This window comes from Halorussus aquaticus (assembly GCF_024218795.1).
Lineage (GTDB): Archaea > Halobacteriota > Halobacteria > Halobacteriales > Haladaptataceae > Halorussus > Halorussus aquaticus.
This window is the reverse complement of the sequence record NZ_CP100400.1, coordinates 275,005-384,548: the sequence shown is the minus strand read 5'-3', so window position 1 is coordinate 384,548 and position 109,544 is coordinate 275,005. Positions and strand designations below refer to the sequence as shown.

Genomic DNA, 109,544 nt, shown 5'->3' with positions numbered 1-109,544 from the left:
TCAAGGCCGCCATCGACGTGGAGGGCATGCGTGAGTTCGGCCACGAGTTCATGCAGGAGTCGGTGGTCGACCGGGCGCTGGACGACGCGGTCCTGACCGGCAGCCCCATCGACTTCTCGCAGTTCGACGCCGAGTACGCTGACGACCCCGAGTACCTCCACGTCGCGGGGTCCATCTGGGACAAGAAGCAGGTCGGGACGGTGATGGAGATAGCCGAGACGCTCCACGACAGGTTCGGCATTCGTACGCTGATGACGAGCATGAGCGCGATTCCCGACGAGTACGCCGACCTGCCGTGGGTCGAGGCCTACCCGAAGGCGTCCCGCGAAGAGTTCGAGGCCGCGCTCCGGCGCGGCGACCTCTGCGTCTCGGCGACCGAGTACGAGACGCTCGCTCGGACGTGGTTCGAGCAGGCCGGGAGCGGACAGGTCCTGATAGCGCGAAACCAGCCGTGGATTTACGACGCCATCCCGCGGGACTACGAGTTGGCCGGGACCATCGAGGAACTGCCCGCCATCGCGGTCCGGGCGGTCGAGAACTGGGACGAGGCGGTCGCCGAGAGCAGGCGGATGCTGGAGTACGTCGCGGAGATTCGGGACCCGGAGCGGTCGGGGCGGCGCACCCACGGCGACGCGGCCGAGCGCGTCGCCAGAAAGGTGGAAGCCTACGAACCGGACCGCAACGACGAAATCGTCGGGGACGCGCTGGCCGAGGCGGCGGACGACGGCGGCCGAGTCGCGCTCGACGACCTGAACCGGGCGACCGCCGCGTTCACGGAGAGCGGCGACCCGATTCTGGACGGGAAGTGCGCGCTCAGCGAGGTCCTGTTCGCCCTCCGGCGGCGGGGGTACGAAGACACCGGGAACCCCGGGACGCCCGTCTTCGAGAAACGCGAGTAGCCCGGGTCCGGACTACTCGTTCGCCCCGTCGTCCGAACCGCCGGCGGCGCGGCGCGGACTCGACCCGCCGTCGGGGGTGCGCTCGCGGCGGGCGAACGCCGCCACGGGAGGGCGGACGCGCAGTCGCGCCGACGCCTCGTCGGCCGCGCCGGACCGGTCGTCCCGGACCGCGAACTCGTCGCTCTCGACGAGTTCCGGCACGATGACCTGCACGAAGTGGACGAGCAGCACGAGGAGTAGCGGACCGAGGAAGAGACCGTACCAGCCGAACAGCACCGGACCGAGGACGTAGGCCAGCATGACGAGACCGGTGTGGAGGTCCCTGCCGGAGACGTACGGACGCAGGAGGAGTTCCGGAATCGTGTCCACGACGACGAACGCCGCGAGGAGGAACACCACCGGGAACCACAGGAGGGCCGGGTCGCTGAGCGCGGCCACCGCGGCCAACACGATTCCGAGCGGGACGTACACCAGTTTCATCCCGACGACCGGGATGAGACTGGCGAGTCCGGTGAGCAACCCCAGCAGCGTCGGCGAGGGCACGGATATCACGGCCGGGGCCACCACGTCGAGCAGGTTGTAGACGACCGCGGCCAGAATTGCGATGACGAACGCGGTCAGGATGTTGCCGAAGTAGACGGTTTCGAGGTCGTCGTCCACCGCCTGTGCGAACGCGACCGTCGGACTGTCTTCGCCCGCGACCTCCGTGCGGAACCACGACGCGAGTCGGTAGTCGTCCCGGAGCAGGTAGAACGCGACCACGAGCGTGATGACGATGCCGAGCGCGGTACTGGCGAGGACGCCGAGCACGGTGAACACCGAGCCGAGAATCTCGCGGACCGTCTCGGCCCCGCGCTGGGCGGCGAACTGCTGGAGGTCCGCCTGCAGTTGCCGGGGGGTCGTCTGCAGGAGCGCGAGCAGTTGCTGGGGGTCCAGCAGTTGCGACAGGTTCATCTGGGTCCCGAGGACGCCTTCGAGTTCCTCGAAGCCGACGCCCGCCAGCGAACTCAGTTCGCGGACGCTGACGACCACGGTGTATCCGAGCAGGACGAGACCGGGCAGCGCCAGTCCGAACAGCGCCGTGATAGCGGCCAGCGTCGGTTGGTGCATCCGGTCGAGCAGTCGCCGGTACATCGGCCGGGTCGCGTAGTAGACGAACAGGCCGAGCAGGAAGGTCCCGAGGAACGAGGCGACGACGTACCCCAACGCGAGCGCTAACCCGACGGCGACCAGCCACCACGCGAGTCGCTCGCGGTCGAACGAGAACTCTCGTACCCAGCTCATACCCGGACGTTAGGTGCCCAGACGTAAGTCGCTCGGGGGCCGGGCGGAGTCCCCGCTTCAGAACAGCGGTTCGCCCATCGTCTCGCGGCCGAACGCGAGGACGACCAGTCCGCCGAGGACGAACGCGACCGCGAGGGGCGCGAGCGCCGCGAGGTAGCCGACCTCGACCAGCGCGCCCGCCAGAATCGGGCCGACGACAGCGCCGATTTTGCCGACGCCGCCCGCGAACCCGTTTCCGGTGCCCCGGACTTCGGTCGGGAACAGTTCCGGCGTGTAGGCGTAGATTGCCCCCCACGCGCCGAGCGTGAAGAAACTCGCCGCGAGCAGGCCGCCGAAGAACGGCCAGAACCCCGAGAAACCGGCACCGAACAGCGACACGCCCGGCATCGACGCCGCGAAGACGAAGGTAAATATCCCGGACAGGACGAGATAGCCGCCGAGCGTCGGCTTCCGGCCAATCTTCTCCACGAGGTAGGCCGCGCTGAAGTAGCCGGGGAACTGGACCAGTCCGATGAGCAGGAAGTAGACGTAGAGACCCTCTATCGTCGCTCCGCCGACCGAGAAGCTCTCGACCACGCCCGCGGCCCCGACCGTGTCCGGCAGCCAGATGAACACGCCGTAGTAGCCGAAGTTGACCGCGAACCACGCCGCGGCTATCATCACCGTGCGCTTGCGGAGGTCGGTCTCGAAGAGGCGAGCGTAACCCGCCGAGTCGCCGGTCTCGACCGACTCGGCCGTGATGGGAGTGAACTCCTCGCCGTTCTCCTCGGCGATGGCCCGGATGCGGTCGTTCGCGCCCTCGACGTCGCCCGTCTGGGCGAGGTAGTAGGGCGTCTCCCGGAGTTGGCTCCGGATGACGAACACGAGCAGGGCCGGGAACGCCGCGCTGGCGAACAGGAGTCGCCACCCGGCGACAGCGCCGAGGACGGGGACCGCGACGGTCCCGCCGGTCGAGAGCGCCGAGAGGAACAGCCACGACAGCACGACCGCGAGGACGTTGCCGAGCGGCCAGAACGCGTCGAGGTAGACGAGATAGCGCCCGCGTCGCTCGGTCGGCAGGTGTTCCGAGAGGTAGGACGTGTCCACCGCGAGCGCGCCGCCGAGACCGACGCCGGTCAGGAACCGCAGCGCGAACCCGGAGTAGAACCCGGTTGCGAACGCGGTCAACCCGGCGAACAGCGAGTAGGTCAGGACCGTCCACTGGAAGGCGTCCTTCCGGCCGTGTTCGTCGGCGTACCAGCCCCACGCCCAGTTACCGGCTATCATCCCCATCAGGCTCGCGCTCCCCAGCAGTCCGGCGCTCAGCCCCGAGAGTCCCCACGCGGAGATGAGGACCGGGAGCGTGAAGCTGATGATGATGACCTCCATGCCGTCGAACGCCCACGCGCTCCCGCAAATCGCCAGCAAGCGACGGTGGAACCGACCGACGGGGATTCGGTCCATCACTTGCGAGACGGTCACGCGCTCTTCCGTGGTTACTCCGTCTGCCATCCTGTGACTCTCCGTTGTGGTAGTTCACAATCGAAAATACTTAAAGAGGAGGATTCAGACTACATTCGGGAGTATTGGAGAACTTTTCTCTTCAACAGTGGCGGCTGGCGGTGAGCGCCCTTCGGTGCGGGGTCGGGGCCAAAAGGTTGGATATAAGTACGCGCGTGGCGGATTTTTCGGGTATGAAAGACCAAGGAGGCTCCACGCGCAAGCGTACCGGCGGCCGACTCCGACACTCGCGAAAGAAGAAGAAGCACGAACTGGGCCGTGAACCCACCGAAACCACCGTCGGCGAGACCCGACTCCCCACCACGGACTCCCGCGGAAACACCCAGAAGATCCGCGCGCTCTCGACCAACGTCGCCAGCGTCGCCATCGACGGCGAGACCGTCGAAGCCGAGATAACGGACGTCGTGGAGAACGACGCCAACCCGAACTACGTCCGACGGAACATCGTCACCAAGGGCGCGCTCATCGAGACCAGCGAAGGGACCGCTCGCGTCACCTCCCGTCCCGGTCAGACCGGCAACGTGAACGCCGTCCTCGTGGACGACGAGTAACGCTCACTCGGCCCCGATTTCTCACTCGCATCCGACCGATTCGGCGACTGTACGAAGCCCCCTCGCCGAACTCGTCGGTGAACTGCTGACACGGACCCGATAGACGTAGCCGTGGCCGTCGAGAGCGACGCGTGTCGTCGAATCCTCTCAGAAGATGCTGCCGCGAAACCCCGGCGCTCAGACGCCGACAGTGTCCTCGACGCTCTCCAGCCCCGAGTCCGTGATGCGGAACTGGACCTTCTCGCCCGCGGGCTTGGCGCGGTGCTTTTCGAGAGTCGCGCGCCGGTTCCCGCCGCGGAACCGCTCGATGCGGACGACCGTCCCGGTCCAGTGTTCGAGGGTGTGCCCGCCCAGCGGCCGGGCCCGGTCGCCGTCGGGGTCCGTGTACACCTGATTCGTGAGGACGACCGCGAGGTCGTGCTTGCGCGCCAGCGAGAGCAAGTGGGTGACCTGACTGGCGACTTCGCGGAGCGCCTCGCCGCCCTCCTCGTCCTCGGCGCGTTCGAGTCGGTAGAACCCGGTCGCGCTGTCGAGAACCACGAGGTCCGCGCGTTCGGCGAGTTCGGCGGTGTCGCGGACCGCCTCCTCCTGCTCTTCGAAGTCGTAGGCCTCCTTGATGATGATTCTGGAGGTGAGGTCCTCGACGTCGTCCGCGCCGCCCGCGGCGTTCACGCGGGCCTCGGCGACCTGCTGGAACCGCGACAGCGACAGCCCTTCGGTGTCGATGTAGACCGCGGTACCGCCGTCGGCGGCGACTTCGACCGCCGCGCCCAGCGCGACGTTCGTCTTGCCCGCGGCGGGCGGGCCGTACACCTGCGTGACGGTGCCGGTCTCGAACCCACCGTCGAGCAGGTCGTCGAGCGGCCCGCACCCGGTCGGAATGGCCTCTTCGTTCACGGGCGAGCGTTGGGCCTACCCGGTCAAAAGGCTCCGGATTCGCATTCGCGTCCGAGACACGTGGCGCTCGGTGCGACGGCTATCGTAGGACGCGACGAGACTCCGAACGCCGGAACCGAGGCAGACGAACTTTTGACCCCCGAACGCGAACCACCGAACAGTGACAGTTGTCGTCGCCACAGCGGACTTCGAGGTGTATCACGGCGTGGTCAACGAGTTGCGCGACCGGGGCGTGACCTTCACCACGGTCGAACCCGGCGACCCGCTTCCGGACGGAGCCACGGTGCTGATTCACGCCGAGAGCGACGAGGACACGCCCGAGGCAGTGACCGACGACCCCGACGCGCGTGCCGACGTAGAGACGGTCGTCGCCGACCCGGAGAACCCCCGGCGTGCGGTAGACGAGGCCCTCGCCCGCCTCCGGAGCGGCGACGGCCGGACCATCGTCGGTATCGACCCCGGCACGCGGCCGGGTATCGCGGTCCTCTCGGGCGACGTGGTGGTCGCGGCGTTCCACGTCCCGCTGGCGGACGTGGCCGAGACGGTCCGCCGAGAGGTCGAGGACGCGGTGGACCCCGTCGTCCGCATCGGCGACGGCGCGCGATTGCAGGGTGCCCAACTCGTCCGGGAGTTGGAGGACGCGCCCGTCGAACTCGTGGACGAGACCGGGACGACGCCCTACCTCGGCACCGGTGCGCGCGGCATGGGCGACGTGCTCGCCGCCGTGAACATCGCCCGACTGGAGGGCAAGCGCGTCGAGGGACGCGACATCGAACCGACCGCCGGAGAGCTACAGGTCATCAAGAACAAGTCGCGCGAACGGGCCGACGACAACCGGGAAATCGACGAGGAACTGGCCCGGCGCGTGGCCGCAGGGGACCTGACGCTGGAGGAAGCGATGGACGAGCATCGAAACGGCGGGTAGGACGAGCATCGAAACGACGGCGGGAGTACCACTAACAGCGTTCGAGTTGCCTCCGTAACGGAATCCGCCTCTGATTGGTCTCTACGACTCCCGAATCGCGTTCTCCGCCCGCCGCATCACCTCGCGTACGGGCACTCCCGCCTCCGACGCCACCGCCGCGCAGTCGTCGTACTCGGCGCTCACGTCGTACACCGCGCCGGAGTCGTCGCTGGCGAGTTTCACGTTCACCTCGTAGCGCTCGCCGTCGAGGTCCACGACGACAGACTCGATTTCCCGATGGGCGATCCAGCGGTGAGTCGCGCCCGCCTGTCGAACGCCGAGCGTGCCGGTCTCCTCGGCGAGTCGCCGGGCGACAGCCTCGGCGTCGTCGGGTTTGCAGACGACCTTCACGAGGTGGCCCGGTCGGGACTTCTTCATCGTGAGCGGGACGACGGACACGTCGCGCGCCCCGACCTCGGCGAGCGAGTCCTGTAGGCCGCCTAAAATCTCGGGCGGGGCGTCGTCGAGGTTCGTTTCGAGGACCGCGACGTCGTCGCGGACGAGACTTCCGTGCGCCTCGCTCTCCCCGACCATCGCCCTGAGGACGTTCGGGTGGTCCGGGAAGTCGTACCCGCCCGCGCCGTAGCCCGACGCGTCGATTCGGAGCGAGGGCAGCGTCTCGACGCCCTCCGCGAAGTGCGCGAGGACGGCCGCGCCGGTCGGTGTCAGGAGTTCCGCCTCCACCGGACCGCCACGGAGCGACCAGTCGGCGCGCTCGGCGATTCCCACGACGGCGGGGGTCGGAACCGGGTAGACGCCGTGGCTCATCTCCACGTCGCCGCCGCCGGTCGCGAGCGGCGTCGTCACGACGCGCTCGGGATTCAGGTCGTCGAGGAGGAGGGCCGCGCCCACCACGTCGGCGATAGCGTCGTCAGCACCGACCTCGTGGAAGTGGGTCGATTCGAGGTCGGTGCCGTGGACGTTCGCTTCGGCCTCACCCAGCAACTCGAAGACGGCCAGCGCGTCGCGCTCGACGCTCTCGGGCAGTTCCATCGACTCGACGAGTTCGACTACCTCGGGGTAGGACCGGAGCGGACCGGACCCCTCGGCGTGCGTGTGGTCGTGGCCGGTTTCGTCGTGGTCGTGACTGTGCCCCCCATCGTCGCGGCCGTGACTGCGTGCGTCTTCGTCGTGCGAATGGTCGTGGCTGTGCCCTCCCTCACCGTGCGAATGGTCGTGATGGTCGTGGTCACCGTGCGAATGGCCCTCTGCGCGCGAGTCGTCGCGGTCCGTGGCTTCGTCATCGACCGCTGCTTCGCTTCCCTCGTCGTCCAGCAGGACCGAGACTGTGGTCGAAGAAATTCCGTTCTTGTCGGTCTCGCCGACCTCGTAGCGCACCGGTAGGGAGTCCTCGACGGGGGCGAGCGCGTCGCGGTCCGCGCCCGCCGCGAGCAGGGCGGCGAGTATCATGTCGCCGCTCGCGCCCATCCGACCGTCGAATGCGAGCGTCTTCATGGAGTATCGTGGGTCGCTCGCGGCGAAAAAGGCGGTGATTGTCGGCGGGGTTGTCGAAGTCGGTGACAGTCTGCGATACGGCACCCGCTTCGAGGAAGCTAGCGACTGCTTGAACCACGGAGTACGGCGACCTACAGCACCGCCACGTACAGCGACCGCACGGCACCGTCACGCACTACGACTGCCCGGCACCGCGTCCCCGACCCTCCCCCTATGCGCGCTCGGTCGCGAAACCGTGGACGCGACCGAGCGCCCGGTGGGCCGCCGAATCGGGTACGCCTCGTTGTCGCTACCACAAAGTTCACCTGTAGGCCAAACGGCTTTGTAGCGCGAGTCCGTATGCAAACCCATAGCATGCGCCCCGTCGTGACGACTCCGTCGGCCGGTTCACGAGGTACCCCCGGTAGCAAAGGACTTAACCTTCGCGGGCGCGGACCGACAAACAATCCCCGTATTATCGAATCATGAATGAAGTTCAACTAGAGGTGGCAAAGGCGTACCCGAACGACTCGGGTCGCGGTATCGCCCGACTCGACCCGGACACGCTGTTGCATCTGAAGCTGAGTCCGGGCGACATCATCGAGATTGAAGGCGGCGACACGACCGCCGCGAAAGTTTGGCGCGCGGACCGACAGGACTGGAACACCGACACGGTTCGCATCGACGGATTCACCCGGCAGAACGCCGACGTGGGTATCGGCGAGCGCGTCGAGATTCGGAAGGCAGAGGCCGAGAAGGCCGACAAGCTGGTCCTCGCACCGCCCGAGGAGGCCAGCGTCCAGTTCGGCTCCGACGCTGCCGGGATGGTCAAGCGCCAGATTCTCAAGCGCCCGGTGGTCGAGCGCGACATCGTCCCCGTGATGTCCTCGACCAACCACCCGTTCATGCGGTCGCCCGGACAGGCGATTCCGCTCATCGCGGTCGAGACCGACCCCGACGGCGTCTGTCTCATCACCGAGGACACCGAGGTCGAGTTGCGAGAAGAACCCATCTCTGGCTTCGAGAAGACCGGCGGCGGCATCACTTACGAGGATATCGGCGGTCTCGAGAACGAGATTCAGCGCGTCCGGGAGATGGTCGAACTCCCGATGAAGCACCCCCAGATATTCAAGAAGCTGGGCATCGAACCGCCGCAGGGCGTCCTGCTCCACGGCCCGCCGGGCACGGGCAAGACCCTGCTCGCCAAGGCGGTCGCTAACGAGACCTCCGCGAGCTTCTTCTCCATCGCGGGTCCCGAAATCATCTCCAAGTACTACGGCGAGTCCGAGCAACAGCTCCGGGAAATCTTCGAGGACGCGACCGAGGAGTCGCCCTCCATCATCTTCATCGACGAACTGGACTCCATCGCGCCCAAGCGCGAGGACGTGACCGGCGAGGTCGAACGCCGCGTGGTCGCCCAGTTGCTGACCATGATGGACGGTCTCGAATCTCGCGGACAGGTCATCGTCATCGCGGCGACCAACCGCGTGGACTCGGTGGACCCCGCGCTCCGTCGTCCGGGCCGGTTCGACCGCGAAATCGAAATCGGCGTCCCGGACGAGACGGGCCGCGAGGAGATTCTCCAGATTCACACTCGCGGGATGCCGCTCTCGGACGACGTGGCGCTGGACTCGCTGGCGAACGACACCCACGGCTTCGTCGGCGCGGACATCGAGAGCCTGACCAAGGAGGCCGCGATGAAGGCCCTGCGGCGCTACCTCCCCGAGATAGACCTCGACGAGGAGGACATCCCGCCGAGCCTCATCGACCGGATGATAGTCAAGCGTCAGGACTTCAACGGCGCGCTCAACGAGGTCGAACCCTCGGCGATGCGCGAGGTCCTCGTGGAACTGCCCAAGATATCGTGGGACGACGTGGGCGGTCTCGAAGAGGCCAAGGACCAAGTTCAGGAGAGCGTCGAGTGGCCCCTCTCCTCGCCCGAGAAGTTCCAGCGGTTGGGTATTTCGCCGCCGAGCGGCGTCCTGCTCTACGGCCCGCCCGGGACGGGCAAGACGCTGATGGCGAAGGCGGTGGCCAACGAGACCAACGCCAACTTCATCTCGGTCCGCGGGCCGCAGCTCCTCTCGAAGTGGGTCGGCGAGTCCGAGAAGGCCATCCGCCAGACGTTCCGGAAGGCCCGGCAGGTCTCCCCGACCGTCATCTTCTTCGACGAGTTGGACAGCCTCGCGCCCTCGCGGAGTCAGGAGATGGGGTCGAACGTCTCCGAACGCGTGGTCAACCAGCTCCTGACGGAACTCGACGGACTGGAGGAGAAGGGCGACGTGATGGTCATCGGCGCGACCAACCGCCCGGACATGATAGACCCGGCGCTCATCCGGTCGGGTCGGTTCGACCGACTCGTGATGATCGGTCAACCCGACGAGGAGGGCCGCGAGCAGATTCTGAAGATTCACACGGACGACACGCCGCTCTCGCCCGACGTGAGCCTGCGCGAACTCGCCGAAATCACCGACGGCTACGTGGGTAGCGACCTCGAATCCATCGCGCGAGAGGCCGCCATCGAGGCGCTCCGCGAGGACGACGAGGCCACCGAGGTCGGCATGACCCACTTCCGGCAGGCGATGGAGAACGTCCGTCCGACCATCACGGAGGACCTACTCGACTACTACGAGCAGATGGAAGACGAGTTCAAGGGCGGGTCGTCCAGTCCCCAGCAGGGTCGGCGCGGCGGCCGCATCGGCTTCCAATGAACCTTTTGCTGCGTCCTCGTGAGCGTAGCGAACGAGGGCTCGGGGCGGCTTCGCCGCCCCGGCGGTCGAGCGCGCCGTAGGCGCGCTCTCCCTGGCAAAACGCTCATCAAAAACACCGAGAGAGCGACGCTCTCCCGAGCCGTCGTTCGCTGCGCTCACGACGACACGGCGGTCGTTCGCTCGCGGTAGATTTCGGTGTGTCGACTGAAGGTGGAGAACGTAATCTGCTGGTCGGGAGTTACGGACACGCTCCGCGGGTCGAACGTCGAGACGCCCTTTCGCGGCAGCGGACTCGGATTCGTAACCGGTAATAAATATTTGGGACGGGCGCTGGCTCTGCGAACCTGTTCCCTTCTTTATCGTGGACGGAACAGTATTCCAGCGTGTGATGAACGTAGACACTCAGCGCCGTCGCGTACTCGGATTGGGCGCTACCGGCGCGCTCGCCGCGCTCTCGGGTTGTAGCGGCGCGACGCCGTTCGTCGGCAAACGACTCGAAGACGCACAGCAGTTCGACGCCGACTCGGTGGACTCGGTGACGGTGAACGGGCAGAACGGAGAGATCCGGGTCCGACCGACCGACGCCGACCGCGTTCGCGTCGAGACGGTCAAGAAATCCGGGTCGGTGTTCACCGACCTCGACGACGTGCGCGTCGAGACGGGCGTCGAAAACGGCGAACTCGCCGTCGAGACCCGCCGGACCGGCGACGGGTCGTGGCTGGGCGGCGTGCCCTCGGTCGAAATCAGCGTCGAACTCCCCTCAGAGGTCGGTCTCGGAGAACTCCGGACCGAGAACGGAAGCGTGGACGTCCGCAACGTCGCGACGGACGCGACGCTCGTCAGCGAGAACGGGGGCATCGACGCCCGCGGCATCGACGGGTTCGTCTCCGCCGAGACCGAGAACGGGAGCGTGACCGTCCGCAACGTCTCGGGCGTCGACGACGTGCGGACCGAAAACGGGAGCATCGACGTCGGGGTTCCGGCGATACGCGGCGAGACGACCGTCGAGAGCGAGAACGGGAGCGTGACCGCAGCGGTCGCGTCAGACCTGAACGCGGCTCTCGTCGCCACGACGGACTACGGTGACCTCGACGTCGAACTGCCGAACCTCGAGACCGAAATCAGAAGTGAGCAACTGGTCCAAGGGACGCTCGGCGACGGCGGCCCGAAACTCCAGTTCGTCACGGAGAACGGCAGTGTCGAACTCTCGGAACTGCGATAGCGCTTTTCGGTTCAGTTCTCGTCGGTCGCCCCGGCCGCTGTGGAACTGTCCAGTAGCTCCTCGGTAATCGTTCCGCAGAGACCTGCGAGCGCGTTCAACACGTGGAGCGACGCGAACGCGACGACCAGACCGAGGAAGGCGACGCCGACCGCCTCGCCGAAGGTGTCCACGGCGAGTCTGCCCGACTCGAACGGTCCGGCCGTGATGGTCCCGAGGCGGAGACCGACGTAGTAGTTCGACGAGTAGGTCAGCGGCGCGGCCATCAGTCCCACGGACAGCGAGGACAGGGTCGCGAGCGCGGCGAACGAGACGATGCCGAGTCCGAACTTGACCAAGAGGTAGCCGACCGCAATCCACGTCCGGGCGTCGGTCACGAGGCGCTTTGTCGCCGCGAGGACGCCCCCGGAGGTGTCGAGTGACGGCGCTCGAACGTCGGTTCCGAGCAGGCGATTGGCCAGTCCGGCCTCGAACCTCGCCAGCGCGCTCGCGCCCGCCAGCGTCGCCAGCAAAATCGGTATTCCGAACCACGTGACTGCGAGACCGACGCCGAGCGAGAACCCGAACGTCAGACCCACGAAGTACGCGAGACCGAGCGGGAAGGCGAGAACGAGGTATAACAGATTTCGATACGTCTGTGCGCGCACGGGGACGCCGACGAGCGTCGTCGCGGCGTCTCGAAACGTGGTCGTCATGCGTGTCACCGTACTGAAAGCGACGGCAGGTAACTCCGTAAACCGGGTCGGCCAGTCGCTGGCGCGGCGACTCGGGGAAGGATTTTTATACGAGCGCGTACCGGCCGAATCGGACTTCGCCCCCGGCAGAGATGTCATCGTTGGAGAAAGTATATGCTTCGTCGCGTTCCCGTTCGAGACGATGTCCTCCAGACGCAGGTTCCTCCGTGGAGTCGGCGGGGTCGCCGCAGTCGGAACGCTCCTCGGCGGTGCCGCCCACCTCGACGTCGGATTCGTCCGCACGAAACTCGGCGGTGGCTTCGGCGGGTCGCTCGACCTCGATTCGCCGAACGCCGAGGAGTTCGTTCCGCCCGCAGAGTTTGCCGATTACGCCGACCGAATGGGCGAGCAGTACGGCGACGCTTCGCTCCCGTGGCGGGAGCCGGAATCGCTCACCGGCGAGTTCGTCGGCACCTACGCGCGGCAGGCGGACGTGGTACCCAGCGAACGGTTCGGTGTACACGACGCCGCGGTCCTCGTCCACCGACTCGACGACGGTCCTGACGGCGGTGAGGGTCGCGACGACGCCCGCTACCGACTTCGACTCTGGAGCGCCGGGCGTCTCCTCGGGAGGGCGTACGAAGTGGACCCGTGGGGTGTCTACCGGGAACGCCCCGGGTTCACGTGGCTCGAACACGAGGTGGAGGTCGAGCGCGACGACCAACTGTCGGCGGACCGCGCGCTCTCTACGAACGGCGGTCGCCTCGTCGTCGCGGGCGCGAGAGTGACGGTCCCGCGAGGCTCCTACGAGACGGGATTGGAAGGCGGTACGGCCTATCGGTCGCGGTGGGAGGGGTTCCACCGCGGGGAGATTCCGCTCGTCGGAAGCTGTGAACTCTCGTTTCCGGACGGCGAACGCCGACGCCTCGACTGGTCGCTCTCGAACGGCATCGGGATTCGAACGCCGTTCTAGCGGCCGCCGCCCCGGAGTGACCAGAGAATCGCCACCAGACCGACGTTGTACGACGCGACGATTGCCAGAATCGCCATCGCGTCCGACCACGCCAGCGCGGGCGCGAGGAGCGCCTGCAGGGCGAACGGAATCGCAGTGAAACAGGCGATGCCGACCGCCAGCAGCCCCATGGTCGCGCTGCCGTGGCGGCGGTAGCCGCGGTACGCCTGATAGGAGACGAACAGGCCGAGCGCGGCGGAGAGCGACGCCGCCAGCGTGGTGATGTCAGGGGTCATAGATCGCGTACATGATGACTGCGAGACCGAGCAGTTCGGAGGCGGTCGTGGCGAGCGACCGCGTCGCGGGCGATACGGCGACGACGTTCGCGAACGCGAGGCGCAGGAAGATGGGACCGGTCACGAGGAGCGCGAGACCGACCGCCAGCGCCAGCATCGGGCGCGTTCCGTTCCGGCGGTACCCCTCGAACAGCTCGTAGACCACCACCAGCGACAGGCCCGCCGCGACCAGCAGTCCGGCGAGCGCGAGGACGACGACCGTCTCGGAGCCGCCGGTGACCGTCTGGAGGACGACGCCGGGCGTCATTTGAACCCCTCGTAGAGTCTGGTGAAGCGGTCGACCGCGTCCTCGTCGCGGTCCACGTCGATTTCGATGCCGTCCTCGGTCAGTTCGACGGTGACCCGCTGGAGGCACGCTGCGTACACCTCGTAGTGGTGGCCGTCCGGGTCGAGGCGCTGTTCGGCGTCCAGCAGGCGCTGGTCTTCGAGGCGCTCGACTCGCCGGTAGATGGTCGAGGGGGAGGCGTCGCAGACCTCCGCCAAGGCGTCGGCGGATTTCGGCTCCCGGTAGGTGGCCACGAGGATGTCGCGGGCGTACTCGTCGTCGAGCAACTCGAACATCGCCGTGGCGTCCGTCTCGCTCACGGCAGAGACCTCCCGGCGGGTCGTCGGTGTGACTGCCGAGCCGCGGTGACGAGTTGCCGCGACCGACCCGCGGTAGCGAGCCGCGGACGGCGCGGCCAGCATCCGAACCCGAGTCGCGGACGACCCGCTCGGCGGGCGGTTCGAGTCCGCGAGCGAACGCCGAGCGCGTCGAGGCAACGTTGCATTCCCGTCCGACCGTCGATTCGGAGTCGGACGTGTAAAATACTACGGACAGTCTCCGGGCGCGCAAATGTCCGAAAATTTATTGTGAACGGCCAAGAATTCCGTCGTATCTCGATGTCGACCGACAATCGCAGCGCGGCCCCGGCCAGACGGCTCCGGGCCGTCTTCGGCGTCCCGTTCAGGCTCCAGACCTACCGGAACCTGCTGTATCTGGTGCTTTCGTTCCCGCTCGGTCTGGTCTACTTCACGTTCCTGTCGGTCGGTCTCTCGCTGGGCGTCGGTCTCGCCATCACCGTCGTCGGGATTCCGATTCTGCTGGCGGTGTTGGCCGTTTCGACCGGTCTCGCCGGGGTCGAACGGAAGATAGCCACGCTCCTACTCGGCGTCGAAGTGGAGTCGCCGGGGTGGGTCGTGACCGACTCGGGGTCGATAACCGAGCGCTGCAAGCGCCTCGTGACCGACTTCGGGACGTGGAAGGCGCTGGTCTACCTCGGGTCGAAACTGGTCATCGGTCTCGCCGCGTTCGTCTCGGTCACGACTCTGCTCGTGACCTCGGTGAGCATGCTCGCGGTCCCCCTCGTCTACGACCAACCGGGCGTCTACGTCGGCGTCGTGACCGACGCGCCGATTCAGTTCCACCCCTCGCTGTACGTGGTCTGGCGGAACCTGCTCGTGGGCGTCGAGACGGTCGTCAGCGTCGGGTCGTGGCAGGTGCAGACGCTCCCCGCCGCGCTCGGGGTGGCGGGTCTCGGCGTCCTGCTCGGCGTCGCCTCGCTCCACCTGCTCAACGGTCTCGCGCGGTTCTCGGCGTGGTACACGAAACTGCTGCTCGGAGCGAACGCCGAGCGACCGTCGCTACCGCTCTGAAGCGTCGCCGCTTCGAGGGAGTCGGTGGTCGAGGGTCAGACGTCGGCGCTGCGCTCGGCGTGGAACAGTTCGACGAGGAGTCCCGTCGCGCGCTTCTCGGTGCCGTGGGGGACGAAGACGAACGGGATCGGACTGTCGAACGCCCGGTCGCCGTAGAGTCCCCACTCGCCGACCGAGCGGGTCGTCCCCCCGTACGCGATGGGGATGTCCCCCAGTTGGGCGGGTTCGTACTCCGGGACGTACGACTGTTCTATCCAGACCTCGTGGAGTGGCACGTCGAGGTCGTCGGCGAGCGCGCGCTCCAGTCGGTCGTCGTGGTCGAGCAACCACTCGCCGAACGCGTCGAGGTCCGCGTCCACTCGGTCGGCGTAGGCGATGCGGTGTTTCCAGCAGGACTCGGGGAACTGTCGCGACCTGAAGCGGTCGTAGAGCGTCGCCAGCGTGGAGTCCGGCCGGTCGCGCGCCTCGACTCGGAGTCGCTCCATCAGCGTGTTGTCGTCGATGCCCTCCTCCAGCACGTCGTCGGCGGTGACCGGCGGGTCGGCGGCGATGTCGGCGAGTTCGTCGAGGAGCGCGCGGAGCAGGACGTTCGCGTAGACCGACTTGTGGTGCTGGGTCACCCACATGTAGAGCGCGATGCGACCTTCGAGGTAGTTGCCGACGGTGCTGAGCGCCTTGTCCGAGAGCGCGAGTCCCTCGTCGGGGTGGGCGGTGTACGCGCCCACCATCCTGTCGGTGTCGAAACTCAGCACGTCCGCCCCGGTCATCTGGTTGTCCCGAGTGATGTAGTCGAGGCGGTCCACGTCGATGGGCGAGTGGAGAATCTGTGCGCCGACGCCGTACTGCCAGCGACCGCCCCGCTCGAAGCGGAGGCTGTACCCGAGAATGTAGGCACACACCTCGTAGGGGTCGACGCCGAGGTCCCGGAGCGCGTCGGCGTACTCCCGGAGGACGACGAGACAGCCGAGCAGTTCGTGCGCGCTGACCGACCCGAGCGGGTCCTCGATACCGGCGTCCTCGAAGACGGCGACGAGACCGCGGTCGGCGAGACGCGTTCGGAGGTCCTCGGTGTCGATGTACCGCTCGCCGAGGTGCGAGAACGGCGGGTGACCCACGTCGTGGAGCAGACAGGCGCACTCGAGCGTTCGCTGAATCTCGTCGAGCACCGACTCGGGGGTGTCGCGCGTGAAGTACGACTGCGTGCGCAGATTCTCGAAGACGGTGCGCCCGAGGTGGTAGACCCCGAGGCTGTGTTCGAACCGGGTGTGGTTGGCACCGGGATAGACGAGGTTCGTCGCCGAGAGTTGGCGCACGTACCGCAGACGCTGGAACGGGCGGGTATCCACGACGTAATCGAGCAGCGCCTGTTCGAGTTCGACGTACCCGTGAACCGGGTCCTTGATCTGTGTCACGGTCATGGAGCGAAAGCTATCGGAGAGGTCGATTGCATCGGTAACTGGTTGTCAACGGTCGGTACGGTACCGTAGTCGGTCTTTCGATTCCGCCCGAGGGACGAACTCCCGCAGTTCACCGCGAGTGAACGACGGCTCGGGAGAGCGTCGCCCTCGGTATTTTCGTGAAAGTTTTGCCAAGGAGAGCGCGCCGTCGGCGCGCTCGACCGCAGCAAAAGTTTCAGTAGATGAGTTCGTCGTCGTTCTCGACCATGTAGAGGGTCCGAGCGGCGATGTTGACGGCGTGGTCACCGATGCGTTCGATGTCTCGGACCGTCAGCAGCAGACGGGAGACGTCCTCCAGCAGTTGCTCGACCTCTTCCTCCGTGTTGTCCTCCAGTTCGGTCTCGATGAGGTCACGAACCACGATTTCGCTGGCGCGTTCGCACCGACTGTCGAGTTCGTCGTCACGGTCGGCGATAGCGTAACAGGTGTCGGCGTCCTCGTCGGCGTAGGCCACCATCGAGTCCTCTATCATGTCGAGAGTGAACGTGCCGAGTTCCTGAATATCGACCTCGGGGAACACGTCGTGGTTCGCTTCGAGGGTGTACTCGCCGAGGTTGGTCGCGAGGTCGCCGATGCGTTCGAGGTCGGTGATTATCTTGAACGACGCGGCGACGAACCGCAGGTCGCCCGCGACGGGTTGCTGGAGCGCGAGCAGGTCGATGCACTCCTGTTCGAGGTCGAGGTAGAGTTGGTTGACCTCCTCGTCGCCGTCGATGACCTCCCACGCGAGGTCGGTGTCCTTCTGTTCGAGGGCGTCGAGTCCCATGCGAAGTCGCTCCATCACGACCTCGCTCATGTAGAGGACGTTCTCGCGGAGGTCGGTGAGTTTCTGTTGGTAGTCCTCTCGGGGCATAGTTACGAATGGGCGTGTCCCCCTGTTGTACCTTTCGCCCGCGGTAGCTGACCGCCCGCTGACGTTACTCGATGAGCCTGTCGTCGCTCTCGACCATGTAGAAGGTCCGTGCGGCGATGTTGACCCCGTGGTCGCCCACGCGCTCCAGGTCTCGAATCGTCAGCAACACGCGCGACACGTCCTGCAAGAACAGTTCGACCGCTTCGCTGTCGGCCTCGGAGGGCAGTTCGGTCTCGATGAGGTCGCGGACGACGCGTTCGCTGGCGCGCTCACACCGGGCGTCGAGGTCGTCGTCCCGGTCGGCTAGCGCCTCGCAGGCCGCGGCGTCGGCCGTCTCGTAGGCCGTCACTGCGTCAGAGACGAGTTCCGCGGCCCGTTCGCCGAGACTCCGGAGGTCGACGTCCGAGACCACGTCGCGGTCGGCGTACAGCGCGTACTCGCCGAGGTTGGCGGCGAGGTCGGCGACGCGTTCGAGGTCGGTGATAATCTTGAACGACGCGGCGACGAGGCGGAGGTCGGAGGCGACGGGCTGTTGGAGCGCGAGCAGGTCGATGCAGTCCTGTTCGATGTCGAGGTAGAGTCGGTTGATTTCCTCGTCGCCGTCGATGACGTCCCACGCGAGTTCGTGGTCCTGTCGGTCGAGGGCGACGAGACCTGCGCGGAGTCGCGTGACGACGAGGTCCCCCATTTGGACCACGTTCTCCCGGAGGGCTTCGAGTTGGTTCCGATAGGCGGTTCGAGACATGGCAGTCGAAGTCTTTTCGCTTGCTGTCCTGATGAGTCTGTTGCGCGTGGCGGTACGACGGTCGGCGAGTCTGCCCCCGACCTCCTTCGGCATCTGCGGGACTCCACGGTCCGCCGTACCCACCGCGAGCGAGCGACTGCTCCGAAGACGCGGTCCGTCTTCCGGGCCTTTGCTCGCTACGCTCGCAAAGACAGCAAAAATCGCTATCCGAACTTCCCGGTGATGTAGTCCTCGACGCGCTGGCTGTTGGGGTTCTCGAATATCTGGTCGGTCTCGCCGTACTCGACCAGTTCGCCGCCGGTGAGGAAGACGGCGGTCTGGTCGGAGATGCGGGCGGCCTGTTGCATGTTGTGCGTGACGACGACCACGGTGTAATCCTCCGAGAGTTCCTCGATGAGGTCCTCGATTTTGGCGGTGGCGATGGGATCCAGCGCGGACGCCGGTTCGTCCATCAGGATGACCTCGGGGTCCACCGCCAGACACCGACCGATGCAGAGACGCTGCTGTTGGCCACCGGAGAGGCCGAGCGCGTTGTCGTCGAGTCGGTCGCTGACCTCGTCCCAGAGCGCGGCCTGTCGGAGCGACCGCTCGACCAGTTCGTCCTCCTTGTCGGGGTCGGCCCGGCCGAGGAGTCTGTCGAGCAGTCCGTCGTTGATGTCGCCGTGCTTGCGCGGGCCGTAGGCGATGTTGTCCCGAATCGACTTCGGGAAGGGATTGGGTGCCTGAAACACCATGCCGACGCGCTTGCGGAGTTCCACGAGGTTCACGCCGTCTTGGTAAATCTCTTCGCCGTCGATTTCGACCGACCCCTCGACCCGCGCCGAGTTGATGCGGTCGTTCATCCGATTCAGACACCGCAGGAACGTCGATTTCCCACAGCCTGACGGGCCGATGAGCGCCGTGACGCTGTTCTCGGGGATGTCCATCGACACCGACTGGATGGCGTGGTCGTCGCCGTAGAACACGTCGAGGTCTTCGACCGAAATCTTGGGCGCGCCGTCGAACTCGTACTCGATCCACTCGTCTTCGAGTTGCTCTTGGCTCTCCCCGCTGACGGTCGTCGTTTGGCTCTGGCTCTCTGTCTGTTCGTCCGCGCTCGGTTCGCTCTGCTGGAATTCTGCGTTGCTCATTGTTCGAGTTTCCTCCGGAAGTAGATTCGGGAGACGATGCCGACCGCGTAGAACGACAGCACGACGATGAGTAGCACCAGCGCCGTCGCCCACCCGAACGCGGGGTCGGAACTCACGACGCCCGCCGTGATGGTCGCGTAGAGTTTGTAGGGGAGGGCGGTGATGCTGTCCAACAGCGCCGGGTTCGCCACGAACGGCGGACTCGACGTGAACTGGAAGCCCCTCAGCACGCGGGGGCCGCTGGTGACTTGGGGCGACCCGGTCGCCACCAGCAGGATGGGTGCGGTCTCGCCCGCGATACGGCCGACGCCGAGGATGACGCCCGTGATGACGCCGGGCATCGCGGCCGGGATGACGACGCTCTTGATGGTCTCCCACTGGCTGACGCCCAGCGCCGCGCTGGCGTCGCGGTACTCGTCGGGGACCGTCATGATGGCCTCGCGACTGGTGATGAGTACCAGCGGGAGGAGCATGAACCCCAGCACCAACTGGCCCGCCAGCAGCGAGAAGCTGTTGCCCAGTCGCGGGACGAGGAACGCGAAGCCGAACAGGCCGTAGACGATGCTCGGCGTGCTCCACAGCCCGTTGGTCGCTATCTCGACCGCACGCGTGAACCCGCCCTGCTCGGCGTACTCGGTGAGGAACACCGCCGCGCCGACGCCCAGCGGGACCGCGAACAGCACTGCGCCGACGACCAGCCAGACCGTCCCGACGATGGAGGGCAGGACGCCGTTCATCACGTCCTGAGACAGCGAGTAGCCGTTCATCGTGAACGGCCAGTAGAACCAGACGCCGGGTACCTCGAAGATGAGGTACTGGTCGAACCCGGGCACGTGGAACCAGAAGGCCGGTTCGCTGAACAGGCCGATTTTGATGCCCTCGACCATCCGCGACCAGCCCTTCCCGGCGACGAACAGGACGAGCAGCAGCAGAACGCCGAGCATGCCGAAGGCGTTCAGACCCACGAGCAGGTACGCCCCGGCCTGTCGTCCCCGAGTGCCGAAGCCCTCGTGGGCCTTCGCGGCCGCCCACGCGCAGACGAGTCCCGCGAAGATGGTCAACACCGGGCCGACCACGGGACCGGTGAAGGTGGCCGAGAAGCCCTCGGGTGCCCACTCCCACCCGGTCGTCAACACGTCGGTCAGGAACAGCGCGCCCACGAGGACCGAGAGCGCACCCGCCGGGAGCGTGGACCCGACGTCCTCGCGCGGGAGGACCGTCACCGCGGCCACGCCGACGCCGACCAGTATCGCCGCGGGGAGCCAACCCACGAGACCCAGACCGAGCGTCTGGGAGGCGACGAGTCCGCCGGCGACCACGCCGACGAGACCGAACAGACCCCCGGTGAGCAGTCCGGCGCTCCGGTTGGGCGTCGTCTCCACGTACCCGAACCGGGACGCGAGTCCGAGCGCCACGACGCCGACGCCAGCGAGGACGAGACTCGCCCCGTAGAGGTTGAACAGCGTCACGCCGAAGAACTGACTCTCGACTTCGGTCCACTGGAAGATGGCCGCGAAGCCGAGGACGACCGACAGCACGTCGAGACCGACGACGCCGGACGCGACTCGCTCGGCGAGTGAGGACTCGTCGGCGACCAGATCGTTCGTCTCGTAGCTCATTGGCTTCCCCCGAGTTTACGCTCCATGTGCGCTTCCACGAATTGCGAGGCGATACTGAGTCCGAGGACCGTCACGAACAACACGACACCGGCCGCGAACAGCGCCGACATCTGGTTCCCGGAGGCGACGCCGTACTGCCCGGCGATGAGGCTGGTGAGCGTCTCGGTCCCCCGGAACACGTCGTAGATGGGGTCGGGCAGGACCTGCTGGTGGGGGAGCATCACGGTGACGGCCATCGTCTCGCCCACCGCCCGGCCGACGCCGAGCAGGACCGCGGCCGAGACGCCCGAGAACGACGCCGGGATGGTGACGCTCTTGATGGTCTGCCAGTCGGTCGCGCCGAGCGCGAGCGACCCGCTCTTCATCGACTCGGGCACGCTCCCGATGGCGTCCTCGGCGACCGAGACCACCGTCGGCAGGGCCATCACGCCGATGACCAGCGCGGCCCCGAACAGACTGCCGAAGTTCGCCAACTCCAACTCCTCCATCATGTACGTGTTGATGATGACGTAGCCGATGAACCCGTAGACGATGGAGGGGACCCCGGCCAGAATCTCGATGCCGGGCTTGATGACCTCCCGCGCCCACCGGGGCGCGATTTCGCTGATGAACAGCGCCCCGGCCACGCCGAGGGGTCCGGCGATGGCCATCGCGAGGACGGTCGTCACGAGCGTCCCCCACATCATCGGCACCAGCGAGTAGACGCCCTCGCTGGTACTCCACAGCGGTTTCTGGGTCCGGAACAGCAGGTCGAGTCCCATCGCCTGAAACACCGGAATCGCCCGCAAGACGAGGTAGACAGTGATGAGACCGAGGATGACGATAGTCGAAGCCGTCATCAGGAACATCAGTAGCTTCGCGGTGTTCGCCTGATGGGATTTCCATCCGTAGGCCGCGACGGCGAAGAACGCCAACAGCGGGAAGACCGTGTACGCGGGCGCGACGAGGAACGCCGCCATCGTGAGGAGTACCGAGACGATAGCCGCGCCGTCGACGAACTGCGCCCCGCGGTCCATGTCGGAGACTGTCGCGCGCGCGGACCGGACGCGGGTGTCGATGCTTCCTATCATTTAGTGTCCGGAAGCTTATCGAGTTGGTTCGTCCGTCGTTCGTCCGTCAGCATCGCGTACCCGGACGGTTCGACGAAGTTCTGTTGGCCGAAGTCGCTCACCAGCATCCGGAGGAACGCGGCCTCCTTCTCCGAGGTTCCGTCGTAGGTGTAGCAGTGGAGGTCGCGCGAGAGCGGATAGTTCTCGTCGGCGAGGTTCTTCCCGGGTTCGTACACCTTGCCGTCGAACTCCAGTTTGATGGCGGCGACCTCGCTGGTGACGAACGCCAGCGCCATGTACGCGATGGCGTTGTTCGAGCGCGCGACGATGGTCTTGACCTGCTGGTTCTGGCCCTTCCGCACGTCCACACCCTGCATCTTCGCGTTGGGGCCGCCGAGCATGTTCACCCGGAACGCGGTGTCGGTCCCCGACCCCTCGGCCCGACCGATCGCCTGAATCTCCTTGTCCTCTCCGTTGTACGCGTCTATCTCCGACCAGTTCTCTATCTCGCCCGTGTAGATTTTCCGGACCTGCTCGGCGGTCAGTTTGTCCACGCCCGCCTCCCGAATCTCCTTGCTGACCACGATCGGTTGGGCGTCCACGCCGACGACGTGGTCGGTGTACTTCTCCAGTTCCGACTGGCTCAGGTCCGGGAGTTCGGCCTTCACGGGTGCGCTCGCGTTGCCGATGTCCACGAGACCGTTCTTGAGCTTTTCCAGACCGGTCCCGGAGTGGCTCAGACCGACGTTCACTTTGAACGGTGGGGTGGACCCCGACGCCTCGAACCCGTACTTCCCGGCCCAGTAGGTCGCCAGTCGTTCGTCGGTCTCGATACCGTACTTGCCCGGTCCCCAGTACTCCTCGTCGTCGGCGGGTGGGTTGGAGTTCCACACCGACGCGGCTTTGCTCGTTATCGGGTACACCGTCGAGGAGCCACCCGATTTCAGTTGCTCCGAGGACGACCCGTCGGACTCTCCGGACGTCGTCGTCGCTCGCCCTCGGCTACCGGGCGGTGTCGAACTCGTGCTGATACATCCAGCCAGTGAGGCGATAGCGCCACCCCCTCCAAGCAGAACAGTTCGACGGTCGATAGAGGGTTTTTCCCGCATTACGATTGTCTTGCCCAAGGCCAAGTAAATACCCTTCTATTATATCTATATAGACGTATTTACCCATGCATACACAGGGTGTCGTTCCGTCGGGTTCTGTTACGAGACCCCACGACTAGCCACCTCAGGCCGAGAGCCGACGATGTATCACGACCGAACAACTAGCTCGTACTGAGACCGAATCGCGTCCGTCACGAAATATCGCCTAGCAACCGCTCCTGTATATAGATTTGAGTAGATTTATTGTGTATCGGTTCGGCTATCGACATATGGAAACCCGGAAGGTCCAGGTCACGGGCGGTTCCACGTTCACGGTCTCCATCCCGAAGGGATGGGCGACGGAGAACGGCATCGAAGCGGGCGACCGCATCGAGTTCCACCCGGAAGGTGACTCGCTGCTGCTCTCGCCGCGTTCGGCCCAGGACACCGTCGAGGGGACGGTCGATATCACCGACCTCGAAGGGACGGAACTCATGCGGACGGTGTTTACGCTGTACGTCAGCGGCTTCGACATCATCAACCTCGAAGCGACGCGCGTGACGCCCGACCAGCGCCGGACGGTTCGAGACGCCACGCAGGGTCTCGTCGGTCTCGAAGTCATCGAGGAGACGGCCGACCGAGTGGTCCTGCAGGACCTGCTCGACTCCTCGGAACTCTCGATTCACAACGCCATCACCCGGATGCGACTCGTCTCGGCCACGATGCTACAGGACGCGGTGACCGCACTGATCGAAAACGACGACAGTCTCGCCACGGACGTCATCGAGCGCGACGACGACGTGGACCGACTCTGGTTCATGATCTCGCGGGTGTTCCGGTCGGCGCTCCGCAACCCCAGCACCGCGGCCGACATCGGCATGCCGCGCGAGACGTGTTTCGACTACCACTCCAGCGCCCGCCAGTTGGAGCGCATCGCGGACCACGCGGCCAAGATCGGCCAGTTGAGCCTCAACCTCGACGAGGTTCCCGAGGACGTGGCCGAAGCGCTCGAAGACCTCCACGAGGAGGCCGCCAACATCGTGGAGATGGCGATGGACGCGCTGCTCGAAGAGGACGGCGAGGAGGCGACGCGCCTCGGGAACGAGGCCCGCGAGCGCGTTCGCGGCGTGGACGAACACACCCGCGCGGTGGACGACCTCATCCGAGAGATGGACGCCCAGCGCGCCCAGTACCTGAGTCTCGTCGTGGACTCGCTGTCCCGTAGCGCCGACTACGGCGGAAACATCGCCGAGACCGCGCTCCAGAAGGCCGCACCCCGACCCGAAAAGTAGCGTGGCCCGACGTTCGCGGTCGGCGTTCGCCGGGTCCTCACTGCGATAGACTCACCGAGTTTTCGAAGGCCTACAGTTCGCCGAGTTTCCGGAGGAGTTGGCCCTGATACTCGCGGTCGCTCTCGACGCCCTTCACTTCGAGGACGTTGCGTTCGAGTTTGTCGCGAGCGACGTTGAACGCCTGTTCGGCCCCGTACCCCTCGCCCGACCCCGCGACCTGTCCGCGGTTGGTCCGGAGGCGAATCTTACACTGGATGAGCGGCGTGCCGCGGAGTCGCTCCTTGTGTTCGTGGAACCGAACGTGGGCGTGGCGCACCTGCATCTTGCCGTACTTCTCGGTTATCTCCTCGATGGACGACCGAATCGACTCCCTGCTGAGCGTGTCGAGCAGGTTCACGTTGGTAATCTGGACGTCCAGCACCTCCTCCTCGGTGTACGACAGTGCCCGCAGCACGTCGGTCTTGGTGATGACGCCGCCCACGACTCGGTCGTCGTCCTCCGGCGTGACGACCAGTCCGGAGTAGTCGTTCTCGAACATGCGTTCGACGGCCGCGCGCACGGTCTCGTCCAGTTGCGTGGTCGTCGCGGGACTCGACATCACGTCGTACACCGGCAGGTCGAGGAGTCGGTCGCCCTCGCCGGACCGGTCGCCGCGCGTGGTCTTCTGGACGTTCCGGGTGGCGAACTCCACGACGTCGTGCGTGGTGACGACGCCGGTCAGGAAGCCGTCCTCGTCCACGACGGGGAGTCGAGAGATGCCGTGTTCGCGCAGGCGATTGATGGCCTGCCCGAGCGTCGCGTCCTCGTCGATGGTAATCACGTTCTCGGTGTAGATCTGCTCGACGGTCAGCGAGTCGAGATGTTCGAGCACCGCTTCGAGGATGAGGTCCTCGCTGACGACCCCCCAGAGCGACCCCGACTCGAAGACGGGCGCGACTTTGGTACCGCCCTCGACGAGCGAACGCGCGACGTCTCGAACGTCGTCGGTTCGGTCCACCTTGGGCGCGGACTTGGTGAGCGTCTCGATTTTGGTGTGGTCCTCGATGTGGGAGCGGAGCAGTTGCTTCTGCGTGATGACCCCCTCGTACTCGCCGGACTTGGTCACGATGATACCTTTCGGGTTCTCGTCTTCGAAGACGGACCGGGCCTTGCCGACGTTCGATGCGGCGTCTAACTCGGTGAAGTCCGTCGTTGCTATATCAGCGATGTCCATCGTCGCGTGAACCTACGTCTCCTGTGATAATGAAACTTAGCAGAGTTATCGAATTTCGGGAATCCGGGGGTACGACGGCCGATTCCCCCTCCGACGGGGGTTTTTTGCCGACGCCGACCGTACTCGGTCGAGTGATACCCGACATCGGTGCCGCGTTCGGCCAGTACACCTACCTCCTGACCGAAGTCGTCTGGGGAACCGTGGCGGTAGGACTCCTTTACCGGGCCGGTGCGTTGGTACAGGCCGCCCGAACTATCGGGGCGCTCTATCCAATCGCCTATTTGTGGGACTGGTACACCCTCCGTATCGGCGTGTTCGAGATTCCCCTTCGGACCGGGGTAGAACTCCTCGGCATCCCGATAGAGGAACACCTGTTCATGGTGGTCGTTCCGGCGCTGGTTCTCGGAATACACGAGACCCTCCGAAGTACCGACGAACGACACCCATCGTCCGGGACGGCCGAAAACCGGGTGTAAGCGGCGGTTACCGCGGGACGGCGAGTAGATGGAACGGACGTGCAACTGTTCGTAAGCAACGGTTTCTAACAGGTAAATGGTGAATAACAAAGACTAATCCGGGCGATGTGTCTTATCCATGCTGGGTTACGAGCAAGGGGTGGCATAGTAATGAGCACCATTGGTGACTCATCCGGAACAGAAAGCACCGAACCGGAGGAGACTCCGGACCAGCAGGATTCGGCTGTCGCGGAATCGCAAGTCTCCGACGTCGTCGACTCCGAGGACGACGAGCAGACCGAGGAGGAACTCTCGCGCGATCTCGTCTTCGACGTTCTCAAGAACCGACGACGACGGTACGCCCTCCACTATCTCCGTCGCGCGGACGACTCGGTCCAGTTGTCCGAGTTGGCCGAGCAGGTGGCGGCGTGGGAGAACGACATCACGGTAGACGCTATTTCCGCGGCAGAACGCAAACGGGTATACACTGCGCTATACCAGTCCCACCTCCCCAAGTTAGACGACGCGGGCATCGTGGCGTACAACCAGAATCGCGGTATCGTCGAACTCTCGGACGCGGCCGAACAACTCGACGTGTACCTCGACCTCGAATCCCGACCCGACATTCCGTGGTGTAACTGGTATCTGGGACTCGCCGTCGGGGGTCTCGGTCTCCTCACGGGCGCGTGGCTCGGTCTCCCGCCGATCGGAGGGGTCCCGGACGTCGTGCTGGCTACCGTCATCGTGGCCGCTTTCGGTTCGATAGCGGTCGCGCACACGTACTACGCGCGCCTCGCGAGCGGATCGGGCGAAACGCCGCCGGAGATTCAGGATTCGTAGACATGGAGGAGGCAGTGCGGTCCGACGAAGCCGCGGCCGACGACGAACTAACGGACGGCCCGTTCGCGGCCGGAACGCAGACGCTCGTCCGCGCGCCGACGGACGCCGACCCGGTCTCCGCCCTGCCCGAACGTGCGTTCGACAATCTCCTCGTGGTCTCGGCACGCGACCATCCGAACCGACTCCAGACGCGTCTCGAACGCGCCGGACACGATCCCGCCAACGTCGGCGTCGTTCCGGTGATTCCCACGGCGGACGAGTACGAGGGCGACCTCTGGACGACCGACCCCGTCAATCCCGACGACCTGACCGGACTGGCCATGCGGTTCTCCGACGCGATGCAGTACGTCGAACCCGGTCGCGGGTGGGTCCTGACGGACGCGCTCGGCGTCCTCCTCACATATACCGACGACGCGCGCGTGAGTCGCTTTTTCCAGACCGTGATCAGTCGAGTCCGAACGCAGGACGTTCACGGCGTCTACTGCGCGAACCCGGACGTGATAGCCGACGAGACCTACGGACGACTCCGGGCGATGTGCGACGCGGAGTACGAACTCGGGTAGCGCCCCCTTCTCGCCGGTTGGTCGCCCTTATCGTGACTTCAGGCACCGCCTACGCGGGTCACGGCGACCCCCTCTCCCGTAGAAGTTGAAAAGTAAACTTAAAATTTTGGATGGTTACAAGCTGTTTGGAACCATTCATTATATATACAACACTACCGGGCGGACCACCGAGTGGTTCCGATGGATTCAGACAAGTATCCGCCCGAGGACGGCCGACGGCGGTTCGTGAAAGGCGTCGTCGGCTCGGCGACGCTCGCCAGTGTCGGTACCGGTGCCACCGCCGTCCTGAACTCGGCCACCTCCGTGGCCGGTGGGACCGGCGGGCCGACGGACTACGTCGGCATCGAGAACACCGACGGTCCCGCCCCGCGCGGGATGCCCCTCGTTCCACTCACCATCGACGACGAGGGGTACCTGAAGGGCGTCTGGCCCGAAGTCAAAGAGCGGGAACTGAAAGACGGTAGCACCGTCACGATTACCGAACAGGATATCGGCGGCGTCACGTACACCGGACGATGGTTCCAGTACTGCGGCGTCCAGTCGGCGCAGGGGTTGCGGCCCGACGCCGACCAAGACAACTTCCTGCGGTCCAAGCCCGGTCTCTACGAGTGGCAGGCCGACCACGAACCCGGCCAGAAACTCCACGTGGACGACTTCGCCGACTACGAGGAGTGGAGTAACGACATCGGGTCGGCGGGTGCAGGCAAGCCCGCCCAGACGACGTGGCGCTCGCAGTCGGAGGGCGAGCAGGACGTGCAGGAACTCCCGGTGCAGGTGCTGCGCTCGCCGAAGGTGTCGGACCTCCCCTCGAAGGGTGACGCCGCCGACTTCCTGCGTGCGGCCACCGAGTCGGACTTCATCGCGTGGCTCGACAAGTGTACCCACTTCTGTTGCACGCCGGGGTTCAACTCCTCGCGGGACGCGGCGAAGTTCGACGCGGTCGACGCGGTGTACTGCCAGTGTCACCAGTCGGTGTACGACCCGTTCTCTCCGGTCGAGTTGTCGTTCAACGCCTTCCCGCGACCCGGCTAACGCAGAACGGGAGTGAGACTGGCAGAAATCTCTCGTCCCAACTAACTGAATGTGGTCGAAACTGGACACTCGATTCAGGACCGGCCGCTTGCGAATTTGGCGAAGTGAAAAGTGGAGTGGGTTTGGGCAGATTTGAACTGCCGGCCTCCTCCATGTCAAGGAGGTGTCATAACCAACTAGACCACAAACCCATGTTGGTGCGGCCTTCGTCGGACGCATTTCTTCGTTTGGCCGGGGGATAATTGAACCTTTCGGATTCGGCCGCGTTCTGGCGATTTTCCATGAGGGTCTGAGTCGCTGTGACGACTAGGGCCGTCACCGTCCACTACGCACACCGACGAGTCGGCGTCGGGCGGACGGCTTACCGGATCAGTCGAGTGAAAGGAGTCTGCGGGAAGCACCGACCAAGCCCGCCTAAATCTCCAGAAGCGTTCCGAAGGATACTCGTAAGAAATGAATTTCCGTCTCGAGTTCGACGACCGTCGTCCCGTCGAGCGCGTTCCGTGGTCCGAACCCGGAGCGTCGCCCACCTCTCCGCGCTCCCCGTTCCCCACCCCGACACATTTAAGACGATGTACGATTGTGTTCATTGTAAGACGAAGAAGTACATTGGTGATTCCAAATGCAGGACTACATCGAACGCGTCACCGACGGCGAGGACCTCACACTCGACGAAGCGCGAGAAGCGGCCACGGCCGTCTTCGACGGCGCGACCGAGGCCCAAATCGGCGCACTGCTCACCGCCCTCCGAGCGAAGGGCGAGACCGAGACCGAAATCGCCGGGTTCGCACAGGGGATGCGCGACGCCGCCCGCACCATCGACCCCGACCGCTCGCCGCTGGTGGACACCTGCGGGACCGGCGGCGACGACTACAACACCATCAACGTCTCGACCACGAGCGCCATCGTCACGTCAGCGGCGGGCGTTCCGGTCGCCAAACACGGTAACTACTCGGTCTCCTCGTCGTCGGGGAGCAGCGACGTGCTGGAGGAGGTCGGCGTCGACCTCGACGCGGACCCGCAGGCGGTCGAGGCCACCATCGAAGACAACGACATCGGCTACATGCACGCGCCGGCGTTCCACCCGGCGATGAAGGCCGTCATCGGCCCTCGCAGAGAACTCGGCATGCGAACCGTGTTCAACGTCCTCGGGCCGCTGACGAACCCCGCGGGTGCCGACGCACAGGTCGTCGGCGTCTTCGACGACGACCTCGTCCCGGTCATCGCCCGCTCGCTCGCCAAGATGGACGTCGAGCGCGCGCTGGTCGTCCACGGTTCCGGCATGGACGAAATCGCTATCCACGACGAGACGACCGTCGCGGAACTCGACGGCGGCGACATCGAGGAGTACACCATCACCCCCGACGACATCGGTCTCCAGCGCCACGACGTGGCCGACGTGGCGGGCGGTACTCCCGAGGAGAACGCCGCCGACCTCCGCGGCATCGTCGAGGGCGAGGTTACCGGCGCGAAGCGCGACATCATCCTCGCCAACGCCGGTGCGGCCATCTACGTGGCGGGCGCGGCCGACTCCCTCGAAGACGGTGCCGAACTCGCGGCGAAGGCCATCGACGACGGCGCGGCCGCCGAACAACTCGACGAACTCGGTCGCTCCGTGAGAGCATGACGCGCACGAAAATCTGTGGTCTCACCCGCCGCGAGGACCTCGAAGTGGCCGTCGAGGCGGGCGCGGACGCGGTCGGCCTGCTCGTTGACGTGCCGGTGGACTCCCCGCGAGAAATCGACGTACAGCGCGCGGTCGAACTCGCCGACGCGGCCCCGCCGTTCGTCACGACCGTACTCGTGACGATGCCCGACTCGCCCGAGCGCGCGGTCGAACTCGTCCGAGCGGTCGAACCCGACGCGCTCCAGATTCACGGCGAACTGGGCGCTGGCGACCTCGCGTACCTGACCGCGACCGTCGAAGCGAAGGTACTCAAAGTCGTGGACGCCGCCGACCCCGAACAGGCCCGGCGCTACGACGAGGTGGCCGACGGACTGCTGGTCGATTCGGTGGACGACGAGGGTGCGGGCGGTACCGGCCGAACCCACGACTGGGAGCGGACCGCCGAACTCGCCGCGACGCTCGACTCACCGGTGGTCCTCGCAGGCGGTCTGACGCCCGCGAACGTGGCCGACGCCGTCCGCGCCGTCGAACCGTTCGCCGTGGACGTGGCGAGCGGCGTGGAGGCCGACGACGTGGAATCCGTCCCCGGTCGAAAGGACCCGGACGCGGTCGCCGAGTTCGTGACGGCCGCGAAACGCGCCCGGACGACTCCGACGCCATGAACCTCGAACGCGAGCAGTTCACGGACCTCGCCGGGCACGACGACCCGGCCGTCGTTCGAGTCGAGGCGCAACTCGACGTAGCGACGACTCCGCTGTCGGCCTACGCGGCGCTGACCGGGCGCTCGACCGCGACCGACCCCTCGGAGTACGCCTTCCTGCTGGAGAGCGCCGAGAAGACCGCGTCCAGCGACCCCGACGGCGCGTTCTCGCCGGACGCGTCGGGCGACCGCCACGCCCGTTACTCCTACGTCGGCTACGACCCCGAGGCGGTCGTGACGGTGGACCCCGAAGACGTGCAGGTCGAATCGCTCGGCGGCCGGGCCGCGAGGTACGTCTCGGCCGACCACGAGGGCGACGCGCTCGACGCGCTCCGGTCGGCCATGCCGGACGCCGTACAGCGCGGGTTCCCCGACGGGGACCGCCAGCACTTCGAGGGCGGACTGGTCGGATTTCTGGCCTACGACGCGGTGTACGACCTCTGGCTCGACGAGGTCGGCGTCCTGCCGAGCGAAGCGAAGCAGGGCTCGACGGACGAGAAGCGCGAGTCCGTCGGCGTCGAGCGTCCCGACTCTCGATTCCCGGACGCCCAGTTCGTCCTGAACACCAAGACCGTCGCGTTCGACCACCGGGAGGGGACGGTCTCGCTCGTGTTCACGCCGCTGGTCGGGCCGGAGGACGACCCCGGTGCGGTCTACGACGAACTCCGCGCGGAGGCCGACCGCGTGGCCGACCTGCTCGAATCGGCCGACGCCCCCGAGACGGGCGGATTCGTCCGGGAGTCGGCGACTGCCGGGCCGCGAGACGAGTACGAACAGGCGGTCCGAACCGCGAAAGAACACGTCCTCGACGGTGATATCTACCAAGGCGTCATCTCTCGAAAGCGCGAGTTACACGGAGACGTGGACCCCCTCGGCTTCTACGAGGCGCTCCGAGACGTGAATCCCTCGCCGTACATGTACCTGCTCGGCTACGACGACCTGACCGTGGTCGGCGCGAGTCCCGAGACGCTGGTCTCGGTCCGGGGCCGCGAGGTGATGGCCAACCCCATCGCCGGGACCTGCTCGCGGGGGTCGAGTCCGGTCGAGGACCGCCGTCTGGCGGGCGAGATGCTCGCCGACGGGAAAGAGCGGGCCGAACACACGATGCTGGTGGACCTCGCACGCAACGACGTTCGCCGGGTCAGCGAACCCGGAAGCGTACAGGTCGAGGAGTTCATGAACGTCCTCAAGTACAGTCACGTCCAGCACATCGAGAGTACGGTGACGGGTCGCCTCGACGATAGTTCCGACTCCTTCGACGCGACCCGGGCGTCGTTCCCCGCCGGGACCCTCTCGGGCGCACCGAAGATTCGCGCGATGGAGATAATCGACGACCTCGAACTCTCGGCCCGCGGTCTCTACGGCGGGGGCGTCGGCTACTACTCGTGGTCCGGCGACGCGGACTTCGCTATCGTCATCCGGACCGCGACGGTCGAGTCCGACGCGACGGTCGGCGACGCGGGTAGCGACCGAATCACGGTGCAGGCGGGAGCGGGCATCGTCGCGGACAGCGACCCCGCCGCCGAGTACGAGGAGACCGAGCAGAAGATGGACGGGGTGCTGACCGCCCTCGAACGCATCGAGGAGACGGACGCGGCCGACGCCACCGACGCTCCGGAGGTGGGACGATGACGGCGAGCGCCGGAATCGGGGCATCGACCACCGACCTGCAGGTCCTCTTCGTGGACAACTTCGACTCGTTCACCTACAACCTCGTGGAGTACACGAGCGAGTTCGCCGAGACGGAGGTCGTCCGAAACACCGCCTCGCTCGCCGACGTGCGCGAGGCCGACCCGGACGCCGTCGTCGTCTCGCCGGGACCGGGTCACCCGAAGAACGACCGCGACGTGGGGGTCACGCTCGACGTGTTCCGCGAGGTGAGTCCCGAAGTGCCGACGCTCGGCGTGTGTCTCGGTCTGGAAGCCGCGGTCTACGCCTACGGCGGGTCGGTCGGCCGCGCGCCCGAACCGATTCACGGCAAGGCGTTCCCCGTTGACCACGACGAGCGGGGGGTCTACGCGGGACTGGAGCAGGGATTCCGCGCCGGTCGGTACCACTCCCTAGTGGCGACCGAGGTGCCGGACTGCTTCGAGGTGACCGCGACGACCGACCACGAGGGAGACGAACTCGTGATGGGCGTGCGCCACCGGGAGCATCCGATTCGTTGCGTCCAGTTCCACCCCGAGAGCGTCCTGACGGCCGTCGGCCACGACGTGATTCGGAACTTCCTCGACGGCGTCGCGTAGCGTCGCTGGTGGGTCGTCGCTTTGCACAGCCTTCTCAGGGTAGTCGGACTGGCGGTCGCGGGGTCATCGACGCTGGTGACTGAGTCGCCACCGCCCTGTCCGCAACCGCGCGAAGCGTCCGGGTGGGATTGGCCCCGGCTTCGTACCTAAACCTTCGGTCGCGCTACAGCAGGACACCGGTCGTGTAGAGCGCTCCGACGACCACGATAGCGACGAGGAGGAGTTTCCACGCGACGTTCAGGAGGATTCGGCCGACCAGTACGACGGCCGCGAGCGCGACGAGTCCGACCAGTAGTTTCCCCAGCGGCGTTGCAAGCAGCCCGGCCGCGAGTACGAGAGTCATGGTAGCATCGAGGCGACCGGACCACCGTAAACGTATCGGCAACGAAACATCGTCTCAGCCGCCGAAACCGAGAGGCTGAAGCGCGATACCATTGTCATTCCCGAAGGCCGTCTAGTTCGCTGACTACTTTCACCGAGGTCTACATACTCTTATTAGGGTCCGGACGCTATGGTTTAGTGACAACCGGACAGCCGTGAATCCACCCCGTCCGCTCGGGCGGGACGGTCGCGGTAGCGTACAATTTGGAACAGAGGCATCGCACTCCAAATAAACTTGCAGAAGTTAAAGAAATGTTTATCTGGGTGGCCTCAGAACGAAATCTCCGTCACGAATGAAACGCACAACCCCCTGCAGAGAAACGAGATTCGACGTACAGACGCCCGAGGTGACCGACGCATGAGCGGTGCGGGTGAACTCACGGCCGACGAACTCACGCTCCCCATCAAGCGAACCGAGGGAGAGACGCTCGACGACCGACTGACCAGCAACGCCTACCACAACATCCTCCCGGCGCGCTACCTCCGAAAGAACGCTGACGGGAACCTCATCGAGGAGCAAGAGGACCTCTTCCCGCGCGTCGCCGAGAACATCGCGCTCGCCGAGGCCGTCTACGAGGCCGAGAAGCGCGACGAGGAAGTCACGGTCACGCCGGACCAGCTCAAGCCCGACCACCCCCGGCGCGACGAACTCGCCGAGGAAGTGTTCGGCGCGGGCACGGCGGCCGACGACGACGTCGAAACGACGCTCTCGGTCTACAACGTCAACAAGTTCTCCTACGAGACGGTCGTCCCGGAACTCCCCGACGAGATTCGCGACCACGTCGAGGACGTGCGCGAGGAGTTCCAGACCCTGATGGAAGACCTCTCGTTCATGCCGAACTCGCCCACGCTGATGAACGCGGGCGACGAACTCCAGCAGCTCTCGGCCTGTTTCGTGGACTCCCCGGCCGACGACATCGACGACATCCACCAGACCGCGAAGGAGGCCGCGCAGGTCTTCCAGTCCGGCGGCGGTATGGGCTACGCCTTCTGGAAGCTCCGACCCTACGGCGACGCGGTGGGTAGCACGGGGGGCATCGCCTCCGGCCCCATCACGTTCATGCGGACCTACGACCAGATGTGCGAGACCATCGCGCAGGGCGGTGCCCGGCGCGGCGCACAGATGGGCGTCATGCGCGTCTCGCACCCCGACGTCATCCAGTTCATCCACGCCAAGAACAAGGACGTCAGCCTCGCGGAGACCCTCCGTCTGAACGACCCGGACGACTACACCCACAACTCGTTCGAGGAGGCCCTCGAAGAGGCCCGCGAACTCATCGACGAGGACGGGCGCGTGCCCAAGCACCTCCGGAACGCCGCCGAAGGTCACCTCTCGAACTTCAACATCTCCGTCGGCATCACCGACGACTTCATGGAGGCCGTCCAGAACGGCGAGGAGTTCACCTTCACGAATCCGCGGACCGGCGAACCCCACGTCGCCACCGAACACACGAAGGAGCTCTACGAGATGTTCGACCTCGGCGAACACGTCGAGGTCGGCGAGGAACTCTCGATTCCGGCCGGACTCGTCTGGGACCGCATCGTGGACGGTGCCCACGAGAACGGCGAACCCGGCGTCATCTACCTCGAACGGGTCAACAAGGAGCACTCGTTCGACGTGGAGGAGCATCCCGACCACCGGATTCTGGCGACCAACCCGTGCGGCGAGCAACCGCTCGAAGAGTACGAGGCCTGTAACCTCGGCCACATCAACCTCTCGACGCTCGCCGACACCGACGCGCCCGACTGGCGCGTCTGGTACGACGACCACGGCGACGAGTACGACAGCTTCGAGGACGCCGTAGACGCCTTCCTCACCGACGCGATGGCGTGGGACGACTTCGACCACCGCATCGAGTACGGCACCCGCTTCCTCGAGAACGTCGTCACGATGTCGGACTTCCCGGTCGACAAGATCGAGCAGAAGGTCCGGGAGATGCGCAAGATCGGTCTCGGCGTCATGGGACTGGCCCAGCTCTACATCCAGTTGGGCGTCGAGTACGGGAGCGACGCCGGGAACGAAATCGCTCGCCAGCTGATGCGCTACATCAACAACGAGTCGAAGTGGACCTCCCACGAACTCGCCGAGGAGCGCGGCTCCTTCGACGAGTGGGACAACTCGAAGTACGCGAACCCCACCGAGTACCGCGAGTGGTTCGAGAAGCAGACCGGCCTGAGCGCCGACGACTGGGAGGACGGCTTCGCGGTCCGCAACCACAACACGACCACCATCGCGCCGACCGGCACGACTTCGATGGTCGGGAACACCACGGGCGGCTGCGAACCCATCTACAACGTCGCCTACTACAAGAACGTCTCAGACGACGTGCAGGGTGACGAGATGCTCGTGGAGTTCGACGACTACTTCCTGCGGACGCTGAAGGACAACGACATCGACGTCGAGGAGGTCAAGCGCGAGGCACAGGAGCAGATGGCGAGCAACGAGTTCGACGGCGTCGAGGGACTCGAAACCGTCCCGGACGCCATCGGCGAACTGTTCGTCGTGACCTCCGACCTCTCGGGCAAGGACCACGCCGCGGTCCAGTGCGCCTGTCAGGAGGGCGTGGACTCGGCCATCTCGAAGACGTGCAACTTCCCCAACGACGCCAGCAAGGAGGACATGCAGGAGGTCTTCGAGTACATCTACGAGAACGGCGGCAAGGGCGTGACCGTCTACCGCGACGGCACTCGTTCCAAGCAGGTTCTCACCACTCGCGCGGACAACAAGGAGTTCGCGGACGAGTCGGAGGCCGCCGAGCAACTCGTCGAGCAGATTCGAGAGGTCTTCGGCGGCATCGAAGGCTTCGTCGAGAGCGACGAGGTTCAGGCGCACCTCGACCAGCAGGTCGAGTCCATCCTCGAAGTCGCCGACGGCGAGGACGCCGACGGGGTGTACGCCGAGAAGCGTCCGCGCCCGGACGTACTCCACGGCATCACCCAGCGCATCGACACCGGGTACGGCAAGCTCTACGTCAACATCAACGAAGACGACCAAGGCCGACCCTTCGAGCTGTTCGCCAACATCGGCAACTCCGGCGGCTTCACCGCCTCCTTCACCGAGGCGCTGGCCAAGACCATCTCGACGGCGCTCCGCTCGGGCGTGGACCCCGAGGAGATAGCCGACGAGCTACAGGGCATCCGTAGCCCGAAGGTCGCGTGGGACAAGGGCGAGCAGATAAACTCCATCCCCGACGCCATCGGCACGGCGCTGCGCCGATACCTCGACGGCGAAGTCGAGAAGGCCTACCCCCAGCAGCAGAACCTCACCGAAGTCGAGGACGACGTGGACGAAGCCCCCGAAACCGACGGTAGCGGCGGAGTCGCGTCGAGCAAGGAGGCCGACCAGCAGGACATCATCGACTCGGGCGAGAGTCCGGAGTGTCCCGACTGCGGGTCGCTGTCGCTGTACTACTCCGAAGGCTGCAAGACCTGCGAGTCCTGCGGCTGGTCGGAGTGCTGACCCCGGCGTGAACTGACCGGCGGTTCTTTTTTGACGTCCGGTTCGGCCGGAGACGTTACGTGAGATGATAGCATACTCTCGTCGGATATGTACTCGAACGGGGGACGGGAGAGCGTCCGCGACGCACAGGAGGGACGACCGTGTTCGGACTGAGCGACTCGTTCCGGCGCGGCGTGGCGTTTCTCGTCGTCGGGACGGTCGTGCTGGTCGCGGCGTTCGGCGCGAGTTGGGCGCTCGCGCCCGACACCGAGACCGTCCCCCGAGTCGCGGACGCCGACAACACGTCCGTACTGGTGGGCGTGCAGGGACCCGGCCCGAACGGGAACGTGACCGGACTCGACGGGCGCGGCGACGTGCGCTGGAGCATCGGTGACATCATCAGCTACCAGAACGTCCAGACACTCGACAACGGGTCCGTGTTGGCGACGTTCGCGGCGGGCGACTACCAGAACTGCGGTCCCTACGACTCGCCCTGCAAGCGCACCGGGGTCCGCATCATCGAACCCGAACCCGAACCGCGCGTCGTCTGGCAGTGGAGCTATCCGGTCCGAACGCGCGAGGACAGCGAGGTTCACGACGCCGAGATGCTCCCGTCGGGGAACGTCCTCGTCGCCGACATGGAGTTCGAGAGCATCTTCGTGCTGAATCCGAAGACCGGCGACCGCGTCTGGACGTGGAACGCCAGCCAGCACTACGGCGGCCCGGACGACCCGACGACGACCGACTGGCTCCACCTCAACGACGTGGACCGCATCGGAGACGGTCGCTACCTCGTCTCGATTCGGAACATGAACCAACTGCTCGTCGTGGAGCGCGGGTCGGGCGTGGTCGAGGTAGTGAACGAGAACCCCGACTCGGGCGTGCTGAACAAGCAGCACAACCCCCACTGGCTCGGCGAAGACGCGGTCCTCGTCGCCGACTCCGAGAACCACCGCGTGGTCGAACTCCACCGGAACGACACGACCGGCGAGTGGGAGGAGGCGTGGTCGGTGGCGAAGGTCGGCGGCATCCCGCTCGACTGGCCGCGCGACGCCGACCGCCTCCCGAACGGCAACACCCTGATAACGGACAGCCGAAACAACCGCGTGGTCGAGGTGCGCGAGAACGGGACCCTCGCGGCGAGTTACTCGGTCCCGTCGCTCCCCTACGAAGCCGACCGCCTCCCCCACGGGGAATCGGCCGCGGACTCGGTGTCACCCTACGGAAACAGTCACACGGCCGACGTGGGTCTCTTCGACCGGAAGGTTCCGGTCCTCTCGACGCTCCTCGCGGGCGCTCGTCACGTCGTCGCGCTCCCCTACTGGGTGTCGGAGCTTCACCTGTTGGCGGTCGGCGTCGCGGCCGTCTTCTGGATTCGCGGGGGCTACCTCTTGGCTCGCGCGGGGTTAGGGAAACAGTGATGGCGCTCGCGGCGTGACTGTCGGCTATGAGCGACACGGGCGGGAGTTCGGACGCCGAGGGCGACGGAACGGCCGAGCGAGGCGGCCGACCGTGTCCCATCTGCGAGGAGTCGATGTACCACCGCCACTGCAAGTACGTCTGCCCGAACCACGGCGTCATCATGGACTGCGCCGACACCTTCTACTGACCGCCGCCGTCACTTCGCTCGCTCGTCGCCGACCGGCCGGTCCCCGTCGCCGACCGCTTACTTCATCGTCACCCACGTCAGGAACGCGACGGCGACGAACTGGAGACCGCGAAGCACCAGCACGGCCTGCTGGACGGTCGGGTCCCCCGAGTAGAGCATCTTCATACTGAAGAAGAAGTAGATGGCGACCACGTTCTCGGCGAGCATGACGCTCCCGAACGCGACCAGTCCGAGCAGCAGCGACGTGCGGAACTTCCGGTAGTTGCGCACCCACACGGTCGTGAGCAGACCGAGCAGGAGGATGTTCACGACCGCGATTCCGCTGGCGAACTGTATCGTACTCATGTTATCGGCTCCGTGTCATTCGATGTGTTCCATGATCTCCTCGAACGCTTCGCGGTGCTGTTCGAACTGGTCGGTGAGGAAGTAGAGTTTCCCGTACTCGTTGTCGCCGGGGTCGACCACGTCGTGGTCCGCCAGCATGTCGAGGTGGTGGCGGACCGTCTTATAGCGCACGTCGAGAACCTCCGCGAGTTGGTTGGCGTTGCGTGGGCGCTCCGAGAGCGCGCGGATGATGCGCGCGCGGTTCTCCCCGCCGCGCGTCGCCGTGAGCAGGTACCAGAGCGCCTTGTCCATCGCGCTGTCCCTCGGTTATCAGTCACGGCCCTTATACTTACGGCTCGACGCGTCTGGAGACCCATCCGGTCGGGCCGCTGGGGAACGACTCGCTCTCCTCGCTCGGTTGGAGGGTCCCCTCGCCGTCGGTCGCGCGCACGACCACCTCGTGCGGGGCCGCGGCCTCGTAGGTGTACTCCCACTGTCGCCACGCGTCCTCGGCCGATTCCGCCCGCCCGCCCGACGGACCCCGCTCGCCGGTGCCCGCGGGGAGCGGGTCCGAGAGAGTCGCTTCGCTCCACGACGCGCCGCCGTCGGTGGAGACCTCGACCTTCCGAATCCCCCGCGTGCCCGCGTAGGCGTGCCCGCCGACCTGAATCTCGCCCCCGTCGAGGTGGTTGACGGCGTGGAGTTTGGCGACGGTGTTGACCGGGCCGGTGCCGTGCCACCCGCGCTTCTCCCAGTAGCCCTTCGCCTCCCGTTCCAGCACCTCGATTTCGGTGAGCCACTTGACGTTTATCTCGCCCCAGTGGCCCGGAATCAGCGCTCGCACGGGGTAGCCGTGACTGCGGGGGAGTCTCCGGCCGTTCATCTCGAAGGCCAAGAAACCGTTCCGGAGGGCCGACAGCGGGAACTCCTCGAAGTAATCGTCGGCGGCCCGGAGCATGACACAGCAGTTGCCCGAGGTGTCGATACCGGCCGCGTCGAGCAGGTCGGTCACCGGCACGCCGGTCCAGAGCGCGGTGTCCATCTTCTTGCCGTTCAGTCCCTCGCCGACGCACCGCAGGGTGACGAACCGGTGTTCGACCGACTCGGACATCCCCGCGATTTCGTCGTAGCCGAACTCCACGTCCTCCTCGACAGCACCGGTCACGCGCAGCGTCCAGTTCTCGCGGTCCACCGTAGGGTCCACGTTGTTGATGTCCACTTGATAGAACTGTTCGCTGACGAGCGGTTCGATGCCCTCCACGTCGAGCGACCGTCCCTCGGCCTCGCCGAGGAGCGACTCCACGTCGGCCGAGACCGACCCGTCGTCCGGGGCCGGAATCTCGTCGCCTCGGCCGGACCCGAGGACCGCACCCGTCCCGCCGACCGCGAACGCACCCGCGAGGGCCTGAAGGACGCGCCGCCGGGGTGCTCCGGGGACGGTCGAATCGGACCGGTTCGCGCCACCGCCGACCGACGCGAGACCCGCGACGAGACCCGCGCTCGCGCCCGCGGCCAGCGTGGAGGCGGCCGCCCCCGTGAGCGCCAGCGCCGCGGCGACACCGGCCACGGCGACGACCGGCGACGCCGGGACCTCGAACCGGGCGGCGAGCGCGATTCCGACCGCGCTCGTCAGGGCGAACAGTCCCACCGTGAGCGCGAGCGCCAACAGGAATCCGAGTTGGCTCCCGAGGTTGCCGAGGGTCTGGATAGACCACGTGATTACCGCGTCGGGCGTCGAAGCGACGACGAAGTCGCTCACCGGCGCGGCGACGAACGCGGGCGTGAAACCCACCGCGGCGTACGACCCGCCGACGGCCGCGACGCCCGCCGAGGCGGCGACCACGGCCGATTCGAGCAGGGGGCGGTCGCTATCCTCGGCAGGCGTGTCCGAGCGGTTCGCCGACTCGCCGGGTCCGTCAGTCACGGTCGCCCCCGCGCGACGTACAGCGCCGCCGCCAGTGCGGCGATTGCCGCCCCGATTCCGAACCCGGGCGCGAACGCGCTCGACCCGTTCGCGGGTTCGCCGGTCGTGTCGTTCATCGAGTCGTCCATCTCCGTGGTTTCGTCGGCCATGGAGTCGTCCATCTCCGTGGTGTCGTCCGCCATCGAATCGCCGCCCATCGACTCGTCCGAACAGGCGGTCGTCTCGCTCGTCGAGTCGTCCGTCATCCCAGTCGTGGTGCCGTTCGTCGAACCGGCCATGGACTCCGTGGTGGTCTCGTTCGACATCTCGTCCATCGACTCGTCGTCCATCGACTCGGTCGTTTCGCCCATGGAGTCGTTCGTCGAATCGCCGCCCATCGTCTCGGTCGTCTCCATCGTTTCGGTCGTCTCACCCATCGTCTCGGTCGTCTCCATCGTTTCGGTCGTCTCACCCATCGTCTCGTTGGCCATCATCCCGTCGTCGGTCGTCGGGCCGCACTCGGCCACCGTCTCTTGAGCCGTAATCGGTGCGACGAAGACTGTCAGCACGACCAGCGCCAGCGTAACCGGTGTTGCGAATCGCATGGTTCTACCCGCGAGAGCTATCCTAAAAGGAGTTTTTCGGACTCTCGCCCACTTCGTTCTGGGTCCGTTCCGACTCCGTTCCAATTTCGTTCCGAGTTCGGCGCGGTCTCACCTTCGGCGGTAACGACCCGACGGTCGCGGCCGACCTACCGCCGGGCGCTCACGGCGCGGTAGGCCGGACCGGCGAGGAGCGCGACCGCCACCGCGGCCGCCGCGGCGACGAGTTCCCAACTCACCGCTGTCAGGCCGGTGGTCGAGAGGCCGTCGAGCGAACTCCCCGCCAGCACGGCCGCGACGGTCCACGGAATCTCGCCGACGGCCGTCCCGACGACGAACGCACCGGTGGAGACCCCGGAGAGACCCGCCGCGGCCGAGACGGGGTCGGAGGGCGCGGGCGCGAGTCGGGAGGCCACCATCCCGCGAAGGTCGCCCGTCGCGGCGAAGAACCGCTCGCCGGAGTCGCCGAGGCGCGCGACCAGTCCCGACCCCGCGCCGAGGTAGCGCGCGACGAGAAACGGCACCAGCGCGCTCGCGGTCGTCCCGGCGAGCGCGACGGGAAAGCCGACGACGGGACCGTAGGCGTACCCCGCGAGGACGGCCACGAGCGTGGTCGGCCACGCGAACAGCGGTCGGACGAGATAGACGCCCACGAGCAGGACGCCGAAGCGGACCGGCCGGTCGGCGAGTCGTCGGGCGGTTGCCAGAAGGTAGTCCGGTCCGGCGAGGACGCTCGCGGCCGCGGCGACGGCGAGGAGGGCGAGTCCGGCCACTTGACGGCGCGGGACGGCGGTCATCGCTCCGTGGGTTTTCGTTCGGCGGGTATCCTCTTTTTGGGTCGGACCGCGGGTTTCGGCCGGAATCGGCGTTCGACGCCGTCGGGGTCGGTCCCCGTCTCGCGCAACCTTTAATCCGTCTCGCGGACGACTCCGAAGCGATGGCCGACGACGCCGCAGGCGAGGACGCCGCGCCCGGCGACTCCGACAGCGACGCGGACCGCGAGAACGGAGACGCCGACCCCGTGGAGGTCGGCGTCGAACTCCTCTCGAAGCTCGAACACCCCGAGCTATCGGTCGCCGAGGCCGTGGACCGAATCGAGACCGTCACCACGCACCCCGCGACCACGCGGAAGATTCTGGACGAGGCCGAGAAGCGGGGCTTCATCGAGCGCGAGGACGGTATCGTGAAGACCACCGGCGGCGGGTACGTCAGTTTCCAGAGCGAGGTCGTCACCAAGGAGGGCGAGTTCTCGTGTCGGCGCTGCGGTGCGGGCATCTCGACGGGGTACTTCATCAAACTCGATGCAGGAGAACACGGCGCGTTCGGCCCGGAGTGCATCCGGAAGGTCACCGGTCGGGACTGAGCGTCCGAGGCGAGAAGTCCGACCCGCGCTCACCGACCGCGACTGAGTTCCTCGATGAGCGTCTCGAGCGTCCGCTGCTGTTCGGCGAGCAGTTCGTTCTGGCGCTGGACCGCCTCGGTCAGCGCCGCCAGTTGCTCCTCGGTGGTGTCGCGCTCGGTCTCCGAACTCGCCGGTTCGAAGCCGGAGTCGGCGAAGCCCTCCGAGTCACTCACGTCGTCCGAGCCAACTGTCGCGTCGCGGTCAGCCTCCCCGTCCGACTCGCCGTTCTCGGTCGTGTCGCCGGTTGTCGTCGCGGTGGCGGTCCCGTTCGCGTCGGCGGGGTCGTCGGTCAGAGCCACGTCGTCGGTGTCCACCGAGTGCGTGGGGCCGTCGGCCGCAGACGCGCTATCGTCGGTCTGCGTGTCGGTCGAACCGGCGTCGGCACCCGCAGCGGGTTCCGACGCGTTCGCGCTCGCTGCGGCGGCCTTCGCCGCGGCGTCGCTCGCCTCGGCGGCGCTCACCGCGTCCTCGTCGTCACGCTCGGCCGTCGCCACGCTCTCCTCGTTCTCGATAATCGCACCGTCGTCGTCGAGTTCCGGCGGGTTGGCGTCGATGGGAGCGACGCCGCCACCGGCCAGCGGGTCGGCGTCACCGTCGCTCGCGGACTCGGTCTCGGCGGACTGCTCGCCCTCGCCCTCGGCCTCGGCGTGGTCGTCCGGGTCGGCGTGTTCCCGGGCGAACTCCTCGTACGAACCCTTGTCGTGGTGTTCGAGCAGTGCGCGCTCGATGCGCTCGCGGACCTCTCGGGTCTGGTCGCTCGGGGTCTTGATGCGCTGGGGCCGTCCGGCGCTCTCGATGATAATCTGGGAGGAGACGCTGCCTTTCTCCACGTCGAGGGCAGTCACGTCGTCGAAGTGGAACTCCTCGTAGTCCTGGTCCCAGACCGCCGCGCCGACGTGCTTGACGACGCGTTCGCTGGTGATGACTAGCGTGAGTTCGCTGAACTGGTACGTCTGCTTGACCGTCTCGTCCGGGCCGGTCACGTCCGCGGCGTTCAGCACGCCCGCCAGCACGGGGTGGAGCGCCTCGTAGAGTCGGTTGCTCGGCACCTTGAACTTCTCCTCGCCGTCGATACCGTAATCGAGTTCGACCGACGACTTCCGTCGTCCCTCCGAGATTTCGATTCGCTCGGCCTCGTGCGGGTACTCCTCGACGGACTCGTCGCTCAGGAGTCCGTCGGCGCGGTAGATGAGGGTCCGCGTGCGGGTCACGTAGAGACCGTCCTCACCGCCGAGGGACACCTTCGCCGCGACCTGTTCGCCGTCGAGTCGGGACTGTACGATTCCGGGAACGTTCATGCTCAGGTATGATTATCCCCCCGGCTTAAATCCGCCGGGTGAGTGTCGCGGTTTATTCACGCGGTGTGACACGCCTCAGTCCGCGAGCGCGACGGTCGGTCAACCGTTCGTCGTCGTGGGTTCGTCGCCCTGCCGCCGAAGTTCCCGCCGACCGCGGGAACCTCCGTGCTTCGGTGTGGCGAACCCGTTCGAGATGAGAACTTTAAAGAGTAGAACCGCCCTACTCGAAACCGAGCCCGGGTGGCTTAGCTGGACATAGCGCCGCACTCATAGGGTTACTGAGATTCGGTGCTCAGGCCTTGGAAGCCTCCCATGCCCAAGGGGCCCGCCGAGCCTCGTACCTGGGTCATGCGGAGATCGAGGGTTCGGAGCCCTCCCCGGGCATTTTCACGATTCTGTTTCGACCATTAGCTTCTGCTCTCGGCGATAACCCGTCGATTCCGTCACTAATTATCGGACACTAAAACCCGTATTGTAGGATACGTAACGGGTTTTTATTCCGGGGTCGAACCGTCTCGACGAGGGATGAGACGACGATACCACGCCCTGATACTGGCGACAGTCCTCCTCGTATCGGCCGCTACACCGGTACTCGGCGCACAGGCGAGTGCCGAGTTCGACCACAGTCACGTCACTACCGACGCTGGCGATACGGTCGAAATCCCGGTCACAGTCACGAACACCGACTCCGCAACCGTTCGAATCGGCTCCGAGGCGGTGAATTACGTCGCGACCGTCACCCTCCGAGACGGGAACGACGACCAGACCGTCACACTCCGGTACGACACTCGGAAAGCGGGGCACGGCGGTGTGTTCTCGGTCACCGACGACGCCGACGAGGTCACGGTGCGAAGCGAAACCGAATTCGACGACGGCCAACGCCTCGACCCGGGCAATTACGAACTCGCAGTCGCGCCCGGCAACGGGAGTCTCGACGAGACAAGCGACGTCGCGACGCTCGTAGTGACCGAACCGACACAGTCTACCTCGAACAGTGCACCGGCGACGACTACCACCAGCGAGTACGCCGGTCACGTGGTGGACGTTCGGGGAGGCGTCACGGTCGCCCCGGCGGTGAACCAGACGATCACCGGCGATATCGACCTCGAACCCGGGACGCCCGTTCAGGTCCGTCTGAAGTCGACCAACGGCACGCAGTTCCTGAAGTCCGGGGAGACGACAGTCACCGAGAACGGGCGGTTCCGCGTTTCGTTCGACTTCACCGGTCTCGAGGCCGAATCGGGGAACCGGACGGAGTTCAGAATCGAGGTTCGCGCCGACGGCGAGGTCGAGAAGGAAGCCAGCGGCGTGGTTCGGACGCCGCCGACGAACGAGACGACGACAACGACGACGAAGGCCGGGAGCGTCCCCGGGTTCGGTCTCACGACCGGCGTCGTCGCGCTGATAGCGGTCTCGGTCCTCGCACTTCGGGCGGAGTAGTCCGCCGAAAGACGCTCGCCGAACTGCCGCTACGGCCCGTTCTCCGGAAGAAACTCTTTTTCGCTCGGACGGCCGCCAGAAGTGACACCGCCGAGGCGAGTCGTCCGGCCTCGTTCAGTTCGACCGCGTCGTCGCCAAGGGCACAGCCGACGTGGACCCGCAGTTCGGACACGCACGCTTGACGGGGCGAACGCCGTCTTCGGTGTCGCGGCCGATTCTGGTCTCGGTACACTCCGTACACTGAAGCGCGTGAACGACCATCGCTATTCGGCTCGCGTGAGGGAGTCGTCGGTTTCGTCGAGCGCCGCCACTCGGTCGACGACGGTCTCCAGCCGACTCGTCGCAGTCACCGTCTCCCCGTCGTAGACCAGCAACCCGGCGTCGGCCAGTCGCGGCAGGTGGTTGTGGTGAAGCGCGATGCGGGTCCGACGACGAGCGCCCTCGTCGGTGTCGGTCGTCAGCCTCTCAGCCAGACGTTCCCGCTCGACGGTCTCGGACTCGTGGAGAGCCGAGATAATCGCTTCGCGGACGGGATTGCTCAGTAGGTCGAACGTCGTTTCGCGGTTCGCGTGTTCGGGGTTCGTAGTTACGGCCATGGTGGATAGAGTGCGGGCAGGGAGACCCGCTCGTACGTCGTCTCCACTCAGGGAACCCTCGTAAACACCGCCATCAGTCCCGTCGGTTCCGTTCGGTTTCGACCGTTGCGGCCGTCTCCGAAACCAAGCACGTCGTCGCGTTGCCGCTGAGATTCGCGACGCGTCTGCGGTTCGGCGAATCGAGAGTGTCTCAGCGGACTCCCCCGTCGTTCACCTGACGAAATCGAGGCCGTAGACGTTCAGTTTCCCCTTCCCGCCCGAGATTTGGAGGCTCCGGGCAGGGTTGTCTGTTTCGACGATACCGCTTTCGAGAACGGTGTCGGAAGGTCCGTGAGTCACAGTCACGGTCACGGTCGTCTCCAAGAGTCCATCTCTGTTCGTCACGTTCGGACCGTGGACGAGAAGTGTTCCGGAACCGGTCCCTTCGAGTACGTTCCAACGACCGGCCTTCTCTTTGCTTACTCCCGTCGGCCGCCTACTGTCGCCACTCAGGAAATCAGCCACGTCCTCGCCGGTCTTCGTCACGTACTCGTACGCCTGATTGTTCCCCTCGTTGTTTATCCGACAGTCGAGACCTCCTTTGACGCTGAAGTTCACCTCGTAGGCGTCGAACTTCGGGAGTTTTCCGGAGTCGTAGTCTATCTTCCTGCCGGACGTGGTGTCGAGGAGTTTCCGCCGGGCCGCACCGGAACCGGTCGCGTGCCCGAGTTCACCGGTCTCCACCGAATCGAACGACGGTGACTTGCCCGACGTAGCGAGTTTCTGCCACTCCGACCCGTCGCCGAGATACTCGTTTTCGGTGTCGGTTGCGAGGAACTTGGTCCCGGCCTTCGGGGTGTACTCCGAGAGGTTCTCCTCCGTGTCTCGAATCTCGACGTCCCCGTCGATTCGCTCGAAGTTCTCGTTCAGCGGAACGTGCCAGTCGGTCGCCCCTTCTTCGGGCGTGTTGTAGCCGTGATTTTCGGTCATCGTCAGCCTCCGTATCCGAGTGTTCCGTACCCCTGAACGCCGTACTCGTCCGAGGCGGACGTGGTCGTTTCCGACGACTCGACCGGGGTCGTCGTATCGCCGGGGACACCCGTAGTTCGGGCCGTAGTTATCTCGGTCGTTACCGTTCCACCGTATCCGTGCGTCGTCTCGGTCTCGGTCTGCGTCGGTTCACGTCCGTCCTGACCGCTACATCCCGCGAGGAGTCCTGCCCAGACGGTGGTCAAAAGTGTACGGCGTCGCATAGCACCTTCGTCTCAACCATCTATCAAAAATGCTTCGGTTGATACGTTTGTACAACGAACTTCGGGTGGGTCAGCGCTCCTCTAGTTCAGTCGTCTCGACCTCACCGTCGAGATACCGCTCGCCGAGCGGACTGATGGTGTAGATGTCGCTTCCGAGGTGTTCCACCAGACCGTACGACGCCAGCGTCCGACAGCGCTCGGCGACCCGTTCACGGGGGAGCGGTAGTTGTGCGGCGATGGCAGTGAACGTATCCTTACGCTCGGTACGGAGCAAGGCGAGCAAGTGGTCGTCCTCGGGTCGCATCCAGTCTCCCTGCTCGCACATGAGTAGTCGTTTCTCGCGCGGCACCTTCATCCTTTTCTGCCGGTGTCGCGCTCGACCGGGATGTCCGCAGAGAGAACCCCCGGTCGAAACGTACCGTGCGCTTGGAGGGTCCCTGATTTTGGGTCGTCGCGAAACAGGCAACACCTGATTACCACGTTTCACCGACGGGTAACCCCACATTTCTACACATAATTAAAATGAAGAAAAAACGCTCATAACCGGTTTTAAATTTTATAGAGCTATTAGAGCTCGTTATAAAATGTACTGTTTTCGTTCGTCCAGTGGATGAACGGTTCTGAAATCGCGCTAACACTCTTCCCGTTATATGACCCTCGCCCTCCAACGAAGGAACGAGGACGGAACGCCCATGACCGAATCCCCCCTCCAAAACGAAAGCAAGTCCGCCGTCGGTTCCTCGGCAGACGCCGGTGAGACGACCGCGACGAGTCGCCGACTCGCCTCCCTGTCTGACCGCTATCGAGAGCACACCCTCACGACGCCACTGGAAGTCGTCAGTTTCTGGTCGGCGATCGCCCTCCCGTTCCTCTACGTGCCGCTGCTGCTGACTGGCATCTCGACGCAGGGTGAACTGCTGACGTTCGTCGGCCTCCTCGTCCTGAACCTCGCGGCCCTCCTCGCAGGTCACGGACACAAGCGAGAGTGACGACGCTTCGGCCCTCCATCCTTTCTCCGAACTTCTCACACACCTGTCCAGTGACAGGTCGGTTCCGTACGTACGGGCGAACAGTGCATAGCGACCTGCGATACCGCGACCGACGACCTGACTGGCGAGTATCTCGAACGAGTAGCCGTGGGAGAGCGACAGACTCAGAGGGCAGTCCGCGCGGACTGGGGGTCAGTCGTGACGACGCCCTCGCTCCCCCTCTGGGCGGCCACCACTATCTCGCGCGGTTCGCCGCCGGGCGCGAACAGCGTCACCGTGTAAACCAGCGAGTCGTTCCGGGTTCCGAGTTCGACTTCGGTTACGGTCTGGTTCGCGGGGTCGGACTCGGTCTGGTTCACCGCGAGTCGCACCGCCTCGGCGGCCGACCGAAGCGAACTCGTGTTGCGGGCCTCGTCGGGCACCCCGTCGTTCGACCCGAACAGGTCGCCGAGGATGCCGCCGCTCTCGTTCGCCCGCGTCGTGTCGATTACCGTCGCGTTTCCGGCGTACACCTCCACCGTGAGGAGCGTCCCGTTAGCCGCCAGCGCGTCGAGTTCGTAGACGAACGTGGACCGCTGTAGTTCTCCGCCTCCCTCACCGTGAAGTCTCGCTCCGACCACTGTCCCGTTCGTCCGGTTCTCGACCGTCCGTATCGCTTCGATGGTCTTGTTCGACGGGACAGTGGAGGCGTTCTCGCTCTCGTTCTGAAGCGCGACCGCATCGTCTGCGACCGCAATAGTCGTCCGCTGGACGGTGCTGCTCTGCTTCGTGTCGAACGTGGCGACGCCGCCGACGGTACCCGCGACGAGGAGGATGCCGATTCCGACCGCGAGGACCGTCGAGTGCGTGATGGTGAACCCCTTCATCAGAAGTACGTGCTATACCAGAGTTACAGGAAAAGCAATTGTGGCCAGACGACCGGCGGGGGAGGCAGAGTTCGGTCGGTATCCGTCCGGCTTCAGCGTTCCTGCAGATACAGGGGCACCAGCAACGAGAGAGCGAACACCGAAACCGCAGGATGGGAGAGCGAATCCACGCCGAAGAAGTACAGCGAACTGTTCACGGCGACGGCCACCAGTCCGAGAACGAACAGTGCCGTGGCGGCCCGCGACCGAGTCGGTTCCGGACGGACTTGCTCGGAGACGACGCCGACGAACTCGGTACCGCGGTCAGTCATTGCGGCGTGGTGTTCGTCGGGCGGGTAAAGTCCTTGTGGAGTCACTCTCTCGTGACCGCGGCCCTGATTCGAGGGAGTTCGCGGGCCAGTACCTTCCGTTTCATCAGGCAGAACCCGGCGAATATTATCAGGAACCCTCCGGCGGTAGTGAGGTCGATGCTCTCGCCGAGGAACCACCACCCCGAGAGCGCCGCGAACACCGGCGCGACGTAGGACACCAGATTGATCTCGATGGGACCGAGGCGGTCCAGCAGGTCGAAGTAGACGAGGAATCCGAGCGCGCTCGCGGCGATAGAGAGGTAGGCCATCGCGGCGATGGCCTCGGGCGTCCACCGAATCGCGGCGAACGACTCGGTCGGTCGGGCGACGCTAACGACGTGCATCATCACTGCGCCGAGAATCATCGACCACGCCTCCATCGTCTCGATGGGCAGTTCGGCCTCGATGCGCCGAGTCAGGACGCTCCCGAGCGCGAACGACGCGGCCGCGGCGAACACCAGCGACTTGCCGACCACGCTGGCGGTCACGAGGTTGTTCGGGTTCGGGTCGCTCAGGACCACGACGCCGACGAGACCCAGCAGCAGACCCGCGATGCCCGCCGGAGTCAGACGCTCGCTCGGGAGGAGGACCCGCGCGAATCCGGTCGTGAGGACGGGACTGAGGCTGACGACGACCGCCGCGACGGCGCTCGTCACGCTGGCGTACCCCTCGCCGACGAACAGGAAGGCGTGGTAGGCGGCTATCATCAGCGACCCGCCGACGAGGACGAGCGCCCACTCGCTCCGACCGCGGGGCCGCAAGCGGTCGGTCGCGTAGGCGGCGTACCCCAACATCAGGACGCCAGCGATGTCGTACCGAATCGCGGCGAAGAGGACCGGCGGGAAGTATTCGAGTCCGGCCTTGATGGCCATGAACGCCGACCCCCAGACGGCGGCCAGCACGACGAACAGCGCGACGTTCCGGTATCTGGTCACGACGGAACTGGACGCCGCCGGGGAGTCAACGTTTCGAAGGACGACAGGGTTTGCCGGTTACGCGACCGCCCGACTCAGGCGACTCGTTCGTCGGCGGCTCGGCGCTCGTCGCGGACCGCTCGAAGCACGTCCTGACGGGCGACGATGCCGAGCAGTCTGCCGTCGTCGTCCACGACCGGGAGGCGGTTGATGTCGCGCTCGTCGTCGGCCAACAGGTCGAGGATGCGGTCGAAGTCGGTCTCGGGTTCGACCGTCACTACGTCGGCGGTCATCACGGTCCTGACCGGCTTTCCGGCGTGTTTCAACAGGTCGAGTTCCGTGTCGAGGTCGTCCCACGAGAGGTCGATGGCGTACTCGAGGGTCTCGAGGAACGGCGGGAACCCGACCGGAATCCAGAGCGTCCGGTCGCTGGGTTGGAAGATGTGGACGAGGTCGTGCTGGGTCACGATACCGACCACGCGCTCGTCGTCGTCCACGACGGGGAATCCGTTGAAGTCCGCCGTCGCGAGACGGATCAGGACCTCGCTTATCTCGTCGTCGGGGTGGACCGTCTCTACGTCGGTCGTCATCAGGTCACGGGCGTTCACGTTCGAAGCCGAGGTGGCCGCGGTCCGTATCGTTTCCGGTTACGCGACAGGTTCCGATGGCTATCAGTCGCTCGCTCGGGAGTCACCGGCTTTCCGGTCGGCCCGCGACGGCGGCGGAATCTGTGCCTCGCTCGACGACGGCCGTTCGGGAAGGAGACACCGGTCGGTCTCGCGGTTGACGTGGGCGTACTCCTCTGGCGAATTCGCCAGCGAGTGAGCGGGGTTCCGACCGCTCTCGACGACCGCGGCCCGAATCTCGCCGAACCCGCAGATGCGCGCTCGAATCCCGCGCCAGTGGTGCTTGCTCGCCGACGGGACCGTGAGTTTCCGCGGCGGCGTGTGGTCGGTCCGACGAGTCGCCAGCGCCGCGCTGTTGACGTTCGCGGCGAGGTCGTCGTGGTCCACGAGGACGCCGACGCGACACCCCGTCGGCGCGTGGGACGCGAGTACGTCGAGTCCGAGGTGGAGCGCTCGGTACTCCGCGATGTTGTTGTCGGCGACAGTCGCGTCGGGGACGGAGAGACGAGTGACTCGCTCGCTGTCTCGCGTCTCGATGATGACGCCGAGTCCACCGTCGTCGCTCTGGAGGTCGTAGGAACCGTCCGCAGCGACGTAGAAATCGCGGTGATGCGTCCGCGGCGGATGAGCGATGTGCGGCGTGGGCGATTCGTCGAACAGTGCCCGGAGTGGGGAGGAACGGCCGTGAACGGCCATATTTTCCGTTTCGAGTCCGGACAACTTAAGCTTACGGCCCGAACCCTCCTGACGGACGAACGAACCCCGAGCGCGGCGAGTGATGTGTGTCACCACAGCATATTTATGTCCGAGTAGATGTTGTAGTGGATATGGCGCACGACGACAGCACCTCTCGACGGAAATTTCTGACGGCCGCCGGGGCGGCGGCCGCGACTGCTTCGTTCGCGGGTTGTACCGGCGGCGAGAGCGGGCAGGAGACGACGACCGAGACGGACACGACGACGGAAGAGACCACCGAGGCAGGGACCGAGACGACCCAGAGCGGGGACGCGGGGGAGTTCCCGGTCACCATCACGCAGGGCCAGATGCCCTCGACGCTGGACCCGCAGAACCACCGCGAGACGCCGACGGACAAGTGGTTCTGCACGTCTACGAGGGACTCCTCGGCCGGGACCAGAAGGGGAAAATCGTCCAGAAGCTGGCGACCAAGTACGAGCGACAGGAACCGGGCCGCGTCCGGTTCACCATCCGAGAGGGCGTCACCTTCCACAACGGCGACCAGCTAACGCCCGAGGACGTCGCCTTCAGCATCAACCGCATCGTCAAAGAGGGCGTCGGCATCGCGAGTCCGCAGTCCGACCAGCTCGCTGGCGTCACGGGCGCGAAGGTCGTGGACGGTCAGCGTGCGGTGGACGTGATGTCCGACGGCGTCAACCCCGTCGTCTTCTCGCTGTTCGCCACGTACTGCGACGTGATGCAGAAGTCGTGGGTTCAGGACCGGTCGAAGTCCGAGATAGCCCAGCAGATGAACGGGACCGGCCCGTTCAAACTCGAAGAGTACCAGTCGGACGTGAAGGTCGTACTCTCGCGCAACGAGGACTACTGGCGCGACCCGGCCGCGGTTTCGACGCTGACGTTCCGCGCGGCCAAGGAGTCCAGTACCCGAGTGAACCAACTGCTGGAGGGCGAAACTGACGTCGTCGTCAACGTTCCGCCCCAGGACATTCCGCGCGTCAAGGACTCGGGCAGCGCCCGAATCAGCGCGGCACCGAGTACCCGCATCATCTACAACGCGATGAAGTACAACGTGGAACCGTTCTCCAGTCCGAAGTTCCGCCGCGCGATGAACCACGCGGTGGACCTCCAGAGCATCATCGAGAACGTCCTGTCGAGTTTCGCCGACCCGACGGGGCAGCCGACCCTCGAAGGCTTCTTCGGCTACAACTCGGACGTGAACCCGTACCCGCACAACAAGTCGAAGGCCGAGACGCTGGTCGAGGAGAGCGGCCACGCGGGAGCCTCCATCACGCTCCACACGCCGGTCGGTCGCTACCTCAAGGACGTGGAGATCGCCCAAGCGGTCGCCAACCAGATCGACCAGCTCTCGAACGTCTCCTGCTCGGTCAAGCAGCGCGACTTCGCCACGCTGGCGGGCGAACTCACCGACGGGAAACTGGAGACGAGTCCGGACTTCTACCTCATCGGCTGGGGCAACGCGACGTTCGACGCGAGCCAGACCATCATCCCGTTGCTGACCACCGACGGTGCGCTCACCTCGTACAGCAACGACAAGGTGGACAGTCTGATGGAACAGGCCCAGAGCCAAGGCAACGAGAGCAAGCGCGACCAGACGCTCCAGCAGGTCAACCAGATTCTCCACGACCAAGCGCCGTGGATATTCCTGAACCGCCAGTACAGCGTCTACGGCGTGCGCAGTCGGGTTCAGTGGAAGGCTCGCCGCGACGAGCGCATCGACGCCTACGCGATGGCACCGGCCGAAGGTCAGTAAGCTCCAACCGATGTTTTCGTTTCGACGGAGTGATGCCTGATGTCGATGGGACGATTCCTGCTCAAGCGTAGCGCACAGGGGATACTGGTCGTCTGGGGCGTCGTGACCGTGGTGTTCGGGTTGCGTTACATCACGCCGGGCAACCCGGTGACGTTCGTCGCGCCGCTCGACGCCAGCCAGGAGTTACGCCAGCAGATAGCCGCGGAGCTGGGTCTGAACCGACCGTTCTACGTCCAGTACTTCGACTACCTCTGGGGCCTGTTGCAGGGCGACATGGGCTTCTCCTACATCCGCGGCACCGAAGCGAGCAGCATCATCTTCGCCCGACTCCCGGCGACCCTCGAACTCGCAGTCGCCGCGAGCATCGTCGCGGTCGTCATTTCGATTCCGCTGGGCGTCGTCTCGGCAACGCGCCGACACGAACCGGCCGACTACGCGGCGACCAGTTTCTCGCTGGTCGGCATCTCCACGCCGAACTTCTGGCTCGGCATCATGCTGGTGCTGATCCTGTCGGTCCAGTTCGGCCTGTTCCCGACCAGTCGCCGCGGAATCGGATTCCTCCCGGCGGTGGCGATGCTGTTCACCGAGTTCGAGTTCTCCGGACTCGTCACGTGGCTCGCCCACATCACGCTCCCGGCGATTACCCTCGGGACGTACTTCACCGCGCTCATCACGCGACTCACCCGGAGCGGGATGCTGGACGAACTCGGCAAGCCCTACGTCCGGTCGTCGCGGGCGAAGGGCCTGCCCGAGACGCTGGTCCGGTACAAGCACGCGCTCCGGAACACGCTGATTCCGGTCGTCACCGTGCTGGGTCTCCAACTTGGCACGCTCATCGGCGGCGCGGTCATCACCGAAGCCGTCTTCGCGTGGCCCGGACTGGGCACCCTGCTCATCAACGCCATCAACGCCCGCGACTGGCCGCTGATTCAGGGGTCGCTCATCGTCATCGGCACCGGATTCGTCGTCATCAACATCTTCGTGGACGCGCTGTACGCCTACATCAACCCGCAGGTGGTTCACTAATGTGGCCTCTCGATGAACTCGTCGACCTGTTCTGGAACGGACTCAAGCGGGGCGTCTCTCCGCGGACCGTCCGAAATCTCCGGAAGGAGCTTCGTCAGAGCGCGCTGGCGAAGATCGGTATCGTCGTCGTGGTCGCAATCGTGCTGGTGGCGCTGTTCGCGCCCCTGCTCGCACCGCACAACCCCACGAACCAACACCTCGACGAGTCCCAACTGCCGCCGCTCGGATTCAGCAAGACCTCGACGCAGACCAGTTCCGAGATGGTCAACGGGTCCGTCGAGGTCGTCAACGAGACGGTCACGGTTTCGGCGACCCCGAAGTACCCCCTCGGAACCGACTCGCTCGGCAGGGACATGCTCTCGCGGGTCATCTACGGCGCGCGGACCTCCCTGCTCGTCGGACTCCTCGGCACGGTCATCGCCGCCACCGTCGGCGTCACCGTGGGACTGGTCGCGGGCTACTACGGCGGGAAAGTGGACGACGCGCTGATGCGGAGCGCCGACATCATGCTCGCGTTCCCGTCGCTGGTCTTGGCCGTCGCGCTGGTCGGCCTGTTCGGGAGGGCGGTCGTGCAAGTGCCCGACCCGCTCGTCGAACTCGGCGTGACGCCGAACATGCCCGAGACCTTCGCGCTCCCGGGGACGGTCATCCTCGTCGTCGGACTGGTCAACTGGGTGTGGTTCGCGCGGGTCGCCCGCGGCGAGGCGCTCTCCATCGAGGGCCAGGAGTACGTCAAGGCCGCCCGCTCGGTGGGCGCTGGCGACGGGTTCATCCTTCGCAAGCACATCCTGCCCAACAGCGTGACACCGATACTCGTGCTGGCGACCATCCAGATAGCGGCCATCATCCTGCTCGAGTCCGCCCTGTCGTTCCTCGGCTTCTCGGGGACCAGCCTCTCGTGGGGCTTCGACATCGCGCAGGGCCGGGATTATCTGGCGTCGTCGTGGTGGATTTCGACGGTTCCCGGTATCGCTATCGTGCTGACGGTCATCGGCATCAATCTCGTGGGCGACTGGCTTCGTGACGCCTTGGACCCCGGTATCGAGGGCGAAGGAGGTGGCGTCTGATGGCAGACGACCTCCTCCGCGTCCGGGACCTCTCGACGCGGTTCTTCACCGAGGACGGGCAGGTCAACGCGGTCGAGTCCGTGGACTTCGACGTGCGCGACGGCGAGGTCTTCGGCATCGTCGGCGAGTCGGGGTCGGGCAAGAGCGTGACCGCGCTCTCGGTCATCGACCTCGTGGAGTCGCCGGGCCGCATCACCAGCGGCGAGGTCTGGTACCGAAACGCCGACCTCGCCGACGAAGTCCGCGACGACACGCCGGAAGCCGTGGACGGCGAGTTCGTGGACGTGCGCCGGGTGCCCGAGAACGTCCGGCGCGCGCTCCGCGGGCCGTCGTTCAGCACCATCTTCCAAGACCCGATGAGCAGTCTGAACCCCTCGCTGACCGTCGGCGAGCAGATAGCCGAGGCGGTCGAGGTCCAGCGCCGCGCGCGCTCGAACCCGCGGACGACCCGGTCGCGCACGCAGGGGTTCGGCCTGACCGACCTGCTCGCGAGTACGGTCTTCCCGTCTCGGAGCTACGTCAGCGAGGAGAGTCGGGCCGAGGCCATCGACCTGCTCGAACAGGTCGGCATCCCGGACCCCGCCGAGCGCGCCGACGAGTACCCACACGAGTTCTCCGGCGGGATGCTCCAGCGGGCGATGATAGCGCAGGCGCTGGCGGGCGAACCGGACCTGCTCATCGCCGACGAACCCACCACTGCGCTCGACGTGACGATTCAGGCCCAGATTCTCGACCTCCTGCGGGACCTACAGGAGGACACCGGGATGAGCATCGTGATGATAACGCACAACCTCGGGGTAATCGCGCGGATGTGCGACCGAGTCGGCGTGATGTACGCGGGCGAAATCGTCGAACGCGGCACGCTCGAAGACGTGTTCGACGACCCGGTCCACCCCTACACGAGGGGACTGCTCGGGTCGATTCCGGACATGGACGACCCCGCGCCGCGCCTCCAACCCATCGAGGGCAACGTGCCGAACCTCTACGCCGACGAGATGGAGGACCGATGTTACTTCGCAGACCGCTGTCCGAAAGCGATGGAGGAGTGTCTGGACCACCCGCCGGAGTTCGACGTGGAGACGGGCGAACCCAGCGGCGGGCGGACCGAGACCGGCGAACACGGCGCGCGGTGCGTCCTCGCTCAGCACGAGTACGACCCCTCGCGGGCGCTCCCGGAGGACTACTTCCGGAGCGAGGACGACACCGAGTCCGAGCGCGAGTCCCAGACCGAGGAGGTGAGCGCGGATGACTGACCCGCTCGTCCGCGTCGAGGACCTCCAGAAGTACTACTACGAGCAGGACAACCTCACGGACCGACTGCTCGGCAAGGAACCCGAGAGCGTGCAGGCCGTGGACGGCGTGAGCTTCGAGGTCCGCGAGGGCGAGACGCTCGGACTGGTCGGCGAGTCGGGATGCGGGAAGTCGACCACCGGCGAGACCCTGCTCAACCTCCGCGAACCGACCGGCGGTGCGGTGTACTTCGACGGCGAGAACGTCTTCGAGAACGACGACCTGACCGAGTTCCGCGAGCGCGCCCAAGTCGTCTTCCAGGACCCGTTCTCCAGTCTCGACCCGCGGATGACCGCGGGCGAAATCGTGCGCGAACCGCTGGACGTTCACGGTCTGGGCACGAAGGCCGAGCGCCGCGAGCGCGTCGCGGAACTGATGGAACGAGTGGGCCTGTCGGCCGGGCAGACGGACCGCTACCCCCACGAGTTCTCGGGCGGACAGCGCCAGCGCATCGGCATCGCACGGGCACTGGCGCTCGAACCCGACTTCATCGTCTGCGACGAACCGGTGTCGGCGCTGGACGTGTCGGTGCAGGCCCAGATTCTCAACCTGCTGGAAGACCTGCAGGAGGAGTTCGGTCTCACCTACCTGTTCATCGCCCACGACCTGAGCGTCGTCCGGCACATCTCCGACCGCGTGGCCGTGATGTATCTGGGCGAAATCGTCGAAATCGGCCCCGTGGACGAGATATTCGAGAACCCGGGTCACCCCTACACCGAGGCGCTGCTGGAGAGCGTCCCGCGCGCGGACACCAGCGAGCAGGGCCGCGACGTGGAAACGCTGGCGGGCGACGTTCCCTCGCCGCGGAACCCGCCGTCCGGATGCCGGTTCCACACTCGCTGTCCGTACGCCCGCGAGGCCTGCGCCAGAGAGGACCCCGACGGATACGAAGTCGAAGGCGACGAAGACCATCGCGCGGCCTGCTTCCGGCGAGTGGACGACCACGAGTACTGGTCGAGTCCGCCCCTCGACGAGGACGGGCGGACGGCCGAAACGACCGCCGACGACTGACGGTCGGATCGTCCTCCGTCCTGAATAGTCGGGCAGTATCCTTTTCTCCGTCAACGTCGTTGTCGAACTACGGTACGACGCCCGGTGTGTCCCCAATCGGAGAACGCGTGGACGAGAGCCACGAAACCGACGCCGTTCACACCGCGAGCGTCCTCACGATAGCTATGAGTCAAGACCACAATCGGGGGGCCGTCTCCCCAACGCACGTCTCGGAGAGCGACGTACTGCCGGTCGCCAGCGAGAGCGAGTCGCTCGACTCGGTGTTCCGGGCGCTCTCGGACCACCGGCGGCGATGCGTCTGTCACTACCTCCGTCGGGCCGACGAACCGATGTCGGTGAACGAACTCGCCGAACTGGTGGCCGCGTCCACGACCCAGAAGACCCCCGCCGTCCTCACGCCCGAGGAAGTCGAGAAGGCCCACGCAGAACTCCTCCGGATACACCTACCGAAACTGACGGAGGCCGGTATCGTGGAACACGACGACGGGGTCGTTCGCCTCGTCGAGTCACCGAGCGTCGTCGATTGCCTCGAAACGGCCGCCGACGTGGACCTGAAGTGAGACCGCTTTCCTCCGACGTATCACGGTAGCTACGCGGGGTTCCGGTCTGCGAAGAGCGCCGAGGCGCGTCCGGCACCGTTTTCTATCCGGCGACCCTCCTCGGAACCATGGCAGACGATTTGACCGCGACGCTCCACACGAATCACGGCGACATCGAAGTCCGACTGTTCGACGACCGCGCGCCCAGAACCGTCGAGAACTTCGTCAAACTGGCGAAACACGACCCCGCCGCGAACGACGACCCCGCCCCGAACACTCCCACGTGGGAGGACCCCGAGAGCGGCGAAGTCCGCGGCGACGCGCTGTACGAGGACGTGGCCTTCCACCGCGTCATCGAGGACTTCATGATTCAGGGCGGCGACCCGACCGAGACCGGCCGCGGCGGCCCCGGCTACGAGTTCGAGGACGAGTTCCACGACGAACTCCGCCACGACGGCGCGGGCATCCTCTCGATGGCGAACAGCGGCCCGGACACCAACGGCTCGCAGTTCTTCATCACCCTCGACGCCCAACCGCACCTGGACGACCGTCACGCGGTGTTCGGCGAGGTCATCGACGGGATGGATGTGGTGCGCGAAATCGGTTCGATTCCGACCGACCACAACGACAACCCCAACGAAGACGTGGTCCTCGAATCGGTCGAGATTCACGACTGACGGCGTCGCTCTTTCTCGGCACAGTCCTTTCGGAGTAGTCGGACTGGCGGTTACGAGGTAGGGGCGGTACCGCCGCGTCGCGGCACCGCCGTGGTGACAGTGCTGACTGATTCGCCAGCTATCTGCTCGCAACCGCACGAAGCGTCCGGTCGGGATTCGTCCCGTCTTTCTACGTAAACGCTAGCAACTGGTCGTCGCGAATACCGCGCGAAAACGAGGAGTTGTTACCGCTCTCGGCGGCGCTCAGGACTCGCGTCGGCGAGCGAGTAGCGCCGTGACGAGGAACGCGACCAGCGTCGCCCGGAGTCCGAACCCGGGGACGCCGGAACTCTGTCCGCCCTCTTTCGTGCCCTGATTCTGGCCGTCGCCGAGTGCGCCTTCCGACGTTCCGGAGGCGACGTCGAGCGTGCCCGCGTTCGCCGAACCGACGGCGACGCTGTGTTCGCCCGCGTCGAACGCCCGGACGAACTCGACGGTCGTCCGCTCGCCCGCCGCGAGCGTCACCTGTTTCGTCGCGACGACCTCACCGTCCACCGTCAGTTCGGCGGTGTAGGTCCGCTCGCTCGAACCGACGTTCTCGACGGTCGCGGACACCGTCACCTCCTCGCTCGCGGACGCCGAGGACGCGCCGAGCGTCGCCTCGACGACCTCGAACGAGGACGCCTCGACGCCGACGGCGAACGTCCCGGTGGCAGCGCTCGACGCTCGGTACCGATACTGACCGTCGTGTTCGCGGAGGAACGTCGTCTGGACCGACGACCACTCGCCGTCCTCGTAGCGATACAGCGCGACGTTCTTCGGCGAGTCCACCCTCGCGGCGTCCACGCCGAGCGTGACCCCGACGGTGTCGAGTTCGCCGTCGCTGATGTACGTGGGCGTCACCGTCAGGTAGCCCAGCGTCTCGCTCGCCCCTTCGAAGGCCGCGACCCCGCTCGGCACGGACCCGGACGTTCGCGCCTCGACGAAGAACCGCGGTTCGGCGTCGGCGCTCTTGGGGACCATCTTCAGTTTCCGGACGGTGGCGTCTCCGGCCCGCAGACCGCCGTCGAACGAGACGACGCCCGGACTCGACGCACGGGCGCTCGTCACCTTCGCCTTCGCGTAGGTCTCGGTCAGGTCCGTGACGCTCACCTGAACCGACGGCGGCGGCACGTTCGCGCCGCCACCGCCGCCCCCGCCGGACGACTTGGCGGCGACGTCGAACCCGAGCGAGTGGACGTATCCGTTTCCGGCGGCGTCTTCGACGTGTACGTCGAGCGTGTGCGAACTCCCGGCCGAAAGCGACGACGCGGTGTATCGAACCTGATTCGAGGTAATCGTCGCGTCGCCGGTCACCCTCACGCCGTCGAACTCGACCCAGATGGCGTCGGCGTTGACGCCGCTCACGTCGTCGGTGAGGTTGACGACGAGTTCGACCGATTCGGTGTTCGAGTCCAGCGTCGCGCCGTCGGCGGGACGACTGCTCGTGACGGCCGGGGGCGTGGTGTCGGTCTCGATGGTGAACTCCGTCGTGTAGTTCTTCTCGTTTCCGGCCTCGTCCACAGCGACCACCGTGGCGGTGTGCTGGCCGCCGCCGAGTCCGGTGGCGTTGTACGTCGCGTACTCCCCGGTGACGTTCGTCGCGTTGGCGTCGGTGACGCGCTCGCCGTCGAAGTAGAGTTCGACCGCGCTCGCGTTGACGCCGCTGATGTCGTCGCTGTAGTTGAACGTCACCCGTTTGTGGGTGGTCCTCCAGTCGAACGTCTGGCCGTCGGGCGACTTGGCGTCGAGCGACGGGGCCTTCTGGTCGTCCACGACCGCGCCGTACGTCGAGAAGTGCGAGACGTTCGTCACCCAGTAGGTGTCGGTCGTCCCGTTGACCGTCTTGTTCTCGACGGACGTGTTCCGGACCTCCCACGTATCGGAAGACGAGTCGTAGTAACTGATGTTGACCTGCTTCTCGTCGATGCCCGGCGGGAGAGTCGAATCCGTCACCGGGATGCCGATGGTGGCGTTGTCGAGGTGGTCGGTCAGACTCTTCCCGAGTTCGCCATTCAGGAAGTTCAGTCCCGCGAGGTTCCGAGAGAGCGGCGCGAGCGCCGACCGACTCTCCGTGAGCGACACCGTGCTGTCGATTCCCGTCTCGTTCGTCGTGAAGCGGACGAACAGCCCCGACTTTTCGAGGACGACCGTGACGGTCTTGTCGCCGTTCGTGCTGACCGTCCGTATCTCGGCGGTCGAGTTCGTCGTTCCGAGGTTGCCCGTGCGGTCGGACGCGTTCGCGGTCACCTTGTACGTGCCGTCCTCGCCGAGCGAGAACGTCCCGTTCCAGACGTACCCGTCAGCCGACGTGTTCTGCGTCAGCGTGACTTCTGCGGTGTTCCCGGCGGGTTTCTGGACGGTCGCCGAGACCGAGTCCGACCGGAGCGGTTCGTCGCTTGTGAGCGTCACCTCGCCCTCGTTCCCGACCTGTTCGACGGTCGCGCCGAGGTCCGGCGCGTCCCGGTCGAGGACGACCGTCACTGGCGTCTCGGTGAGATTCACGTTCCACAGTCGGTCGGCCGCGACCGCTCCGAGGGTGTAGTTCCCGTCGTCGGGGAGGTCGGTCAGGTTCTGCGTGACCCTCCACGTCCCAGCGTCGGTCCGCGTCGCTTCCTTCCACGTCCGGAAGTTCGTGAAGTCCGCCGAGAGCGACGACCCGACGTGGGTCGCGTTGCCGGGCGTTCCGTCGGCGTCGAACTCGAACGTCACCGTGTCGTTCGTGTATATCGTCTTCGAGAGGCCGGTCGGCGCGTTACCCGACCCCGCGGTGGTGACGGTCGCCGTCGGTTTCTTCGCGTCCACGCGGACCGCGTCGAACGTCGTCATCTCGACGGTGTTGCCGTCGTCGTCGGTGACCCGCACCGCGAGGTCGATTCGCCCGGCGTACTGGCCGAAGGGTTCGTTCAGGTCGATGGTCGCCTCGTAGACGGTCGAGTAGTCGGACTCGTGGACCTTCCGGACCGACGCGTTCGTCCATCCCGTCGCGTCCTCGAACGGGACGGTGCTCGCGTCGTTCGCCACCAGCGCCGACAGGCCCGTGGCGTCCGCGTGGGTGGAGAACCGAACTCGCAGCGTGTCGTCCGCGGTGTTGTTCGCCGTCAGTCCGGCCACGTCGGCCGAGTATACGCTCGGCGGCGAGAAGTCCTCGTAGGCGTTGTACGTCGCCTCGTACGTCGTCACCGTCCGCGTCGAGAGCGGAGTCACGTCGTTCCGACCGACCGCGGTGAGTTCGACGTCGGTGTTCGGGTCGAGGTCGAACTCCGTGAGGTTGAACACCGACCGTTTCGTGGTGTTCGTCTCGCTCACTGTCGTCCCGTTCAGCGCGAGACGGACCGTCTCCTCGCCCGCGTCCTCGAACCCGTGAGCGCCTTGGTCGAGTTGGGTCTCGACGTAGTACGCCAGTTTCCCGTCACTCACCAACAGGTCCATCAGACCGGTGTAGGGGTGTTCGTTGACCGACTCGCGGACTGGGATATCGCCCAAGCTCGCGGTGTAACTGGTACTCAGGTTCCACGACGGGGTGACGCTCTCCTCGGACGTGGCACCGACGCCGTGGTTGACGACCTCGTCGTTGAGGTAGATAGTCTGGTGGCGGCGGTCGCCGATGCCGTCGGTAATCAGGTGGTCGTAGTGCCAGTCGTAGGGGAACTCGGCCGTCGCCGAGAGCGTGACGTCGTACGACCCGCCGCGCCGGTTCCGGTAGTAGGTCACGTTCTTCTCGGTGAGCGCGCTCTGGTTCACGTCGAACGTGGTTCCGGTCGTCTCACCGAGTTGGTGAGCGAGGTGGTAGATGGCTTCGCCGCTGAAGTTGTCGGACGCGCCGGTCGCCGCCGTCGGCACCAACAGGTGTTCGACCGCGGCGTCGAACTCGCCCTCGACGCCGAATCGGACCGTGGAGGTGTCGGCACCCGACCCCGAGAGACTGCCGACGTACCTGTTGTACGAGGTCTCCTCGAAGTACGTTACCTGCGTACTCCGGGTCGAGAGGTCGCCGTGCTTGCTCTCGGCCGCCGAAGCGTCGAGGTTGTACTTTGTCGTGTCGCTCTCGTTCAGGACGACGTGTTCGTCGCCGTCGACCGTCAGTTCCTCGGAGAAGACGACGGGTTGGCCGTTCCGCTCGTTGACGCCGTGCGAGAGGACGTTGTACTCGCCGCCCCCGACGACGTGGTAAGTGACCTTCGACCCGTTGAACTGGTCGAGACCCCGACGACCGACCATATCGAACTGGCCGGGGTTCTCGGAGAACAGCCACGAGAGGTCGTCGGCCACGGGCGTCGTGCCGATGCTCTGCTTCTCGACGGTCACTTCGTGTGCGCGAACGAAGCCGAAGATGGTCGTGTACGTCCCGTTGTCGAACGAGACGCGCCCGGAGTAGATACCGTAGGGGACGCTGGTGTTCACCGTCAGGCCGAGGTGGACCGTTTCGTTGGCCGGAACGGTGACCGTGCTCTGATTGAGTTGGGCCGGTGCCGTGCCCTCGCGAACGATGTTCGCCGCGGTCGCAGTCGCGTCGAGCGTCACGTTCGACTCGCCGAGGTTCGTGACGCGAATCGTCCGCGTCGCGGTCGTGTCGTTGCCGAACGTGCCGAAGTCCACCGTGCCCGGCGAGACGACGACGTTCGTTCCGACCGCGTCGGTGGCGTTGACCTCACCGGCACCCTGCGTGTACACGTCCTCGCCGCTGAGGGGGTCCGCAGTGGACGTGAGGACGCTCTTGAGTCGCTCGGGCGACCAGTCCGGATGTTTCTCTATCAGGAGGGCGGCGATACCGCTCACGGTGGGCGCGGACATGCTAGTACCGCTGTACCGAACCGATCCGCCGTCGTTGTCGGCGCTCTTCACGCCGACACCGGGCGCGACGACGTCGGGCTTGAGGTAGTACCCGTACGGCGTCGGGCCGCGAGAGGAGAAACTCGCAATTCCGCCGTCGTAGGCGTCTGTCGCGCCGACGGTGAGCGCCTTCGACTGGATGCCGGGGGTGCTCACCGTCCGGTAGCCGTACTCGCCGCTGTTGCCCGCCGATACGACCACGAGCGTTCCGTTGGCGACGACCTGATTGACCGCGTCGGTGTACCGGTCGTTCGACCGCTCGGCCGACACCGGACCGCCGATGCTCATGCTGATGACGTCGGCACCGTTGCTGTCGGCGTACTCCATGCCGTCGATTATCCACGACGTGCGTCCCCATCCCTCGTCGGTGAGGACCCGGACGTCCATCAGACTCGCGTTCGGTGCCATCCCGGTGTAACTCTCGTTGTCGCTGGCGACGATGCCCGCGACGTGCGTGCCGTGACCGGCGTCGTCGTCGTAGTCTCCTTCGCCGGTGAAGTCCTTCTCCGCGACGACGCCGTCTATCGCCGGATGGCTGTTCTCGATACCGGTGTCCAACACCGCGATTTTCGCGTTGTTACCGCTGACACCGTAGCTCTCGCGCGCCTGCGAGGCAGAGACGGCGTCGTCGGTCGCGGCGAGGTCCGTCCGGTACTTGATGTCGAGCGTGACCCTCTCGATGGTGTCGTCGGCCTTCAGGTCGGCGTAGGCCTGCCCGACGGCCGCCTTCGACACCCGGCCCGCCTCGGCGTCGATGGATTCGAGCGTGGCCCGCTTCTCCACGCCGGTCACGGAGTCGAGCATCCCGTCGGTGGTCTGGGTATCCCCGGCGACGATGTAGTCGCCCTGACCGTCTTCGCTGACGATGATGGGAATCGAGTCCGTCTCGGCGTCAGTCAAGTTCTGCTGAACGAGGAACTCGACGTCGAACAGGTGGCGGTCGAACTTGCCGAAATCGACGCCGACCGGGAAGACGTACGTGGAGTTCCCGGTCGAGACTTTCTGCATCCGCACGTCGGCCGAGACGCGGTACTCGGTGCGGTTGCCCGTCTCGACGACGGTCACGGTCTGGCCGGTGAGGAGCGTCACCCGTTTCGTCGTCGCGTTCTCCGGGAGCGAGGCGTTCCGGACCGTTTCGTTCTCCGGCGTTTCGTTCAGCGACGTCACCTCGGCGCTCGGAAGCGTCGCCGGGTGGCCCTTCGCGTGCGATACCTGCGTCGTTCCGTCCCCGACGACGTCCGCCGCGGGCCGGGAGTCGTCCAGCGGTTGGAGACCGAACGCGGGCGCGACGGCACCGGTCAGGATGAGAATCGAGAGGAGCAGTGCCGTCACGGGTGCGGTCGTCCGACCTTCGTCTCGTCGTGATGGTTCGCCACTCATTTTGATGTTAACTGCCAGATAACGCGTCGATTACTTGTAACCTACTTAGATTATCAAATCTAATAACGGACACAAGCTAAGAGTTTAATTTCTGACTAATCGGCAAACGCATTAGAGGGTGCCGCTCGACAGTCGTATCTGATGACCGTAATCGCACTCCTGAGCGTCGCACCGGTAGTCGAGGGGAGCATGGCCGAGGAAGTCGCCAAGGCCGTGGCCGCGCTGGACGACTTCGACGTGTCCTACGAGACCAACCCGATGGGAACCGTCATCGAGGCCGACTCGGCGGACGAACTGTTCGCGGCGGCGCAGGCCGCCCACGAGGCGGTGGACGGCGACCGGGTGAGTACCGTCCTGAAGATAGACGATAAGCGCACGCGCGAGCAACGCGCGCGCGAGAAGGTCGATGCGGTCGAGGAGGCGCTGGGTCGGGAAGCCAAGCGGGAGCGATAAGTCTCCCCGGACATTCGGAGAACGGTCTTTCCGAGTGACCTCACCGTTCTCGAAACGACTCACGCCGACCCGAACTGATGGCGACTGATAAACTGTTTACGGGGTGACGCCCAATCGACGCGCATGGACAGTCTCAATCGGAACGCGTTGGAGTTGGCCGACGAGGCGCTGGACTTCGCCGAGGAGTTGGACATCGGAGCGCGAGAACTCGACAACGGAGCGACCGTCATCGACTTCGGTCACGAGTTCGACGGGGGCGTCGAGGCCGGACTCCTGCTCGCCGAGATGCAGACAGCCGGACTCGCCACCGTCCAGACCCGGATGGACGAGGTGTCCGGCGCGCCCTTCCAGTACGTCGAACTGACGAGCGACCACCCCGCGCTGGCCCTGCTCTGCTCGCAGAAGGCCGGGTGGGAGGTCACGACCGACGACTTCGAGGGTCTGGGCAGCGGCCCGGCCCGCGCACTCGTCGCCGAAGAGGAGGAGTTCGCCCGCGTGGGTTACGAGGACGTGTCGGAGTTCGCGGTGCTGGCCGTCGAGAGCGACGACTACCCCACCGAGTCGGTCGCCGAACACGTCGCGGACCTCACCGGCGTCGAACCCAGCAGCGTCTTCCTCCCGTCGGTCCCCACCGCGAGCGTGGCCGGGAGCGTCAGCGTGGCCTCCCGCGCCGCCGAGATGGCGGTCTTCCGACTGTCGGAACTCGGCTACGACCCCCTCGACGTGGTGACCGCCACAGGGTCCGCGCCCGTCGCGCCCGTGGCCGGAGACGAGGAGACCGCCATCGCGCGGACCAACGACGCACTGGCCTACGGCGGGCAGGTCCACCTGACCGTCCGCGAGGAGTTCGACCGCTTCGACGAGGTCGTCTCGACCGCGAACGACGAGTACGGCACCCACTTCGCCGACATCTTCGAGTCGGTGGACTGGGACTTCTACGAGGTCGAGGAGAGCGTCTTCGCGCCCGCGCAGGCGACCATCAACGTCGTCGGGGGAGACACCTACGTCGTCGGCGAGCGCGACGAGGACCTGCTGGCCGAGAGCTTCGACATCTGAGACGCCGCGAGAACGAGACCGGAGGTGACATTCGATGCAATTCAAACTGGTTCCCGAACCGCCCGCCGACTTCGAGTTCGTTGCCGACGCCCAGCGCGCGGTCCCCCTGGTTCCCGGTAGCGAGGACGACTGCTGCGCTCGGATGCTCGACCGGACCGACCTGACGAGTCGCGACGCGGCCCGGACGTGGCTGACCTTCCTCCGGGCGCTCGGCCTCGCCGAGGAGCAGTCGTCGGGGTTCACCCGGACGCGAGAGGACCCCACGCGCGAGTTCCTGCGCGAGCAGTTCCGCGAGAACGTCTTCGGCGTGCCAGCGGTGCTGGAGACTCTGACCGACGCGGCGGAACCGCTCTCGGCCGAGGAGGTGTTCGAGGCGTTCCGCGACGAGGTACCGACGTGGGAGCACCACAAGAATCCGAACTCCTGGGAGGAAATCTGGAGCGAACGCGTGGCGTATCTTCTGGACTGGTGCGTGCTGTTGGGGTTGGTGGAAGAAGTGGACGGAGCGTACGCGGTCGAGTAACACGACGGTATTCTCGGCCGACTCGGCGTCGGGAACGCCCTCGATACGTATCGACAGTTGCCGTTTTCGGTCAGACACTCGTACGCGAACCGACACTACCGAACGGGGCTACGACTAACACCCCGTGTTTACGAGGCCGCATCCGTGATTCTCGTCGTCCCGTTCACCGATAGCGAGCGTTTACTGCCGACGGACGGAGAGTATTCGAGATTACCGACGTGACAGTTCCCGAACTCGGGCGAACGGACCTCGGCGTTTATTGACTCCCGTCGGCTACTCGGACGGGGGATTCGAATGACATCGAAACGGGCGAACGCGGTGACGGTAGTGGTTGCGTTGTTCGTCGTCGGTAGTTGCGGATCGGTCGTCTTGGCGGCAACCGGCGCGACAGGTGCCGACACCGCCGGGAGCGCGACCGAGGGGAACGCAATCGCCGTACAGGAAGAGAACGAAACGACGACGGCGACCGAAACGACCGCGGCCGCAGGGGAGACCACGACGGACTTCGTGAACCTCGACGACGCGGACATCACCTTCGACAACCAGACGTCGAACGGGACGGCGGTCAACGTCACGCAGGCGGTGCTTCCTGAGGGAGGGTTCGTCACCGTTCACCTCGCTCAGAACGTGACGGGTAACTTCACCACGCTAGTCGATTCGGAGATGATAGGTCAACGCATCGGCAACTCGACGTACCTCGAACCCGGTCTCAACGAGAACGTGACTATCCGACTCGATCAGATGGTCACGGAGAGTCAGATGCTGATCGCGGTTCTCCACCGGGATACGAACGGTAACCAGCAGTTCGACCCGGCACTGGAGCGAGTCGAGACGACGCCCGCGCAGACGGCCGACGCGACGGCGACTCCGGCCGCCGAGCAGGTCGATGCGGTGTACACGCAGGACCCCGGTGACGAACCGATAGCGGGGACGGCGTTCGTCCGTGTCGAGGACGGCGGTGGCGCGGTCGGAACGACGACTGCCGCGAACGAAACCACGACTGAAGCGGCATAACACGGACTCCTCGTTCGCGCGCCCCATCTTTTCGCGTCGCACAGGTGGACTGTGAACTGAAACGCTACGAGAAATCGGAACAGACGCCCGAGTCGGGTTATCGAATCTTCCGGACGTTACTCACGTCGAATCCGCCGTCGTGAATCTCGGTCTCGAAGCGGATGATGTCCTCGGCCTCCAACCGCGACAACACGCCTCGGAACTCCCGGACGAACATCACTCGGTCGCGCTCGTTCCCGCCGGTCTCCCACTCGAACGCGATGGTGCCGTCGGCCGCGCCCATGAGACTCCCCATCTGGGTGTCGGTCAGCGCGTCCTGATTGACCAGCACGAGAATCAGGCCGTCCCACGCTCGTGAGGCCTTCTGGAGTCCCTTGACCAGCAGGGTGATGTCGCTCCAGTCGAGGTGTTCGTTCGGCGCGCGGGCGAGGTCGGTCAGCGAATCGACCACGACGAGGTTGCCCGTGGCGTTCTCGTTGAGGTACTCGCCGAGCGCCTCCAGCACGCCCCGGCGGTCGCTCCCCTGTCCGAGGTCGGTAATCGTCTGCGTCTTGCGGGTGTACCACTCCCGGGGAATCGCCGAGAGCTGGAAGTACTCCTGACTGAAGTCGGCGAACTCTACGGCTTCGACGCCAGCGCGGACCAGTCGCTCGCTCATGGTGAACTCGATTTCCCGCCGGAGTTCGTCGCCGCTGGCGGTGAACGAGACGTAGTGGATGCCCTCGGGCACGGCGGCCCGTTCGGACACCTCGCCGTAGTGGAGTTCGAATTGGTCCGGGTCGGTGTGGGCCAGTCCGTTGATGGTCGCGGCGGTGTAGCAGAACTCGCGGGCACCGGCCCCGGCCTCGCCCGCGAGCAACACGACGCTTCCGGGCGGGGCACCGCCGTCGATGATGTCGTCGAGTCGGGAGACTCCGAACGGAACTCGGTCCATGGACGGTTCGTTTCGGTAGGTCTCGGCGGTGGTGCTTGGGTCTTTCGTCTGAACGGGTCCGCGGAACTCACCCGTTCGGTTCCCTCACTCGGTCCGGTCCTCACTGGTGACGTACCCCGGCGGTGGCGGAAGTTCCACGACTTCCACATCGGTGCGGTCGTGAGGAATCGTCGCCTCCATCTCTATCTTCACGGCGCAGTCACCACCGACCACGTCGCTCACGCCGACCATCACGGTCCCCGGGAGTTCCGGCGGTTCGAAGTGGTCCCGGCAGGCCTCCCCGATTTCCGTCTCGGCCTCGGGCAGCAGGTCCGCTCGGACGTAGTGGCGTATCATCGTGACGTCGGCGAGTCGCCCGCCGCAGTACTCCCGGAGGAACCGGTCGGCGAACGAGAGCACGCTGTCGGCCTGCTCTCTGGGGGTGTCGCCCGGTCCGACGACGCCGTCCAACTGCACCCGGTCGTGGTCCGCGTGCCGCGTCCTGACCGCCGTCGCGGCGACCGCATCCTCACCGCGGTTCTCCCGTCTGAACACCGTCTTCTCCATAGCGACGCCAACGAGCACCGGCCACTAAGCGCTTCGTGCCAGAAACACGGTAGCAACGGAGTGTGTTCGAGTGATACCATCGGTTCCAGCGTCAAAAGGCATATGCCAATGTCGAGGGGACCGTCTTGATATGCGAACTGCCCTCCATCGCATCGCGGCGGGTGCGCTCGCCTACGTCGTCTCGTACGTCCTGATCGGACTGGCGACCGTCCCTCGACTCGGCCGGTATCTCGTCCGTGCCTCGGACGACGCCGTCACCGTCCTCGACGTGTACCGCTCGGCCGGGAGTCCGCTGTGGCAGGCCGTCGGCTGGTTCACGCTGAACGCCCACGGCGTTCCCATCGACATCGCCGCCGTGCGGGACACGGGAAACTTCGTCTCCGACGGGGCGATGTGGCTCGGCATACTCCCCGGGTGGCTGGGACTCGTCCCGCTGGTCGCGTGCCTACTGGTCGGGGTGACAGTGACCGCAACGAATCGCTCGTCGCCCGTCCCGATGGGTGTGGGCGCATACATGGTTCCCGGGTATCTGGTCGCCCTACTGCTGTCGACGGTCGTATTCGCAGGTGGAGTCGGCCCCGTGACTGCATCTGCAAGAGTCCTGTTGCCCGGCAGTTACCCCGGTGGCAGGTGGCTACTTCTCGTCGTCCTCGCGCCCCTCGTCTTCGGGTCACTCGGCGCGTCGCTGGGACAGTCGCCCGTTCTCACAGCGACCGTCGAACGCCTGCGGTCGGACTTGTCGCTCCGATAGAAGACTGTTGGCCGTCTGGCACGCTCCGAACCGGCCCACCGAACGCTATCTGATGTGACGTGCTGAATCGTTCACACCTCGTGTAGCGTTATCTCCGGGACGCTCACTCCGTTACGCGTCCGGGCGTGCGACTGGCAGGCTCAAATCCGGCCGCATTCGACGAATTCGCTCGTTGCGCGGAGACAAAACTCCGCGTCGGAGTTGAATTCGGGAGAAGTGCGCTGGCGGGGATTTGAACCCCGGTTGCGACCATGGCAAGGTCACGTGATACCACTACACTACCAGCGCCCTGCGAGTGCATTTCCAAGTAATGCCGGGTCACTAAATAAGGCTTCCGAAACGGAGGCGAATCGGCAGACGGTGACACGTTTCAATCACCGATTTCCGGCGACAGGAGCTTTGTGACGGCCTCCCATTGCCGGAACAGAAGCGGCACCCTTTTAGGAACCAAGCCGGTACGATTCGCTACAGTCTAGTGACGGGGCGTCGAAGCGTCACGGTATGACCGTCAGCCTACTCGTTCCGTCATCCCTCGTCCGGGAAGCCGAAGACAAGCGCGAGGCGACTCGCAAAATCGGTTACGTCGCCCGCGCGGCGACGGTGTTCCGGGCCGACCGCCTCGGGGTCTTTCCCGACCCCGAGGGGGAGGAGAAGTGGGGTGGCGGGTTCGTAAGCACCGTGCTGGAGTACGCCGCGACGCCGCCCTACCTCCGAAAGGAGGTATTCGGCAAGCGGGACGAACTGGAGTACGCGGGCGTCCTACCGCCGCTCCGCGCCCCCTCACTGACCGGCTCCGAATCCGAGGGTTCGGGGTCGTTAAGACAGGGAATCGTGACCGAGGTCGGACCTGAAGGGCGCGTTCGGGTCAATTGCGGACTGCAACACCCGATCTCGCTCGTCGTGCCGCCAGAAATGGCGGTCGGCGAGGGAGAGCGCGTTACCGTCAGGATCTCTTCGCGAAGTCCGGTCCGTGCGAAGCTCGTAGACGAACCCCTCTCGGGTTTGTCGGTGACGCGCACGGACCTTCCGGCGGCGCTCGACCGCGACGACGCGGGCGTTCGAATCGCAACGTCCCGCCACGGGGTCGAGTTGACGACCCGGCGGCTGACCGACGTGGTCGGCCGGACCGAGCGCGACGGTATGACCGTCGTGTTCGGTTCACCGGGTCGCGGCCTGCCGGAGATGCTCGACCTCCCCACCGAACCGCTCGCCCACGACTGGCCGAGCGACGACGGGGAGGACGAGGCGGACGCGGAGTCCGGAGTCGAATCGGGCGCACCCGGCCGGTTTGACCTCTGGCTGAACGCGGTTCCGAATCAAGGTAGCGAGGTCGTGCGAACCGAAGAAGCGATGTTCGCCGCTCTCGGCTGCCTGAACCTCAGAGAGAAGTGATACGATGTCAGATATAAGCAGACCACGCAAAGGTTCGCTAGGGTTCGGCCCCCGCACGCGTGCAACCAGCGAGGTTCCGCGTTTCAACTCGTGGCCCGACGGAGACGGCAGTCCGTCTCTCCAAGGCTTCGCGGGTTACAAGGTCGGCATGACCCACGTGGTGATGGTGAACGACGAATCCGATTCCCCGCGCGAGGGGATGGAGGAGACCGTTCCCGTCACCATCGTGGAGACGCCGCCGATGCGGGCAGTCGCTCTGCGAGCCTACGAAGACACGCCGTACGGCAAGAAGCCGCTGACGGAAGTGTGGGGCGACGAATTCCACGACGACCTCTCGCGCACGCTCGACGTGCCCGAGGAGTACGACGCCGACGCCGCCGAAGACGAACTGCGCGAAGCAGTCTCGAACGGCGACGTCGCCGACCTCCGTGTCGTCACCCACACCGTTCCGGACGAGATACCCAGCGTCCCGAAGAAGAAACCCGACGTGATGGAGAGTCGCGTCGGCGGCGGGTCGCTCGACGACCGCGTCGACTTCGCGCTGGATCTCCTCACCGACGGCGGGGAACACGACATGAACGACGTGTTCCGCGCGGGTGAGTACATGGACGTGAGCGGCGTCACGAAAGGCAAAGGTACGCAGGGTCCCGTCAAGCGATGGGGCGTCCAGAAGCGGAAGGGCAAGCACGCCCGACAGGGATGGCGACGCCGGATCGGCAACCTCGGTCCGTGGAACCCCTCCCGCGTCCGCTCGACGGTGCCCCAGCAGGGCCAGACCGGCTACCACCAGCGAACCGAACTCAACAAGCGCCTCATCGACCTCGGTGAGGGCGACGACATCAACGTCGACGGCGGCTTCGTCAACTACGGCGAAGTCGACGGTTCCTACGCGTTGGTCAAGGGTTCGGTTCCCGGTCCGAACAAGCGCCTCCTGCGTTTCCGCCCGGCCATCCGGCCGAAAGACCAGCCGCGCCTCGACCCCGAGGTGCGGTACGTAAGCACCGAATCGAACCAAGGATAAACTATGCAGGCTACAATCCGCAACCTCGACGGCGAGGAAGCCGGTTCCGTGGACCTGCCGGACGTCTTCTCGAAGACGGTCCGGCCGGACCTCATCAAGCGAGCCGTCCTCGCCGCGCAGGCAAACCGCAAGCAGGACTACGGTGCCGACGACTACGCCGGGATGCGAACCTCGGCGGAGTCGCCGGGCAGTGGTCGCGGGATGGCTCACGTCCCCCGAACGAACGGACAGGGCGCGCGAGTGCCCCAGACCGTCGGGGGTCGCAAGGCCCACCCGCCGAAAGAAGAGAAAGACCGCACGCTCGACATCAACACGAAGGAGCGTAAGAAGGCGATCCGCAGCGCCGTCGCGGCGACGGCCGACGCCGACCTCGTGGCCGAGCGCGGCCACCAGTTCGACGAGGACCTCGACCTTCCGCTCGTCGTGAGCGACGAGTTCGAGGACCTGTTGAAGACGCAGGAAGTCGTCTCGTTCCTCGAAGCCGTCGGCGTAGACGCCGACATCGAGCGCGCCGAGGAGAACAAGACGGTTCGTGCCGGGAAGGGTACGACGCGTGGTCGCAAGTACAAGACCCCCAAGTCGGTCCTGTTCGTGACCAGCGACGAACCCTCGAAGGCCGCCCGCAACCTCGCGGGCGCAGACGTTGCGACCGCGCAGGAGGTCAACGCAGAGGACCTCGCGCCCGGTACGCATCCCGGTCGACTCACCGTCTGGACCGAGAGCGCAGTCGAGGAGGTGGCCGACCGATGAGCGTCATCGAGTACCCGTGGGTCACCGAGAAGGCGATGAACGAGATGGACTTCGAGAACAAGCTCCAGTTCATCGTGGACCTCGACGCCGACAAGCCGGAAATCCGCGACGAGATCGAAGCGCAGTACGACGTCACCATCCAGAAGGTGAACACGATGGTCACCATGAACGGTGACAAGAAGGCCACGGTGACACTCTCGGAGGACGACGACGCGCAGGAAGTCGCCTCCAGAATCGGGGTGTTCTGATAATGGGACGACGAATTCAAGGACAGCGACGAGGTCGGGGCGGACCGACGTTCCGCGCCCCCTCGCACCGATACAAGGCGGATCTCACACACAAGAAACCCGAAGACGCGGACGCGGTCTCCGGAACGGTCGTGGACATCGAACACGACCCGGCACGGAGCGCGCCGGTCGCCGCCATTGAGTTCGAGGACGGCGACCAGCGACTCGTCCTCGTGCCCGAGGGCGTCGGCGTCGGCGAGACCATTCAGGTCGGCGTCACCGCCGAAATCAAGCAGGGCAACACGCTGCCGCTCGCCGAGATTCCGGAAGGAGTCCCGGTGTGTAACGTCGAGAGCAGTCCCGGTGACGGCGGCAAGTTCGCTCGCGCTTCCGGCGTGAGCGCGAACCTCGTCACGCACGACCGCAGCGCTGCGGTCGTGGAACTGCCGAGCGGTGAGGTCAAGCGCCTCTCGCCCGACTGTCGGGCGACCATCGGCGTGGTCGCAGGCGGCGGCCGGACGGAGAAGCCGATGGTGAAGGCGGGCAACAAGTATCACAAGATGAAGGCGCGCGGCACCAAGTGGCCGAACGTCCGTGGCGTGGCGATGAACGCCGTGGACCACCCGTTCGGTGGCGGTGGCCGCCAGCACCCCGGCAAACCCAAGTCCGTCTCGCGGAACGCTCCGCCCGGACGGAAGGTCGGGGACATCTCGTCCCGACGAACGGGACGGGGAGGTAACTGAGCCATGAGCGAAGGCGAATACCGAACCGGCCGCGAAGGTGAATTCACCTTCCGCGGGTACGACCTCGACGAGTTGCAGGACATGAGTCTGGACGAAGTCGCGGAACTGCTTCCCGCACGTCAGCGGCGAACCATCGAGCGCGGCCTGTCCACCCAGCAGGAGAAGCTGGTGGAGGAAGCCCGCGAGGCCACCGAGGAAGGGTCGGCCAACGACCCCATCCGGACGCACTTGCGGAACATGCCGGTCCTGCCGGAGTTCGTCGGCAAGACGTTCGCGGTGTACACCGGCCAGAGCTTCGAGCGCGTGTACGTGGAACCGGAGATGCTCGGCCACTACCTCGGCGAGTTCCAGCTGACCCGATCCACGGTCGAACACGGACAGGCCGGTATCGGCGCGACCCGCTCCTCGAAGTTCGTGCCACTCAAGTAAACCATGGGAATCAGTTACAGTGTCGAGACCGACCCGGACACCACCGCCAAGGGGATGCTCCGGGAGCGGCACATGAGCCACAAGCACAGCAAAGCCATCGCCCGCGAGATCAAGGGCATGACCGCGGCGGAGGCCAGCGAGTACCTCCAGAAGGTCATCGACGGCGAACGGTCGGTTCCGTTCAAGTCCCACAACAGCGGCGTCGGCCACCGAAGCGACATCGACGGCTGGGACGCCGGTCGCTACCCCGAGAAGGCCAGCGAGGCCTTCCAGACGCTCATCGAGAACGTCGTCAACAACGCCGACCAGCAGGGCTTCGACGGCGAGTCGATGGAGATCATGCACGTCGCCGCCCACAAGATCGGCGAAGTGCAGGGCCGTAAGCCCCGAGCGATGGGGCGAGCCAGCGCGTGGAACACGCCGGAGGTAGACGTCGAACTCGTACTCAAAGAGGTGCAGGAATAATGGCAGACGAACAACAGTTCATTCACGACGGACTTCAGCGGTCCCAGATCGACGAGTTCTTCGCCGACGAACTCGGCCGCGCGGGCTACGGCGGCATGGAAGTCGCCAAGACCCCCATGGGAACCCAGATCGTCCTCAAGGCCGAGAAGCCCGGTATGGTCATCGGGAAGGGCGGGAAGAACATCCGGAAGATCACGACCCAACTCGAAGAGCGGTTCGACCTCGAAGACCCGCAAATCGACGTGCAGGAAGTGGACGAGCCGGACCTCAACGCCCGCATCGTCGCGGACCGACTCGCCAACGCGCTCGAACGCGGCTGGTACTTCCGGAAGGCCGGTCACACCACCATCGACCGCATCATGGACGCCGGCGCACTCGGCGCCGAAATCGTCCTCTCCGGGAAGGTCACCGGTGCGCGTTCGCGCGTCGAGAAGTTCAACCGCGGGTACATCAAGCACAACGGTGAACCCGCCGAGGACATCGTGGACCACGGACAGGGCGTCGCCGTCCTGAAGCTCGGCACCATCGGCGTGGACGTGAAGATCATCCCGCCGAACGCCAAGCTCCCCGACGACTTCGACATTCAGGAGGACGCGAGTCCCGAAGAGGTCGTCCCCGAGGCCGTCGAGGCCAACGAGCAGGCTGGCGTCGAGGAACTCCTCGAAGAGCCGACCGACGAGGAACTCGAAGAACTCCGCGAAGAGGAAGACGCAGACGAAGAGCCAGCGGACGTCGGCGAAGAGGAGATCGACGAGGAGATCGTCGAAGAGGTCATCGAAGACGAGACCGAGAGCGAGGAGTCGGCCGAGGAGGCCGAGTCCGAGCAGTCGGTCGAAGAGGAACTCGACGAACTCGAAGACGAAGTCGAGCAGGAAGCCGAGGACCTCATGGACGAGATGGAAGACGAGGAATCCGACTCCGAGGAGGGTGACGAATAATGGCCATCCTTCACGTCGAGGAGATCCGCGACATGACCCCCGCAGAGCGCGAGGCGGAACTGGAAGACCTCGAAACCGAACTCCTCAACGCGAAGGCCGTGAAGGCCGCCGGTGGCGCACCGGAGGACCCCGGCCGATTCCAGGAACTTCGTCGGACTATCGCGCGAATCAAGACGGTTCAGCGCGAAGAAGGCGATCTCGAAGAAGAAGCAGCAGCAGAATAATCGAACCATGCCACTCACACCCGAGACGCTGACGCGACACGAACTCAACGGACTCCCCGTCCGCGTCGCCGACGCGGCGAACGCCGACCTCGTGGGAATCGAGGGACGGGTCGTCGCCGAGACGCAGGGGACCGTGAGCGTCGCGTCCGCCGACCGGGTGCGGCAAGTGCCAAAGCAGGGTACGACGTTCGAGTTCGCGCTCACAGATGAACCCGCCGACCTCGCGAAGGGGTCGGGGACCGCGTCCAAACGTGGATCGGAAACTGCCGGAGTTCGCTCCGGTCAGTCTGGTCCGTGCGAGGGCGTGGCCTACGTTACGGTGGATGGCGCGCGGCTGCTCTCACGACCCGAATTGCGCACCGAGAAGGCAGGTGACTCCAAATGGCAATAGGACTGAACGTATCAGAGCCGGAGGGGACCTGCTCCGACGAGGACTGCCCGTTCCACGGATCGCTTTCCGTGCGCGGTCAGACTCTCGAAGGAGAGGTCGCCTCCACAGACATGGACAAAACCGTGATCGTCGAGCGAGAGTACGACGTTCCGGTTCCGAAGTACGACCGGCACATGAAGCGCCGGTCCCGCGTTCCGGCACACCACCCGGACTGCATGGAACTGGAAGTCGGCGACACGGTTCGTATCGCAGAGACCCGACCGCTTTCGAAAACGAAGAGCCACGTCGTCGTCGAGAAGTTCGAGACGACGCGGAGCTTCGCAGCGGGCGGCACCGAACACAGTGACTCGTCGGGCGAGGAATCGACCGGCGTCGTTCCGGAAGGAGGTGACGAGTAATGGAAGCGCTGAAGGCCGACGTGACGCAGGGTCTCGAGAAAGGTTCCCTGCTGACGTGCGCCGACAACACGGGTGCCCGTGAAGTCAAAGTCATCAGCGTCTCCGGCTACTCCGGAGCGAAGAACCGCCACCCCAAGGCGGGTATCGGCGACAAGGTGACCGTCTCGGTCACCAAGGGTACCCCCGAAATGCGTCGGCAGGTACTCGAAGCCGTCATCGTCCGCCAGCGAAAACCCATCCGTCGTCCGGACGGCACTCGCGTCAAGTTCGAAGACAACGCCGCCGTCATCATCGACGACGTCGAGGAACCGCGCGGGACCGAGATCAAGGGTCCCATCGCGCGGGAAGTCGCAGAGCGGTTCGGAAGTATCGCGAGTACTGCTACGATGATAGTATGAGTAAGCAACCACGCAAACAGCGAAATCAGACCGAGCGTGCCTCGCTCCACGAGCGACACGAGCAGGTCAAGGCGACGCTCGCCGACGACCTCCGCGAGGAGTTCGACGTCCGTAGCGTCCGCGTCAACGCGGGCGACACCGTCGAGGTTATGCGCGGAGACTTCGCCGGCGACGAAGGCGAAGTCGTCGACGTAGACCTGCGCGACGCAGTCGTCCACGTCGAAGACGTGACTCTCGAGAAGGCAGACGGCGAGGAAGTCCCGCGGCCGCTCGACGCGAGCAACCTCCGCGTGACCGACCTCGACCTCGAGGACGACGTGCGCGAGGCGCGCCTCCGAGGTGAGAACGAATGACCAAGCATCAGAAACGACTCTCAGTTCCGAAGTCCTGGCCGGTCGAGCGCAAGACCGAAACCTTCACCGTGAAGGCCGACTCCGGCCCGCACGGCGAGGACGGCGTACCCCTCCTCATCCTGCTGCGGGACGTGCTGGGCTACGTCGGCTCGCGGAAGGAAGCCCGCTACGCCCTCGACCAGGGCAGCGTGCTGATCAACGGCGACGAGGGCGTCGCCGAGGACCGACCCATCGGCATGTTCGACATCGTCGCGTTCACCGAACGCGAGGAGTACTACCGGGTGTTCCCCGACGAGGGCGGTCGGCTCACGCTGACCGAGATCGACGCGGACGCCGCCGGTAGCAAGCTGGGCAAGATCGAGGACAAGACGAAGGTCGCTGGCGGCCGGACGCAGCTCAACCTCCACGACGGGAAGAACATCCTCGTCGAGGACGACGAGTACAGCCCCGGCGACTCCATCGTCACCGACAACGACGACAACGAAATCGTCGCCCACTTCCCGTACGAGGAAGGCAGTCTCGTGACCGCAGTTCGAGGCGCGCACGCGGGCGACATCGGCGAGATCACCGAGATTCAGGTGACTCCCGGTAGCGGTTCGAACAACGTCGTGGTCGAGCGCATCGACGACGGCGGTACCTTCGAGACGGTCGAAGAGTACGTCGTCGTCATCGACGAGAACTTCGTAGGAGGTGACGGCGAATGAGCGAAGCCGACGCCGACTTCCACGAGATGCGAGAGCCGACCGTCGAGAAGGTCGTCGTCCACATGGGCGTCGGCGAAGGCGGCCGCGAACTCGCGGACGCCGAGGAGATTCTCGAAGACGTGACCGGTCAGCAGAGCGTGCGGACGCTGGCCAAGTCCACCAAGCCCGAGTTCGGTATCCGGCAGGGCGACCCCATCGGCGCGAAGGTCACCCTCCGCGACGACGAGGCGGTGGCGTTCATCGAGAAGGCGCTCCCGCTGGCCGACATCTCGGCTCGGCAGTTCGACGAGACCGGAAACTTCAGCTTCGGTGTCGAAGAACACACCGAGTTCCCGAGTCAGGAGTACGATCCGAACATCGGTATCTACGGACTCGACGTGACGGTCAACCTCGTGCGACCGGGCTACCGCGTCAGCAAGCGCGACAAGCAGACTCGGTCGATTCCCTCGGGACACCAGTTGACCGCCGAGGACGCCATCGCGTACCTCGAATCGAACTTCGACGTTGAGGTCGAACAATGAGTGAAAGCGAAACCGACTCCGAAGCGACCGGAGAACACGCGGCCAAGCGCACAGGCCAGATCGAAGAGTGCCAGCGCTGCGGTCGAAAGCAGGGTCTCGTCGGCAAGTACGACATCTACCTGTGTCGGCAGTGTTTCCGCGAAGTCGCCCGGAGCATGGGCTTCAAGAAGTATCGATAAATCATGGCAGGAAACGATCCGCTGGCCAATGCGCTCTCCGGCATCGACAACGCCGAGAGCGTGGGTCATCTCGACCACACGGTACAGCCCGCCTCCAACGAAATCGGCAGCGTACTCGAGGTCTTCTACGACCGCGGGTACATCGACGGCTTCGAGTTCGTCGACGACGGCAAAGCCGGGACGTTCGAGGTCGAACTGAAAGGCGCGATAAACGAGTGCGGTTCGGTCAAGCCCCGGTACTCGGCCGGAGCAGACGAGTTCGAGAAGTGGGAGAAGCGCTTCCTCCCCGCCCGCGACTACGGGGCACTCGTCGTCACGACTAGCCGCGGCGTCATGAGCCACTACGAGGCCCGCGAGAAGGGCGTCGGTGGCCAGGTCATCGCGTACGTCTACTAACAATGGCACGAACAGAACTCGAAATTCCGGACGACGTGACCGCAGAGAAGGACCACCTCGAACTCAGCGTCGAGGGTCCCGAGGGGTCCGTTACGCGACGCCTCTGGTACCCCGACGTATCGGTCGAAGTGGACGACGGAACCGTTGTCATCGAGAGCGACGTCGAGGACGCCAAGACGAACGCGACCGTGGGCACGTTCGAGAGCCACGTTCGCAACATGTTCCACGGCGTGACCGACGGGTGGGAGTACACCATGGAGGTGTTCTACTCTCACTTCCCGATGCAGGTCCGTAGCGACGATGGCGAGGTCGTCATCGAGAACTTCCTCGGTGAGAAGGCCCCGCGACGAACGAACATTCACGGCGATACGACGGTCGAAGTGGACGACGAAGTTCTCCACCTGCGCGGGCCGAGCATCGAGGACGTGGGCCAGACGGCCGCGGACATCGAGCAACTGACCCGCGTGCAGGGCAAGGACACTCGCGTCTTCCAGGACGGCGTCTACATCACCGAGAAACCCCAGACTGGAGGTGTCTAACGGATGGCAGACGACGAACCCCAAGAACTCGAAGACATCAGCGGTGTCGGCGCGAGCAAAGCCGACGCACTCCGCGACGCCGGTCTCTCGTCCGTCGAGGACGTGAAGGCCGCGAGTCAGGACGATCTCGCCGAGGTCGAAGGCATCGGGAACGCCCTCGCGGCCCGCATCAAGGCCGACGTCGGCGGTCTCGAAGTCGAAGAGGAGACCGAGGCGGAGATCGAGGAAGAGGAGCCGGAAGAGGCTGCGGAAGACGAGACGGAGGTCGAGACGGAACTCCAGCCCCGAGGGCTGGTCAACAAGACCCCCGACCTCACCGAGCGCGAGGAGGAACTCCTCACGCAGCGCAAGCGCGTCGGTAAGCCGCAGTTCAACCGGCAGGACTACCACAAGAAGAAGCGCACGCCGAAGTCGTGGCGACGTCCGAAGGGGACGCTCTCGAAGCAGCGCCGCGGCGTCAAGGGCAAGGGCGACACGGTCGAGGCTGGCTTCCGGACGCCGAAAGCGGTGCGCGGCAAGCACCCCAGCGGCTTCGAGGAAGTCCGCGTCCACAACACCGACGACCTCGAAGGCGTCGACGGCGACCGCGAAGCGGTCCGCATCGCCTCGAAGGTCGGTGCCCGTAAGCGCGAGCGCATCGAGGAACAGGCCGAAGAGAACGGGATTCGCGTCCTCAACCCGACCTACGTCGAAGTGGAGGTCGAAGAATGACTGACCTGAGCGCACAGAAGCGACTCGCTTCGGACGTCCTCGACGTCGGCGAGAGCCGCGTCTGGTTCGACCCGGACGCGCAGGGAGCCATCGCGGAGGCGATCACCCGCGAGGACATCCGCGAACTCGTCGACGACGGCTCGATTCGAGCCGAGGAGAAGAAAGGCAACTCGCGCGGCCGCGCCCGCAAACGCAAGGCCAAGCGCGACTACGGTCACCAGACCGGCGCTGGCACCCGCAAAGGGAAGTCGGGCGGCCGCCAGCAGCGAAAGGAACAGTGGCAGCAGACGATTCGCGCGCAGCGAACGAAGCTCCGCGAACTCCGCGCCGAGGGTGAAATCACCCAGTCGCAGTACCGCGACCTCTACGACAAGTCGAAAGGCGGGGAGTTCCGTAGCGTCCAGTACCTGCTGAACTACATCGAGAGTAACTACTAACAATGGCAACAGGACCACGATACACGGTGCCGATGCGCCGCCGCCGCGAGGTCCGGACTGACTACCATCAGAGGTTGCGCCTGTTGAAATCGGGCAAGCCCCGGCTGGTCGCTCGCAAGAGCAACCAGCACATCAGGGCGCAGCTGGTCACGATGGGTCCCGACGGCGACGAGACTGTTGCGAGCGCCTTCTCCGGCGACCTCGAGGAGTACGGCTGGGAAGCCCCCACGGGCAACCTCCCCAGCGCGTACCTCACGGGGCTGCTGGCCGGGAAGCGAGCGCTCGACGCCGGACTCGAGGAGGCAGTCCTCGACATCGGTCTCAACACCGCAACACCCGGAGGTAAAGTATTCGCAGTGCAGGAAGGCGCTATCGACGCAGGGCTCGACGTCCCCCACAACGACAGCGTGCTGGCCGACTGGTCGCGCAACCGCGGCGAACACATCGCCGAGTACGCCGAGCAGTTGGACGAACCGCTCTACAGCGGGGACTTCGACGCCACAGAACTACCAGAGCACTTCGACGAAGTGCGAGAAACCATCATGGAGGACTAACGTATGTGTGCTAACCACGACGGCTGGGAACCCCAGACCCGTCTCGGCCGCAAAGTCGCCGAGGGCGACATCGACACGATGGAGGAAGCCCTCAACTCCGGACTCCCGCTGAAGGAGTCCGAGCTGGTCGACCAGCTGCTGCCGGGACTGGAAGACGAGGTGCTGGACATCAACATGGTCCAGCGTATGACCGACTCCGGTCGCCGCGTGAAGTTCCGCTGCGTCGTCGCCATCGGCAACCGCGACGGTTACGTCGGTTACGCCGAGGGCCGCGACGACCAGGTCGGCGGTGCCATCCAGAAGGCCATCGACATCGCCAAGCTGAACCTGATTCACGTCAACCGCGGCGCGGGGTCGTGGGAAGACCGAAGCGAACGACCGCACTCGCTGGCCCGCCGGACGAAGGGCAAGGCGGGGAGCGTCGAGGTCGAACTGATTCCGGCTCCGACCGGACTCGGACTCGCGGCGACCGACACCGTTCGGAAGATTCTGGAACTGGGCGGCGTCGAGAACGCGTGGACCAAGAGTCACGGCAACACCCGGACCACGCTCAACCTCGCCAAGGCGACCTACAACGCCCTCGAGAACGCCGCCGAGTCGCGCGGCCCGCGAGGCCAGACCTCCGACTTCGAGGAGGTGGCCGAGTGATGAAGGCTGTCGTCCAGATTCGCGGTGAGGTGGACATGAGCGGCGATACGCAGGACACGCTGGAGATGCTGAACCTCCACCGCGTGAACCACGCCACGCTCGTTCAGGACACCGACGCCTACCGCGGGATGATCACCAAGGTCAACGACTACACCGCGTACGGTGAGCCGAGCCAGGACGTTCTGGAGACGCTCATCGAACGCCGCGCCGAACCGCTCGAAGGCTCCGCGGACATCGACGACGAGTGGGTCGCCGACGAGACGGACTACGACGACGTAGCCGACCTCGCGGCGGCGCTGTTGGACGAAGAGACGACGCTGCGCGAGCAGGGTCTCTCCCCGGTTCTCCGTCTCCACCCGCCGCGGGGCGGCCACGACGGACTCAAGCACCCCACCAAGGAGGGTGGCCAACTCGGCAAGCACGACACCGAGGAAATCGATTCGCTCCTGAAGGCGATGCGATAACCATGACCGACAAGAAACGACGACAACGCGGCTCCCGCACGCACGGCGGCGGTAGTCACAAGAACCGGCGCGGTGCCGGTCACCGCGGCGGACGCGGACGCGCGGGTCGCGCAAAACACGAGTTCCACAACTACGAACCGCTCGGCAAACACGGCTTCTCCCGACCGGAGAAGGTCAAGGACGAGATTCTGACCATTACGGTCCAGAAGCTCGACGAGGACGCGGCCCTGATGGCCGCCGAAGGCGTCGCCGAGGAGACCGACTTCGGCTACCGCGTCGACGTCCGTGACGTGGTCGAAGACGGCTGGGAGGCCGACGCCGTGAAGGTTCTCGGCGACGGTCAGGTCCGCAACCAGCTCGAAGTGACCGCCGACGCGTTCTCGGCGAGTGCGGTCGAACTCATCGAGGAGGAAGGCGGCGACGCCGTCCTCAGCGACCGCGCCGAGGAGGCCGACGAGGAAGAAGCCGACTCGGACGACGACGACGAGTAATCGCGGACTGCCGTCCTGCGGTTTTGCGGTTCTTTTCCGTTCTCCGACCGGACAGCGGCGGGTTCATTTACCGACGGGAATCGGATAATCTCGAAATCCGGAGGGGAGACCTCGGTTTCTTCCGATTCGGGACCGACGTACGTCGGACGGGAATCGACCGTAACGCGCTCCTCACCGCCTGAGTCGTGACGTTGGCGTCGTTCGGACTCGGGGTGTGACTGAAACACTTATCACTCCGCCTCCCTATCAACAACTATGACCTACGATACCGTCGTCTTCGACAACGACGGTGTCCTCGTCGGTCGCACGAGCTTCGATGTTCTCCGGGACGCCACCCTGGAGACGTTCGCCAAGTTCGACGTGACCGACCCGGACCCCGACCACGTCGACGACATGACCGTGGGAGCGACCCCCGGCCGAGTCGACGAAATTTGTAACGAGTACGACCTCGCGCCGAAGACGTTCTGGAAGGCCCTCGACAGCACCGCCTCGCGCGCCCAGCAGATGGAGGCCCGCGAGGGGCGCAAGACGCCCTACGACGACATCCACACGCTGGGTGACCTCGACGCCTCGATGGGCATCGTGAGTTCGAACCAGCAGGAGACGGTCGACTTCCTCCTCGACCACTTCGACGTCTCGCACATGTTCGACACAGCCTACGGCCGCGAGGCGACAATCGAGAGCCTCGACCGTCGGAAGCCCAACTCCCACTACGTGGACCTCGCACTTGCCGACCTCGACGCCGACTCGGCGCTGTTCGTCGGCGACAACGAGTCCGACATCCGGGCCGCCGAGAACGCGGGCATCGACTCCGCGTTCATCCGACGACCTCACCGCCGCGACTGGGAACTCAACGTCTGGCCCACGTGGGAGATAGACTGTCTGGACGACCTCCACAGAGTCTGTAGCGCCTGAGCCCCGTCGCTCACCTCGCTCGCCGAGGAAAGCCGCCGAGAGCTATCGGTCGCGCTGGCCGACGCGTCCGTCGTCGCCGACCAGCAGGTCGTCGTCGGCCACCCCGAGTCGCTTGCCCGCGGTTTCGGCCTCGTCGTCGGCCCGGCGGAGCCGTCCGGCTGCCCCGAGACCGAACTGCGGCATGTCGCTGTAGAGGCTCTCGTAGTCGTCTCCCTCGACCACGTACGTCTCGTGGAAGATGCCGACGTCGCCGGTGCTGGCGCTCGACTCGTTGTACGACGCCCACGCCGGGACGTGTTTCCGGTCGAGGTCCCGCGCGTAGGCTCGAAGCTCCTCGAAGGAGTCCCAATACTGCACCGAGACGAGGAGTCGCCATCCGAACAGGCTCTCGTGGTGTAGGAGACCGGACTCCGGGTCGGCGTCGAGTTCCCGGAGCATCCGGGGCATCGCCGCCGCCACTGGGAGCCACTTGTGGACTTTCCACAGACAGTTGAGCCGCATCCCGATGACGAACACGACGAACTCGCCGTCCAGTTGCGCAGTCGTTCGCTCGGCGTGAATCCGACCATCGTCGGGCGTCCCGTGAGACGAATCGGTCATACACGAGGATTTATGCCGCTGGTCGATAGAGCTTGCACCAACATGTTGGGGACGGCGCGACGAAACGACGCGACGGCGAGCGGGGAGTCGCCGTGATCCGAGCGCGGTTCCGGATGGCGCTCCCCGATGACGTTTGGATATCGACGGTCTCGCGGTCGTTTCCGGACGCGACGTTTCGACTGCTCACCGGCGTTCCGGTCGAAGACCGAGCGATGGAACTGGGCGAAATCGTCGGGGACGAGGCGGTGTCGGCGAGCGAGGCGATTCGGTCCCACTCAGACGTCGTCGCGTACGACCCGCTCTACACCGCCGACGAGCGCACGCTCGCCCAGTACGAAGCGACCGACCAGCGACTCTACGACTTTCTGGGCCGGTCGTCGCTCCCGCCGGAGTTCCCCGTCGTCGTCACCGACGGGCGCTTCGAGTTCGACCTGACCGCGACCCGCGAGCAGTTCGAAGCGGTCGGAACCGCGCTGGACGAGAGCGCCTTCGACTACGACCTCCTGTCGGTGGTCGAGACCGGCGACGAGACGGACCGTCGGACCGACCGCGAGGGCGGGCTAACCGGTCACGGCGGCCTGTTGACCGACCGCCAGCGGGAGTGTCTCAACGCGGCGCTCCGCGAGGGTTACTTCGAGGTGCCTCGCGAGTGTACGCTGGCCGACCTCGCGGAGACGCTGGAAATCGACAAGTCCACCGCGAGCGAGATACTGCGCCGCGGCGAACGTCGGGTTCTCGGAACGGTCCTCCTCGGGAACGACTGATGTCGAGGAGCACGAGACCCAGCCGTCGAGCCACGGCGTTACGAGAGCAGCCCACGGCTATTCGAGCGGTTCGGACGGCCGCGCCGCGTCGTACGTCTCCCGGAGCGTGTCGGCGAACTGCCCGCCCTTCCGGAGCGCGATGGTGACGACGACGAACTCCCTGCCTTCGGGCCGGAGGACGAACACCTCGCGCGCGGCCGACCCCTCCTGCTCGTTCACCCGGTCGACCAGCGGCTCGAGCGGTCGCGTGCCGTCGCGGAACGCCTCGAACGTGCCGTTAGTCGGGTCCTCGGCGAACACGTAGAGGACGCCGTTGACCTCGTTGTCGGTGTTTCTGGTCACGCGGCTGTTCATGGAGTCGCCAGCGGCGCGAGCGCTCGCCCACGTCTCCTGTGCCACGTCGAAGACCGGGTCGATGTCGTCGGCGAAGACGTACAGCGTCGGGCGTCGCACTGAAAGCGACCGGACCGTCGGCTCCGGCGTCGTCCAGTCGAGGTCGGCATCGACGAGGTATCCCGGCCGGAGGTCCTCGACCGGCGCGTCGTGGCCCGTCTCCGCGGTGACGACCGGTTCGAAGGTCTGGCGGTCGAGGAGTCGAACTCCGCCGTCTTCGGGAACGGCCAGTACGCGGTAGCCCCGTTCGTCGTCCGTGGCCCGACCGCCTTCCGAAGTCGCCGCCGCGTCCTCGGCGGACCTCTCGTCGCCGTCGCCGGTCGAGTCCTCCGCGGCGCGGTCGTCGTCCGAGTCCCAGATGTCGTTCACGGACTCGGGTAGGTCCGGTGAACGGGAAAAGCACTCGCATCCGATATCGGGTCAGAGGGGCGACGTGGCAAACGTCATCGTCTGTCGGAGGCGGTGTCTCGTCACGTGTACGCCGTGGCTCAAAGCGAAGCACATACAAGCCCCCGTCCGATGTATTGCGATATATGAGTTGGAAAGAAGCAGCAGAACCAGTACTCACCCGGATGCCCTCGGTGAGGCGTCCGGAGGGCCACGTTCCGTTCAAGCGGAAGCTTGGATGGACCGCGGGCGTGTTGGTTCTGTATTTCTTCCTCACGAACGTCTTCCTGTACGGAGTCAACATCGGAGGCCAAGACGCCTTCGGCCAGTTCCGCTCGATTCTAGCGGGCGGACAAGGGACAGTCCTCCAACTGGGCATCGGTCCGATCGTCACCGCATCCATCGTCCTCCAGTTGCTCGGCGGCGCGGACCTGCTCGGACTCGACACCGACGACCCCCGCGATCAGGTGCTGTACCAGGGTCTCCAGAAGGTGCTGGTGGTCGCGATGATCTTCCTGACGGGCCTGCCGATGGTGTTTGCGGGCGGCTTCCTGCAGGTGGACCCGCAGGTCGTCCAGAGTCTCCCGTTCGGTTCGATGGGCGTCAAGTGGCTCATCTTCGCCCAGATCGCGGTCGGCGGCATCCTCGTCCTGTTCATGGACGAGATCATCAGCAAGTGGGGCGTCGGGAGCGGTATCGGCCTGTTCATCATCGCCGGGGTCAGTCAGAAACTCCTCGGCGGTCTGTTCGCGTGGCCGAGCCTCCCCGGCCAGACCGGTCTCGTCCCGACGTGGATCGGGCTGATTACCGGGAGCGCCGAGAACGTACCGTCGCTGTTGACCGGGAGCGGAATTCAGTACCTGCTCATCGGCGACGGCAACGTCATCGCGCTCGTCACGACGGTCCTCATCTTCGCCGTCGTCGTGTACGCCGAGAGCGTCCGGGTCGAGATTCCCCTGAGCCACGCCCGCGTCAAGGGCGCTCGGGGTCGCTTCCCCGTGAAGCTCATCTACGCCAGCGTCCTGCCGATGATCCTCGTCCGGGCGCTGCAGGCAAACCTGCAGTTCCTCGGCCGCATCCTCTACAACCAACTCGGCGCGAGCGGGATGCCCGACTGGCTCGGGACGTACTCGCAGGGGTCGCCCACCGGCGGGTTGTTCTACTACCTCGCACCGATTCAGCAACCGAGCCAATGGATGTGGTGGGCCGGGACCATCGGGCAGGAGCCGTGGCAGGTCATCCTCCGGGTCCTCATCGACCTGACGTTCATGGTCGTCGGCGGTGCCATCTTCGCGATCTTCTGGGTGGAGACCACCGACATGGGGCCGGAGGCGACTGCCAAGCAGATTCAGAACTCCGGGATGCAGATTCCCGGCTTCCGCCAGAACACCGGCGTTATCGAGAAGGTCATGGAACGCTACATCCCGCAGGTCACCGTCATCGGCGGCGCGCTCGTCGGCCTGCTGGCCGTGCTGGCGAACATGCTCGGCACCATCGGCGGCGTCTCCGGGACGGGCCTGCTGCTGACGGTGTCCATCACCTACAAGCTCTACGAGGAGATCGCCGAGGAGCAGTTGATGGAGATGCACCCGATGATGCGCGAGATGTTCGGATAGCTCCGGTCTCAGAAGTCTCGAACGCTACCTCTCTTTCGTACCGACGATTCTGACCGAGTAGCCGCGGCGATTCGAAACTCCACCACCGACGTTTCGCCGCGCCCGGCCGAGAAACCGCTACGGACCCGCACCGGCGTCGTCCGGCGTGTCTTCGAGGAGCGTCTCGGCCCGTTCGCGCAGCGACTCCGGGAGGTCTCCGCCTTCGGCGACCTCGCGCAACATCGACTCGCACTGGGGATGTGCGAGACCGGACAGCGCCTGTTCTCGATACGTCTCGTCGAGGTCGTCCTCGCGCGCGAGATCGGCGAGTCTGTCGCACTCGTTGGCGGTTTGGAGTTCGCCGATGGCTCGCTCGCGGGCCGCCGCGTCGCTCGACTCGTCGAGCGCGGTCTCGAAGTCGTCTTCTGGTGTACTCATACGGACCAACGGCTGTTGAACATCGAACGCAATATTCCTGCGGGCCGACGGCTCGGTTCGCCGTCGGAGTCGGCGTGACGGCCGCGCTCTACCCGTCGAAGTCGTCGAGCCACGACGTGACGACTTGCTTGACTGCCCCGGTGGTGCTACCGAGGTTCAGTATCTGGTACCCCGAGTCGGCCTTCTTGTTCACGTCCTCCATGCCGAACCCGAGTCCGCCGAGCGGGACTCCGGCGTCGGTACTCGCCCGCTCTACCTCCGCCACGGCGTCCTGAACCTCCTGATGGTTCGGTTCGCCGGGATGGCCGAACGACACTGCGAGGTCGAGCGGACCGACGAACGCGAAGCCGAGTTCGGGCACGTCGAGAATCTCGTCGAGGTTGTCGAGCGCCGTCCGGTTCTCTATCGTCACGCCGACGAGCGTCTCCTCGTCCTCGGTCCGGACGTAGTCGTCGGCCGTCCCCCAGCGACTCGCGCGGGGATTGGCGAACCCCCGGTCGCCCGCGTCGCCGTCGTACCGGAACCGGGAGGCGCGGACCGCTCGCCGGACCTCCTCGGCCGTCTCGACCCGCGAGACGAAGAGGTTGCGGACGCCGGCGTCGAGGGCCTTCCGCACGAGGGCGGGGTCGGGCGTCGGAATCCGCACCAGCAGTTCGACCTCCGTCGCGTCGGCGGCCCGGAGCAGGTCGTCCAGTCGCTCGCCGTCCCACGGACTCGGCCCCGCGTGTTCGAGGTCGAGCCAGACGAAGTCGAGACCGAGTTCGCCGTAGAACTCCACGAGCGTCGGACTGTACGTGTTGTCGAGGACGCCGAGCGCCACGTCGTCGCCGTCGAGGAGACGGCGGAGGCGATTCGTTCGCGGTGATTCGGCCATGGGAAAGGCGACGGCGAGGAGTCCAATAAACGTGCTTGCTCGGTCGTCCCGGCGAGAGGCCGGGCCACGTCCGCCGTCAGAAACGTTCCGATTCCGCACGCGAACCCCTATCCGACGCGCTCGGCGGCGGGGAGTTTCTTTGCTCTCGCTCGCGTCAGTGCGTGCGTGACCGAGTTCGACATCATCGTCTTGGGCGGAGGAACCGGCAACGTCGTCGCGTCGGCCGCGGCCGAGGAGGGACTCGACGTGGCGCTGGTCGAGCGCGGCCGACTCGGGGGGACCTGTCTCAACCGGGGCTGTAACCCCTCGAAGAAGTTGATTCACCGTGCCGACGTGGCCGAGGTCGTCCGGCACGCCGGGTCGCTCGGCGTCGAGACCAGCGTCGAGAGCGTCGCGTTCGCCGACATCGTGGACGAGGTGAACGCCGAGATAACCGCGGCGGCCGAGTCGAAGGCCGAGCGCGCCCGGAAGAACGACCGCATCACCTTCTACCAGACCGAGGGCCGATTCGTGGACGAGCGGACCGTCGAGGTCGATAGTGGCGAGGGGAGCGAGACCGGGGACGGCGACACCGAGCGACTCACCGCCGAGCGCGTCGTCCTCGCGGGCGGGTCCCGACCGCGGATTCCGGACTCCATCGAGGGGACCGACGAGGTCGGGTTTCTGACGAGCGCTGACGCCCTCGCGCTCCGCGAGCGCCCGGACCGCCTCGTAGTCGTCGGCGGCGGGTACATCGCGGCCGAGATGGGTCACTTCTTCGGCGAGATGGGGACCGACGTGGCCGTCGTGGGCCACGCAGACCGCTTGGTTGACCGCGAGGACCGGGACGTGGCCGAGTTCGTGACCGACGCCTACGCCGAGCGTCACGAGGTCCACACCGGCTACGAGGTGACGGAACTCGCCGAGGACGGCGAGGCGGGCGACGGGGCCGAATCGAAACTCGTCCGGGCCGAGTACGAGGACGGCGACGAAATCGAACTCCGGGCCGACGAGGTGCTGATAGCGACAGGCCGGAAGCCGAACTCCGACTCGTGGAACGTCGAGGCCGCGGGCATCGACACCGACGAGAAGGGGTTCGTGGAGACCGACGGGTACCTCGAAACGTCGGCCGACGGTGTCTGGGCCATCGGCGACATCGCGGGCAACTACATGTTCAAGCACTCGGGCGACAAGGAGGCCGAGTACGCGGTCCGGAACGCCGTCCGCGGCGAGCGCGCGTCGGTCGAGTACCCCGGCATGGCCCACGCCATCTTCGGGTCACCGCAGGTCGGGAGTCTCGGGAAGACCGAAGGGGAACTCGACCGCGACGACTACGAGGTGGGGACCTTCGAGTACGACCGGACCGCACTCGGGTCGGCGCTCGCCGAGGACGGGTTCGCCAAGGCCATCTCGGCCCCCGACGGCGAGGTTCTGGGCTTCCACGTCGTCGGTCCCCACGCCTCGATGCTGGTCCATGAAGTCGCCACCGCGGTCGCCGCCGGGGGCGACGCCGACGCCATCGCCGAGACGATTCACGTCCACCCCGCGCTCTCGGAGGTCGTACAGGGCGCGTTCCGGGAGGTCCGGGGGCACCCGCCGACCGGCATCTGAGGCGGAGACGCGGCGTGTCACCCGGCCCCACCGCCGACGGTGAACGGTACTCTTTTCTCGGTGGTATCGAAACGCGCCGGACGAGTTCCGGACGCCGCCCGCTCTCCCGCCCGTTCTCTGGGTTCACAGGGGTCGGTAGCCGCGCGTCTGCGAGACGCGAGACGGACGCGACCGCGAGCGGGCGGCGTCCCCGCCCCCATGAGCGAGAAACCCTCCCCACACGACTCGGCCGACGCATCGAGCGACCGAACAACCGACGATTCGAATCCCGACTCCGCCGGTCCGAACGCGGACCGCAAAACCGGCCCGGATTCGGCGACCGAACCGGACTCTCCGAGTGCCTCGAACCCGGACTCCGCGAGCGACCCGAATCCCCCGACCGACCCGGACCCCGCGACCGGCCCCGACGCAAGCGAGGTGTCGTTCCGGGTCGAGGTGCTGAAGGGCGCGACTGCGAAGTTCCTGATGTTCGTCGTCGGTCTCGCGGGGTCGATGTACATGGCGCGGGCGGTCGGTCCCGCGGTGTACGGCGGGTTCTACCTCCTGCTGTCGCTGGCGCAGTTCGCGGCCCGGTTCACCCACGGCTTCGCGGGTGCCAGCCAGAAGCGACTCGCCGAGACCGACACCCCTAACGGCGAGATTCTGGGCCTGACGCTGGGCACCATCGGTCTGAACAGCGCGGTCGTCGCGGTCGGGGCCGCGGCGTTCGCCGGACCGCTCCGGGAGTACACCGGCGTCGCCGACGCGCCCCTGCTCGCGGTGGCGCTGTTCGTCGCCATCTCGACGTTCGTCCCCATGCAGTTCTTGCTGGCCGGTACCGGCCGTGTCGGCGTGACCAACTGGATAGACCTCGGTCGGACCGCGGTCCGACTTCCGCTCCAGTTGACGCTGGTCGCGCTGGGATTCGGCGCGGCCGGGATGGCTGGCGGCCTGATAGCCGCGACCGCGGTCTGCGTGCCCGCCACGCTCTACTGTCTAGGCGTCCGGCCGGAGTGGCCGTCCCGCGAGACCGCCGCCTCGGTGTGGTCCCACGCCCGATGGAACGTCCTGACGAACCTCACCGGCAAGGCATACACCCGGTTCGACGTGTTCCTCATCGGTGCGCTCGTGTCGGCGAGCGTGGTCGGCGGCTACGAGGTCGCGCTCGAACTCACGGTGCCCGCGACAATCCTCTCGAACGTCATCCTCGACGGCCTGCTCGCGCGGGTCAGCAACCTCGCCAGCTTAGACCGCGACGTCGGGCCGGAGATTACGCGGGGGCTGGCCTACAGTAGTCTGCTGGCGGTTCCCGTCTGCGGGTTGGCGCTCGCGCTCGCTCGGCCCGCCGTCACCGCCGTCTACGGTCCGGAGTACGCGAGCGCCGCCGGGTTCGTGGCCGGACTCGGCGTCTACCGGGTGGTCCAGACGCAGCGCGAACCCCTCAACGACGCCGCGAAGGCGCTGGACCGCCCGGACGCCACGTTCCGGGTGAGCGTGGTCGCGCTCGCGGTCAACATCGTAATCGGCGTGCCGCTGGTCTGGTACGGGTCGGCGCTCGGCGCGGTCGCGGCCACCATCGCGGCCGAACTCGTACGCTGGGCGCTCCTCCACCGCGTGCTGGCGGCCGAGGGCGCGGCCGTCTCGCGCGTACCGTCGCAGGTCCGCTCGCAGTTCGCGGCCGGGTCGGCGCTGGTCGTCGCGGTGTTGGCGGTCCGGACCGCAGTTCCGGCGGCGACGACCGCGTGGTACGGACTCGCCGGACTGGCCGCGGCGGGACTCGTGACCTACGGAACCGTCCTGCTCGCCATCGACGCCGACGTTCGCGGGGTCGCCCGGCGCACGGTCGGGGACGTGACTCGGGCGGCCCGAGTCGCGCGCCGGTGGAGCGTCTCGGCGGTCCGACCCTGAGTCGTCCGTCGCCGAGAGCGGGCCGACGCGGCCACCTCGCGGTGACTCGAAGACGGGAAGGAGAGAAAAGGCGCGGGCGTGCCGGGCCTAAATCCGGTGGAGTCGCGTCGTCCAGAACTCGCGGAAGGCGTCGTCGAGGGCGTCTCTCGGGTCGCCGGTGGCGTCCACGGCGCGGGTCGCGTCGGCCCGCTCCTCGAACTCCCCCAGCAGGGTGCGCTGGCCGACGACGTAGAGGCGGTCGGCGGCCGAGTCCGCCAGCACCGCCTCGATAGCCGCCTCGCACTCGTCGAGGTGTTCGTCTATCTGGGCGTCGCGGCGGCGCTCGAACCGGCCCTGCGAGAACCCGCCCTTCGAGTGGTCGGACTTCACGTCGCTCTCGAACCCCTCGAAGTCGCGGCGCTCGCGGCCCTCGTAGGTGCCGAGCGCGAACAGGTCCGACCGGACCAGCGCCAGCGCGAACGTCCCGGTCGGCAGGAACCACTCCCGGTCGAGGCGAAAACCGTCGCTCCACTCCGCGAAGGGGTCGGGCGCGACCGGGGGCGCGAGCGCGGCGCTCACGAGACCGGCGTCGTCGGTGACCGCGAGGCAGGGAGCGGCCCGGCCGACCAGCGCGGCGTGGTCGCCGAACGCGGTTTCGACTTCTTCTGGGAGGTCACCGTCGCCCTCGACCATCGCGGTCAGCGCGCCCTCCGAGTCGGTCTCGACGGATTCGAGGCGCGAGAGGACCTCCGCGAGTCGGTCGCCGCGGACGGTCTCGACGCCGGGCGACGCCGACTCCGCAGCGGACCGTCGCGGCCCGCCGACGCCTCGGAAGTCGAGGTCGGCACCCCCGTCTCCCGACTCGGTGCGCTCGACCCGGTCTTCCAACTCGGTCACGCGGTCCTCCAACTGGTTGACTCGCTGTTCGGCCTCCTGCCGGGCGGTGGCGGCCTCGGCGCGGCGCTCCTCCTCGGCCTCCAGTTGGCGTTCGAGGTGACGCTTCTCGTCTTCGAGGTCGGCGATGCGGTCTTTCAACGCCGCGCGCCCGAGCAACTCGTCGAGCATTCGGCGGAAACAGCGGGCGGAGTGGTCTTGTAGCTTCTGCTTGGGGTCGGGCAGTGGCGCAAAACGCATCGGCCCCGCAATATCTATATATTTTTGGGTGTCAAATATATACTTTCTGCGCTACGTTTATGAGCTTCAGGCGGCTACTCCCGACTAACCAATGACAGAGGGAAGTGGGGTTCGGCGGTCCAGAGGTCACGCATCGAAATCCGACGAGACGATACGAAACGACGCTGAAATCGGCGATTGGGCCGAGTTGGCTTCACCCGGAGAACCGGTCACGCTGGCTCGGTTCGCCGCTCCCAGAACCGACACCGAGACCGCGCTGGCGGTGTTCGCCGACCCGCACCTCTCGACCGACAAGGAGGGGACGTGGAAGGCCTACCACCGGACCGAGGACCGCCTCCGGGCCGCGGTCGCCGACGCCAACGACCGCGGCGTGGACGGCGTCGTGGTCGCGGGCGACCTGACCGAGGACGGCCGCCCCGCGGACTTCGACGGCGCGGCCGACGCGCTGGCCGACCTCGACGCGCCGTTCGTCGCGGTGCCGGGCAACCACGACGTGCCGAAATCGTTCAAGGGCCACGACACGCCGCCCGTCGAGGAGTTCGCCGAGCGCTTCGCGCCCGAGGAGTTCCCGTTCCGGACGCGGTTCGGCGGCGTGGACGTGCTGGGCCTGAACTCGGCGTCCGCGCCCGACGGCGAACTCGACGCCACGCACGACGGTGCCGTCTCCGAGGACCAACTCGCGTGGCTCGAATCGACGCTGCCCGAGACCGACGCCGCGCTGGTCGTGAGCCACCACAACCTGCCGGGACTCGACTCGTGCGTCGGCGAGGAGGGCTACGCGCCCCATCCGCCGGTCGGCGACGCGCCCGCGTTCGTGGACGCGCTGGCGGGCCACGACGCGCTCCACCTCTCGGGCCACGTCCACTTGCCCGCCGCCGTCAGCGGGGCGGCGTCCCGAACTGCGGACGGGCGAGACCAGCGAGCGGGCGGCGTGCGGGGACTGGTCTGTCCCGCGCTCTCGTCGTTCCCGCAGGCGTACGTCCTCGCGGAGGTCGGACCGGCGGGCACGACGATTCGGCTGGTTCCCGTGGCCGACGAGACGGGGGTCGAGGAGGCCCGCGAACTCGCCGAGAACCACTCCGAGCGGAGCGCGGACATCTGCGAGATGGTCGAGACACAACTGTCGGACCTGCCGCTGGTGGACGAGCGGTAGACTCGTCGGACCGATTACTCCCGATTCGAGGGTGCAAGCTCTTCTATCGTTCGCTCGGCAATCTCGTCGGGCGCGTTGCTCGGAATCGTCACCATCGGTCGCGTCACGCAGTCGATGTCGGCGACGGCCGCGAACTGCTCGCGCGCCTGCGCTGGCGTGCCCGCGACCCCGAGTGCCGCGACCATCTCGTCAGTGACGCGCGCCGCAGCGACGTCCCGGTCGCCCTCCCGCCACGCCTCGGCGACCGCGTCCGCGGCGTCGGGGAACCGCTGGCCGACCGCGCGCTGGTACCCCCGGCCGTTCCCGACGTAGTACGCGACGTGGCCCCGGATGACGTCTCTCGCCTCCGCTGGGTCGTCGCTGACGGCGGCCGGGACGTACGGCGCGACGTCTACGGACGCGTCCCGCCCGGCCGCCTCCATCCGGTCGCGGATGTACGCGAAGTTCTCGTCGAGGTCCGGAAACGGGACGTTGTGGGGAATCCACCCGTCGCACAGGCGCGCGACCACCCGCCGGTTCGCCTCCCCGAGCGCCGCGTGGTAGACGGGCACGTCGGCGTCCAGCGAGGGGAAGTCCCGTACCTCGAAGATTTCGCCCTCGTAGTCCACCCGGCCCTCGTCACCGAGGAAGGCCCGAGTGAGTTCGATGGTCTCGTGGGCGCGCCGGACCGGGTTCGGGTCGTCCCAGTCCGCGCCGTGGAGGTCCTCGACGGCCTTCTCCGTGGACGTGCCGACTCCGAGGCGGAATCGGCCGTCCGAGACCCGGTCGAGCGTGGCGGCGGTCATCGCCAGCACGGCAGGCGTGCGCGAGAAGACGTTGACGATGGCCGTCCCCAACGCCACCTCGTCGGTGCGGGCGGCGATGTCCGTGAGCCTGACGACGGCGCTCGTCCCCCAGAGTTCGCCGAGCCAGAGACCGTCGTAGCCCAGTTCCTCGGCCCGGACGCCGAGTTCGGTGGTGTCCCGGTCGGCCGTCTGCGGGAGCAACAGGTCGGTCGGCATGTGACGACACACCACGTGGGTGGTGAAAAAACCGGTCGTCGTCGGTTCTCCGAGTCGTCGTTCACTCGCTCCCGTTCACCGGTCCTCGGATTCGTCCACCACGTCGTTGGCTCGTGGCACGTCGTCCGGTCTCTGCGCGCCGTCCGATGTCCGCGCGCCATCCGATGTCCGCGCGCCGTCCGTTTCCGACGAGTCGTCTGGTCCCGACGGACCGTCCGACTCGGTCCGCGCTGGCAGGTCGTACCGCTCCCGGCCGAAGAACCCCCTGAGCGCGAGCATCGTGCCGACGTAGGAACCGGCGACGAGGACCAGGAAGCCGAGGACGAACTCTATCATACCGACGGTTCCTCGCATCACGACAGTAAAGCTATCGCTCGCAGGCGTCGAAAGTACCGGGAGAAGGCCGCAGTTGTCGGAGTCAGTCCGCGGCGACGGGAGTTCGACGCTCGTCGCCGACCATCGCCAGCACGTCGTCGAAGAAGTCGAGGCTGTCGTGCGGACCGGGGTTGGCCTCGGGGTGGTACTGGCGCGTGATGACGTCGAGGTCGTCGCTCTCCAGTCCCTCGGCGGTGTCGTCGTTGACGTTGACCTGCGTCACGTCGAGTTTCGGACCGGGTTCGGCGACGGTGTAGCCGTGGTTCTGGGTGGTCATCACGACCCTGTCGCTCCGGAGGTCCCGGACCGGTTGGTTGACGCCGCGGTGGCCGAAGTCCATCTTCTCGGTGGTGCCGCCCAGCGCGCGGGCGACGATCTGCTGGCCGAGACAGATGCCCGCGAGCGGAATCTCGCCCACGAACTCCTCGACCAGCGACTGGGCGGCCGCGAAGTTCGCGGGGTCGCCCGGCCCGTTCGAGACGAACAGCACGTCGGGGTCGAGGTCGGCGACCTCGCCCGGCGAGACGTCGTACGGCAGGACGTGGACCGTCGCGCCGCGGTCGAGCAGCGAGTCGGTGATGCTCCCCTTCGCGCCGCAGTCCACGAGCGCCACGTCGGGACCGTCCCCGCCCTCGAAGGTCTCGCGTTGGGAGACGCTGACCTGCGCGCCGATGTCGGTGTGGTCGCTCATGCCGGGACAGTCCGCCAGCGCCTCTTTCGCCTTCTCGGGCGAGGCGTCGGGTCCGGCCGAGATGCCGCACTTCATCGCTCCGCCCTCCCGAATCTGGCCCACGAGGTCGCGCGTGTCGAGTTTGTCCACTGCGGGGACGCCCTCCTCGGTGAGCCACTCGGCCACGTCGTCGGTGAGTTCGCGCGCGACGACCGCACGGGGGTGGACTCGGTCGTCCTCGAAGCGCTCCTCTCGGACGCCGTAGTTCCCGATGAGGGGGTACGAGAACGTCAGGACCTGCTCCTCGTAGGAGGGGTCGGTCAGACTCTCCTCGTAACCCGTGTACGCGGTCGTGAATACCAGTTCCCCGTGGGACGTGCCCGGAGCGCGACAGCGTGCCTCCACGACACTGCCACCCTCCAGTGCGACGTATGCGGCCGTCATTACGAGATTCATACGAAACACGGGCGTATAAACCTTGCTTTCGTAGCGAGATTACGAATTTCGTAATCGTCAAGTGGGGTCCCCGTCTATCTACGCATCTCGATGGACGAACTGGACCGCGAAATCTTGAGCATCTTACGTCGAGACGCCCGAAAACCGTACACCGAGATCGCCGAGCAGGTCGGAACCAGCGAGGGGACGGTTCGCAATCGCGTCGAGCGCATGACCGACGAAGGAGTCATCGAGCGATTCACTATCGCCACCCAGACCGGTAACGTGAAGGCGATGATAGAACTCGACGTGGCGGTGGACGTGAACACCTCGGACCTCGGCGAGCGAGTGGCCGACTGGGAACAGGTAGACTTCGTCTGGCAGGTCTCTGGCGAGGAGGACATCGTGCTGGTCGTGGACGCCGCCGACACTCAGAGCGTGAACCAACTGATTACGAAGGCGCGCGAACTGGAGGAAGTGGTGAACACGAAGACGCGGCTGATTCTGGACGAGAAACTCGGGTAGGTTCGTCGTCTGCCTGTCTCGTAGGGCGTATTCGTAGCTCCGCGAACGTATCGGGAGTTCGCAGGTGTGTGGTCAGACGAGAGACGTGGTCAGACGAACGATTCGCTCAGGCGAATGTGGTCAGACGGAAGAAGCTAGCGCCACGCTTGAGCAAAGGAGTCTTCCGCACCGCCTCGTACGCACCGCAACCGCGGCCTCGTACCTCCCCATCCTCCTCGCTCGCGTCGCTCGCTCGTCCCTCGCGCGGACGGGCGCGGCGCACGTGAGCGCCGCGCCAGCACGCGCCGGGTGAACGGATAGAGTTCTCGCGCGTACGACCGACGAAGCCTCTCGACCTCCGCGGTTTCACGGGCCGAAAAACGAGCGATTCGAAATCGAGCGCCGCGGCGATTCGACGGTCCTCAGTTACCGCCGTCGAAGCTCACCTCGGCGATGCGGGTGTTGTAGGGGTCGCGCTCCTCGGCCTCCGGCGGAATCTCGGTCTCCGGCGAGTACTGGCTGACGGTCCAGAACCGCCCGGACTGGGGGTCCACCGAGACGCCGTTGTAGTCGCCCCACCGCAGGGGGTTGGCCACGGTGCCGAAGCCCTCGCCGAAGTCGTAGTTCGACGCGCCCTCTTGGACGACCAGCGCGTCCTCCAGTTGCCCCGCCGGGAAGTCCTCGGTCCGCCCCGCGACGACCGACTGAATGTAGGTGTCGGGACCGCTCACGTTGTGCGAGATGACCGCCGTGCCGTCGTCGGCCCCGACCGTCGGGATGTAGTAGGAGATGCCCGGTTCGCCGTAGACGCCGCTCTGGACCACCGACCGCGAGGCCACGTCGATTTCGTACCACCGAATCGCCGCGACCGCCCGCCCGTCGCCGTCCCAGTCGTACTGGATGGTGTGGGCGGTCCACAGCGACCCGTCCTCGAAGTCGGCGTTCATCAGGCGCGTGCCGAGCGTGTCCACGTAGTCGGTCTCGTCGCCGCCCTTCTGGCGGGCCGCGGGCGGATAGCTGTAGGGGTCCACGTCGAGCGTGAAACACTCCAGCGTGGGGTCGCCGACCGGGTCGGTCAACTCCCAGAGCGTGAGCGTCCCGGAACTCGGCGTGGGGAAGTCGCTGTTCACGAGGTAGTACGTCCCGGAACTCCCGCCCGAGAGCGGTTGGAGCGCCGGTTGGACCGTGAAGGTCTGGCCGTCGGCGTCCGGGTCGCTCATCCCCGTGAAGTGGTTGCCGGTCACGTCCCCGCCCGCGTACATCGCGGCCTTGTCCAGTGCGACCATCGTCACCTCGAACACGTCGCCGAAGAAGTTCTGAGCGAGGTAGACGGCGTCGCGGTCGAGTCCGAGCGTCGGATAATCGACCAGTCCCTCGTTGCGAATCGGCGGGATTCGGTAGACGTGCCAGTCGCCGTTCGGGTTCCCGGTGGCCGATACCGCGACCACCCACCACCCTCGGGGCGGACGACTCACCTGCACGTCCTCCAACTCCCCTTCCTCCAGCGTCTCGCGGTCGATGACCTCGCCGTCGGTCGTCAGACCGGGTTCGTACTGGGTCGCCGCGACGACGAACCGGTCGCTCTCGCGGTCGTAGCGCGCCCGCGGGTCGAACACGAACGGTGCGCCGTAGACGAACCCGCCTTCGGGTTCCGTGATGACCGGTTCCCAGAGGCGTTCGAGCGGGAACTGGTGTTCGCGCCGACCGGCCTGCTTGTTGAAGATGGCGACCTGCCGGTTCAGGGCGTGGAGGACCTTCCCGTTGCCCGCCGCGACCTGCGAGTCCGAGGGGACGCCGCCCCGCGTCTCGCTGGCGTTCACGCCGTCGTACTCGGTCCTGACGCCCAGCGGACCGGGGTCCTCGACGTTCGACTCCTGTGCGGCCCGCCGGGGCGGTTGTCTCCCCTCCCCGTCGCTGGCGGCCCGACGGAGGTCGGTCGCGGTCTCGTCGCCGCCCGGACTCGACGCGGCGACGGAACCCGGCGTCTCGCCACGGGCCTGTTCCGACCGAATCTGTCCGAGGTTCACCGTCGCACCCGCGTACGTCCGCTCGAAGGGGCCGTCGGCGCAGTCGGTCCGTGCGGTCGCGACCTCGCCGCCGAATCCGGCGAGCGACAGTCCACCGATTCCGACGCCAGCGGTCTGTAGCAGTCGGCGGCGGTCCATCGACAGGCGGTCGTTTCGGTTCGAGTCCGAAGCGTCGTCTCCCGTAGTTCCTCTCATGGTGCAGTCCGATTCAAGCATCGGCGCGTTTGGAGTTAGTTAATCAGCATCTACTCGAACCTAACTTACGAAACGAAGGCGAAAATTTATCACAGTACACGTAGTAACTACGTGGATTTCTTCGAAACGAACTGTCCGGGACGACTCTGCGACGACTCCACCGTCGTCACTGATTCCAGACGCGACTCGGAGAAGGGTGACCGACGCTTCCCTCGGCAGTCGCCCGCGCTACGTCTCCACCCGATACTGATACGGCGACGACCGAATGACCGTCACGTCGCCGTCGCGGGCGCGCCGTCCGAGGATGGTGGCGACGCTGTGGGCACTCTCGAACGATTCGCCGTGAGCCTCGAGCAACTGGAGGATTTCGCGCGCGGTCAACGGTTCGTCGGCGTCGGCTTCGGCGAGGACGGTTCGGATCCGGTCGTATTCCCTCGCGCAGTGAGCCATGCGTCCGTTCAGGTATGCGAGTGATTACCACTTAATCCTCAGTCAGACGAGCGTCAGACGATTATTCGGGAGTTGAGAAATCCGATAGGAACCGGGGCGACCGACCTCAGACCGCTTGGTCGTGCGGCCCGGAGAAGTCGCGTTCGCGCCGGTACTGTTCGACGAACTCCGTCACGTCGAAGTCCAGCATGTCGTCCTCGAACTGGGCCATCGCGCTGTCGTCGTCGGCGTGACTGACGGCGTGTTCCATCAGTTCCACGAGGAGTTCGACCACGATTTCGTGGAGGCGACGCGAGTCGAACTCTGTCAGCCACACGAGCGTGTAGCCCACGTCTTGGTCCTCCTCGACGTTCTCGCTGACGACCTCCTCGGGAAACTCCTCCAGCACGACGCCCATGACGTGGGGCGTACCGAACTCGCCCAAATCGTCGTCGGTGTCGATAGTCGCCCGGAGGACGTCCACGAGGAACTCGGGGACGAACCGGGACGGCGGGTGTACGTCGGTCACGACAGCGTGATTCTCGCCGCACGCGCACTCGTACTCGCGCATGCCCATGTCGAGGTCGTGAACGTGCACTGACTCACCACAGGGGAGGTCGATTTCGGCCCCCCGACCGCCCGGAACGCGCGGTTCTGCCATACGAGGCGCTTAGGCGCTCGGGTGTTTAAAGGCCGCGACTACCGCTACCGGTAACCCGCACTCGGCGTTTACTCCCGAGACCGTCGCCGATTCAGGGCCAGTCGTCGCGCTGGTCCTCTTCGACCGCGTCACTTTCGTCGTCGGTCTCGTCGGCGAGTTGCCAGTCGGCGGCCTCGGCGGCCTCGCTCACGTCGAGGAACTCCCACTCGTGGTCCTCGGCGAGGTCCCGGTCCCCGTCGGTCGTCCCGACGAAGACGTGGCGGTCGGTGTCGAACTGCTCGCGGACGCTCTCGAGGCTCTCGCCTTTCCCCTTCGGGCCGGAGAAGAAGTCCTGTCGGATGCGGTTCTTCCGGGTGAAGTTGGTCACGACGTAGGTGGGTTTGTCCGAGACGACGCCGACGTACTTGCTCCACCTGCGTGCGTCGTCGAACACCGTGCCGGGTTCGGCCAACTCCTCCAGCGCCGAGAGTTCGAAGGCGAGAGTCATCTCGCCGCTTCCGTTCATATCCTTCTCTCGGCCCGTGGCGGGCAAAACGCCTTCGGTCCGGAATCAACGACCTCGAATCGGAGTCGGCGCGTTCGGTCCGGAGTCGCCCTGCGTCGCCGCCGCTGGCCACTATCGAGTGAGGTCTGGCGCGGGCGAGACCGAAATCCGACGCGGTCGGGACTCAGGCGAGTTCGACCCGCAGATACTCGGAGAACACGACTACCGGTTCGTCCGCGAACTCGGTGGCGAGTTCGGGCGTCACCGTAACGGTCGTTCGGTCGTCGTACTCGGCGACGAACTGCTTGGCGGTCTCGGGTAACTCGTCGAAGTGTCGGACGGGCGCGCCGGACGGGACGGTCGTCGTCGGACGGAGGTGAAGGGTTCGCCCGTCACCCTCCGCTCCGGAAGTCGTGTTCGAGGACATTATGCTACACGGTACCAAATGTCTCGGTGTATCTTAAACCTTCTGGCGAGCGGAACCAACCGACACCGTCGATAGATGTACCTCCCGGACGCGAGCATCAGAAACGAATCGGTCTAAAGAGAACGGCGAAACGGAGAGTCAGAAGCGATAGGCGTCGTCTTCGTCGCCCAGCGAGCGCTCGGTGGTCTCCATCATCTCGTCGGCGAACTCCATCTCGTCGCGGGTGTCGGTCTCCATCGTGGTCTGGTACTCCTTGATGCCGAGCGAGAGTATCTCCTCGAGGGCCTCCTGGCGGTCCACGAACTCCTCCTGAGAGACCAGTTGGTCGATCTGCATGTCCACGTCGTCCGACAGGGCGATTTCGAGTTGGGGCATGTACGTCGGGTAACGGTTCCACCTACAACAACGTTGGGGACTGTCCCGTCTCTTCCGATACCGCGCGGCGACCAGTGATTTGGGCGTCCGGAACGTCTGGCGACGCATGGCGAGCGTAGACACTCATCTCCGGCGTATCGCCGCACTCGCGGACGAGGAACTCGACGAGCGCTCGGGGCCCTCGCCCGAGGACCACGAGTACCGAGAGGCGTTGGAGGCCATGCGCGCGCTCGGCGGCGAGTCGGCGGTGGACCGATTCGCGGACGACCTGAAGCGGTCGATACGCAAGTCCGAGACGCTCCCGCAGGAACAGTCGGTGCGGTCGCTCGGGCGTGACATCTGCGACAGAGAGGGGTACGAGATTCCGGACGACTCGTGGTTCGCGCGGTGACTACTGTTCCTGCGGAATCGCCAGTTCGTCGGGGTCGAAGTCCTGCTCCAGCAGAACCTCCTTCTGGTCGGCGACCTCGACCTCCTTCCGGATGAGGTCCTTGTACCGACCCTGCGGCGCGATGTCGCCGATGAGGACGCCGCCGACGAGTTTGCCGTCCTTGAACGCGAGGCGACGCCACTCGGTGTCGCTGTACTTGCGCTCGCACTCGTCGTCGCCCAGCGTCGGGAAGCCGAAACTGAGGAACGGGAAGTCGAAGTGGGTGATGGAGTACGAGGAGACCCAGCGGAACTCCTCTTCCTCGCCGTCGGCGACCATGTTCTTCGCGGCGATCTGGCCCTGCTCTTTCGCACTGCCCCACGACCCGTTCTGCGCGTACTGGTCGAGGATGGTGTCGTAGTACCGGGTGATGTCACCGGCCGCGTAGATGTCCTCGACGTTGGTCTGCATGTACTCGTCGACGACGATGCCGCTGTCCTCCTCGATGCCCGTGCCCTGCAGGTACTCCGTGTTGAAGTTCAGGCCGATGGCGACGCCAACGAAGTCGCTCTCGTACTCCTCGCCGTTCGCGTCGATGGTCGAGACGACGCGACCGTCGTCGTCGGTCTCGAAGCCTTCGACGCCGCTTTCGAAGACCGGTTCGACGCCTTTCTCCTCGAGCGCGTCGTGGATGATCTCCGCGCCGTCGAGGCTCAGGCCGTAGCGCCACCAGCGGTTGCCCCGCATGATGTACTTCGCATCGACGCCCTGTGCCGCACAGACCGCCGCGAGGTCGATGCCGAGCAGGCCCGCGCCGACGACGACGCCGGTGTCGGCCTCGTCCGCGTGCTGCTGAATCTTGCGGGCGTCCTGGAACGTCCAGAAGTGGTGGATGCCCTCGGCGTCGCTGTTGTCCACCGGAAGCTGAGTCGGCGTGCCACCCGTGGCGACGAGCAGTTTGTCGTACTCGAACGTACCGCTATCGTAGGTGTGAACCTCGTGAGCGTCCGGGTCTACGTCCGTGACGAACGTGTTGAGTTCGAGGTCGATGTCTCGCTCGGCGTACCACTCCTCTTCGTGGATGGAGATTGGCGCTTCGGGGAGCTTTCCTTTGGCGAACTCTTTGATGAGGATGCGGTTGTACAGCGCCTCACCTTCGTCTGTGATGACGGATACGTCGGCTTCCGGGTCCTCCTCACGGATGGTCTCCGCGGCGGAACTGCCCGCAACCCCGTCACCGATTATCACGTACGACTCGCTCATAACCGGAACTTCATCTTCGGGGTTAAAGTGGGTTGCTATCTGCAAATCGTGGGAGCGATTCACGAACGGACGGGCTTTTGGGCGTCGCGTCCTAATCGCCTCACGATGAAGATAAAACAGAACGTCCGCCACTTCGCGTCCCGGAAGGCGCTGGAACTACCGGTGGTCTCGGACCTCGTGAAGAACAAACTCGTGGACCTCCACACGCGCATCTTCATGGAGAAGGCCGACCCCGACCACCGCGAGGAGCGCCGGGAACACCTCGACGCCTTCTTCGAGGCGACGATGGACACCTACCTCGCGGCGCTCCAGCAGGGCGCACCCGAGGCCGAGGCCCGCGAGATAACCCACGTGCAGGCCAACTTCGACTTCTACAACCACGGGTGGACCGAGATGATGGAGTTCCCCGTGGACGAACTCGGCGACCACTACGACCGCTACGAGACCTTCTTCGAGCGCCACGGCATCTCCATCGACGACCCGCTCGGAGAGTTCGGACCGCCCGCCGGTCTCCCGGCCGCGCCCTCGACGCCCGAGAAGTTGGAGGAACCCGAGCATCCCTACGCCGAAGGCGGGTTCGCCGACGACGTGTACGTCGAGGACGAGGAGGGTAACGTCCACGTCGGCGGTCAGGACGAACCCGCGGACGTGAACGTCACGGACGCGCCGGGCGTCAGCGACGAGGACGCCGAGGCGTAACCGACGCTACTCGGACGGGTGTCTCTGACCGAGGCGCGGTCGGGTCGGTAAAAATCCGAGTTCGCGTCGATTACCGGGACGGGACGACCGTCACTGCCCGCTCTGTTCGCTCCCCTGATTCTCGCCGCCGTCGCTCGACTCGCCCGACGATTCCCCTCCCGAGGAACCCTCTGCCTTCTCCTCGGCGGTCTCGGCGGCACCCTCGATTTCTTCGGACGCCTTCTCGCCGCCCTCCTGAACGCTGTCGGCGGCCATCTCCCCGGTCTCGCGCACTCGGTCGGCGGCCTCGTCGGCGACCGTCTCGCCGGTCTCCTGGATCCGGTCGGCCGCTTCCCCGGTGGCCGACTCGGTCCGCTGTGCCACCTCGCCCGAGCGCATCTCGGTTTCGTCGGCGACCTCGCGGGCGCGGTCGGTCGCTTTGGTGACGGCCTTCCCGACCGACCCCGACCGCTTTCGCAGCACGTAGCCGAGGCCCACGACTGCCCCGACGAGGAACAGTTTCGTGAGGACACCGCTTCCGCCACCGCCGCTACTCTTCCCGCTTTTGCCACTCCTTCCGCCTCCGCTACTTTTGCTTCCGCTGCCACCGCTACCTCCGACGGTCTTCTTCACCGCGTCTTTCGCCGCCGTTTCGAGCGTCTCCTCTGCGGCATTCTCGACGGTCCCTGCCATCGCGCTGCTGCCGCCGCCGCTCCCGGTTATCCGACCGAGTAACGCACGGAGGTCCACGACCAGGTACGGGCCGACCGTGCCGTTCCCGCCCGACCCGGACGAGCGTCCGGTGTCTGGCGCTTCCATCTTCAGTTCGAACGCGTCCATCAGCGAGCGACTCCCGCTACGGCCGGTTCGTTTCGTTCCCCCTTCCTGCGACTCTCGTGACAGAATACTACTCATGGTTCTCCCCAGTGAGGATACGGGAAAATCGCGGAAAAGTATTCTGGGCCGTTTCGGCGGTGTGGCGGTTCCGCTCGGCCGATTCCGACTCCGAGAGAGGCGCTACTCGGGCCGGACGACTTCCTTCCGGCCCGCGATGCGGTCGGCGCACTCGTAGCCCGCCACGATACCGCCGTTCAGGCTCCGCTCGGGGTACTGCGCGCGACTCGCCATCCCGGCGTAGTAGATACCTTCGGCGATGTCGTCCGAGAGGTCGTAGGGAATCACCGTGTCGAGGTAGCCCCGCTCGTAGATGGGCGCGGCGCGGGGGTTCTTGGCGAGGCGGAACTCCTTCACGTGCGAGCGGTCCCACTCGGGGAACATCTCCTCGACGTGGCCGAGCCACAGGTCCTCGACTTCGCCCTCGTCCATCTGCCAGAGGTCCTCCTCGTAGTCCTGAATGTAGCTGGCGACGTACAGCAGGTGGTCGCCGCCGTAGTTCTCGGGCGGCATGTAGTTGGTGTGTTCGATGAGCGCGCCGAAGGGCGCGTCGTGGGCGACGTTGAGCCAGTAGGTGTCGGTCAGCGCCTCGTCCATCGTCACGAGCGCGCAGACCGCACCTTGGAAGTCGATGTCACACTGGTAGCCTGTGAGGTCTTCGAGGACGTTGGGCATCGCCGCCACGACGACGTCGTCCACCTCGTGGGTCTCGGTGGTGATTCCGCCGTCGGCGGCCTCCGCCTGCGCGCCCTCCGACACGGCCCCGTCCTCCGCTACCGCGACGGTCACGCTCTCGACGCCCCCGTCCTCGATGCCGACCTCCTCCACGCGGGCGTTCGTGGTGATGTTCTCCCGGCCGACCGCCTCCACGAGCGCGTCGAGCAACTGCCCGAACCCGCCTTCGAGGTAACCGAGCGGTTCACCCCGGAGCAGGTCGCGTTCGCCGCGGAACTTGATGCGGCCGAGTAGCCACGCCGCGCTCACGTCGTCCTTCCGGTCGCCGAACTTGGCGTCGAGAAGCGGTTCGAAAAAGCCCTCGTAGACGCCGTTGGAGGTGTGTTCCCGCAGGAAGTCCTCGATAGGCACGTCCTCGAAGTCCTCCAAGTTCTCGTAGGTGTCGAACTTCGGAATCCCGCCGCGAACGTCTATCTCCTGTGTGAGCATCGCGAGGCGGAACTTGTCGTAGACGCTCATGTGGGGGTAGGCCAGAATCTCCCACGGCTTGTCCATGGGGTAGACCGTTCCGTCCCAGTAGTAGGCGTTCTTCCCGATGGGCCACTCCAACCGTTCGCCCAGTCCCAGTTCTTCGATGAGGTCCACGATGGTCTCCTCGGAGGCCGAGAGGTGGTGGTAGAACTTCTCCACCGGGTCGCCCGCCGTCTCGTACACCGCGGCGAGACCGCCGATCTGGTCGCTGGCTTCGAACACCTGCACGTCGTGACCGTGTTGCTGGAGGCGGTAGGCGGCCGCGAGACCCGCGATTCCCCCACCGACGACACCTTTCATACCACAGCGTTCGCCGCGGTCGGCCAAAGGTCTTGTTGAACGCCTCGGCTGTCCGTATCCTGTCACGTGCCGCGAGTCCGAGACGACGACGGGCGGACCGAACTCACGCCCCGACCGGCCGATTTCTCGCCAAGCGAAGAGTAGTTACGACAAGACGCCTTCCGTTCGCCCATGAAGGCCGCGTTGATAATCCTCGACGGGTGGGGGTTAGGGAGCGAAGACGGCCGCCGAAGCACCGGCGGCGCTTCGAGCCCCGACTCGCAGGACTCGTCGGGAGGACGAAACGCCATCGAAGCCGCCGACACGCCGAACTTCGACCAACTCGCCGACGCGGGCGCGTACGGCACGCTCGACGTGACGGGGCGGCGGGTCGGTCTGCCCGAGGGACAGATGGGCAACAGCGAGGTGGGCCACCTCAACATCGGCGCGGGCCGGGTGGTCCGACAGGAGTACACCCGAATCTCCGACGCCATCGCGAACGGCGAGTTGGGCGAGAACGACGCCATCGACTCGGCGTTCGAGTACGCCGACGAGAACGACGGCCGGGTCCACTTCATGGGGCTGGTGAGCGAAGGCGGAGTCCACTCCGACCAGAAGCACCTCTACGCGCTCGTCGAACTCGCCGCCGAGCGCGGCGTGGACGCAGTGACGCACGCGTTCACCGACGGCCGGGACACCCCGCCGAAGAGCGGCGCTGAGTTCCTCGGCGACCTGCAGGAGGTAATCGACCGCGAGGGGACCGGCGAGGTGGCGACCGTCTCGGGCCGCTACTACGCGATGGACCGCGACCAGAACTGGGAGCGCACCCGGCGGGCCTACGAGGCCATCGTGAACCGCGACGCCGAGTTCTCGGCGGAGTCGGCGGTCGAGGCGGTCGAACAGAGCTACGAGCGCGGCGAGACCGACGAGTTCGTGGAACCGACGCTGGTCGAAGGCGGCCCGGCGATGGACGATGGAGACGCGGCGCTGTTCTTCAACTTCAGGGCCGACCGCGCGCGACAACTCACGCGGATGCTCGCGGAGAACGCGGAGCGAAGCTCCGCGACCCATTCGAGCGGGCAAAGCCCGCGAGAAGATATCGACCCGGTCTGGGTCTTCGAGACAGACCCTCCGAAGATTCGACTTGCCACGATGACTCAGTACGACGAGGAGTTCGACCTCCCGGTGGCGTTCCCGCCCCACCGACCCGAGGACGTGCTGGGCGAGGTCCTCTCGGACCGCGGTCTCACCCAGCTCCGCATCGCCGAGTCCGAGAAGTACGCCCACGTCACCTACTTCCTAAACGGGGGCCGCGAGGTCGAGTTCGAGGGCGAACGGCGCGAAATCGTGGAGAGTCCCAACGTCCCGACCTACGACCAGCAACCGGAGATGAGCGCCGAGGAGGTCACCGACACCGCCATCGCCACCATCGAGAGCGACGACCCGGACGTGCTGGTCCTCAACTACGCGAACCCCGACATGGTGGGCCACACCGGCGACTTCGACGCCGCGGTGCAAGCGGTCGAGGCCGTGGACGCCCAGTTGGCGCGACTCGTCGAGGCCGTCGAGGCCGCGGGCGGACACGTTCTCGTCACGGCCGACCACGGCAACGCCGACGACATGGGCACCGTCGAGGACCCTCACACCG

The 109,544-nt window shown here is 65.9% G+C and carries 119 protein-coding genes, 3 tRNA genes and 1 pseudogene (2 of these 123 only partly in view); 69 read left to right on the top strand and 54 right to left on the bottom strand.

Annotated elements, in window-relative coordinates; genetic code table 11:
• Window positions 1-899 carry the 3' portion of a hypothetical protein gene (locus NGM06_RS02020; protein ID WP_254268696.1) on the top strand. The gene continues 535 nt to the left of window position 1, outside the view, so 899 of the gene's 1,434 nt are visible here — the last part of the coding sequence; its start codon lies off the left edge, out of view; it ends in the stop codon at window positions 897-899.
• A 12-nt stretch (window positions 900-911) separates the two neighbouring features.
• Here NGM06_RS02020 and NGM06_RS02015 read toward each other — a convergent pair whose 3' ends face one another.
• Window positions 912-2,183 (bottom strand): AI-2E family transporter, encoded by a 1,272-nt coding sequence (locus NGM06_RS02015; protein WP_254268695.1) that lies wholly within the window; start codon window positions 2,181-2,183, stop codon window positions 912-914.
• Window positions 2,184-2,240: 57 nt separating this feature from the next.
• Window positions 2,241-3,674, bottom strand: coding sequence for an MFS transporter (locus tag NGM06_RS02010; RefSeq protein ID WP_254268694.1), 1,434 nt, complete (start codon window positions 3,672-3,674; stop codon window positions 2,241-2,243).
• A gap of 182 nt (window positions 3,675-3,856) precedes the next feature.
• On the opposite strand from NGM06_RS02010, the gene NGM06_RS02005 reads away from it, so the two are divergent.
• Window positions 3,857-4,234 carry a 30S ribosomal protein S8e gene (locus NGM06_RS02005; RefSeq protein WP_254268693.1) on the top strand — a complete coding sequence of 126 codons (378 nt, stop codon included), beginning with the start codon at window positions 3,857-3,859 and terminating at the stop codon, window positions 4,232-4,234.
• Between the two features lie 177 nt (window positions 4,235-4,411).
• Here NGM06_RS02005 and radB read toward each other — a convergent pair whose 3' ends face one another.
• Window positions 4,412-5,131, bottom strand: a complete 720-nt coding sequence (radB, locus tag NGM06_RS02000; RefSeq protein WP_254268692.1) for a DNA repair and recombination protein RadB — start codon at window positions 5,129-5,131, stop codon at window positions 4,412-4,414.
• Between the two features lie 160 nt (window positions 5,132-5,291).
• Here radB and NGM06_RS01995 point away from each other — a divergent pair, with 160 nt between their 5' ends.
• Window positions 5,292-6,056, top strand: coding sequence for a hypothetical protein (locus NGM06_RS01995; protein WP_254268691.1), 765 nt, complete (start codon window positions 5,292-5,294; stop codon window positions 6,054-6,056).
• An 81-nt stretch (window positions 6,057-6,137) separates the two neighbouring features.
• Here NGM06_RS01995 and larC read toward each other — a convergent pair whose 3' ends face one another.
• Window positions 6,138-7,550: a nickel pincer cofactor biosynthesis protein LarC gene (gene larC, locus NGM06_RS01990; protein ID WP_254268690.1), complete on the bottom strand. Its 1,413-nt coding sequence runs from the start codon at window positions 7,548-7,550 to the stop codon at window positions 6,138-6,140.
• A 464-nt stretch (window positions 7,551-8,014) separates the two neighbouring features.
• Here larC and NGM06_RS01985 point away from each other — a divergent pair, with 464 nt between their 5' ends.
• Complete coding sequence (locus tag NGM06_RS01985) at window positions 8,015-10,240, top strand: CDC48 family AAA ATPase (RefSeq protein WP_163520263.1); 2,226 nt, start codon at window positions 8,015-8,017, stop codon at window positions 10,238-10,240.
• A 388-nt stretch (window positions 10,241-10,628) separates the two neighbouring features.
• On the top strand, window positions 10,629-11,462 hold the full coding sequence (locus NGM06_RS01980; RefSeq protein ID WP_254268689.1) for a DUF4097 family beta strand repeat-containing protein: 834 nt from the start codon (window positions 10,629-10,631) through the stop codon (window positions 11,460-11,462).
• An 11-nt stretch (window positions 11,463-11,473) separates the two neighbouring features.
• Here the strand turns inward: NGM06_RS01980 and NGM06_RS01975 are convergent, their stop codons facing one another.
• Window positions 11,474-12,154, bottom strand: coding sequence for a sensor domain-containing protein (locus NGM06_RS01975; RefSeq protein WP_254268688.1), 681 nt, complete (start codon window positions 12,152-12,154; stop codon window positions 11,474-11,476).
• Window positions 12,155-12,335: 181 nt separating this feature from the next.
• Between NGM06_RS01975 and NGM06_RS01970 the strand changes: the two genes are divergently transcribed.
• Window positions 12,336-13,106: a hypothetical protein gene (locus NGM06_RS01970; RefSeq protein ID WP_254268687.1), complete on the top strand. Its 771-nt coding sequence runs from the start codon at window positions 12,336-12,338 to the stop codon at window positions 13,104-13,106.
• Here NGM06_RS01970 and NGM06_RS01965 read toward each other — a convergent pair.
• Genes NGM06_RS01965 through NGM06_RS01955 form a run of 3 tightly spaced genes read right to left on the bottom strand, consistent with a single transcriptional unit; the run spans window position 13,103 to window position 14,026 of the window.
• Window positions 13,103-13,381, bottom strand: coding sequence for a DUF7521 family protein (locus NGM06_RS01965; protein WP_254268686.1), 279 nt, complete (start codon window positions 13,379-13,381; stop codon window positions 13,103-13,105). The two genes, NGM06_RS01970 and NGM06_RS01965, sit on opposite strands and share 4 nt — an antisense overlap.
• Window positions 13,371-13,688 carry a DUF7521 family protein gene (locus NGM06_RS01960; protein ID WP_254268685.1) on the bottom strand — a complete coding sequence of 106 codons (318 nt, stop codon included), beginning with the start codon at window positions 13,686-13,688 and terminating at the stop codon, window positions 13,371-13,373. The genes NGM06_RS01965 and NGM06_RS01960 overlap by 11 nt, the downstream gene beginning before the upstream one ends.
• A complete protein-coding gene (locus tag NGM06_RS01955) occupies window positions 13,685-14,026 on the bottom strand; it encodes an ArsR/SmtB family transcription factor (RefSeq protein WP_379793042.1) in 342 nt (113 codons plus the stop codon). Before NGM06_RS01955 ends, NGM06_RS01960 begins: the two co-directional genes overlap by 4 nt.
• Window positions 14,027-14,323: 297 nt before the next feature.
• Here NGM06_RS01955 and NGM06_RS01950 point away from each other — a divergent pair, with 297 nt between their 5' ends.
• Window positions 14,324-15,076, top strand: a complete 753-nt coding sequence (locus NGM06_RS01950; RefSeq protein WP_254268684.1) for a sensor domain-containing protein — start codon at window positions 14,324-14,326, stop codon at window positions 15,074-15,076.
• Between the two features lie 35 nt (window positions 15,077-15,111).
• Here NGM06_RS01950 and NGM06_RS01945 read toward each other — a convergent pair whose 3' ends face one another.
• From NGM06_RS01945 to NGM06_RS01915, 7 genes are all read right to left on the bottom strand, one after another.
• The gene (locus tag NGM06_RS01945) at window positions 15,112-16,494 is read right to left on the bottom strand and encodes an HD domain-containing protein (protein ID WP_254268683.1); all 1,383 of its coding nucleotides are present in this window, start codon (window positions 16,492-16,494) and stop codon (window positions 15,112-15,114) included.
• A 214-nt stretch (window positions 16,495-16,708) separates the two neighbouring features.
• The gene (gene phoU / locus NGM06_RS01940) at window positions 16,709-17,386 is read right to left on the bottom strand and encodes a phosphate signaling complex protein PhoU (RefSeq protein ID WP_254268682.1); all 678 of its coding nucleotides are present in this window, start codon (window positions 17,384-17,386) and stop codon (window positions 16,709-16,711) included.
• 64 nt (window positions 17,387-17,450) lie between these two features.
• Window positions 17,451-18,131 carry a phosphate signaling complex protein PhoU gene (gene phoU / locus NGM06_RS01935; protein WP_254268681.1) on the bottom strand — a complete coding sequence of 227 codons (681 nt, stop codon included), beginning with the start codon at window positions 18,129-18,131 and terminating at the stop codon, window positions 17,451-17,453.
• A gap of 203 nt (window positions 18,132-18,334) precedes the next feature.
• Window positions 18,335-19,261: a phosphate ABC transporter ATP-binding protein PstB gene (pstB, locus tag NGM06_RS01930; RefSeq protein ID WP_254268680.1), complete on the bottom strand. Its 927-nt coding sequence runs from the start codon at window positions 19,259-19,261 to the stop codon at window positions 18,335-18,337.
• Window positions 19,258-20,880 carry a phosphate ABC transporter permease PstA gene (gene pstA, locus NGM06_RS01925; protein ID WP_254268679.1) on the bottom strand — a complete coding sequence of 541 codons (1,623 nt, stop codon included), beginning with the start codon at window positions 20,878-20,880 and terminating at the stop codon, window positions 19,258-19,260. Before pstA ends, pstB begins: the two co-directional genes overlap by 4 nt.
• Window positions 20,877-21,950: a phosphate ABC transporter permease subunit PstC gene (pstC, locus tag NGM06_RS01920; RefSeq protein ID WP_254268678.1), complete on the bottom strand. Its 1,074-nt coding sequence runs from the start codon at window positions 21,948-21,950 to the stop codon at window positions 20,877-20,879. Before pstC ends, pstA begins: the two co-directional genes overlap by 4 nt.
• Entirely contained in the window at window positions 21,947-23,038 is a 1,092-nt protein-coding gene (locus NGM06_RS01915) for a PstS family phosphate ABC transporter substrate-binding protein (RefSeq protein WP_254268677.1), read from the bottom strand. The genes pstC and NGM06_RS01915 overlap by 4 nt, the downstream gene beginning before the upstream one ends.
• Before the next feature lie 269 nt (window positions 23,039-23,307).
• On the opposite strand from NGM06_RS01915, the gene NGM06_RS01910 reads away from it, so the two are divergent.
• Window positions 23,308-24,309 carry a phosphate uptake regulator PhoU gene (locus tag NGM06_RS01910; protein WP_254268676.1) on the top strand — a complete coding sequence of 334 codons (1,002 nt, stop codon included), beginning with the start codon at window positions 23,308-23,310 and terminating at the stop codon, window positions 24,307-24,309.
• Between the two features lie 70 nt (window positions 24,310-24,379).
• Here the strand turns inward: NGM06_RS01910 and NGM06_RS01905 are convergent, their stop codons facing one another.
• The gene (locus NGM06_RS01905; protein WP_254268675.1) at window positions 24,380-25,522 is read right to left on the bottom strand and encodes a CBS domain-containing protein; all 1,143 of its coding nucleotides are present in this window, start codon (window positions 25,520-25,522) and stop codon (window positions 24,380-24,382) included.
• 131 nt (window positions 25,523-25,653) lie between these two features.
• On the opposite strand from NGM06_RS01905, the gene NGM06_RS01900 reads away from it, so the two are divergent.
• From NGM06_RS01900 to NGM06_RS01885, 4 genes are all read left to right on the top strand, one after another.
• Window positions 25,654-25,998: a lycopene cyclase domain-containing protein gene (locus tag NGM06_RS01900; RefSeq protein ID WP_254268674.1), complete on the top strand. Its 345-nt coding sequence runs from the start codon at window positions 25,654-25,656 to the stop codon at window positions 25,996-25,998.
• 150 nt (window positions 25,999-26,148) lie between these two features.
• Window positions 26,149-26,817: a DUF7344 domain-containing protein gene (locus tag NGM06_RS01895; protein WP_254268673.1), complete on the top strand. Its 669-nt coding sequence runs from the start codon at window positions 26,149-26,151 to the stop codon at window positions 26,815-26,817.
• 14 nt (window positions 26,818-26,831) lie between these two features.
• Window positions 26,832-27,380, top strand: coding sequence for a DUF7504 family protein (locus tag NGM06_RS01890; RefSeq protein ID WP_254268672.1), 549 nt, complete (start codon window positions 26,832-26,834; stop codon window positions 27,378-27,380).
• 180 nt (window positions 27,381-27,560) lie between these two features.
• Window positions 27,561-28,412, top strand: a complete 852-nt coding sequence (locus NGM06_RS01885; protein ID WP_254268671.1) for a ubiquinol-cytochrome c reductase iron-sulfur subunit — start codon at window positions 27,561-27,563, stop codon at window positions 28,410-28,412.
• A 117-nt stretch (window positions 28,413-28,529) separates the two neighbouring features.
• On the opposite strand, the gene NGM06_RS01880 is transcribed toward NGM06_RS01885, so the two are convergent.
• A tRNA-Val gene (locus NGM06_RS01880) sits at window positions 28,530-28,603 on the bottom strand.
• A 431-nt stretch (window positions 28,604-29,034) separates the two neighbouring features.
• Here NGM06_RS01880 and trpD point away from each other — a divergent pair.
• From trpD to trpG, 4 genes are read left to right on the top strand one after another with little or no spacing between them, the layout of a single operon-like run.
• Entirely contained in the window at window positions 29,035-30,039 is a 1,005-nt protein-coding gene (trpD, locus tag NGM06_RS01875) for an anthranilate phosphoribosyltransferase (protein ID WP_254268670.1), read from the top strand.
• The gene (locus tag NGM06_RS01870; RefSeq protein WP_254268669.1) at window positions 30,036-30,701 is read left to right on the top strand and encodes a phosphoribosylanthranilate isomerase; all 666 of its coding nucleotides are present in this window, start codon (window positions 30,036-30,038) and stop codon (window positions 30,699-30,701) included. The genes trpD and NGM06_RS01870 overlap by 4 nt, the downstream gene beginning before the upstream one ends.
• Window positions 30,698-32,371, top strand: coding sequence for an anthranilate synthase component I (gene trpE, locus NGM06_RS01865; RefSeq protein WP_254268668.1), 1,674 nt, complete (start codon window positions 30,698-30,700; stop codon window positions 32,369-32,371). The genes NGM06_RS01870 and trpE overlap by 4 nt, the downstream gene beginning before the upstream one ends.
• Window positions 32,368-32,985 carry an anthranilate synthase component II gene (trpG, locus tag NGM06_RS01860; RefSeq protein ID WP_254268667.1) on the top strand — a complete coding sequence of 206 codons (618 nt, stop codon included), beginning with the start codon at window positions 32,368-32,370 and terminating at the stop codon, window positions 32,983-32,985. Before trpE ends, trpG begins: the two co-directional genes overlap by 4 nt.
• 163 nt (window positions 32,986-33,148) lie before the next feature.
• Here the strand turns inward: trpG and NGM06_RS01855 are convergent, their stop codons facing one another.
• Entirely contained in the window at window positions 33,149-33,328 is a 180-nt protein-coding gene (locus NGM06_RS01855; protein WP_254268666.1) for a DUF8029 family protein, read from the bottom strand.
• Window positions 33,329-33,724: 396 nt separating this feature from the next.
• Here NGM06_RS01855 and NGM06_RS01850 point away from each other — a divergent pair, with 396 nt between their 5' ends.
• The 3 genes from NGM06_RS01850 (at window position 33,725) to NGM06_RS24230 (ending at window position 38,414) form a co-directional block, all read left to right on the top strand.
• Window positions 33,725-36,826, top strand: a complete 3,102-nt coding sequence (locus tag NGM06_RS01850; protein WP_254268665.1) for an adenosylcobalamin-dependent ribonucleoside-diphosphate reductase — start codon at window positions 33,725-33,727, stop codon at window positions 36,824-36,826.
• A gap of 140 nt (window positions 36,827-36,966) precedes the next feature.
• On the top strand, window positions 36,967-38,226 hold the full coding sequence (locus NGM06_RS01845) for an arylsulfotransferase family protein (protein WP_254268664.1): 1,260 nt from the start codon (window positions 36,967-36,969) through the stop codon (window positions 38,224-38,226).
• 98 nt (window positions 38,227-38,324) lie between these two features.
• Window positions 38,325-38,414 (top strand): HVO_2523 family zinc finger protein, encoded by a 90-nt coding sequence (locus tag NGM06_RS24230; protein WP_303659014.1) that lies wholly within the window; start codon window positions 38,325-38,327, stop codon window positions 38,412-38,414.
• Window positions 38,415-38,471: 57 nt separating this feature from the next.
• On the opposite strand, the gene NGM06_RS01835 is transcribed toward NGM06_RS24230, so the two are convergent.
• The 5 genes from NGM06_RS01835 to NGM06_RS01815 all read right to left on the bottom strand — a co-directional run bounded on the left by NGM06_RS01835 (window position 38,472) and on the right by NGM06_RS01815 (window position 42,040).
• Window positions 38,472-38,759 (bottom strand): DUF8036 family membrane protein, encoded by a 288-nt coding sequence (locus tag NGM06_RS01835; protein ID WP_254268663.1) that lies wholly within the window; start codon window positions 38,757-38,759, stop codon window positions 38,472-38,474.
• A gap of 15 nt (window positions 38,760-38,774) precedes the next feature.
• Entirely contained in the window at window positions 38,775-39,050 is a 276-nt protein-coding gene (locus tag NGM06_RS01830; RefSeq protein ID WP_254268662.1) for an ArsR/SmtB family transcription factor, read from the bottom strand.
• Window positions 39,051-39,087: 37 nt separating this feature from the next.
• The gene (locus NGM06_RS01825) at window positions 39,088-40,662 is read right to left on the bottom strand and encodes a molybdopterin-dependent oxidoreductase (RefSeq protein WP_379793034.1); all 1,575 of its coding nucleotides are present in this window, start codon (window positions 40,660-40,662) and stop codon (window positions 39,088-39,090) included.
• Window positions 40,659-41,246, bottom strand: coding sequence for a hypothetical protein (locus NGM06_RS01820; protein ID WP_254268661.1), 588 nt, complete (start codon window positions 41,244-41,246; stop codon window positions 40,659-40,661). The genes NGM06_RS01825 and NGM06_RS01820 overlap by 4 nt, the downstream gene beginning before the upstream one ends.
• 146 nt (window positions 41,247-41,392) lie before the next feature.
• A complete protein-coding gene (locus NGM06_RS01815; protein ID WP_254268660.1) occupies window positions 41,393-42,040 on the bottom strand; it encodes a TVP38/TMEM64 family protein in 648 nt (215 codons plus the stop codon).
• Between the two features lie 140 nt (window positions 42,041-42,180).
• On the opposite strand from NGM06_RS01815, the gene NGM06_RS01810 reads away from it, so the two are divergent.
• On the top strand, window positions 42,181-42,606 hold the full coding sequence (locus NGM06_RS01810; RefSeq protein ID WP_254268659.1) for a DUF5830 family protein: 426 nt from the start codon (window positions 42,181-42,183) through the stop codon (window positions 42,604-42,606).
• A 29-nt stretch (window positions 42,607-42,635) separates the two neighbouring features.
• Here NGM06_RS01810 and NGM06_RS01805 read toward each other — a convergent pair whose 3' ends face one another.
• Window positions 42,636-43,943, bottom strand: a complete 1,308-nt coding sequence (locus NGM06_RS01805) for a DUF7115 domain-containing protein (protein ID WP_254268658.1) — start codon at window positions 43,941-43,943, stop codon at window positions 42,636-42,638.
• 234 nt (window positions 43,944-44,177) lie between these two features.
• Between NGM06_RS01805 and NGM06_RS01800 the strand changes: the two genes are divergently transcribed.
• Window positions 44,178-44,327, top strand: a tRNA-Met gene (locus NGM06_RS01800).
• Window positions 44,328-44,468: 141 nt separating this feature from the next.
• On the top strand, window positions 44,469-45,383 hold the full coding sequence (locus NGM06_RS01795) for a DUF7827 domain-containing protein (RefSeq protein ID WP_254268657.1): 915 nt from the start codon (window positions 44,469-44,471) through the stop codon (window positions 45,381-45,383).
• 263 nt (window positions 45,384-45,646) lie between these two features.
• Here NGM06_RS01795 and NGM06_RS01790 read toward each other — a convergent pair whose 3' ends face one another.
• From NGM06_RS01790 to NGM06_RS01775, 4 genes are all read right to left on the bottom strand, one after another.
• A complete protein-coding gene (locus tag NGM06_RS01790; protein ID WP_254268656.1) occupies window positions 45,647-45,979 on the bottom strand; it encodes a DUF7344 domain-containing protein in 333 nt (110 codons plus the stop codon).
• Window positions 45,980-46,189: 210 nt separating this feature from the next.
• Window positions 46,190-46,948, bottom strand: coding sequence for a hypothetical protein (locus NGM06_RS24430; RefSeq protein ID WP_379793031.1), 759 nt, complete (start codon window positions 46,946-46,948; stop codon window positions 46,190-46,192).
• 2 nt (window positions 46,949-46,950) lie between these two features.
• Window positions 46,951-47,211, bottom strand: coding sequence for a hypothetical protein (locus NGM06_RS01780; protein ID WP_254268655.1), 261 nt, complete (start codon window positions 47,209-47,211; stop codon window positions 46,951-46,953).
• Window positions 47,212-47,281: 70 nt separating this feature from the next.
• Entirely contained in the window at window positions 47,282-47,536 is a 255-nt protein-coding gene (locus NGM06_RS01775) for a winged helix-turn-helix domain-containing protein (protein ID WP_254268654.1), read from the bottom strand.
• A 367-nt stretch (window positions 47,537-47,903) separates the two neighbouring features.
• On the opposite strand from NGM06_RS01775, the gene NGM06_RS01770 reads away from it, so the two are divergent.
• The gene (locus tag NGM06_RS01770) at window positions 47,904-48,200 is read left to right on the top strand and encodes a DUF8028 family protein (RefSeq protein WP_254268653.1); all 297 of its coding nucleotides are present in this window, start codon (window positions 47,904-47,906) and stop codon (window positions 48,198-48,200) included.
• Window positions 48,201-48,364: 164 nt separating this feature from the next.
• Here NGM06_RS01770 and NGM06_RS01765 read toward each other — a convergent pair whose 3' ends face one another.
• The 5 genes from NGM06_RS01765 to NGM06_RS01745 form a co-directional block, all read right to left on the bottom strand.
• Window positions 48,365-49,066 carry a PepSY domain-containing protein gene (locus NGM06_RS01765; protein WP_254268652.1) on the bottom strand — a complete coding sequence of 234 codons (702 nt, stop codon included), beginning with the start codon at window positions 49,064-49,066 and terminating at the stop codon, window positions 48,365-48,367.
• Window positions 49,067-49,158: 92 nt separating this feature from the next.
• Entirely contained in the window at window positions 49,159-49,377 is a 219-nt protein-coding gene (locus tag NGM06_RS01760; RefSeq protein WP_254268651.1) for a hypothetical protein, read from the bottom strand.
• 41 nt (window positions 49,378-49,418) lie between these two features.
• Window positions 49,419-50,351 (bottom strand): DMT family transporter, encoded by a 933-nt coding sequence (locus tag NGM06_RS01755; protein WP_254268650.1) that lies wholly within the window; start codon window positions 50,349-50,351, stop codon window positions 49,419-49,421.
• 74 nt (window positions 50,352-50,425) lie between these two features.
• A complete protein-coding gene (locus tag NGM06_RS01750) occupies window positions 50,426-50,920 on the bottom strand; it encodes a CBS domain-containing protein (protein ID WP_254270059.1) in 495 nt (164 codons plus the stop codon).
• An 81-nt stretch (window positions 50,921-51,001) separates the two neighbouring features.
• On the bottom strand, window positions 51,002-51,652 hold the full coding sequence (locus NGM06_RS01745) for a ribonuclease H family protein (RefSeq protein WP_254268649.1): 651 nt from the start codon (window positions 51,650-51,652) through the stop codon (window positions 51,002-51,004).
• Window positions 51,653-51,783: 131 nt separating this feature from the next.
• On the opposite strand from NGM06_RS01745, the pseudogene NGM06_RS01735 reads away from it, so the two are divergent.
• From NGM06_RS01735 to NGM06_RS01705, 7 genes and pseudogenes are all read left to right on the top strand, one after another.
• Window positions 51,784-53,423, top strand: a pseudogene (locus NGM06_RS01735) (ABC transporter substrate-binding protein).
• 39 nt (window positions 53,424-53,462) lie between these two features.
• Window positions 53,463-54,449, top strand: coding sequence for an ABC transporter permease (locus NGM06_RS01730; protein ID WP_254268647.1), 987 nt, complete (start codon window positions 53,463-53,465; stop codon window positions 54,447-54,449).
• On the top strand, window positions 54,449-55,516 hold the full coding sequence (locus NGM06_RS01725) for an ABC transporter permease (RefSeq protein ID WP_254268646.1): 1,068 nt from the start codon (window positions 54,449-54,451) through the stop codon (window positions 55,514-55,516). The genes NGM06_RS01730 and NGM06_RS01725 overlap by 1 nt, the downstream gene beginning before the upstream one ends.
• Entirely contained in the window at window positions 55,516-56,769 is a 1,254-nt protein-coding gene (locus NGM06_RS01720; protein ID WP_254268645.1) for an ABC transporter ATP-binding protein, read from the top strand. Before NGM06_RS01725 ends, NGM06_RS01720 begins: the two co-directional genes overlap by 1 nt.
• A complete protein-coding gene (locus NGM06_RS01715; protein WP_254268644.1) occupies window positions 56,762-57,817 on the top strand; it encodes an ABC transporter ATP-binding protein in 1,056 nt (351 codons plus the stop codon). Before NGM06_RS01720 ends, NGM06_RS01715 begins: the two co-directional genes overlap by 8 nt.
• Window positions 57,818-57,903: 86 nt before the next feature.
• Complete coding sequence (locus NGM06_RS01710) at window positions 57,904-58,377, top strand: winged helix-turn-helix domain-containing protein (protein ID WP_254268643.1); 474 nt, start codon at window positions 57,904-57,906, stop codon at window positions 58,375-58,377.
• A gap of 107 nt (window positions 58,378-58,484) precedes the next feature.
• Window positions 58,485-59,033 (top strand): peptidylprolyl isomerase, encoded by a 549-nt coding sequence (locus NGM06_RS01705; protein ID WP_254268642.1) that lies wholly within the window; start codon window positions 58,485-58,487, stop codon window positions 59,031-59,033.
• A 243-nt stretch (window positions 59,034-59,276) separates the two neighbouring features.
• On the opposite strand, the gene NGM06_RS01700 is transcribed toward NGM06_RS01705, so the two are convergent.
• Window positions 59,277-65,216, bottom strand: coding sequence for a S8 family serine peptidase (locus NGM06_RS01700; RefSeq protein ID WP_254268641.1), 5,940 nt, complete (start codon window positions 65,214-65,216; stop codon window positions 59,277-59,279).
• Window positions 65,217-65,405: 189 nt separating this feature from the next.
• Here NGM06_RS01700 and NGM06_RS01695 point away from each other — a divergent pair, with 189 nt between their 5' ends.
• From NGM06_RS01695 to NGM06_RS01680, 4 genes are all read left to right on the top strand, one after another.
• Window positions 65,406-65,717 carry an MTH1187 family thiamine-binding protein gene (locus NGM06_RS01695; RefSeq protein ID WP_254268640.1) on the top strand — a complete coding sequence of 104 codons (312 nt, stop codon included), beginning with the start codon at window positions 65,406-65,408 and terminating at the stop codon, window positions 65,715-65,717.
• Window positions 65,718-65,840: 123 nt separating this feature from the next.
• Window positions 65,841-66,773, top strand: coding sequence for a methenyltetrahydromethanopterin cyclohydrolase (gene mch, locus NGM06_RS01690; protein WP_254268639.1), 933 nt, complete (start codon window positions 65,841-65,843; stop codon window positions 66,771-66,773).
• 34 nt (window positions 66,774-66,807) lie between these two features.
• Window positions 66,808-67,296: a double winged helix-containing putative transcriptional regulator gene (locus NGM06_RS01685; RefSeq protein WP_254268638.1), complete on the top strand. Its 489-nt coding sequence runs from the start codon at window positions 66,808-66,810 to the stop codon at window positions 67,294-67,296.
• 294 nt (window positions 67,297-67,590) lie between these two features.
• The gene (locus tag NGM06_RS01680; RefSeq protein WP_254268637.1) at window positions 67,591-68,310 is read left to right on the top strand and encodes a DUF7282 domain-containing protein; all 720 of its coding nucleotides are present in this window, start codon (window positions 67,591-67,593) and stop codon (window positions 68,308-68,310) included.
• Window positions 68,311-68,407: 97 nt separating this feature from the next.
• On the opposite strand, the gene NGM06_RS01675 is transcribed toward NGM06_RS01680, so the two are convergent.
• Complete coding sequence (locus NGM06_RS01675) at window positions 68,408-69,244, bottom strand: RAD55 family ATPase (protein WP_254268636.1); 837 nt, start codon at window positions 69,242-69,244, stop codon at window positions 68,408-68,410.
• Window positions 69,245-69,328: 84 nt separating this feature from the next.
• Complete coding sequence (locus NGM06_RS01670; protein ID WP_254268635.1) at window positions 69,329-69,790, bottom strand: hypothetical protein; 462 nt, start codon at window positions 69,788-69,790, stop codon at window positions 69,329-69,331.
• 130 nt (window positions 69,791-69,920) lie between these two features.
• Between NGM06_RS01670 and NGM06_RS01665 the strand changes: the two genes are divergently transcribed.
• Window positions 69,921-70,541 carry a DUF7978 family protein gene (locus NGM06_RS01665; protein WP_254268634.1) on the top strand — a complete coding sequence of 207 codons (621 nt, stop codon included), beginning with the start codon at window positions 69,921-69,923 and terminating at the stop codon, window positions 70,539-70,541.
• A gap of 217 nt (window positions 70,542-70,758) precedes the next feature.
• On the opposite strand, the gene NGM06_RS01660 is transcribed toward NGM06_RS01665, so the two are convergent.
• Window positions 70,759-70,829 (bottom strand) — tRNA-Gly (locus NGM06_RS01660).
• 213 nt (window positions 70,830-71,042) lie between these two features.
• On the opposite strand from NGM06_RS01660, the gene NGM06_RS01655 reads away from it, so the two are divergent.
• The 25 genes from NGM06_RS01655 (at window position 71,043) to NGM06_RS01535 (ending at window position 84,829) form a co-directional block, all read left to right on the top strand.
• Entirely contained in the window at window positions 71,043-71,933 is an 891-nt protein-coding gene (locus NGM06_RS01655) for a putative RNA uridine N3 methyltransferase (protein ID WP_254268633.1), read from the top strand.
• Window positions 71,934-71,937: 4 nt separating this feature from the next.
• The gene (locus NGM06_RS01650; protein ID WP_254268632.1) at window positions 71,938-72,954 is read left to right on the top strand and encodes a 50S ribosomal protein L3; all 1,017 of its coding nucleotides are present in this window, start codon (window positions 71,938-71,940) and stop codon (window positions 72,952-72,954) included.
• Window positions 72,955-72,957: 3 nt separating this feature from the next.
• The gene (gene rpl4p / locus NGM06_RS01645; RefSeq protein WP_163520214.1) at window positions 72,958-73,704 is read left to right on the top strand and encodes a 50S ribosomal protein L4; all 747 of its coding nucleotides are present in this window, start codon (window positions 72,958-72,960) and stop codon (window positions 73,702-73,704) included.
• Window positions 73,701-73,952, top strand: a complete 252-nt coding sequence (locus tag NGM06_RS01640) for a 50S ribosomal protein L23 (protein ID WP_163520213.1) — start codon at window positions 73,701-73,703, stop codon at window positions 73,950-73,952. The genes rpl4p and NGM06_RS01640 overlap by 4 nt, the downstream gene beginning before the upstream one ends.
• Window positions 73,953-73,954: 2 nt before the next feature.
• The gene (locus NGM06_RS01635) at window positions 73,955-74,674 is read left to right on the top strand and encodes a 50S ribosomal protein L2 (RefSeq protein ID WP_254268631.1); all 720 of its coding nucleotides are present in this window, start codon (window positions 73,955-73,957) and stop codon (window positions 74,672-74,674) included.
• A gap of 3 nt (window positions 74,675-74,677) precedes the next feature.
• Window positions 74,678-75,103, top strand: a complete 426-nt coding sequence (locus NGM06_RS01630; protein ID WP_163520211.1) for a 30S ribosomal protein S19 — start codon at window positions 74,678-74,680, stop codon at window positions 75,101-75,103.
• Between the two features lie 3 nt (window positions 75,104-75,106).
• Window positions 75,107-75,568, top strand: a complete 462-nt coding sequence (locus NGM06_RS01625; RefSeq protein WP_254268630.1) for a 50S ribosomal protein L22 — start codon at window positions 75,107-75,109, stop codon at window positions 75,566-75,568.
• Entirely contained in the window at window positions 75,568-76,506 is a 939-nt protein-coding gene (locus NGM06_RS01620) for a 30S ribosomal protein S3 (protein ID WP_254268629.1), read from the top strand. Before NGM06_RS01625 ends, NGM06_RS01620 begins: the two co-directional genes overlap by 1 nt.
• Complete coding sequence (gene rpmC, locus NGM06_RS01615; protein ID WP_254268628.1) at window positions 76,506-76,730, top strand: 50S ribosomal protein L29; 225 nt, start codon at window positions 76,506-76,508, stop codon at window positions 76,728-76,730. The genes NGM06_RS01620 and rpmC overlap by 1 nt, the downstream gene beginning before the upstream one ends.
• Before the next feature lie 7 nt (window positions 76,731-76,737).
• Window positions 76,738-77,121: a ribonuclease P protein component 1 gene (locus tag NGM06_RS01610; RefSeq protein WP_254268627.1), complete on the top strand. Its 384-nt coding sequence runs from the start codon at window positions 76,738-76,740 to the stop codon at window positions 77,119-77,121.
• Entirely contained in the window at window positions 77,112-77,519 is a 408-nt protein-coding gene (locus tag NGM06_RS01605; RefSeq protein WP_254268626.1) for a 30S ribosomal protein S17, read from the top strand. The genes NGM06_RS01610 and NGM06_RS01605 overlap by 10 nt, the downstream gene beginning before the upstream one ends.
• A complete protein-coding gene (locus NGM06_RS01600; protein ID WP_254268625.1) occupies window positions 77,519-77,917 on the top strand; it encodes a 50S ribosomal protein L14 in 399 nt (132 codons plus the stop codon). The genes NGM06_RS01605 and NGM06_RS01600 overlap by 1 nt, the downstream gene beginning before the upstream one ends.
• Complete coding sequence (rplX, locus tag NGM06_RS01595) at window positions 77,914-78,270, top strand: 50S ribosomal protein L24 (protein ID WP_254268624.1); 357 nt, start codon at window positions 77,914-77,916, stop codon at window positions 78,268-78,270. Before NGM06_RS01600 ends, rplX begins: the two co-directional genes overlap by 4 nt.
• Window positions 78,267-78,974 (top strand): 30S ribosomal protein S4e, encoded by a 708-nt coding sequence (locus NGM06_RS01590; RefSeq protein ID WP_254268623.1) that lies wholly within the window; start codon window positions 78,267-78,269, stop codon window positions 78,972-78,974. The genes rplX and NGM06_RS01590 overlap by 4 nt, the downstream gene beginning before the upstream one ends.
• Window positions 78,971-79,495 carry a 50S ribosomal protein L5 gene (locus NGM06_RS01585; protein WP_254268622.1) on the top strand — a complete coding sequence of 175 codons (525 nt, stop codon included), beginning with the start codon at window positions 78,971-78,973 and terminating at the stop codon, window positions 79,493-79,495. Before NGM06_RS01590 ends, NGM06_RS01585 begins: the two co-directional genes overlap by 4 nt.
• A complete protein-coding gene (locus NGM06_RS01580; RefSeq protein ID WP_137284894.1) occupies window positions 79,492-79,674 on the top strand; it encodes a 30S ribosomal protein S14 in 183 nt (60 codons plus the stop codon). Before NGM06_RS01585 ends, NGM06_RS01580 begins: the two co-directional genes overlap by 4 nt.
• A 3-nt stretch (window positions 79,675-79,677) precedes the next feature.
• Window positions 79,678-80,070, top strand: a complete 393-nt coding sequence (locus NGM06_RS01575) for a 30S ribosomal protein S8 (RefSeq protein ID WP_163520202.1) — start codon at window positions 79,678-79,680, stop codon at window positions 80,068-80,070.
• A 2-nt stretch (window positions 80,071-80,072) separates the two neighbouring features.
• Window positions 80,073-80,609: a 50S ribosomal protein L6 gene (locus tag NGM06_RS01570; RefSeq protein WP_254268621.1), complete on the top strand. Its 537-nt coding sequence runs from the start codon at window positions 80,073-80,075 to the stop codon at window positions 80,607-80,609.
• Between the two features lie 3 nt (window positions 80,610-80,612).
• Window positions 80,613-81,320, top strand: coding sequence for a 50S ribosomal protein L32e (locus tag NGM06_RS01565; RefSeq protein WP_163520200.1), 708 nt, complete (start codon window positions 80,613-80,615; stop codon window positions 81,318-81,320).
• Window positions 81,317-81,757 (top strand): 50S ribosomal protein L19e, encoded by a 441-nt coding sequence (locus NGM06_RS01560; protein ID WP_254268620.1) that lies wholly within the window; start codon window positions 81,317-81,319, stop codon window positions 81,755-81,757. The genes NGM06_RS01565 and NGM06_RS01560 overlap by 4 nt, the downstream gene beginning before the upstream one ends.
• A gap of 2 nt (window positions 81,758-81,759) precedes the next feature.
• The gene (locus tag NGM06_RS01555; RefSeq protein ID WP_163520198.1) at window positions 81,760-82,311 is read left to right on the top strand and encodes a 50S ribosomal protein L18; all 552 of its coding nucleotides are present in this window, start codon (window positions 81,760-81,762) and stop codon (window positions 82,309-82,311) included.
• A gap of 3 nt (window positions 82,312-82,314) precedes the next feature.
• Complete coding sequence (locus NGM06_RS01550; RefSeq protein ID WP_163520197.1) at window positions 82,315-82,959, top strand: 30S ribosomal protein S5; 645 nt, start codon at window positions 82,315-82,317, stop codon at window positions 82,957-82,959.
• Entirely contained in the window at window positions 82,959-83,423 is a 465-nt protein-coding gene (rpmD, locus tag NGM06_RS01545) for a 50S ribosomal protein L30 (RefSeq protein WP_163520196.1), read from the top strand. Before NGM06_RS01550 ends, rpmD begins: the two co-directional genes overlap by 1 nt.
• Before the next feature lie 2 nt (window positions 83,424-83,425).
• Window positions 83,426-83,914 (top strand): uL15m family ribosomal protein, encoded by a 489-nt coding sequence (locus tag NGM06_RS01540; RefSeq protein WP_254268619.1) that lies wholly within the window; start codon window positions 83,426-83,428, stop codon window positions 83,912-83,914.
• A gap of 255 nt (window positions 83,915-84,169) precedes the next feature.
• Window positions 84,170-84,829: an HAD family hydrolase gene (locus tag NGM06_RS01535; RefSeq protein WP_254268618.1), complete on the top strand. Its 660-nt coding sequence runs from the start codon at window positions 84,170-84,172 to the stop codon at window positions 84,827-84,829.
• A 42-nt stretch (window positions 84,830-84,871) separates the two neighbouring features.
• Here NGM06_RS01535 and NGM06_RS01530 read toward each other — a convergent pair whose 3' ends face one another.
• The gene (locus NGM06_RS01530; protein ID WP_254268617.1) at window positions 84,872-85,429 is read right to left on the bottom strand and encodes a DUF4188 domain-containing protein; all 558 of its coding nucleotides are present in this window, start codon (window positions 85,427-85,429) and stop codon (window positions 84,872-84,874) included.
• Between the two features lie 32 nt (window positions 85,430-85,461).
• Here NGM06_RS01530 and NGM06_RS01525 point away from each other — a divergent pair, with 32 nt between their 5' ends.
• A complete protein-coding gene (locus NGM06_RS01525) occupies window positions 85,462-86,193 on the top strand; it encodes a helix-turn-helix domain-containing protein (RefSeq protein ID WP_254268616.1) in 732 nt (243 codons plus the stop codon).
• Window positions 86,194-86,250: 57 nt separating this feature from the next.
• Here the strand turns inward: NGM06_RS01525 and NGM06_RS01520 are convergent, their stop codons facing one another.
• Complete coding sequence (locus tag NGM06_RS01520) at window positions 86,251-86,955, bottom strand: DUF6663 family protein (protein WP_254268615.1); 705 nt, start codon at window positions 86,953-86,955, stop codon at window positions 86,251-86,253.
• A gap of 164 nt (window positions 86,956-87,119) precedes the next feature.
• On the opposite strand from NGM06_RS01520, the gene secY reads away from it, so the two are divergent.
• Window positions 87,120-88,589: a preprotein translocase subunit SecY gene (gene secY / locus NGM06_RS01515; protein ID WP_254268614.1), complete on the top strand. Its 1,470-nt coding sequence runs from the start codon at window positions 87,120-87,122 to the stop codon at window positions 88,587-88,589.
• 117 nt (window positions 88,590-88,706) lie between these two features.
• Here the strand turns inward: secY and NGM06_RS01510 are convergent, their stop codons facing one another.
• Together NGM06_RS01510 and NGM06_RS01505 are read right to left on the bottom strand one after the other, a co-directional pair.
• A complete protein-coding gene (locus NGM06_RS01510) occupies window positions 88,707-89,006 on the bottom strand; it encodes a hypothetical protein (RefSeq protein WP_254268613.1) in 300 nt (99 codons plus the stop codon).
• Between the two features lie 88 nt (window positions 89,007-89,094).
• Window positions 89,095-89,880: an HpcH/HpaI aldolase family protein gene (locus tag NGM06_RS01505; protein WP_254268612.1), complete on the bottom strand. Its 786-nt coding sequence runs from the start codon at window positions 89,878-89,880 to the stop codon at window positions 89,095-89,097.
• 165 nt (window positions 89,881-90,045) lie between these two features.
• On the opposite strand from NGM06_RS01505, the gene NGM06_RS01500 reads away from it, so the two are divergent.
• The gene (locus NGM06_RS01500; RefSeq protein WP_254268611.1) at window positions 90,046-91,470 is read left to right on the top strand and encodes a dihydrolipoyl dehydrogenase family protein; all 1,425 of its coding nucleotides are present in this window, start codon (window positions 90,046-90,048) and stop codon (window positions 91,468-91,470) included.
• A 198-nt stretch (window positions 91,471-91,668) separates the two neighbouring features.
• Complete coding sequence (locus NGM06_RS01495) at window positions 91,669-93,357, top strand: lipopolysaccharide biosynthesis protein (protein ID WP_254268610.1); 1,689 nt, start codon at window positions 91,669-91,671, stop codon at window positions 93,355-93,357.
• A gap of 87 nt (window positions 93,358-93,444) precedes the next feature.
• Here the strand turns inward: NGM06_RS01495 and NGM06_RS01490 are convergent, their stop codons facing one another.
• On the bottom strand, window positions 93,445-94,401 hold the full coding sequence (locus NGM06_RS01490) for a Vms1/Ankzf1 family peptidyl-tRNA hydrolase (RefSeq protein ID WP_254268609.1): 957 nt from the start codon (window positions 94,399-94,401) through the stop codon (window positions 93,445-93,447).
• 160 nt (window positions 94,402-94,561) lie between these two features.
• On the opposite strand from NGM06_RS01490, the gene NGM06_RS01485 reads away from it, so the two are divergent.
• Window positions 94,562-95,623, top strand: coding sequence for a metallophosphoesterase family protein (locus NGM06_RS01485; RefSeq protein ID WP_254268608.1), 1,062 nt, complete (start codon window positions 94,562-94,564; stop codon window positions 95,621-95,623).
• Window positions 95,624-95,637: 14 nt separating this feature from the next.
• Here the strand turns inward: NGM06_RS01485 and NGM06_RS01480 are convergent, their stop codons facing one another.
• The 3 genes from NGM06_RS01480 to carA all read right to left on the bottom strand — a co-directional run bounded on the left by NGM06_RS01480 (window position 95,638) and on the right by carA (window position 98,113).
• A complete protein-coding gene (locus NGM06_RS01480; RefSeq protein WP_254268607.1) occupies window positions 95,638-96,624 on the bottom strand; it encodes an LLM class flavin-dependent oxidoreductase in 987 nt (328 codons plus the stop codon).
• Between the two features lie 75 nt (window positions 96,625-96,699).
• Complete coding sequence (locus tag NGM06_RS01475; protein WP_254268606.1) at window positions 96,700-96,960, bottom strand: hypothetical protein; 261 nt, start codon at window positions 96,958-96,960, stop codon at window positions 96,700-96,702.
• A gap of 82 nt (window positions 96,961-97,042) precedes the next feature.
• On the bottom strand, window positions 97,043-98,113 hold the full coding sequence (gene carA / locus NGM06_RS01470; protein ID WP_254268605.1) for a glutamine-hydrolyzing carbamoyl-phosphate synthase small subunit: 1,071 nt from the start codon (window positions 98,111-98,113) through the stop codon (window positions 97,043-97,045).
• 102 nt (window positions 98,114-98,215) lie between these two features.
• On the opposite strand from carA, the gene NGM06_RS01465 reads away from it, so the two are divergent.
• Window positions 98,216-98,629 (top strand): Lrp/AsnC family transcriptional regulator, encoded by a 414-nt coding sequence (locus NGM06_RS01465; RefSeq protein ID WP_163520184.1) that lies wholly within the window; start codon window positions 98,216-98,218, stop codon window positions 98,627-98,629.
• Between the two features lie 401 nt (window positions 98,630-99,030).
• On the opposite strand, the gene NGM06_RS01460 is transcribed toward NGM06_RS01465, so the two are convergent.
• The 6 genes from NGM06_RS01460 to NGM06_RS01435 form a co-directional block, all read right to left on the bottom strand.
• Window positions 99,031-100,830, bottom strand: a complete 1,800-nt coding sequence (locus NGM06_RS01460) for a hypothetical protein (RefSeq protein ID WP_254268604.1) — start codon at window positions 100,828-100,830, stop codon at window positions 99,031-99,033.
• A gap of 228 nt (window positions 100,831-101,058) precedes the next feature.
• The gene (locus NGM06_RS01455; RefSeq protein ID WP_254268603.1) at window positions 101,059-101,280 is read right to left on the bottom strand and encodes a hypothetical protein; all 222 of its coding nucleotides are present in this window, start codon (window positions 101,278-101,280) and stop codon (window positions 101,059-101,061) included.
• Window positions 101,281-101,386: 106 nt separating this feature from the next.
• Window positions 101,387-101,920: a DUF5815 family protein gene (locus NGM06_RS01450; RefSeq protein ID WP_254268602.1), complete on the bottom strand. Its 534-nt coding sequence runs from the start codon at window positions 101,918-101,920 to the stop codon at window positions 101,387-101,389.
• Between the two features lie 91 nt (window positions 101,921-102,011).
• Window positions 102,012-102,425 (bottom strand): DUF7124 domain-containing protein, encoded by a 414-nt coding sequence (locus NGM06_RS01445; RefSeq protein WP_254268601.1) that lies wholly within the window; start codon window positions 102,423-102,425, stop codon window positions 102,012-102,014.
• 163 nt (window positions 102,426-102,588) lie between these two features.
• A complete protein-coding gene (locus tag NGM06_RS01440) occupies window positions 102,589-102,831 on the bottom strand; it encodes a DUF7979 domain-containing protein (RefSeq protein WP_254268600.1) in 243 nt (80 codons plus the stop codon).
• A gap of 138 nt (window positions 102,832-102,969) precedes the next feature.
• Complete coding sequence (locus tag NGM06_RS01435) at window positions 102,970-103,206, bottom strand: DUF7120 family protein (protein ID WP_163520177.1); 237 nt, start codon at window positions 103,204-103,206, stop codon at window positions 102,970-102,972.
• Window positions 103,207-103,312: 106 nt separating this feature from the next.
• Between NGM06_RS01435 and NGM06_RS01430 the strand changes: the two genes are divergently transcribed.
• Window positions 103,313-103,597 (top strand): hypothetical protein, encoded by a 285-nt coding sequence (locus NGM06_RS01430; RefSeq protein WP_254268599.1) that lies wholly within the window; start codon window positions 103,313-103,315, stop codon window positions 103,595-103,597.
• Here the strand turns inward: NGM06_RS01430 and NGM06_RS01425 are convergent, their stop codons facing one another.
• The gene (locus NGM06_RS01425) at window positions 103,598-104,839 is read right to left on the bottom strand and encodes an NAD(P)/FAD-dependent oxidoreductase (protein WP_254268598.1); all 1,242 of its coding nucleotides are present in this window, start codon (window positions 104,837-104,839) and stop codon (window positions 103,598-103,600) included.
• A gap of 105 nt (window positions 104,840-104,944) precedes the next feature.
• Here NGM06_RS01425 and NGM06_RS01420 point away from each other — a divergent pair, with 105 nt between their 5' ends.
• Window positions 104,945-105,538, top strand: a complete 594-nt coding sequence (locus NGM06_RS01420) for a DUF6149 family protein (RefSeq protein WP_254268597.1) — start codon at window positions 104,945-104,947, stop codon at window positions 105,536-105,538.
• Window positions 105,539-105,628: 90 nt separating this feature from the next.
• On the opposite strand, the gene NGM06_RS01415 is transcribed toward NGM06_RS01420, so the two are convergent.
• Both NGM06_RS01415 and NGM06_RS01410 read right to left on the bottom strand, forming a co-directional pair.
• Window positions 105,629-106,432 carry a hypothetical protein gene (locus NGM06_RS01415; RefSeq protein WP_254268596.1) on the bottom strand — a complete coding sequence of 268 codons (804 nt, stop codon included), beginning with the start codon at window positions 106,430-106,432 and terminating at the stop codon, window positions 105,629-105,631.
• Between the two features lie 102 nt (window positions 106,433-106,534).
• Complete coding sequence (locus tag NGM06_RS01410; protein ID WP_254268595.1) at window positions 106,535-107,917, bottom strand: NAD(P)/FAD-dependent oxidoreductase; 1,383 nt, start codon at window positions 107,915-107,917, stop codon at window positions 106,535-106,537.
• 171 nt (window positions 107,918-108,088) lie between these two features.
• Here NGM06_RS01410 and gpmI point away from each other — a divergent pair, with 171 nt between their 5' ends.
• A protein-coding gene (gene gpmI / locus NGM06_RS01405) for a 2,3-bisphosphoglycerate-independent phosphoglycerate mutase (RefSeq protein WP_254268594.1) crosses the window boundary here: on the top strand, window positions 108,089-109,544 show its 5' portion. It continues 167 nt past the right edge of the window; the window shows 1,456 of its 1,623 coding nt (coding positions 1-1,456); the start codon lies at window positions 108,089-108,091; the stop codon falls past the right edge of the window.

Excerpts from the sequence above, each read along its gene's own strand:
- NGM06_RS02015 (WP_254268695.1), bottom strand. The coding sequence starts at position 2,183 with ATGAGCTGGGTACGAGAGTTCTCGTTCGACCGCGAGCGACTCGCGTGG.
- NGM06_RS02010 (WP_254268694.1), bottom strand. The coding sequence starts at position 3,674 with ATGGCAGACGGAGTAACCACGGAAGAGCGCGTGACCGTCTCGCAAGTG.
- NGM06_RS02005 (WP_254268693.1), top strand. The coding sequence starts at position 3,857 with ATGAAAGACCAAGGAGGCTCCACGCGCAAGCGTACCGGCGGCCGACTC.
- larC (WP_254268690.1), bottom strand. The coding sequence starts at position 7,550 with ATGAAGACGCTCGCATTCGACGGTCGGATGGGCGCGAGCGGCGACATG.
- NGM06_RS01985 (WP_163520263.1), top strand. The coding sequence starts at position 8,015 with ATGAATGAAGTTCAACTAGAGGTGGCAAAGGCGTACCCGAACGACTCG.
- NGM06_RS01980 (WP_254268689.1), top strand. The coding sequence starts at position 10,629 with ATGAACGTAGACACTCAGCGCCGTCGCGTACTCGGATTGGGCGCTACC.
- NGM06_RS01975 (WP_254268688.1), bottom strand. The coding sequence starts at position 12,154 with ATGACGACCACGTTTCGAGACGCCGCGACGACGCTCGTCGGCGTCCCC.
- NGM06_RS01970 (WP_254268687.1), top strand. The coding sequence starts at position 12,336 with ATGTCCTCCAGACGCAGGTTCCTCCGTGGAGTCGGCGGGGTCGCCGCA.
- NGM06_RS01965 (WP_254268686.1), bottom strand. The coding sequence starts at position 13,381 with ATGACCCCTGACATCACCACGCTGGCGGCGTCGCTCTCCGCCGCGCTC.
- NGM06_RS01960 (WP_254268685.1), bottom strand. The coding sequence starts at position 13,688 with ATGACGCCCGGCGTCGTCCTCCAGACGGTCACCGGCGGCTCCGAGACG.
- NGM06_RS01950 (WP_254268684.1), top strand. The coding sequence starts at position 14,324 with ATGTCGACCGACAATCGCAGCGCGGCCCCGGCCAGACGGCTCCGGGCC.
- NGM06_RS01945 (WP_254268683.1), bottom strand. The coding sequence starts at position 16,494 with ATGACCGTGACACAGATCAAGGACCCGGTTCACGGGTACGTCGAACTC.
- phoU (WP_254268682.1), bottom strand. The coding sequence starts at position 17,386 with ATGCCCCGAGAGGACTACCAACAGAAACTCACCGACCTCCGCGAGAAC.
- phoU (WP_254268681.1), bottom strand. The coding sequence starts at position 18,131 with ATGTCTCGAACCGCCTATCGGAACCAACTCGAAGCCCTCCGGGAGAAC.
- pstB (WP_254268680.1), bottom strand. The coding sequence starts at position 19,261 with ATGAGCAACGCAGAATTCCAGCAGAGCGAACCGAGCGCGGACGAACAG.
- pstA (WP_254268679.1), bottom strand. The coding sequence starts at position 20,880 with ATGAGCTACGAGACGAACGATCTGGTCGCCGACGAGTCCTCACTCGCC.
- pstC (WP_254268678.1), bottom strand. The coding sequence starts at position 21,950 with ATGATAGGAAGCATCGACACCCGCGTCCGGTCCGCGCGCGCGACAGTC.
- NGM06_RS01915 (WP_254268677.1), bottom strand. The coding sequence starts at position 23,038 with ATGCGGGAAAAACCCTCTATCGACCGTCGAACTGTTCTGCTTGGAGGG.
- NGM06_RS01910 (WP_254268676.1), top strand. The coding sequence starts at position 23,308 with ATGGAAACCCGGAAGGTCCAGGTCACGGGCGGTTCCACGTTCACGGTC.
- NGM06_RS01905 (WP_254268675.1), bottom strand. The coding sequence starts at position 25,522 with ATGGACATCGCTGATATAGCAACGACGGACTTCACCGAGTTAGACGCC.
- NGM06_RS01895 (WP_254268673.1), top strand. The coding sequence starts at position 26,149 with ATGAGCACCATTGGTGACTCATCCGGAACAGAAAGCACCGAACCGGAG.
- NGM06_RS01885 (WP_254268671.1), top strand. The coding sequence starts at position 27,561 with ATGGATTCAGACAAGTATCCGCCCGAGGACGGCCGACGGCGGTTCGTG.
- trpD (WP_254268670.1), top strand. The coding sequence starts at position 29,035 with ATGCAGGACTACATCGAACGCGTCACCGACGGCGAGGACCTCACACTC.
- NGM06_RS01870 (WP_254268669.1), top strand. The coding sequence starts at position 30,036 with ATGACGCGCACGAAAATCTGTGGTCTCACCCGCCGCGAGGACCTCGAA.
- trpE (WP_254268668.1), top strand. The coding sequence starts at position 30,698 with ATGAACCTCGAACGCGAGCAGTTCACGGACCTCGCCGGGCACGACGAC.
- trpG (WP_254268667.1), top strand. The coding sequence starts at position 32,368 with ATGACGGCGAGCGCCGGAATCGGGGCATCGACCACCGACCTGCAGGTC.
- NGM06_RS01855 (WP_254268666.1), bottom strand. The coding sequence starts at position 33,328 with ATGACTCTCGTACTCGCGGCCGGGCTGCTTGCAACGCCGCTGGGGAAA.
- NGM06_RS01850 (WP_254268665.1), top strand. The coding sequence starts at position 33,725 with ATGAGCGGTGCGGGTGAACTCACGGCCGACGAACTCACGCTCCCCATC.
- NGM06_RS01835 (WP_254268663.1), bottom strand. The coding sequence starts at position 38,759 with ATGAGTACGATACAGTTCGCCAGCGGAATCGCGGTCGTGAACATCCTC.
- NGM06_RS01830 (WP_254268662.1), bottom strand. The coding sequence starts at position 39,050 with ATGGACAAGGCGCTCTGGTACCTGCTCACGGCGACGCGCGGCGGGGAG.
- NGM06_RS01820 (WP_254268661.1), bottom strand. The coding sequence starts at position 41,246 with ATGCGATTCGCAACACCGGTTACGCTGGCGCTGGTCGTGCTGACAGTC.
- NGM06_RS01815 (WP_254268660.1), bottom strand. The coding sequence starts at position 42,040 with ATGACCGCCGTCCCGCGCCGTCAAGTGGCCGGACTCGCCCTCCTCGCC.
- NGM06_RS01810 (WP_254268659.1), top strand. The coding sequence starts at position 42,181 with ATGGCCGACGACGCCGCAGGCGAGGACGCCGCGCCCGGCGACTCCGAC.
- NGM06_RS01805 (WP_254268658.1), bottom strand. The coding sequence starts at position 43,943 with ATGAACGTTCCCGGAATCGTACAGTCCCGACTCGACGGCGAACAGGTC.
- NGM06_RS01795 (WP_254268657.1), top strand. The coding sequence starts at position 44,469 with ATGAGACGACGATACCACGCCCTGATACTGGCGACAGTCCTCCTCGTA.
- NGM06_RS01790 (WP_254268656.1), bottom strand. The coding sequence starts at position 45,979 with ATGGCCGTAACTACGAACCCCGAACACGCGAACCGCGAAACGACGTTC.
- NGM06_RS24430 (WP_379793031.1), bottom strand. The coding sequence starts at position 46,948 with ATGACCGAAAATCACGGCTACAACACGCCCGAAGAAGGGGCGACCGAC.
- NGM06_RS01780 (WP_254268655.1), bottom strand. The coding sequence starts at position 47,211 with ATGCGACGCCGTACACTTTTGACCACCGTCTGGGCAGGACTCCTCGCG.
- NGM06_RS01775 (WP_254268654.1), bottom strand. The coding sequence starts at position 47,536 with ATGTGCGAGCAGGGAGACTGGATGCGACCCGAGGACGACCACTTGCTC.
- NGM06_RS01770 (WP_254268653.1), top strand. The coding sequence starts at position 47,904 with ATGACCGAATCCCCCCTCCAAAACGAAAGCAAGTCCGCCGTCGGTTCC.
- NGM06_RS01765 (WP_254268652.1), bottom strand. The coding sequence starts at position 49,066 with ATGAAGGGGTTCACCATCACGCACTCGACGGTCCTCGCGGTCGGAATC.
- NGM06_RS01760 (WP_254268651.1), bottom strand. The coding sequence starts at position 49,377 with ATGACTGACCGCGGTACCGAGTTCGTCGGCGTCGTCTCCGAGCAAGTC.
- NGM06_RS01750 (WP_254270059.1), bottom strand. The coding sequence starts at position 50,920 with ATGACGACCGACGTAGAGACGGTCCACCCCGACGACGAGATAAGCGAG.
- NGM06_RS01745 (WP_254268649.1), bottom strand. The coding sequence starts at position 51,652 with ATGGCCGTTCACGGCCGTTCCTCCCCACTCCGGGCACTGTTCGACGAA.
- NGM06_RS01730 (WP_254268647.1), top strand. The coding sequence starts at position 53,463 with ATGTCGATGGGACGATTCCTGCTCAAGCGTAGCGCACAGGGGATACTG.
- NGM06_RS01725 (WP_254268646.1), top strand. The coding sequence starts at position 54,449 with ATGTGGCCTCTCGATGAACTCGTCGACCTGTTCTGGAACGGACTCAAG.
- NGM06_RS01720 (WP_254268645.1), top strand. The coding sequence starts at position 55,516 with ATGGCAGACGACCTCCTCCGCGTCCGGGACCTCTCGACGCGGTTCTTC.
- NGM06_RS01715 (WP_254268644.1), top strand. The coding sequence starts at position 56,762 with ATGACTGACCCGCTCGTCCGCGTCGAGGACCTCCAGAAGTACTACTAC.
- NGM06_RS01705 (WP_254268642.1), top strand. The coding sequence starts at position 58,485 with ATGGCAGACGATTTGACCGCGACGCTCCACACGAATCACGGCGACATC.
- NGM06_RS01695 (WP_254268640.1), top strand. The coding sequence starts at position 65,406 with ATGACCGTAATCGCACTCCTGAGCGTCGCACCGGTAGTCGAGGGGAGC.
- mch (WP_254268639.1), top strand. The coding sequence starts at position 65,841 with ATGGACAGTCTCAATCGGAACGCGTTGGAGTTGGCCGACGAGGCGCTG.
- NGM06_RS01685 (WP_254268638.1), top strand. The coding sequence starts at position 66,808 with ATGCAATTCAAACTGGTTCCCGAACCGCCCGCCGACTTCGAGTTCGTT.
- NGM06_RS01680 (WP_254268637.1), top strand. The coding sequence starts at position 67,591 with ATGACATCGAAACGGGCGAACGCGGTGACGGTAGTGGTTGCGTTGTTC.
- NGM06_RS01675 (WP_254268636.1), bottom strand. The coding sequence starts at position 69,244 with ATGGACCGAGTTCCGTTCGGAGTCTCCCGACTCGACGACATCATCGAC.
- NGM06_RS01670 (WP_254268635.1), bottom strand. The coding sequence starts at position 69,790 with ATGGAGAAGACGGTGTTCAGACGGGAGAACCGCGGTGAGGATGCGGTC.
- NGM06_RS01665 (WP_254268634.1), top strand. The coding sequence starts at position 69,921 with ATGCGAACTGCCCTCCATCGCATCGCGGCGGGTGCGCTCGCCTACGTC.
- NGM06_RS01655 (WP_254268633.1), top strand. The coding sequence starts at position 71,043 with ATGACCGTCAGCCTACTCGTTCCGTCATCCCTCGTCCGGGAAGCCGAA.
- NGM06_RS01650 (WP_254268632.1), top strand. The coding sequence starts at position 71,938 with ATGTCAGATATAAGCAGACCACGCAAAGGTTCGCTAGGGTTCGGCCCC.
- rpl4p (WP_163520214.1), top strand. The coding sequence starts at position 72,958 with ATGCAGGCTACAATCCGCAACCTCGACGGCGAGGAAGCCGGTTCCGTG.
- NGM06_RS01640 (WP_163520213.1), top strand. The coding sequence starts at position 73,701 with ATGAGCGTCATCGAGTACCCGTGGGTCACCGAGAAGGCGATGAACGAG.
- NGM06_RS01635 (WP_254268631.1), top strand. The coding sequence starts at position 73,955 with ATGGGACGACGAATTCAAGGACAGCGACGAGGTCGGGGCGGACCGACG.
- NGM06_RS01630 (WP_163520211.1), top strand. The coding sequence starts at position 74,678 with ATGAGCGAAGGCGAATACCGAACCGGCCGCGAAGGTGAATTCACCTTC.
- NGM06_RS01625 (WP_254268630.1), top strand. The coding sequence starts at position 75,107 with ATGGGAATCAGTTACAGTGTCGAGACCGACCCGGACACCACCGCCAAG.
- NGM06_RS01620 (WP_254268629.1), top strand. The coding sequence starts at position 75,568 with ATGGCAGACGAACAACAGTTCATTCACGACGGACTTCAGCGGTCCCAG.
- rpmC (WP_254268628.1), top strand. The coding sequence starts at position 76,506 with ATGGCCATCCTTCACGTCGAGGAGATCCGCGACATGACCCCCGCAGAG.
- NGM06_RS01610 (WP_254268627.1), top strand. The coding sequence starts at position 76,738 with ATGCCACTCACACCCGAGACGCTGACGCGACACGAACTCAACGGACTC.
- NGM06_RS01605 (WP_254268626.1), top strand. The coding sequence starts at position 77,112 with ATGGCAATAGGACTGAACGTATCAGAGCCGGAGGGGACCTGCTCCGAC.
- NGM06_RS01600 (WP_254268625.1), top strand. The coding sequence starts at position 77,519 with ATGGAAGCGCTGAAGGCCGACGTGACGCAGGGTCTCGAGAAAGGTTCC.
- rplX (WP_254268624.1), top strand. The coding sequence starts at position 77,914 with ATGAGTAAGCAACCACGCAAACAGCGAAATCAGACCGAGCGTGCCTCG.
- NGM06_RS01590 (WP_254268623.1), top strand. The coding sequence starts at position 78,267 with ATGACCAAGCATCAGAAACGACTCTCAGTTCCGAAGTCCTGGCCGGTC.
- NGM06_RS01585 (WP_254268622.1), top strand. The coding sequence starts at position 78,971 with ATGAGCGAAGCCGACGCCGACTTCCACGAGATGCGAGAGCCGACCGTC.
- NGM06_RS01580 (WP_137284894.1), top strand. The coding sequence starts at position 79,492 with ATGAGTGAAAGCGAAACCGACTCCGAAGCGACCGGAGAACACGCGGCC.
- NGM06_RS01575 (WP_163520202.1), top strand. The coding sequence starts at position 79,678 with ATGGCAGGAAACGATCCGCTGGCCAATGCGCTCTCCGGCATCGACAAC.
- NGM06_RS01570 (WP_254268621.1), top strand. The coding sequence starts at position 80,073 with ATGGCACGAACAGAACTCGAAATTCCGGACGACGTGACCGCAGAGAAG.
- NGM06_RS01565 (WP_163520200.1), top strand. The coding sequence starts at position 80,613 with ATGGCAGACGACGAACCCCAAGAACTCGAAGACATCAGCGGTGTCGGC.
- NGM06_RS01560 (WP_254268620.1), top strand. The coding sequence starts at position 81,317 with ATGACTGACCTGAGCGCACAGAAGCGACTCGCTTCGGACGTCCTCGAC.
- NGM06_RS01555 (WP_163520198.1), top strand. The coding sequence starts at position 81,760 with ATGGCAACAGGACCACGATACACGGTGCCGATGCGCCGCCGCCGCGAG.
- NGM06_RS01550 (WP_163520197.1), top strand. The coding sequence starts at position 82,315 with ATGTGTGCTAACCACGACGGCTGGGAACCCCAGACCCGTCTCGGCCGC.
- rpmD (WP_163520196.1), top strand. The coding sequence starts at position 82,959 with ATGAAGGCTGTCGTCCAGATTCGCGGTGAGGTGGACATGAGCGGCGAT.
- NGM06_RS01540 (WP_254268619.1), top strand. The coding sequence starts at position 83,426 with ATGACCGACAAGAAACGACGACAACGCGGCTCCCGCACGCACGGCGGC.
- NGM06_RS01535 (WP_254268618.1), top strand. The coding sequence starts at position 84,170 with ATGACCTACGATACCGTCGTCTTCGACAACGACGGTGTCCTCGTCGGT.
- NGM06_RS01530 (WP_254268617.1), bottom strand. The coding sequence starts at position 85,429 with ATGACCGATTCGTCTCACGGGACGCCCGACGATGGTCGGATTCACGCC.
- secY (WP_254268614.1), top strand. The coding sequence starts at position 87,120 with ATGAGTTGGAAAGAAGCAGCAGAACCAGTACTCACCCGGATGCCCTCG.
- NGM06_RS01510 (WP_254268613.1), bottom strand. The coding sequence starts at position 89,006 with ATGAGTACACCAGAAGACGACTTCGAGACCGCGCTCGACGAGTCGAGC.
- NGM06_RS01505 (WP_254268612.1), bottom strand. The coding sequence starts at position 89,880 with ATGGCCGAATCACCGCGAACGAATCGCCTCCGCCGTCTCCTCGACGGC.
- NGM06_RS01495 (WP_254268610.1), top strand. The coding sequence starts at position 91,669 with ATGAGCGAGAAACCCTCCCCACACGACTCGGCCGACGCATCGAGCGAC.
- NGM06_RS01490 (WP_254268609.1), bottom strand. The coding sequence starts at position 94,401 with ATGCTCGACGAGTTGCTCGGGCGCGCGGCGTTGAAAGACCGCATCGCC.
- NGM06_RS01485 (WP_254268608.1), top strand. The coding sequence starts at position 94,562 with ATGACAGAGGGAAGTGGGGTTCGGCGGTCCAGAGGTCACGCATCGAAA.
- NGM06_RS01480 (WP_254268607.1), bottom strand. The coding sequence starts at position 96,624 with ATGCCGACCGACCTGTTGCTCCCGCAGACGGCCGACCGGGACACCACC.
- NGM06_RS01475 (WP_254268606.1), bottom strand. The coding sequence starts at position 96,960 with ATGATAGAGTTCGTCCTCGGCTTCCTGGTCCTCGTCGCCGGTTCCTAC.
- carA (WP_254268605.1), bottom strand. The coding sequence starts at position 98,113 with ATGACGGCCGCATACGTCGCACTGGAGGGTGGCAGTGTCGTGGAGGCA.
- NGM06_RS01465 (WP_163520184.1), top strand. The coding sequence starts at position 98,216 with ATGGACGAACTGGACCGCGAAATCTTGAGCATCTTACGTCGAGACGCC.
- NGM06_RS01460 (WP_254268604.1), bottom strand. The coding sequence starts at position 100,830 with ATGAGAGGAACTACGGGAGACGACGCTTCGGACTCGAACCGAAACGAC.
- NGM06_RS01455 (WP_254268603.1), bottom strand. The coding sequence starts at position 101,280 with ATGGCTCACTGCGCGAGGGAATACGACCGGATCCGAACCGTCCTCGCC.
- NGM06_RS01450 (WP_254268602.1), bottom strand. The coding sequence starts at position 101,920 with ATGGCAGAACCGCGCGTTCCGGGCGGTCGGGGGGCCGAAATCGACCTC.
- NGM06_RS01445 (WP_254268601.1), bottom strand. The coding sequence starts at position 102,425 with ATGAACGGAAGCGGCGAGATGACTCTCGCCTTCGAACTCTCGGCGCTG.
- NGM06_RS01440 (WP_254268600.1), bottom strand. The coding sequence starts at position 102,831 with ATGTCCTCGAACACGACTTCCGGAGCGGAGGGTGACGGGCGAACCCTT.
- NGM06_RS01435 (WP_163520177.1), bottom strand. The coding sequence starts at position 103,206 with ATGCCCCAACTCGAAATCGCCCTGTCGGACGACGTGGACATGCAGATC.
- NGM06_RS01430 (WP_254268599.1), top strand. The coding sequence starts at position 103,313 with ATGGCGAGCGTAGACACTCATCTCCGGCGTATCGCCGCACTCGCGGAC.
- NGM06_RS01425 (WP_254268598.1), bottom strand. The coding sequence starts at position 104,839 with ATGAGCGAGTCGTACGTGATAATCGGTGACGGGGTTGCGGGCAGTTCC.
- NGM06_RS01420 (WP_254268597.1), top strand. The coding sequence starts at position 104,945 with ATGAAGATAAAACAGAACGTCCGCCACTTCGCGTCCCGGAAGGCGCTG.
- NGM06_RS01415 (WP_254268596.1), bottom strand. The coding sequence starts at position 106,432 with ATGAGTAGTATTCTGTCACGAGAGTCGCAGGAAGGGGGAACGAAACGA.
- NGM06_RS01410 (WP_254268595.1), bottom strand. The coding sequence starts at position 107,917 with ATGAAAGGTGTCGTCGGTGGGGGAATCGCGGGTCTCGCGGCCGCCTAC.